The following is a 113779-nucleotide window of genomic DNA, read 5'->3' on the forward strand; positions in this document are numbered from 1 at the left end:
CCCGACGCCATGGCGGAGTTGTTCACCGCCGACGCGTTCTTCCAGGGCTTCGGCCCCGAGGTCGTCACGGGTCGGGAGGCCGTCCGCGCGTACTAAGAAGCGGTCGCGGACGACCGGCGCGCGGAGGTGACGGTCCTCCACACCTTCTCCATCGGCGAACAGGTCGCCGGCGGCTTCGCCGACGTCACCTTCAGCGATCCCGCGGGATGGGAGGCGAAGGTGCACATGTCGCTCGTCCTGCGGCGGGACGACACGGACTGGAGGATCCGCCAGTACCACGTCTCCCGGTTCGCCACCGAGGGCTGACCGACCAGCGGGGCGAGCGTCCGGAGCGGGTGCCGGCACCGCCCCGGATCCGATGCGAGTCCGATCACCGGCGCTCCGGGCGCCTTCGTCGAAAGGGAGAAAGAGATGCACGAGTTCCTCGTCGAACTGACCACGACCGTTCCGGACGGCACCGACCCCGCCGAAGTGGACCGGGTTCGCGCCGCGGAGGCCGCACGCGCCGGGGAGCTGGCGGCCGACGGGCACCTGGTACGCCTCTGGCGCCCGGTGGGCGAACTGCGCAGCATCGGCCTGTGGCGGGCCGACGACGAGGCGGCGCTTCGGCGTGACGTGCTCGGCACACTGCCCCTGTGGCCCTGGATGACGGCGACGATCACCGCGCTGCAGTCGCACCCGAGCGACCCGGGCCGCGCCGATGCGTCAGCCTGACCCGGCTCGGGAAACACGAGGGACGCGGGGAACGCGGGGAACGCCATCCGCACCGTCACTTGCTTGACTGGTGACGATTGAAGATGAGACCATTGGCTGACTGCCCGCTCCGCCGAAGTTCGTCGACGTACGGGTTACCGGTCCGACCGCACGTGAGCACCTCGCTCACGAACGAAGGAAGGGAGATCCCGTGATGAGTGACGACCAGCAGAAGGCGTGGCTGGCCGGCGGTTGCTTCTGGGGCATGCAGGAGCTGATCCGCAAGCTCCCCGGCGTGCTCAGCACGCGGGTCGGCTACAGCGGCGGCGGCACGCCGCATCCGACCTATCGTGACCACGGCAGCCACGCCGAGTCGATCGAGATCGTCTTCGATCCCGCCGCCACCGACTACCGCACCATCCTCGAGTACTTCTTCCAGATCCACGACCCGACCACGAAGAACCGGCAGGGCAACGACATCGGCGCCAGCTACCGTTCGGCCGTCTTCTACCTGGACGACGAACAGCGGCGCATCGCCGAGGACACGATCGCCGACGTCGACATGTCGGGCCTGTGGCCGGGCCCGGTCGTGACCGAGGTGGTCCCGGCCGACGAGTTCTGGGAAGCCGAACCCGAGCACCAGGACTACCTGGAACGCTACCCGGAGGGCTACACCTGCCACTTCCCCCGCCCGAACTGGCGCCTGCCCAGGCGCGACGCGGTCTGAACCCGCTCCGTCAGGTGGCCGAGGCCGCCCCGCCCGATGAGGCGGGGCGGCCTCGCGGGTCCGCGGGCCGGACCGTGTCACCACGGGAGCGCCGACCGGCTGCGGAGAGACGGCCGCCGAAGGCCGCACCCGTGCTTCCGGTCACACCACCGCGCACTCGAGGAACGCTGACGCCCGCGCCGGGTACCCGGGGTTCATGACGGAAGTGGCACTGGCGGGTCTGTGGGGTCTGGTGGCGGGTTCGGCGTTGCTGCTCGGGGCGGTGACGGGGTTCGGCCTGCGGGTACCGCAGAAGGTGATCGCCACGGTCATGGCCTTCGGCGCGGGAGTACTGCTGTCGGCCGTCAGTTTCGAACTGGTCTCGGAGGCGTACGACGAGGCGGGGCTCGCCCCTGCCGTGGCCGGCACCCTGGCGGGCGCCGCCGCCTACACCGCGGGCAACGTGTGGTTGGCCGGCCGGGGTGCCCGGCACCGCAAACGCTCCGGTCACCGGCAGGCGCACGCCCAGCCCACGGAGGCTCAGCAGAGCGGTTCGGGCCTGGCGCTCGCCCTCGGCGCGCTGCTCGACGGCATCCCGGAGTCCGCGGTCATCGGTGTGGGCCTGCTCGACGGCGGATCGGTCAGTCTGGTGACCGTTGCCGCGGTCTTCATCAGCAACGTCCCCGAAGGGCTGTCCAGTTCGGCGGGCATGAAGAAGGCCGGGCGCGGCAAGGCCTACGTCTTCGGGGTGTGGGGCGCGATCGCGGCCGCGAGCACCGTCTCGTCCGTCCTCGGCTACACGGTGGTCGGCCACTTCTCCGCGACGGTGATCGCCGCCGTGACCGCGGTGGCCGCCGGAGCGATCCTCGCGATGATCGCCGACACGATGATTCCCGAGGCCTTCGAGGACGCCCACCTGGCCATCGGGCTGATCACCGTGAGCGGCTTCCTCGTCTCCTTCGCCCTCTCCCACGCCTGACCGCCGCGAACGACCGCCCGGCCCCGTCGGGCGTCACACGCACCCGGCGGACCGTTCGCCCCGTCGGATGGGTTTCGCAGAGGGAGTCGGGTGGGTTTCGCAGAGGGAGAGGCGGCGGAGTCCTGTGCGGGCGGACCGTGCCCCGACCGGTCAGTCGACCAGGCGGTCGACGGCCTCCGGCCCCGAGCCGGGGCCCGTACGTCCGGGGGCGTGTCCGCTGAGCCGTACGGCTGGATCGAGAGGCGGCGGGGCGTGCGAGCCGGCTGTGCGGGTGCGGTCGACCGGCCGGGCGGTCAGGCTGGGACCGGGCCGTCAACGGCGCTTCCTGCTGGATCGGAAGGGACTCTCACATGGGCAAGCCGCGACCGACCGGGGCGACCACGAGGACGACGGCGGGCCGCCGGAGTGGGGCAGCGGGCGGTGGCCGCCGGCCCCGTGGCCGTGCGGACCCGACGGTGCCGGCGGGCCCGGACGGCGGTTCGCCGTCGGCCCCGCGCCGCACCGAGGGGGTCGCCGCGTGACGAGGAACGTGAGCCCGCTGCGTGGCCGTACGGCGGTGGTGACGGGAGCGGCACGGGGGCTGGGGGAGGCGATCGCCGTGCGGCTGGCCGACCGGGGCGTCCGGGTGGCGCTGCTGGGCCGCGAGGAGGACACGCTGGCCAGGGTCCGGGAACGGCTGCCGACCGGGTCGCTGTGCTGGGAGGTGGACGTCACCGACGACGACCGTATGGCAGAGGTGGCCGCCGAGGTGAGGGAGCGTCTGGGAGCGCCGTCCGTGGTGGTCGCGAATGCCGGCCTGGCGGAGGGAGGGCCCTTCGCAGAGTCGGACCCCGCGGTCTGGCGCCGGGTGGTCGAAGTGAACCTGGTCGGAAGTGCCGTCACCGCCCGTGCCCATCTGCCGGCGCTGTTCGACACCTGCGGCTACTTCCTCCAGGTGGCGTCGCTCGCCTCCATCGGAGCCGCGCCGATGATGAGCGCCTACTGCGCTTCCAAGGCGGGTGTCGAGTCGTTCTGCCACTCCCTGCGCGCCGAAGTCGCCCACCGGCGGGTGGGGGTGGGTATCGCCTACATCAACTGGACCGACACCGACATGATCCGCGACGTCGACGCGCACGCGGTGCTGCGGGAACTGCGCGGCCACATGCCCCCGCCGGCCCGCAAGGTGTATCCCGCGCCCTTCGTGGCGGAACGGCTGGTCCGCGCGGTCGAGCGGCGCCGTCCCACCGTCTACGTGCCGTCCTGGCTGCGGGCCGCGCAACTCGTCCGGGCGGCCATGCCGCCGGTGGTCACCATGCTCTCCCGCAGGGAGCTGCCCCGGCTGGCCGCCGCGCATCCCTTCGAGGCCACGGGCCTTCTGGGAGCGGGCGGCCGGGCCGACTCCCCGACGCCGAAACCCTCTGCCTGACCGCGGGTCGGCGGGTCGGTGGACCGGCGGGACGAGCGGCGGGGTGGCCGGGGACCCTGCCCCGGCCACCCCTGTCCGCGTCGTCGAGCGGCCCGGTGCGCGCCGGGGCCGCGGACCGTCGTCCCCGGCCCGCGGCCCCGGCCCGCCGTCAGCTGCTGGACATCAGGACGGTGTCGATGATGTACACGTTGGCGTTGGCGGTCTTGACGTTGCCGCAGACCACCTTGGCGGAGTCGTCGACCGTGTACGACTCGTCCGAGCCGGAGGTGGTCAGCTTCGACTTCTCCAGGGTGTCGAAGGAGCCGTTCTCCAGGTCCGCCGGGGCCAGCTTCTGACCGACGACGTGGTAGGTGAGGATCTTCGTCAGCGTGGCCTTGTCGTTGAGGACCTTGTCCAGGTCGGCCTTCGGGATCTTGGCGAAGGCGTCGTCGGTCGGGGCGAACACGGTGATGTTCTGGGCGTTGTTGAGGGTGTCGACGAGACCGGCCTTCTTCACCGCCGTCACCAGGGTGGACAGGGCGGGGTTGTTGGACGCGGCGGTGGCCACCGGGTCCTTGGCCATGCCGTCGAACGAGCCGACGCCGTCCTTCGGCACCGAGGCACAGGCCGGCCCGAACGGCTCGTCCATGGCGGAGGTGTTCGTCGAACCGTCCATGCCGTCGTCGGACGCCGTCGCCGGGGCCGCCGCCTTGCTGGAGGAGTCCGAGGAGACGGAGTCACCGCCGTCGTCGGAGCAGGCGGTCAGGGCCAGGGGCAGTACGGCGGCGGCGGCGACGGTCATGGCGATACGACGGACACGGGTGTTCATCATGGTTCTCTCCTGAGGGACGGATGCAGCGAACGCTGCGTTCAATAGGGGGAAAGGTGGCTTGTGTGGTCATGCGGGGGTCACTCGACGGTGACCACCACGGAGTGCCGGCCGCTGGCGCCGTCGGGGATGGTGCGGGTGCGGGTGTCGGCCTGCACCGCACCGGTACGGTCGGTGGCGCGCACCGTGAGGGTGTGGCCGCCCCTGGTGGCCTGCCAGGGGAAGGACCACTGGCGCCAGGTGTCGCGCGAGCCCTCGGCAGCCAGGCGCGCCTCCTGCCAGGGCCCGTCGTCGACGCGCACCTCGACCTTGTCGATGCCGCGGTGCTGTGCCCAGGCGACCCCGGCGACCATGACGGTGCCGGCCCGGGGGCGGGCGAACGGTTTCGGGGTGTCGATCCGGGACTGGGTCTTGACCGGTGCTCGGCGGGCCCACTTCCGTTTGACCCAGTAGGTGTCGTAGGCGTCGAACGTGGTCAGTTCGATGTCCTCGATCCACTTGCAGGCGGAGACGTAGCCGTACAGGCCGGGCACCACCATGCGGACCGGGAAGCCGTGGGCGAAGGGCAGCGGCTCGCCGTTCATCCCGACGGCGAGGAGGGCGTCCCTGCCGTCCATCACGTCCTCCACCGGCGTTCCGAGGGTCATGCCGTCGACGGAACGCGCCACCAGCTGGTCGGCGGGTCCGCCCTCCGAGGGAGGCAGGACACCGCACTCGGCGAGGAGGTCGGCGAGACGTACGCCGGTCCAGCGGGCGTTGCCGGCGTACGGGCCGCCGACCTCGTTGGACACGCAGGTGAGCGTGATGTCGCGCTCGATCAGCTCCCGCCGCAGCAGGTCGTCGAAGGTGAGGGTGACCGGCCTGGTGACTCCCTTGCCGTGGATGCGCAGCCGCCAGGACGTGGCGTCCACCTTGGGCACCACCAGTGCGGTGTCCACCCGGTAGAAGTCCTTGTTCGGGGTGACGAAGGGGGTGATCCCCGGGATCCTCAACCGGGTGCCGCGGGGAAGCGGTGGAGCGGCCGATCCGGGGGACGGCAGGACGAGGTCCTCGCGGGAGGCGACCGCGTCGCGGCCGCTCGATCCGTTCAGGGCACGGCCGAGGGCGCCCGCTCCGGCCGAGGCGACGGCCGCGGCGGAGGCGGCGATCACGAAGCTGCGGCGGTCCCAGCCCGGGCCCTCGGAGGCGTCGCGCTCCGGGGAAGTCCCGTCCGGCAGGTCCGGCGCGGCATCGCGTGGTCGCAATCGGCCGGCGAGGAGGTACAGCAGCGCCGCTCCGACGACCGCGCCCACCGCGGAGGGCAGCGCGTCGGTGAAACCGTCGGAGTCGGGGCGGCTGAGTGCGGCGGCCGCTCCGGCCACCCCGAAGAGAAGGACTCCGCCGGCACCGAAAAGCCGATATCGCAGGGCGAGAGCGCCCAGCGCCGTCGCGCAGAAGGCCAACAGCGCGAGAATTCCGAGCTGGAGCACCAATTTGTCGTCGGTGCCGAAATTGCGGATCGCCCAGTCCTTCACCGCGGCGGGCGTACGGTCGATCGCGGCGCCGCCCACGGCGATGACCGGACCGGCCTGCGGACGCACCCACGCCGAGACCAGCTCGGCCACGGCCAGCGCCGTGCCGCCCGCCAGTACGCCGCTGAGCGCACCGAGCGCCGTCCGCATCGGCGAGCGGGGTTTCCGCCGTTTCTTCTCGTCGTCCGTCACGTGGGGAATCCGGCCCCGACGGCCACGCGGATTGGTCGCTCATCCGATCTAGGGAATTTCTTTTTCGGACCAATCCGCGGCTGTTCGGGCAACGGATGAAAGTATCGCGTGCACGACGCCGTCGCGCCGGGCACCGGTCTTCCTCACGTGTGCGCGGATCCCCCTGGGGCGGCGGGCCGCCGCCCGGCACCGCGTGCCGGAGGACCGCCCGCGAAGGGCGTCGACGTCAGGGGTGTGCCGCGGGGTCGGGGGTGCGTGGGGTGGCGGTGGAGCGGGTGGCGACGGCAGGGGCGAGGGCGATGGCCACGGCGGTGAAGACGAGGACGACGATCATGGCGGTGCGCAGGCCGTAGTGGTCACCGAGGAAACCGAGGCCGGGCGGGCCGACGAGGAACGCGACGTAACCGATCATGGCGACGAGGCTGACCCGGGCCGCCGCGTCCGGGCCGGAGTCACCGGCCGCCGAGAGCGCGACGGGGAAGCCGAGCGAGGCTCCCATGCCCCAGAGCAGCACGGCGGCGCCCGCCAGGAGGGCGGAGTCGGCGAAGGCGACGACGGCGATCCCGAGAGTCGCCGAGACGGCGCTGGCCCGCACGACCGGCGCGCGGCCGACACGGTCGATGAGGAAGCCGCCGCCGAAGCGGCCGATCGTCATGGCGGCGGCGAACCCCGTGTAGACGGCGGACCCCAGGGCGGGGTCCACGCCGTGACCGTCGACCATGAGGAGGGGCAGCCAGTCGTTCGCGGCCCCCTCGGCCAGAGCCATGGCCAGGATGACACCGCCGATCAGGAGCAGCCGCCGGTCCTTCCGGACCTGCGCCCGGGCCGACGAGGCATCGTTGTCGGACCGCCGGTCCTGGTCCCGGGTCTTTCCCACCCCGCCGGGGACGGCGCGGAGGGCGTGGACGAACATGCCGGCCGTGACGGCGACGACGACGGCCAGGTGCCACTGCACCGGAACGGCGACCGCGGTGCACAGGATGCCGCACGCGGCTCCCACGACGGTGCCCAGGCTGAAGAAGCCGTGGAGCGTGGGCAGCACCGTGCGCCCCGCCAGCCGTTCGACTTCGGCACCGTCGACGTTGACCGCGACCTCTCCCCCGCCCATGCCGGCGCCGAAGAGGAACAGACCGGCGGTGACGACGGGAGCGGAGGTGAGCATCGCCCCGGCGCCGACGACCGCCATGCTGAGGATGACCAGCAGCGTCCCCGCGCCCATCACGGGCCGGGTGCCGAACCTGGCCACCAGCGCTCCGGAACCGAGGATGCCGATCATGGAGCCGACGGAGAGCCCGAACAGGATGATCCCCATCTGCGTGGTCGACGCGCCGAGCAGGTCCCTGATGTCGGGCGTCCGCGTCACCCAGGAGGAGATCGACAGACCGGGTACGAGGAACAGGAGAAACAGCGCCGTTCTGCGGCGGCGCGTGGCCAGGTCCATGGATGAGGTGTTCTTTTCGCGCGGATGTGGTGGGTGTGGCGGATGCGGCAGGGCGAAGATCGCCCTGCGCCGAGTCCGTTCGAACGTACACGCCGGTGGCGGACCGAGGAAGACGATCATCCGCCGGTGCCGCGACGTCACGGGCGGCGGGGCCGTCTCGTCCCGGGTGCGGATGCCCCCACCGTGCCGGCCTGTTCGGAGAACGACCACGGCTGACGCCTTCCGTGCGTCCTGGTCATCGAGGGGGCAGCACGCAGAACTCGTGGCCGTCCGGGTCGGCCATCACCACCCGATCGGTCCGGCCCTGGCCGATGTCGATGCGCTTCGCCCCGAGGGAGACGAGTCGGTCGGCCTCCGCCCGCTGGTCGCCGTCGGCGGGCGGTGCGATGTCGAAGTGGAGCCGGTTCTTCCCGGTCTTCGTCATCAGCGGCGGGCCGCCCCACGTGACCTTGGGACCGCCGTGCGGGGAGCGGATCGCGGTCTCCTCGTCCTGGTCCCAGACCAGCGGCCAGTCCAGCGCCCGGCTCCAGAAGTACCCGACGTCCTGCGAACCGTCGCAGGCGAGCGCCCCGATGAATCCGCAGTCCGCGAGGAAGTCGTTGCCCGGCTCGACGACGCAGAACTCGTTGCCTTCGGGGTCGGCGAGCACCACGTGCCCCTCCTCCGGGCGTTGGCCGACGTCGATGTGCCGGGCGCCGAGTCCGACCGCCTTCGCCACGGTCTGCCGCTGGTCGTCGAGGGAGGTGCTCGTCAGGTCGAAGTGCATCTGGTTCGGGCTCGTCTTCCGCTCCCGGGTCGGCAGGAACCGCATCCGGAACCCCGTGTCGTCGCCGGGCAGGAGCTGGATGCCGTCAGGGGAGTCGTCGGTCCTCTCCCAGCCCAGGAAGTCGCCCCAGAAGCGGGCGAGACGGGTCGGGTCGTTCGCGTCGAAGGTGAGCGCGTGCAGGTGAGAGGTCATTGCTCGGGTTCTCCGGTCTGTCGGCTCGCTGTCCCACGGCCCGCTCGGCCGGGGCCAGGGCGGTGGGACGGCGGGAAGGCTGCTGTCATCAGGTCGTGGCGGGACGCTGCCGACCCTGCCCAGGCGGCGTCGTCCGGTCAACTCCTTTGTGACGGAGATCGATTGTGACGGAGCCCGATCACCGTCGTGCCGGCAGCCGTCCCCGTCCGTCGCGTCACGGGGCCGTCGGTCACAGGCTCCTGAGGAGGTCGTCGAGCGGGGCCGGTACGCGGTCGGGGGCGAGGGCCTCGACCAGGAGGCTGCCGTAGCGGATCTTGCGGCCTTTCTTCGTGCCGAGGAAGCGCCGCAACTGCTGCTGCCGGGGCCGGCCGTGCTGGGCGGGCTGGTGCAGGAAGGTCTGCCAGGCGCGGAGGTCGCCCTCGGCCCGGACGACCTCCTCGGCCTTCGCCGGCCCCAGCGCGCGGACGAGTTCGTCCTCCAGGTCCGTCACGCACACGAAGAAATCCCGGCGCGGCGCCCCCGCCCGCTCCAGGCCCCGGTCGTAGAAGGGCTGTTCACGTTCGTCGCAGAGTCCGGCCAGGCGCAGGTCGAGGCCGGGCGGGCCGAGGATGTCGGCGTAGCGGGCGACGCTCATCGCCCCGCCCATGGACACGACGCACACCCCTTCGACGGCCAGGTCCCGGCCGCGCCGTGCGGCCAGCGCCTCGACGGCGGCGAGGTCGCTCGGCCCTTCGAGCAGCACCGCGGTCCGTACCCCCAGGCGCACCGCCAGATCCCTCGCCGGCCCGTCCGGACCGCCGGCCGCCCAGGCACTCACCTCGTCCCGGAACGCCCCCATGTCGGCCATGGAGCGAGTCTGCACCACCGTCGGTGTCCCGGCACGGCATTAATTCGACGGTCCGCGTTCTCGACGGGGAGGGGAGGCGGGTGGTCCGTGCGCTCGTGCCGGCGGCGCGAACACGTCGACGGCGGTGATGCCGCGTCGGGGTCCGTGGGGGCGTTGGCGCCGTGGCGGCGGATCGTCCGCGCGCCGGATCCCGGAGCACGCGCGGCCCTGCCGTCCGGGTGGTCCACGGCGTCGTCGAGGATGCCGGGCCGCAGGCCGGCGTCCTGCGGCCCGTACCGGGGGTGGGAGGGACGGGAGAGCGTCCGCGCCCCGTGGCCCGCATGGCCCGACCTGCCTCGGGTACCGGGAAGGTGAAGCCACGCGCCGTCCGGCGCACCCCGCACCGGGCGGTCCGGCTGGGGCCACGATGGGGTGAAGCCATGCGCGACGACAGCATCCCCGAGGAACTGCTCGTGGCGGCCGCCCAGGAGGCGCTGCGCGACCTCAACCGCACGCCCGACGACCGGACGGTGCTGGACACCCTCGTCGCCTGCGACATCCTGGTTCCGGAGCCGGACGAGTTCGTCGCCCGTCATTCCCCGCAGGACGGCAGGCTGACCCTCCCGATGATCGACGACCCGCCGCAGCCGCACACGGTTCCCGTCTTCACCTCCGTGGAGCGCATGCTCCACACGCTGCCCGAGGTGCACATCGGGCATCAGGTGCAGCTCGGTCTGCTGGCGGCCAACTGGCCCGCCGACGAGGAGTTGGCGCTCGCCATCGACCTCGGCCACCCCGACGGCCTGATCTTCGCCGGCCAGGACGTCCACACCCTGCTCGTGCCGCCCCGGAGGTGACCGGCCGCTCCCCCGCCCGCCGGCGGGTGGGTGATCCCGCCCGACCCTCACGATCGCATGATCGCCCTGGGCCGGTCGGCCGAGGCGGGCCGTGGACACCGTCCCCGGGCGGTCAGCGGCGCCGCAGGGACGGGTCGAGCAGCGCCGGCGGGGTGTCGTGCTTCTCGTGTGCGGCCAGGTCGGTGCCGGGGGCCACGACGGCGTCGATCGCGTCGAGCACGTCGGCGGAGAGCACGGTGTCGGCGGCGGCGAGCTGCGCGTGCAGGTGGTCCAACGTGCGGGGACCGATGAGCGCGCCGGTCACGGCGGGATGCGCGGTCACGAATCCGAGGGCGAGCTGGATCATGGTCAGGCCGGCCTCGTCGGCGACCTCGGCCAGCTGCTCGACGGCGTCGAGCCTGGCCCGGTTGGCGGGGAGGGTGGTGTCGAAGCGCTGCGGCATGAACGTCGAGCGGCTGGTGGTGATGTCGCGGCCCGCGCGGACGGCGCCCGACAGCCAGCCCGAGGCCAGCGGGCTCCACACGAGGACGCCGAGCCCGTACTGCTCGGTGACGGGAAGCACGTGGGTCTCGATCCCCCGCTGGAGGACGGAGTAGCTGGGCTGTTCGGTGACGTAACGGCCGAGGTGGTGTTCGCGGGCGGCCCACTGCGCCTGCACGATGCGGTGGGCGGGGAAGGTCGAGGAGCCGAAGTGGCGGATCTTGCCCGCGCGTTGGAGATCGGTCAGGGCCGACAGGGTCTCCTCGTCGCTGGTGCCGGGGTCCCATCGGTGGATCTGGTAGAGATCGACGTGGTCGACGCCGAGGCGGCGCAGGCTGTCGTCGAGCGCGCTGATCAGCCAACGGCGGGAACCGCCCCGGTGGTTGCGCTCGTCACCCATCGGCATGCCGGCCTTGGTGGCCAGGACGATGTCGTCGCGGCGGCCGGCGACGGCCTTGCCGATCATCTCCTCCGACTCGCCGCCGCTGTACACGTCGGCGGTGTCGATGAGGTTGATGCCGGCCTCGAGGGCGGCGTCGACGATGGCGGTGACCTCGTCCTGGGTGGTGCGTCCGAGCGCGCCGAAGTTCATCGCGCCGAGCGCGAGGGAGCTGACCTGTACACCGGTTCGGCCCAGGGTGCGGTACTGCATGACCGTGTCTCCTCCGTTGGCGGGTGAAGCGTGGTGGGAGTGCGGGTGCGTGGCTTGGTGGCCGGTCCGTGCTCTGGCATCATGAGCAAACGGAACACCGTTCCGGAAAAAAGATACGGAACGACGTTCCGTTTTGCAAGGTGGGCAGGGGAAGGAGTCGCACGTGGGCGACAGCGACGAGCGCGGGAAACGGGCGGCGGAGCCCAAGCGGAAGGACGCCCGGCGCAACAAGGAGAGCCTTCTCGACGCGGCCGCCGCCGCCTTCGTCACCTCGGGCGTGGACGCGCCGGTCCGCGACATCGCGGCCCGGGCCGGCGTCGGGGTGGGCACGATCTACCGCCACTTCCCGACGCGGGCGGACCTCATCATCGCCGTCTACCGGCACCAGGTCGAAGCCTGCGCCGAGGCCGGTCCGGCGCTGCTGGCGACGAGCCCGGCCCCGTACGTCGCCCTGGGGCGATGGATCGGCCTCTTCGTCGACTTCCTGGTCACCAAGCACGGCCTCGCCGCCGTGCTCCAGTCCGACGGCGCGGGCTTCGAGACGCTGCACGCCTACTTCCTCGACCGCCTCGTGCCCGTGTGCGCCCAACTGCTCGAGGCCGCGGCCGCCGCCGGGGAGATCCGCTCCGACCTGGAGGCCTACGCGCTGATGCGAGGCGTCGGCAACCTCTGCATCGGCGCGGAGAACGACCCCCGCTACGACGCCCGCCGACTGGTCGAGGTCCTCATCGCGGGACTACGCCGACCGGACTGATCCCGGCCGCCGGGCCGACCGGGGCGCGCACCGGCCCGTCGACCCCGGCACGAGGCCCGCGGCCCGCGGCCCGACGCCCGAGACGGGCACGCTAGCGGTTCGGCCCGTCCTCGTCGAAGGCGTCGGGAACGGGCAGCGTGCCCCAGCGGTCGAGCGGCCAGGCCTTCACGACGGCCCGCCCCACGACGTCACCGACCGGAACCATGCCGTGGTGCTTGTCGTCCTGGTTGTAGCGCGAGTCGCTCGACGCCTGGCGGTGGTCGCCCATGACCCAGAGGTGGCCGCGGGGAACCACGACCTTGAAGCGACCGCCTCCGCCGTCGTCGGTGCACGGCGTGTTGCCCGCGTACACGTACGGCTCGTCCAGCGCCTTGCCGTTGACCTTCAGCGGACCGGTCCCGCTGCACTCGACCGTGTCTCCGCCGACCCCGATCACCCGCTTGATCAGGTCCTTCTCCCCCGCCGACGGCATCAGGCCGATCCAGCCGAGGAAGGTCTGCGCGGCGTTCGGTTCGGGTGTCGACCTGCCCCTGAGCCATGCGTCCGGGTCGTGGAAGACGACGACCTCGCCGCGCTCCGGCTCGGAGCCGAACCACGGGGTGAGCTTGTCGACCATGACGCGGTCGCCCTCCTGGAGCGTGTTCTGCATCGATCCCGACGGGATGAGGAACGCCTGCACCAGGAAGGTCTTGATCAACAGAGCCAGCACGAGCGCGATGCCGACCAGGAGGGGCAGCTCCGTCCACGGGAACCGCCGCTTCTTCGGTCCGGGGGCGGCCCCGCCCCGCCCCCGCTCCTCGGACCCCGCCGTCCTGGTGGCCTCGCCCGCCACGTCCCCCACGCCCACTCCTCGCTCCGTGCCGCCCCCGCCCCGTGTACCGGAGCGGGCCCATGCCCCACCTAACGAGCGGGAGTTCCACAGGTCTCGGTGGGCCCGGCCCGTCAGGCCGTGGTGAGCACCATGCGGAAGCGTGCGGCCCCGGCCAGCATCTTCTGGTAGGCGGTGTCGGCCTCGCTCAACGGCACGGTCTCGGCCACGGGCCGGATCCCGTGCAGGGCGCTGAACGCCATGGTGTCCTGCACGTCCTGTGCCGTGCCCGACGGGTGGCCGCGCACCGTCCTGCCGCGCAGGATCAGCTGGAACGGGCTGATTCCCAGGGGTTCGGGCGTCGCTCCGATGACCACCAGCTCACCTCGGTGTGTCATGCCGTCGACCGTCGCCGCGATGGCGTCGGAGTTGCCGGCGGTGGCCAGGACGACCTTGGCGCCGCCCAGTGACTGCAGGGCTTCCGCGACCGGGACGGCTCCCGTGCTGTCGACGTAGTGGTGGGCGCCGAGCCGCTCGGCGAACTCGGCCTTGCCGGCACCCCGCGCGATGGCCACGGTCTCGAAGCCCATGGCCGCCGCGTACTGCACCCCCAGGTGACCGAGACCGCCGATGCCCAGGACGGCCACCAGGTCGCCCGGCCGGGCCGAGCTGCGCCGCAGCCCGTTGTAGGTCGTCACACCGGCGCAGGCCATGGGTCCCGCGTCGACGGCTGTCAGGGCGTCCGGGATCCGGGCCAGCGCGTCGACCGGAGCGATCATCGTCTGGGCGAAGCCGCCGTCGTACGCCCAGCCGGGAACCTTGAGGGTGTCGCAGACGACGAAGTCCCCCTGCCGGCAAGGGGTGCAGTGACCGCAGCTGCCTCCGAACCAGCCCACCGTCACGCGGTCCCCCACGTTCCAGCCGTGGCTCCCGGCCCCTTCGCCGAGTTCCTCGACACGCCCGGCGACCTCGTGCCCCGGAACCAGCGGGAACCGCACGCCGGGCATGCCCCCGCTCACGAAGAAGTGGTCGCTGTGGCAGATTCCGCAGGCCTCCACGGCCAGCCGTACGTGACCCGGGCCGGGGCGGGGTACCTCCCGCTCGACGATCGAGAACGGCCCGTTCGCGGTGTCGACCTGCGCGGCTCGATAGGTGTCCATGTGAGTCTCCGGGATCGGAAGACGGTGCTCGGCGTACGGGGCGGCGACGGTCGGCCGCACGCGGGAGGGGGGCGGCGGGGCCTGCCGCGCAGGCCGCCGGCCTCGAGCCACCGGTGGGGTGTCGGGCCGGCGCTCTCGGCCCGACCGGTCGTCCCCTCGCGCGATCCGGCGCGAGAGCACCTCCATCCCACCACCGCACAGCCGGCCCGGCAACAGCTGCCGCCCCGCCGCACGACCGCCCCGGCGACGGGAACCACCGCCGCGGAGCCGGCGCGGCAACGGCCCACCCGTGCGGCCGCCCGGCGACGGCGACCGGACGCCGATCACCCGTTTCCGGGGCTCAGGTCGTCGGGGAGGGCGCGGGGAGCGGTGCCGTCGGCCCTGGCCGCGTCGGCGAGGGCCTCGGCAGCCGCCTCCGCGGCCTGCGCGGCGTCGCTGGCCGCCTGGGCCGCCCCGCCGTCCGAGCGCTTCTCGCGCGTGGCCGGCGACTGGGGCAGGACCTCGCTGAACGCCCGTGACACGTCGCTGAGCGCGGAGGTGATCTCGCTGGGGATCACCCAGAAGTTGTTGCCCGGCCCCTGCGCGAGGTGGGGCAGCGTCTGGAGGTACTGGTAGGCGAGGAGCTTGGGGTCGGGATCGTTGCGGTGCACGGCCTGGAACACCTCGTCGATGGCCCGGGACTGCCCTTCGGCCTGGAGGATCGCGGCCGTGCGGTTGCCCTCCGCGCGCAGGACGGCGGCCTGCTTGTCGCCCTCGGCGGTGAGGATCTGCGACTGGCGTTGCCCTTCGGCGCCGAGGATCGCGGCCCGCTTGTCCCGCTCGGCCCGCATCTGCTTCTGCATGGCGTCCTTGATGGACTGGGGAGGATCGATGGCCTTGATCTCCACCCGGTTGACCCTGAGACCCCATTTGCCGGTGGCCTCGTCCAGCACACCGCGGAGCTGGCTGTTGATGGTGTCGCGGGAGGTGAGGGTCTTCTCCAGGTCCATGGACCCCACCACGTTGCGCAGGGTGGTGACGGTGAGCTGCTCCACCGCCTGGAGGAAGTTGGCGATCTCGTAGAAGGCCGCGCGCGGATCGGTGACCTGGAAGTACAGCACGGTGTCGATCTCGACGACTAGGTTGTCCTCGGTGATCACCGGCTGCGGTTTGAAGGAGACGACCTGTTCCCGCAGGTCGATCACCGGATACACGCGGTCGACGAAGGGGATCACGAGGCTGAGGCCGGGTTTCAGCGTCCGGTGGTAACGGCCGAGCCGTTCGACGTTGCGGGCGCGCGCCTGGGGCACGATGCGCACCGCCCGCACCACGGTGAGGACCGCCAGCAGGGCGACGATCAGGCCGGCGATGAGGAACGCCGAAGCTTCCATGGTTCACTCCCGGGGGTAGACGAGTGCGGTGGAGCCGCTGATCTCCATGACGTCCACGGCCGTTCCAGGGGGAATCACCAACGTCTCGTCATAGGCGCGCGCCGTCCACTCCTCGCCCTCGATCCGGACCCTGCCACCGGCTCCGGTCACCTCGGAGGTGACGTAGGCGGACTTCCCGATCAGTGCGTCGACGCCGAACCGTTCCGTCTGGGGCTGCAGCACGTGTCGCAGCGCGACCGGGCGCAGGAACACCACGCTGAGCGTGGCGACGACGGTGAACACGAGGAGTTGGAGGGGCGTGGGCAGCCCCAGGGCAGCGGTTCCGGCCGTGATCAACGCGGCACCGCCGAGCATGCCCAGTGCGGCGGTGAGCGTGAAGATCTCCGCCAGGGCGAAGAATCCCGCGATGATCACCCAGATCAGCCACGGCTCCACAGGGCCCCCTTCCGAGGACGCGAGCGCGTGAAGGGCACACCGCCCGTGGTCACCGGTACGGCCTGTCCGTCCCCCGGAGAGGCACGCGCGAGGAGTGCTCACACACCTCGCAGCTGACCGGGCGGCTGCTTCACGCTCTCTTGTGGGGAGTCCCCTACCCATCCCGGCGCCGGAAAATCGGCTCTGCCGCGGGCGATCGGCGGGCTTGGCTAATCTGCACGGGTGACCACCGACCTGACCCTGCTGCCGCGTGTCGCCCATCTCGGGAAGGAGGTCACCGCGCCTCGGCTCCGTGGTCTCCTCGCGCTGCTCGCCGGCGACCTGCGCGCCGGCTGCGGCACCGAGCGGCTCGTCGCGGGGCTGTGGCCGGACCGGCTGCCGGAGCGGCCGGGCAAGGCGCTTCAGGTCCTGGTGTCCAGGGCGCGGGCACAGCTGGGCGCCGACGTCATCGCCGGCACGCCGACCGGGTACCGGCTCGCCCTCGCCGCGGACCGGGTCGACAGTTCCGCCCTGCTGCTGCACGCCGCCGCGAGCGCGGAGCGGGCCAGGGGCGGCGACCACGCGGGATCGCTGGCCGCGGCGGAGGCGGGGCTCGCGCTGTGGGACGGCACCCCCGACGGGGCGGGCGGCACCGATGACCCGGTGGCCGCGCTGCGCACCGCGCGCCGGCCCGTCCGCGGCGCGCTCGTCCGCGCGCGGGCCCTCGCGCTGGCCCGGCTGGGGCGGCACGCGGAGGCGGCCGGGCCGCTGGCCGAGGCCGCCGCGGAGCGTCCGCGCGACGAGGAGGTGCTCGCCGAGCTGCTGCGGGGCGAGGCGGCCACGGCGGGACCGTCCGCCGCGCTGACCCGGTACGAGACCTACCGTCGTCGGCTGCGCGACGAGCTGGGTACGGACCCGGGGCCCGGACTCAAGGCGGTGCAGCGGGAGTTGCTGGACGGGGAGGCACCGGCGGTCCGGTACGGCGTGCCGCACGAACCGAACCCGCTGCTGGGCCGGGACGAGGACGTCGCGGCGGTGCGGCGGCTGCTGCGTGCCTCGCGCGCGGTGACCGTCGTCGGCCCCGGGGGCCTGGGCAAGACCCGGCTCGCGCACGCCGTCGGCCGCCGGGCCGAGCAGCGCGTGGTGTACTGCGTGCCGCTCGCCGGTGTCACCGCGGACGAGGACGTCGCGGCGGAGGTGGCCTCGGTGCTCGGCGCGGGCGAGGGGCGGCACGGCACCGTGAGCGGCCACGCCTCGGCCGACCCGGTGGCCGGCGTCCTCGCCGTGCTCGGCTCCGGGCCCGCTCTGGTGGTGCTGGACAACTGCGAGCAGGTCGTCCGGGGCGTCGCCGACCTCGTACGGGCCCTCGTGGCGTCGTCGAAGGACCTGCGGGTGCTCGCCACCAGCCGGGCCCCGCTGGGCCTCACCTCGGAGGCGGTGTACGTGCTGCCGGAGCTGGGTCCCGACATCTCGGCCGAGCTGTTCACGCAGCGGGCGCGGGCCGCCCGGCCCGGCGTGGAGCTGCCGCCGGACGCGGTGGCCGAGCTGTGCCGTCACCTCGACGGGCTGCCGCTCGCCGTGGAGCTGGCCGCCGCACGGGTACGGGTGCTGGCGGTGCCGGAGATCGCCCGCCGCCTCGGCGACCGGTTCGCGCTGCTGCGGGGCGGGATCCGGGACGTGCCGGAGCGCCACCGCACGCTGCACGCGGTCGTGGAGTGGAGCTGGAACCTGCTCGCCCCGGACGCCCGGGCGGCACTGCGTACGCTGTCCGTCTTCCCCGGCGGCTTCTCGGGGGACGCGGCCGAACAGGTCCTGGGCGAGGACGCGCTGTGGCTGCTGGAGCAGTTGGCCGACCAGTCGCTGCTCACCGTCACCGACACCCCGGCCGGTGTGCGGTTCCGGATGCTGGAGACCGTACGGGAGTTCAGCGCGGCCCGGTGCGCGGAGGCGGGCGGGGAGGAGGAGGCCGTCGGCCGGTTCCTCGCGTGGGCGCGGGACTTCGGGGTCACGTACCACGACTGGTTCTTCGGCCCGGAACCGCGGGTCGCCGGGGAGCTGATCAGGGCCGAGCAGGACAACCTCGTGCTGGCCCTGCGGTACGCCCTGGCACGTACGGACGGCCCCACCCTCGCCGCGCTCACCGCCGTCCTCGCCGCGCTGTGGTCCACCGACTCCGACTTCCCGCGCCTCGCCGCCCTCGCCGCGGACACCGGCCCGCCGCTGTCGCACTACCGCCCCGAGCCCGAGTTCGTCGAAGTCGCCCGCTCCGCCGCGGTGTTGGGCACGGCGGCCCTGTTCGTGGGCCACGGGCCGGCCGCCGTGCGCCAGCTCGTCACCCTCCGCCGGCTGCCCGCCGCCCCGCCGGACACGCTGCCGCGCGCCATCGCGGTGGTGCTGGACGCGGTCCCCGGGATGCTGCCCCCCGACTACACCGTGCTGCGGGACCTCTGCGACAGCGAGCAGCCGCTGGTCGCCGGCGTCGCCGAGTGCATCGCCACCTACGTCTGGGAGTACGAGCACGACGTCGACCGCGCGCTCGCATCGGCCCGCCGGACACTCACCGCGCTGGCTCCGGTCGACAGTCCGTCCATGCGGCTCATGGGACATTCCCGGTTGAGCGAGCTGTGCCTGCGGACGGGGCGGGGCGAGGAGGCCTACGAGCACCTCAGGGCGACGCTCGAGGTGGTGCCGCGGCTCGGCGACGGGAACGACTACCTCTTCATCCGCAACGGCCTCGTCCTGGCCTGCCTGCAGCGCGGCGACCCCGACGAGGCCGAGGACTGGCTGCGGCAGGCGGAGAGCCACGGCGCCCCGCAGCAGGACTCCTTCCACCGGCCCGACCTCGGTGGGCGTGCCGAGATCGCCCTCGCCCGCGGGCTGACCGAGGTCGGGCTCGGCCTGTGGCGCGACGCCCTGGCGCGGATGCTCGAGGCGGGCTCGACGCGCGGCGACGACCCCTGGCTGGACCCGTCGGCGCTGCAGATCCAGTCGGCGGCGGTGACGGCCCACGCGCACGCCGGACGTCCCGAGCTGGTCGCGGGGCCGGTCGACCGGCTCCGGCAGACGTTGCGGGCCCGGCTCCGCGGCCCGGTCGGCCCGCCCATGGAGCTGCTGTTGTACGGGACGGTTCTGCACGCTCTCGGCATGGCGGGGATCGCGTCCGGCGACCCCTCGGCCGTGCGGATGATCGCGCTCGCCGAACGGCTGCGGGTGGCGCGCGAGTTCCAGCCGACGATGTCGCGGGACCGCGCCCGGCGGGCGGCCGAGAACGCCGACCGGGCGGCGTACGCCGACGCGGTGTCGGAGTACGCCGCCCTGGAGCGGGACGAGCTGCGGGAGGCAGCCCGCGTGCTCATTTCGGGTCGCGGTTGAACGACGCCGTCGACCAGCGGTGGCCGAGCACGGTCAGGCCCAGGCACCAGGCGATCGCGATCCACCCGTTGTCGCCGATCTCGGTACCGAGCAGCAGGCCGCGCAGCGTCTCGATGGCGGGTGTGAACGGCTGGTACTCGGCGATCGGCTGGAACCAGCCCGGCATCGTGTCGGCCGGGATGAAGGCGCTCGAGATGAGCGGGAGGAGGATCAGGGGCTGCGCGCTGTTGGCGGCCGCCTCGGCGTTCGGGGCGGCCATGCCCATCCCGACCGCGATCCAGGTGAGCGCCGTGGCGAACAGCGCGAGCAGTCCGAACGCGGCCAGCCACTCCAGGGCCGTGGCGTCCGTGGACCGGAAGCCGATGGCCACCGCGACGGCACCGACGAGGACCACGCTGGCGAGCGACTGCAGCACGCTGCCGACGACGTGCCCGATGATCACGGAGCCGCGGTGGATCGCCATCGTGCGGAAGCGGGCCATGAGGCCCTCGCTCATGTCGGTGGCGACGGACACCGCGGCGCCGATGACGGTGCCGCCGATGGTCATCATGAGGATGCCCGGGACGATGTAGGCGATGTAGTCGGAGCGGTCGGCGCCGCCGCCCCCGATGCCCGCGCTCATCACGTCGCCGAAGATGTAGACGAAGAGCAGCAGCAGCATGATCGGCGTGAGCAGCAGGTTCAGGGTGAGGGACGGGTAGCGGCGCGCGTGCAGGAGGTTGCGGCGCAGCATCGTGGAGGAGTCGCGGACGGCGAGGGAGATCCGGGCGGGGCGGGCGGGAGCCAGGGGGGAACTCATCGGACGGTCTCCTTGGGCTGGTCGGTGCCGCCGGTCAGGGCGAAGAACACGTCGTCGAGGTCGGGGGTGTGCACGGTCAGCTCGTCGGCCTCGATGCCGGCGGCGTCCAGCCGGTCGAGGACGGCGCGCAGTTCGCGCTGGCTGCCGTCGCTGGGAATCCGGAGGGACAACGCCTCGTCGTCGGAGGTCGCCCCGCTCGGGTGGAGCCGTGGGCCGGGAAGGGTGGCCCCGCCCAGGGCGACGGCGGCGGACCGGTACGCGACCGGGTCGGTGAACCGCAGCCGCACGTGGCCGCCGGGGACGAGCCGCTTCAGTTCGTCGGCGCTCCCCTCCGCGACGATCCTGCCGCCGTGGAGCACCGCGATGCGGTCGGCGAGTTCGTCGGCCTCCTCCAGGTACTGGGTGGTGAGGAAGACGGTGACGCCGCCGGAGACCAGCTCGCGGATGATCCCCCACATGGTGTGGCGGCTGCGGGGATCGAGGCCGGTGGTGGGCTCGTCGAGGAAGATGACGCGCGGGTCGCCGACCAGCGTCATGGCGATGTCCAGGCGGCGCCTCATGCCGCCGGAGTAGGTGGAGACGGGCTTCCCGGCGACCTCGGCGAGGTCGAAGCGCTCCAGCAGTTCGGCGGCGGTGCGACGGCCCTCGCCGCGGGGAAGGTGGTGCAGGTCCGCCATGAGGAGCATGTTCTCCTCGCCGGTGATCAGGCCGTCGACGGCGGAGAACTGCCCCGTGACGCCGATCTCGGCACGTACCGCCTGCGGGTCGGCGGCCAGGTCGTGGGTGCCGACGCGCAGGTCGCCGGCGTCGGCGGTGACGAGGGTGGAGAGGATCTTGACGGCGGTCGTCTTGCCGGCGCCGTTGGGGCCGAGGAGAGCGAAGACCGTGCCCTGCGGGACGGCCAGGTCGATGCCGTCGAGGACCGCCTTCTCCCCGTAGGCCTTGCGCAGCCCCTTCGCCGCGATGGCGAGTGCGGTCGGTGTCGTTGTCATGCCCCGCAGCTTGTTGCGGGGCGGATTCAGTTCGCTCTCAACGCGGTTTCAACGTGCTGAAACCGGGGGCGGAACGGTCCGCGCCGACGTTCGCGGTGGCTTCCCCCTCGCCCCGGATCCGGGGGCTGGAGCGTCCCTCCCTCCCCCGGATCCACGGGCAGGGGTGCGGGTACGGGTCGAGGCGTCTTCCCGCATCCCGCCCCTCGACGATCGCCGCGGCCGGTCCGGCGGCCCGTGTTCCCTGTACCGCACGTGCTGCCCGTACGGCCTGTACCGCACGTGCTGCCCGTGCGGCCTGTGCTGCCTGTCCTGCCTGTGCGGCAGCCGCCGCGGACCGGGAGCGGGGCCGTCGTGTCAGAGCGAGGGGCCGGCGTCGCCCGGCTTGACGCGGCCGCGCCAGGCTCCGGACTCGCTCCCACGCTCCTCGACATACTGCTTGAAGCGCTTCATGTCGCCCTTGACGCGCCGGTCGATCGTGCCGAGCACATCGGCGGCCTTCTCCGCCATCCCGCTCGGCTCGACGTCCATCACGAGCTCCACCCGGGTGTGCGTGTCGTCCAGGCGCTCGAACCGGACCGTGCCCTTCTGTTGGATGTCGCCGCTGGTGGTGCGCCAGGTGATGCGTTCGTCCGCGAGCTGGTCGACGATCTCGGTGTCGAACTCGCGCCGGGTACCGCCGATCTTGGTCGTCCAGTGGTTGTGGCGGTCGTCCAACTGCCTGACCTCCTCCACGCCCTCCATGAACCGGGGGAACTGCTCGAACTGCGTCCACTGGTTGTAGGCGGTACGGACGGGGACCTCCACCTCGACCGTTTCCTTGACCCTGCTCATCTGCGCGTTCCCTTCTCACCGGCGATGCCGGGGCCGTCGGCCACCGGGCGGTCGCCCACCGGACAATCGGCCCGACAGGTGGTCGGGCCCGCGGCGACGAGCACCCGGGGTCCCGCCGGATACGACTGCATCGTCCCGTTCCCCGGATCATGTCCTCGCGTCGAGAGGGTCGGGGAGATCGTCGAGAGGATCGAGGAGTTCGAGGAGGCGGACGGATCACCCCGGCGTGGGGCACCCTCCCGATGCGTAATACTCTCGGTATGACGTCAGGTGTTACACCGCGGAGCGGACCGGTCACCGTACGGCGAGCCGTCGCGAAGGACGCCAAGCGGCTCACGCGGCTCGTGCGTGACTCGCGGGCCTACGAGGGGCGGTACGCGGCCATGGTCGCGGACTACCGGGTCGGGCCCGGCTACATCGAGGCCCACCGCGTTTTCGTGGCCGTCGCCGACGCCGAGCACGAGGGCCGCGTCCTCGGTTTCTACTCGCTGCTCCTCGCCCCGCGGGAACTCGACCTGCTGTTCGTCGCCGACGAGGCGCAGGGCCGCGGCATCGGACGGCTGCTCGTCGCCCACCTGCGGGCCGAGGCGCGCGCCGCCGGGCTCGACCGCGTCCGGGTGGTGGCGCATCCGCCGGCCGAGGGCTTCTACCGGAGCATGGGCGCGGTGCACACCGGAACCGCGCCCGCGAACCCGCCCGCGGTGGGATGGGAGCGCCCCGAGTACGACTTCCTCATCGCGCCGGTACCGCCGACGCCGCCCACGGCTCCGGCGGCCCCTCGAGTCTGAGACAGCGTCCTTCGCGTCGCTGTCGGCTCTCCTGGGCCCCACGCCAGAGCGACCAGTGCAAGGCCTCACCTCACCGGGTGACGTAGGGGTCTTCGGCCGGCGCAAGCCGTACGGAGTCCCAGAAGGCCGGGCACATCCTGCATCTCGCCGAGCGTCCCGCACGCCGCCGCCTCAGCATCGCCCTGGAGAACCTCTCCGTCACCTTCCACGGCATGACCGCACATCCGGACGAGCACAACTGCGAATGTCACTGGGGCAGCTCGGAGGAGCTCGCCCTTCTGAAGACGCCGGGTGTGCAACTGGAGCCGGACCTCCTGCGCCGGACCTGGCAGGCCCCCGACTGGACCGATCACGCGGCCGTGCTGCGCCGCATCCTGCCGCAGTTCGCCACGGCCCTGGTGGCCGGTCGCACGGAAGCCCTGTTCGGACTGGAAGAAGCCGGAGACTCCTTCGCCCGCGGCCGCTGGCAGCAATGGCCCGACGAACAGGCCGCTTCGGTACGCGAGTTCCTGCACGCCTGGTTGGTGGAGAGCCTCACCGGCCCGGATGCGGTCGTGTCGGCGCACCAGGTTTTCGCCATGTGTGCCGAGGCGTCCGGAACGCTCGGCCCCTGGCTTGCCGACTGGGAGGAGCAGACCGGCCACCTCAGCGACCGACGACTTGCCGAGCCGGAGACCGTGGGCGTTCGCCGTCGTTGATGTCAGATGTGGATGTCAGGTCGGCCGGGGCACGATGCTCACCGCACGGTAGTCATACCCGTCTTGCCTGAAGCCCGGGGCCTCCCACGTGAGGTCAACCTGTTGTCCGGGCGACAACGTGCGGAAGCCGGTCGCCTGGATGTCGGAGTAGTGACCGAAGCAGCCGCCGGGGTGTCGGGGGAGTCGAGAACGCCCCACCCCTCCTCGTCGTCCCACTCGCGGACAGTCGCAGTCACCGTGGACGGAACCCCACGGCTTTCTTCGCGTCGGCGGGCTTGGCACCTCAGCTTGGAATGCTGCGGCTCTTTGAGGCCGGGGCGGTCGCCGAGAGGGGCGAACGGCCGGGATGCCGTCCCGTCGGGCCTGGCTGCTTTCACCGTGATTCCCCGCTGCCCCCGTTCGACCTGGTGCGCTCGTGCTGCGGATCGCCGAAGGTGATGAGGCTCTTCGATTTTCCCCACCCGCCGCTCAGGTGCTGGCCGGACATGCTCACTTGGATTCCCCGCGCGGGAACAGGCGATGGGTACACCGATGGCGAGAGCGGAGGTCGCCGCTGAGCAGGTTGGGGAGGAGAGCAGCTACCTATGGCCTACCTGACAAATGATCATCTGGCGGGTTCGTGGGACCAGGAGCGCGGCCAGGCATCGGCCTCGACGCAGAACCGCCGGCTCGCTGGGCACTGAGAGCGAGCCGGTCGGCGGTTGCCCGGCTGTCGACGTATTCGTCTCTGATCGTGCGGAGGTCGTGAGTTCGAGCTCCGACCGGGTGGACGGTCGGCTTGGTGACGCCCCGAGGCCGCCTCGCGGGTTTGAGCCCGGTGCCGCGACCGACGAACCTGGCGAAGAGTCATGTCCTACCGGATCGAGGCGCGGCCAACCGCCCCCGCTACGTCCTACTCCTCCGGCTCCCAGGCGCGGAGCAGGTCGAGCAGCCCTGCGTCTCCGTCAACGTGCAAGGAGTCGGCCGGGATACGGTCGTACAAGTAGAGGACCAACTCACTGGCCGTGCCATGGACGGAGGCGCCGGCTGCGTCCGAGTCCTCGCCGGTCGCGGCCATGGGCGCGGGGATGCGGGTGGAGCGTGCGCCGTCGCCGTCGACCGTGAGGCGCCAGGAGGGGCCCTCGGCGGCGTGGAAGTCGAAGGCCGTGGGCTTGTGCGGCCATGCGCTGGGCGTCGCGACGCAGGTGAACAGGAACTCCTCGACACCGTCGAGGGCGACCTCGGCCGGCAGCGGCTGCGGGGCGCCCGCGGCGAGCTGGGCGTCGTAGGTGTGCACCGCGGTCTCCTGGGCCCGGTGCCGGGCGACTCCGCCGGAGGTCCGCGGCGTCTGCAGGGCACTCCACCACGCCCAGCAGCCGGCGTCCGGTCCTGCCTCGCGCAGAGCTCTCAGCAGAAGCTGCGTCGACGCGGCCAGCCAGGCCAGCAGGGCCTCACGCTCCCGCGGCACTTCCAGAGCGGCGCGCGCAGCGGTGGCCTCGGCCGGGGGAGCGTCGGCAGGCCCCGCGCCGACGATGGCGGCCCAGAAACGGTCTCCCCCACCCAGGTGCTTCACCAGATCGAACAGCGTCCACTCGGGGCAGGTCGGCACCCGTGCGTCGAGACTGGGCGCGGCGGCGACCGCGGCGTGGAAGGCGGTCGACCGTTCATCGATCAGTCGCAGCAGGTCAGGGAACTCAAGACTCTTCTCCACCCCGGATGTCTATCACCGTGCTCCGGTGATCGGACAGCGATTTTCACAGTCGCCGCCGGTTGGCCATCGCGGACGTCGTCCTCGTCTCCCACCGCTCGGGTGACAAGCTGCGCACCGCTGCGAGAACGCCGGTGGTGGCGGTACGCCCGGCGTCGTGCCTGTGGGTGCTCCGGCCTCGCCGCGCGGCCGGGCACCTCGGCGACGTGACGTCCACCCGGTGCGCGCGGTCATGCTGCCGTTCGATGTGATGGACGCGGAGGTCACGACGGCAGGGGGGACCGGTCGGGTCGGGAGTTCATGTCACGCCAGGAGAACCGGCCGGGCCGGGCCCGGCGGGTTCGGCGCCGACAGGGACGGGGTTCGGCCGGGACACCTCAGGCCGCGGCGGACACCAGACCGGTGGCCGGACTTGCGGTCCTGATCCGCAGCGCGCGGACGTCGCGCACCGCGAGGGCGAACGCGACCGGCTCCGGGTGGGGCGGGACCGCCTCACCGGGGGCGACGTGCCGCCGGACCCTGCGGGGACGGGCGACTCCGGCCTTCGATGCACGCGCAACCAGGTGGGGAATCGAGAGCGGGCCTGGCCGTTCTCGCAGATCCTCATCAAGGGACGGTGTCCGGAGACGTCTGTGACTTCATCCTTCGCCGACGGCGGTGCCATCGCTCCGACAGCTCCCCGGTGGCGATCGAAACGACGGCCATCGCGGCGCACGTCGGCCAGCTCTTGAGGTCGTGGATGAGCAGCCCGATGAGGCGGAACGCCACTGTTGTCAGGCCCCACCGGCCAACAGACCAGGCTGCCGCCTCGATCCATCCGCTTCTGCCGTTCACGGGCCAAAGGTAGCTGTCCTGTGGGGCCGACCGGTGTGCGTCTGGACGGTCTTCTGATCCGCAGCTCTCCACAGAGAGCGGTCATCGGAGGTCGTACAAGCTGCCGGGAGGACCGTGAGGGCCGGTGTCGGGCACTGACGGCTGCTGGTATCGCCGTACTCCGTTGCCGTACAGCGACGGCTACCAGTCCCGCCAGTCATCCGTGATCTCGGCGCGGTCGATGCCTCGCCTTGCCGCCAGCGCCGGGACGTCGACGCCGTGCTCCATCAGGCTCTGATCGATGTAGAGGCACAGTTCTTCACGCTCCTCGGTCTCGTAACCGGCGCCGCCGTGTTTCTCGTTGATCTCGTTCAGCGCCAGAACGACGCTTTTGATCACATCGAAGACCTGCTCGTCGTCCTGGTCCCGGAGAGCCTCCACCTCCGACTCGAACGCGTGCAGGGCCTCGTCGGTGGCCGCCAGCAGCGACTCGGGGAAGAGCTCGGACAGGAAAGCATCGCTCGGGGCGCGCGTCCCGACCGTGAGTTCTCTCGCCTCTTCGTCCACGCGCGCACGCCAACGTACTGAAGGTCTGATCGCCATACCCGGACTGTAGGCCCAGCCTCTGACATCCCCGTTGCCGTGCACGATTTCCCACTGTTTCCCACTGTGCTGGTGGGGTGTCGGGCTACGCACGGGGCGCTCACCCACGTTCATGGACGGTCGGCCCGTGTGGCTGATCCGACGCGTGGACTTCTCCGAACGGCCGTGAACGGGGCTGAACGAGACGGAAACCGAGACGGTGGCGCGGAGGCGGCTGCTTCACTCCTCCCCAGGTGGGATGAGGCGATCGACGCTCTCGGCGTCGCCCGCACCGGCCATCGCACCCGGACCGCGGCACATGACCTTTTCATCCCGAAGCGGTGCGAGCGCCTGCGTGACCTGGGGGACCGTCCGCGGGTGTCCATGATGGTGTGCTCCAGCAGGAGCTGATGTCGGTGGCCGGAGCTAGCCTGTCGTGCATCGGGTCGCTCCGAAGCCTCGGAGATGGACGGGCGCCAAGAGCGGGGGGACATGAGCGGGCAAGGAGCGGTGGACCTGATGCGTCTCGCCGACGACGAGGGGAACAGCGTCGTCGTACAGGTGACCGGACGGTACATGCCGGGGGTGCTGACGGGTCATGACACGCTGATTGCGAACGTCCTGGTGACGACCGGGTTCGTCAGTGGGCGACTGAAAGTCTGGCTCTCGCCCGGCGACCTGGCCGAATGGGAAACAGCTCTCGACTCGTCAGCGGCGGGGCAGGACATCAGTTGGATGGGAGGTCGCGCGCCCGAGATCAGAATCCGACTCGACGGAGAGCGTGACTGCCCCGACGTCATCGTCGACGACGTACCGGGTTCCATGGTGACAGTGACCGTGCCCGTGGCCCTCGGAGAGGGCTGGGTGGATGATCAGCGTCGCCGTTTGGACGAGGTTCGCCGACGCTGGCCCCGCGAGGTGGTGGAACCCTCCTTCGGTGTCTACGAGTGGAGTCCGGACCGAAAACGACATCCACGGAATCCTGGTTCTGGTCCGCCTTCGCCGGCTTCGCGCTCATGACCGCTGTCCACGCTGTGAAGGGTGCCCACCTGCTCCGCGCCCCCGCCGCCCACGGCCTGATCCGGAATCCGGCACTGTGCCCGTGGGCGTCGCGCACGGATGCGGGCCGGCCTGCCGAAGCGGAGAAAGCTCGGTTCCCCTGAAACGAGACCGGCGACGAGTCGGGGAGCGTTCTCCGGTGCTTTCGGCCGCCGGTGTCCTCGGCTCATCCTCCCGGCCCCCACTCGTCGAGGCCGGAGTAGATCAACGCGGTGCGAGCCGCGGGGAAGGACAAGCAGTCGGCCTCCCCCGAATAGACCGCCACCAGCGAGTCGGTTCCTCGCCACCAGGTGTCTGCCAGCCCTTTCACCTCTCGCACCGGCTCGTAGCCGTCCAGCGCGATGCCGTCGACGTCGTCGCCGGTGACCTTGGTGATCTGCTTCGCGCACAGGGACGCACGGTGGGCCAGTGCGAGCGATTCCACCCACCCTTCGACGGTGGCGTGCAGGGGTGTCCACCGATGTGAGTGGATGCCGAACTCGTCGGCGGGCCCGATCATGAACGAGTAGGGGACTGCACTCCGCTGGTCCCCTGCCTCGAACGACCACCCTCCGGAGGGCGATCCTTCCGGCGCGTCAGGGTGGAAGTACTTGGGCCCCCGTCGTACTGCGGTCCGGGCGGCAGGACCAGGCCGCCCCATCGCTGCTGGAAGGCGACCATACGGTCGATCACTGCCGCCGGTACGTCCCGCTCGAGCCACCACCGCCTGTGGTCCTCGATCGACCTGGTGCCGACCTTGATGCCGTGCGAACCGACGAAGGACCGGGCCGTCTGCGTCAGCCCGTCAGGAAGGTCGTCGGAGAGGTGGAGATTCACTGAGCGGACGCTACCCGGTACAGCAGGCGGGTACGGCAGAAGTGACGGCCCGGAGCCCGGCCGAACCGTAGAGTCCTCAGAGGGGGGAACATGGCTGATCACGGCTGGTGCGACGACAGTGACCACCACGAAGCAGTCCAGCGGGCCGAACGAGCGACACGGTTCGGCTGGTCCGCGATCGCCTGGACCACGGGAGCGCTCGGCTGTGCGCTGATCGCCCTCACCGGTCTTTGTGCGGTCGCGGTCGTCGCGTGCCTTTCCGTTGTGGTGATGAGCCATTACTGAGGAGCCACCGGGCACGGGTGCGGTCACCGACCGTCCCGGCACTCCCTGAGAGACGAGGACACCGTGCGGACTCCGGTGGCACGCGTGCGGCACGGCCTCGCACACGCCGAAGGGCCTGCCCGGGAGGAAACCACTCCCCGCGGGAGCTGCGGTCGGTTTACAGGTTGTGATCATCGTCGGGCGGGGTGCCCTGTCGGTGCCGTCCCTTACGCTCTGGTCTTGATCAAGCAGCATCAAGCAGTTCGGATGGGGAGGGGATGGAGATGGGCGGAAACGCATGGAGTCGCACGGGCCCGTATCAGCCGGATCCGGCGGCCGCGTTCCGGCAGGCCCAGGAGGAGGAGCTGGCGCGGGACGACCACGGTTTCGAGGGCCGGTCCGTCGAGGAACTGTGGCGCGACCCGGAGTGGCAGGAGTACATCTTCACCGGTGGCACGGGCACCGTGCTGGACTTCCCTCTCATGATCGAGGCCGCGGACACCCACGACGGTCCGTTCATGCGACCGCTGACCGACGCCGAGGTGCGTGCGTGGGCCCCTCACGGCCGGCCCACCTACGAGGAATGGGACGCCGCTCTCGATTCCGAGCGGCTGGACTTCCCGGACCGCGCCCAGGGGAACTGCACCGTCCTCTACCGCGACGGCAGGCCCGCGCACATCGGCTACTGGGGGGTCACCGCCGACTAGGGAAGCCGGTACCGCTGTGCGATGTGGCCCCTGTGCCTGTCCCGGGACCACGGTGACGGGGTCCCGGGCACCTCGCGCAAAGCGGCCCCGGCAGGACGCGAACCTGCGTCACGGCTGCGACGGCCGTGTCCTCACCCTCGCCTACGACACGCCGTCCAGCGGCCGCAGGAAGCGGCGCTCGTACCGCCTGATGCAGCCGGTGCTGCGCGCCAGTTCGAACGCGGCCCGGCACTCCGGGTCCGACATGCTGTCCGTGCGGTACTGCTCGTACGCGGCGAGGCTGGGGAAGGAGAAGAGGGCGTAGGCGATGTCGCTGTCGCCCTCGCTGGGCAGGAAGTAGCCGTGGTGCGTCCCGCCGAAACGGTTGACGAGCCCGACCCACCGGCGGCCGTACTCCTCGAAGTCGTCGAGCTTGTCGGCGTCGATCTCGTACTTCAGATGAATCGTGATCATGGCTGCATCATGGCGTGTTCAGGACGGCTCCGGCGCCGGGCACTGCATGGACGGCGGGCAGAACCACGCGCGCGCCGTGTCGAGCAGTTCGCGTTCGTCCTCGGCTCCGTCGTCCTGTGCGCCGTAGGCGATGAGGGCATAGCGCTCTCCGTCGGCGGCCTCGAAGCGGTGGTCGATGACGTGGTACACGGAGCCGGCGGCGGGTTCACCGCTGAGTTCGTCCGCGGTGTACTCGTGCTCGGCCGCCTCGTTCCCGGACGGATCCGGCACGTACTGCACGTGGATCTCCTGGTACCCGTCGAGTTTGCTCGCCGTCGCCCGGGCCTCGACCACCGAGGCGTGCGGGGAGTCCTCCATGAGCTGGAAGATCTGGATCCTGCGGATGCCGTCGGGAGCGCGGTACTCGACGACGTCGATGCCGTACTGCGACGGGTCGCTGTCGCGGGACCATCCCTCGGGCAGGGCGATACGGAAGCCCTCGGAGTCGTCCAGGGCCTCGTAGCCCGACGGCGGCGACGGCGATTCCGCGACGCCCGGGTCGGCCGTCGTCTCCTCCCCCTCCTCCCCCGCGGCGCCGTCGTCGGTCGCGCCCGGATCGACGGGCGCCTCCTGGGCCGGCGGACGATAGGGTTCCGGCTCGTCCTTCCAGGCCAGGGCCCACGTGCCGAAGGCGACCCCGCACACGGCGAGGACGACCGCCGTGCGCTGGAGGGCGCTCCGCTGGCGCGGCAGGTCGAGGTACTGCTCGACGTGGAAGAGGCGTTCACGTCGTGATCCGCCCCACTCCTGCCGCTCGGTGTCGAACACTCTCATCGCTGCTGTCCTCCCTGCCACGGTGGCGGGTCCGTCGTCGGGTGGGGCCGGCTCGTCAGCCGAGCAGTTGGGCGACACCCTGGACGACGGCGGTGGCCGAGGCGACCGCGCCGACGGCGGCGCCCTGGGACCCGAGCCAACTCCGTACTCCGCCCAGCAGTCGGGTGAGCCGGCCGGTGCCGGCGGTGCCGGCCCCGGCGATCTCGGCCTCGGCCTCGGCGAGTTCGCCGTCGAGCGTCGCGTCCTCGGCGCTGCGGTCCGCCACCGGCGGCAGTGCGCCGCGCAAGTCACGGATGGCGGCCAGGAGTTCGGCGTGCCGGGGATCCGCTCCCGCGCCGGTGGTGTTGTACGACGTGGCCGTGCCGTGGCTGCCGGTGGCGACCGATCCTCCGGTCATCGAGCCGATGCTCACGCTGCCGCCGCTGCTCGGCGGCTGCTCCGGACCGTTGTGTCCGCTGCTCGACATGGGGGCGTCCCCTTTCTCAGGGTTCCTCAGGGCGTGTGGTGCGCTTTTCGGGGCGTGGGGTCGGCGCGTGGTCGGCCCGGCGGGGCCGTGTGCGCGTCTCAGGGGGTGTGGCCGGCGCGGGTCGCCGACGAGGGCGGTGCGCCGGCGTGGTGGGCGGCGCTGCCGTGGCTGCCGGTGGCCACCGCGCCGCCGGACATGTCCTTGATGAAGACGCTGCCGCCGCTGAGCTGGTAGACGTGCTGCTCGAACTCCTCGGTGCGGTAGCCGTGGGCTTTGAGGGCCTCGCGGACTCCGTTGACGATGCGTTCCTGGATCGTCTTCACATAGCGGGTGCTGTCCATCCGCTGGAAGGCCGACAGCCGGTCGGTGCTCACCAGTTCGCGGAGGGAGACGCGCGGCACGTCCGGGAGCGCCTCGCTGTCCTTCCAGCCTGTCGTGAGGGCGTTGGTCAGGGTGGCGAGTCCGCCGATGCCGGTGTCGACCCCGATCGCCGGCGCCTGTCGCAGGGCGCGCAGGGCGGCGCGGATCCAGGTCTCGGGAAGCTTGTCCACGAAGGTGTCGATGGAGCGGAAGTCCTTGCGGACGGGGCTGAGGACGAAGGGGAGCACTTCGAGCATGAGCATGCGGCCCTGGGTGTGCACGCGGACGAGGACGGTGACCACGACCTGTTCGTGCCAGGCCCCGACACGGACGCGCAGGAACACGCGCCGCCCCTCACCCCCCTCGTCGACGGCTTCCCGGAGATGGGCGGCGACCTGGGCGGGGTCGTAGACGGACAGGCCCCGGCCGGTGCCGTGCGGGAGGGCGGCCGGGTCGGGGACGCCGCCGACCTCCAGTTCCTCGTCGCGCGCCACGCCTCCCGGCAGGTAGACGAACCGCTCGACCTCCAGGTCGCGAAGCCGGTCGCGGCCGCTCAGGGCGGCGGACTCGCGCAGCCGGGTCAGCTGCGGTTCGATCAGGGAGAGCGCGGAATCGGCGGTCAGGGGGCCGCTGACCTGGTGGGGCACCGAAGCGCCGTCGGTGCTGTCGGGAGCGGCGTCCGCGATGTCGGCCCCGTCGGTCCCCGGGGCGCGCTTGCGCAGTTCCATCGCGAACGACCAGGGAGTTCCCTGGACACCGAGGCCGACGAACGGGCTGTCGTCGCCGTACAGGGTGAGCGCGGCCTCCTGCTCCCGTCGGACGTCGTCGCGCACCATCTCGTACAGGTGCCCGGCGGGCAGTTCCGGCTGGGTGGCGGTGGGGAAGGTCCAGCGGGCCAGCCGGAGGCACAGGGCCTTGCGCTGCCAGGTCTGGTACCACCAGGCGACGAGCGTCATCGCGAGGGGGAACAGGAGCGGGTACGGCGTCTGGACGTCGCCGCCGAGCACGCCGCGGACGTACCAGAACCAGTAGAAGAGGGCGAACGCCCCGGCTCCCAGGGAGACCAGGGAACCGGCGCCGTCGGCGGCCTTGGCGACCGGGTCCGGTAACCCCGCAGAACGGGCGGCGCTGCCGCCGCCGCCGGCGGTCCGGGCGAACCACAGCGCCAGGCAGACCATCGCGTACAGCACGGACCAGGGCAGCGGCATCCCGCCGGTGAGCCGGTCGTCGCCTTCGAAGAACGCGGCGACCACGTCGCTGAAGCCGACGTCGGCGCCGTCCCCCCAGCGGTCGGAGAGGCTGTCCCAGAACATGATCACGTCGGACAGGAAGAAGCCCGCCCAGGCTCCGAGCATCAGCAGTGCGGCGCGCGCCTCCTGCCGGGTCACCCGCAGGGCGTGGGACAGCACGGGCAGGACGTCGACCCCGTTGGGTGCGGCGACCGGACGCTCGCGGTGATCGAGCAGTTCCTCGATGACGCGTCGGCGGAAGCCCGCGTCCTGGTAGACGCCGACGCACAGCAGGCGGGTGGCCTCCGTACGGCTGTAGCGGTGTTCCGGAAGGCTCACGCCAGACACGTCGCTCCCCCTGATGATCTGTCAATTCCCTGTCGCAGCTTGCCGTCGGGCGGCTCCGGGCACGTCGGCCCGCATCGGCCCCACCGGTCGCTTCGGCCGCCTCGGCACGCGGCCGAACCCCCTGTGGACGAGGCCTGACGGGGTGACGAGCATGGCCGCCGGTCACTCCCGTGTCGAGGGTTGCGACGGCAAAAGTACTGCCGCCGTGATGCGGCTGGGCAGGTTTCACCCGCAGCTGCTCGATGGAGTGAAAGACGGTGAACCAACTGGACGGAACGCCTCGGCGTCGCTACGAGGGAGTCTGGGTGCGAGACCGGCTCTGGGGATCGCGGTGGCAGGTCTGGCCGGCGGGAGGCGCCCCTGTCCAGGGCGAAGTCATGGACCCGCCCCAGCGCTCACGGCGCGGTGCTTTCCCCGATGAGCAGGTCGATGACCGCGCGCATACCGCCCTGTGCGAGGGCGGCCCGTTGCCGGTCGGCACCGGTCCCGTCCTGCAGGAGGCGGTGGAGGAGGGCCGTGACCTGCCGGGTGTCGCCGGCTGCGTCGAGGGCGGGGGCGATGTGCCGCAGCAGCCCGCACAGCACGTCGCCGGCGCGGCGCCGGTCGCCGTTCGGGTCGACCAGGGTGTCGTCGAGCCCGTGCCGGGCGGCGTGCCACATGGCGGCCTGCAGCAGTTCTGGCGCCCGGTCCGGCGGCGGTGCCTGGCCGGCGGTCGCCTCGGCCAGGGCCGTCTCCACCAGAGCCCGGACGATTCCGGCGAGCATGACGGCGTCGTCCGCGTGGAGCTGGACGTCCGCACAGCGCACCTCGACCGTGGGATAGCGCTCCGAGAGGCGGGCCTGCCAGTACACCTGCCCGGTGTCCGAGATCAGACCGCTCTCCCTCAGGCGCTGCAACCGGCGGTCGTAGTCCGCCGCGTCGCGGAACGAGGGGGTGACGCCGGTGACCGGCCAGCGGCTGAAGATCACCGTGCGCCAGCTGGCGAACCCGGTGTCGTGGCCGTCCCACAGCGGGGAGTTGGCCGACATCGCCGTCAGCACCGGCAGCCAGACCCGGATCCGGTTCAGCACCTGCACGCCCGCCTCCCGGCTGGGCACGGCGACGTGTATGTGCATGCCGTTGACCAGCTGCTCGGCCACCAGCTGAGGTGCCTGCACCATCATGGCGCGGTAACGCGCCTCGTCGGTGACGCCCACGGGCCGGCCGTCCCGCAGCGGGGGTGTCGCCGCGGCCACCATCCGGCAGCCGTGCTCCTCGGCGGCCGCGCCGACCGCGTGCCGCAGCCGCAGCAGATGCCCGCCGACCTCCTCCAGCGTGCCGCACACGGGAGTCGCCACCTCGACCTGGACCTGGAGCAGTTCGGGCTGCAGCTCCTTACCGTGCGCGAGGTCGGCCAGGTCCGCCGTCAGACGCACCTTCTCCGAGTACGGCACCGGAAGGCCCACGACGGGGTCAACCAGCAGGTATTCCTCTTCCACGCCGATCGTCGTCATCGACCGCCCTCTGTTCCCCTGAGGTCACTGCCGTGGCCGGGCTCGCGACGCGCTCACACTCGTCCGACGGTGTCGATCGCCCGGGAACGAGACACGGATCCGGTCCGCCTGCGAGCGCCGCGACCGCTTCCACACTAACCCGGCGCATGTGCCGACGAGAGCTTGAGCGAGGTGAGCACATCGCTTCCGCGGCGGGCTTCGCGGGCCGGGCGCGGTCCCGGGGGTGGGCCGCCGTCCGGACCGTTCCGGGGCCGGGCCCGCCCGGTGGCAGCGGGGCCACCGGCCCACCGGAGCCGTCCGGCGGGCCCCGGCCGGGGCGTCACCGGCGAGACCGAGGCCGGTCACGGTCCCTTCCGGCGCGGAGGCGAGCCACCGGTGCACGGCCGGCGCACCCCGGGCGCCCGGCGGCGGGGTCACCTCGCAAGGTGGCGCTCGATCCAGTCGGCCGCGGCCCGGCGGTAGATCCGCCGGCTGTCCGCGCGCAGGAAGTCGTGGCCCTCGTTGCGCAGTGTCAGCAGTTCGGCCGCCACGCCGCGTTCGCGGGCCGCGCGCACGAACTGTTCGGATTCGCCGGGCGGCACGTTGGTGTCGTGTTCGCCGTGCACGGCGAGGACCGGCACCCGCAGCGCGTCGATTCCGGTCATCGGGGACAGCGCGCGGAGCAGTTCGCGGTCGTGTTCCGGGTGGCCGTACTTGTGTGCCGCCGATTCCGCGATCCACGGCTCGGTACCGGCGTAGAAGGTCGCGAAGTCGGACATCCCGCAGGCCGCGACGCCGGTGCGGAAGAGGTCCGGGTGCCGCACCAGGGAGGCCATCACCAGGTAGCCGCCGTACGAGCGTCCCATCACGGCCAGCCGCCGGGGGTCGGCGAGACGGGCCACCACGGCGTGGGCGGCGCAGTCGGCCACGTCCTGGATCGCGGCGAAGCGTCCGGTGCCGAGGTCGGCGTCGACGAACGACCGGCCGTGGCCCGAGGAGCCGCGCACGTCGGGAGCGAAGACGTCCAGGCCCCGGCCCAGCAGCTCGTGGTAGAGCGGGTTGAACACCGGCCTCTCCTGCTCCTCCGGTCCGCCGTGGAGGTGGATCACGCAGGGCGCCGGATCTCCTGGCCCCCGGCCGGGCGCGCGGTAGTACCAGCCGCTCAGCGGCAGTCCGTCGCGTGCCGTCAGCCGCACCGGTACGGGACGTACGGGGGGACGGCCGGGCGGGACGGCGTCCTCGTCCCGGGACGACCACGGGGTACGCAGCGCGGCGCCGTCGGAGAGCCACCACACGCCGGGGCGGCGCTGTGATCCGGCCAGTGCCAGCACCGGTCCCGCCCGGTTCTCGGCCGGCGCGATGCGCGTCACCACCTCGTGCGGCAGCGGCACCGCCCGCGGCGGGCCCGCCAGGGCTTCCCCGGTGCCCCCGGCCGGTGTGAGGGCGAGGATCTCCAGCTCACTCGCGCCGCGCGCGTTCCAGGCCAGGGCCGCGGTGTGCCCGTCACGGCCGAAGGCCAGCAGTTCCAGTCCGCAGTCCGCGCGCTCGGCGGCCACGACCAGTGCCCGCCTTTCCCCCTCGGGAGAGAGGCGGACGGCGAACAGTGCGGCGAACTCGCGTGCCGCGTCGCTGCGCAGCCACAGCGTCCTGCCGTCCGGCGAGAAACGGCCGATCCACGGATCACCGTCGGCGACCGGCAGCGCGTAGGTGGTCCGCAGGTCGGCGGTGCGGACCACGAGGGCTTCGCGTCGGCCGCGGGGGCCGCGCCGTACCAGTGCCAGCCGTCCGTCCTGGCTGATGTCGCAGACGCGCAGCGTGGCGGCGGCGCGCTCGACCGCCAGCAGGACGGGGGCAGCGACCCCCTCGGGGTCGACGAGGTAGGCGGCCAGTCCCCCGCCGCCCGCCCCGTCCGGACCGCCCGCGCCGTGCGGGCCGGGGGCTCCCGCGCCACGGCCCGTCGCGACGCCGTCGAGCTCGGCGTCCGTACGCACCGACGCGACGGGTACGGCGTCCGGGGCGCGGGAGGGTACGGTCCGGGGGGTCTCGTGCCGCGGCGGCCCGGAGGGCACGTCCTGTGGCTGCGGGCCCCGGGCGCTGTCGCCCTCGTCCCTTTCCCCGGGGTGGGCGGCGGGACCGGCCTCCGAGTGGTGCGGGCTGCCCAGCAGGACGGCCCGGCCGTCTCGGGAGGCCCAGCCGGCGGCCCGCGGGGCGGTGTAGGTGCCGGGGTCGGCGAGGCCCTCGCGAGCGGGTCCCTCCTCCGGGTCGCCCGCGCGCCGCGCGGCGACCGGCTCGGCGACGGTGACGGCCAGCGCCGAGCCGTCGTGCTGCCAGCAGCCGAGGTGCGCCGAGCTGCCCGGCTCGGCACCGGCGAGAATGCGCCGCCCGGTCCCGTCGGGGCGTACGCACAGCACGCGGGTGTGTTCGCCGCCGCCGGGTGCCGTGGTGTAGGCGATCCAGCGGCCGTCCGGCGACCAGGCCACTTCCTTGACCGGGTGGGGGTCGGAGTCGAGCAGGTGCACCTCGTGTCCGTCGACCGGTCCCGTCCACAGCTGCGGCACGCCGCCCCGGTCGCAGATGAACGCGACGAACCTGCCGCTCGGGTCGACCGAGGGGTACCAGCAGCCGTGGGACGTCAGCCACCGGGGGGTGTCCCGCGGCCCGGCGGTGTCGGGCAGGGGCACGAGCACCGGACTCGTGGAGGCCGGTACGGGACTCGTGGAGGCCGGTACGGGACCCGTGGAAGCCGGTACGGGACCCGTGGAAGCCGGTACCGGGCCCGTAGAAGCCGGTACCGGGCCGGCGTCGGCCGGGCCGGTGCGGCCGCCGGTCGTCGCGGTGCCCGCCCGGGGCGCCGGGCCACCGTGGCGGGACAGCCGTGGCATCCCCCCGGCGGGATCCGTGCCGTCGGAGGTGCCGGGGGGCGGGCTCCCGTGCGGGTGCGGTCGGGCTCCCGTCATCGGGGGCGGGGGAGGCGAACCCGGTGCGCCGGTCATGTGATTCCGTGCGTCTGCAGCCATATCTCCAGCAGAGCCACCTGCCACAGCGCGTTCGCCCCGCGCCTGGTCCGGTGATCGTCGGGAGCCGACAGGAGCCTGTTCAGGTACGCGTCCTGGAAGACACCCCGTGACCTGGCCGCGGGGGCGGCCAGCGCCTCGCGGACCCGCTCCAGGACGGGACCCGCCATGTGCTTGACGGCCGGGACCGGGAAGTAGCCCTTGGGCCGGTCGACGACCTCCGCGGGCAGGACCTCGCGGCCGGCGGCCTTGAGTACCCCCTTGCCGCCGTCGGCGAGTTTCAGCTCCGGCGGGCAGGCGGCGGCGAGTTCCACCAGCTCGTGGTCGAGGAAGGGGACCCTGGCCTCCAGCCCCCAGTCCATGGTCATGTTGTCGACCCGCTTGACCGGGTCGTCGACCAGCATCACGTGGGTGTCGAGCCGCAGCGCCGCGTCGAGGGCGGTCTCGGCGCCGGGCTCCGCCATGTGCTCGGCCACGAAGCGGTGGGACACGTCGTGATCGGGCAGCAGATGCGGCTGGAGGACGCCGGCGAGGTCGGTGTGCGACCGGTCGAAGTACGTGTCGGCGTACCTCTCGGGTTCATGCTGCCTCGGGACCGCGGCCAGGTCCGGGTACCAGTGGTAGCCGGCGAAGACCTCGTCCGCGCCCTGACCGCTCTGGACGACCTTCACCTCCTTCGCCACCTGCTCCGACAGCAGGTGGAAGGCCACCACGTCGTGGCTGGTCATCGGCTCGCTCATCGCCTCGATCGCCGCGTCCAGCGCGGTCGACACACGGTCCGAGGGCACCATCAGCTGGTGGTGGTCCGTCCCGAAGTGCCGGGCGACCAGGTCCGAGTACGGGAACTCGTCGCCCTCCTCGCCGCCCTCCGACTCGAAGCCCACGCTGAACGTCGCGAGGTCGCGCTGTCCCTCGTCGGCCAGCAGCGCCACGATCAGGCTGGAGTCGAGGCCGCCCGACAGGAGAACGCCCACGGGCACGTCGGCGACCATCCGACGCCGCACCGCGGTGCGCAGCGCGTCGAGCACCGCGTCCCGCCAGTCGTCCGGGCCCAGGTGCGCGTACTCGTCCCGGCGAGTGTACGACGGCTGCCAGTAGCGGATGTCGCGGTGGCGGCCGTCGGGCTCCACGACGCGCACGGTGGCCGGGGGCAGCTTGCGCACGCCCGCGAGGACGGTGCGGGGTGCGGCCACCGTGGCGTGCCAGCTCATGTACTGGTGCAGCGCGACGGGGTCGAGCGAGGTGTCGACGCCGCCCCCGGCGAGGAGCGCCGGCAGCGAGGACGCGAAGCGCAGCCGCCCCGGATCCTGGGTGAGGTAGAGCGGCTTGATGCCCAGCCGGTCACGTACCAGGACGACCCGTCCGGTGGCCTGTTCGACGATGACGAAGGCGAACATGCCGTACAGGCGGTCGACGCAGGCGGTGCCCCACTGCTGGTACGCCTTGAGCACCACCTCGGTGTCGGAGCCGGAGAAGAAGCTGTGGCCGAGACCGCGCAGTTCGTCACGCAGTTCCCGGTAGTTGTAGATACAGCCGTTGAAGACACCGGCGATCCGCGCCGCGGGGTCGGTCATCGGCTGGGCCCCGCACTCCGACAGGTCGATGATCTTCAACCGGCGGTGGCCCAGGGCGACCGGGCCCTGCGACCACAGCCCCCTGCCGTCCGGTCCCCGGGCGGCCAGCCGGTCGGTCATGCGCTCGACCGCCGCCAGGTCGGGTCGTCCGCCGTCGAAGCGGACCTCTCCGCTGAGGCCGCACATCAGATCCCACCCCCTCGCGGGGCGCCGTCGGCCCGGCGCGACGTGGTCGCCGGCGGATCCCCGGGCGAGCACGAGCACGTGGACGAGCCGGTTCGGTGCGGGGCGGTACTGCTGCTGGGCATGGTGAGCTGCTCTCCTCTGCTTGTTCCGTCGGTGCGGCTGCGGGGTGTCAGCCGCGCAGGGTCGCCTGCCGGCCCGGTGCCGGACCCCCTGCCCGGGCGGCGCCGGTCGTCGCGACGGGCCGGCCTGCGGCCGCCGGTGCGGGCCGCTGCCTGCGCCCCCCGCGGGTCTCCTCGACGAGGGTCTCGACGCCGGCGAGGAGGCCTTCCTCCTCGACGACCCCGCGCAGACGGTGCGCGGCGCTTCCGCGGGCCAGGGTTTCTTCCATGAGGACGCACACGGTGTCCCAGTCGCCGGCGGCCTCCAGGGCCGGGCGCAGTCGCCGGAGCATGGCGCGCAGGACGGCGGGCGCGGGCGCGGGGAGGCCGGTGGCGGGGTCGACCAGGGGGCCCTCCAGAGCGGTCCGGGCCGCCCGCCAGTTCGCGGCCCGCAGCCCTTCGTGCCGTCCGTCGCAGTCCTGGGCGCCGGGCTGCTCCAGCCGGGCGCGCGCGTCCTCGACCAGGGCGCGGAACAGCCCGGCCACGAGGACGACCGTCTCGGCACGCGGGCAGGCGTCGCAGATGCGCAGCTCCAGCGTCCGCTGGTGGTCGGACGGCCGTACGTCGTAGTAGACCATCCCCGGATCGCTGATCGCCCCGGAGCGGACGAGGCCCGAGACGGCGGCGTCGTAGTCCTCGGCCCGGGTGAAGCAGCCGGCCGGTCCCGAGGTGGGCCACCGCTGCCACAGCATCGTGCGCCAGCTGGCGTATCCGGTGTCGGCCCCCAGCCAGAAGGGCGAGCTGGCGGACAGGGCGAGCAGCGGGGGCAGCCAGGGCGAGACGGCACACATGATCCGTACGGCCGTGTCGCGATCGGGTACGTCGACGTGGACCTGTGCGCTGCAGACCAGGTGCTCGTCGGCGACCTGCCGGTACTCGTCGGCCATGTGCCGGTAGCGGGGGTCGGCGGTCGTGTCGCCGGAGGCCACCCGCGCGAGCGGCACGGTCCCGGCCGCCACGACGGCCAGTCCGAGGGGGGAGGCTGCCGCGTCGAGCCGCAGCCGCGCCTTGACGATGTCGGCGTGCAGGGAGTCCAGCGAGGAGTGCACCCGGCTGTTCCATTCGACGGCCGACTGCTGCAGCTCCGCGGTGAAGTCGGGTCTGCGGCGCAGCCGGCCCAGGACCTCACCCGCGCGCGGCACGAGCAGCCCGCTCTCGATGTCCAGGACATGGAATTCTTCCTCTACCCCTATGCGAACGGCCACGTCTCTCCCTTTTCCACCGGACGATCGGCCGCCCGGTCGGAGACCCGCGGCGATCAGTGCCCACGCCGAGTTCCCGGCACATGCGCCGCTTAGACATCGTTTCTTTTGGCGCCTGTCCGCCGTCGACGTTGTCTGGTCATTGCGGTGTGAGAGCCTCCGGGCATGAGTTACGGCTTGGCCGTCCGGGAAGGAGAGCGGCCGGCGGATGACAGGACCGCCGGACGAGTCCTCACCGATCTCTTCGACCGCTGCCTGGAGCCGGATGTGGACTCTCCTCCGACCGAGCGCATCGCGGCTTACGTTGCCGCGCTTGTTGAGCGGTGGGGTGACGTGACTGATGATGTGGAGGACGCATCGCCTTGGGCCGCAGGGCCGTTGATTGGCGGGGCCGGTGGCCCGCTCGTCCACTTCCCGATGAGCTGGAGCAGGGCTGAGGAGGTCTCCGCTTGGGCAGCGGCTCTCGCGGACTCGATGGGGCTGGTCTGCTTTGATCCTCAGCAAAATCGACTCAGGTCCTGACGGACTTGGTCAGGCGGCGGTATCCGATCAGAAGCGCCGCCAGACCGACGAAGGCGAGGAAGGGCTCGGCCTTGCGTTCGTAGCGACGGTGCAGGCGGCGGCATCCGGCGAGCCAGGACACCGTCCTCTCCACGACCCAGCGGTGGCGGCCCAGCCGCGTGGAGGACTCGATGCCCTTGCGGGCGATGCGGTGGCGGATTCCGCGCTTGCGTAGCCATCGGCGCAGGTGGTCGTAGTCGTACCCCTTGTCGGCGTGGAGCCTGGCCGGACGTCGGCGGCGCGGGCCGCGTCGGGAGCGGATGGGCGGGATGCCGCGTACGAGCGGTTCCAGGCCAAGGCTGTCGTGCATGTCGGCGCCGGAGATGCCCAATGACAGGGGCGGCCCGTTCCGGTCCGTGATCAGGTGGATTTTCGATCCGCTCTTGCTGCGGTCGGTCGGATTCGGTCCGGTCGGGGGCCCTCTTCTGTCGCCCGGACACTGAGGAGTCGATCGCGCACCGCGACCGGTCCAGCTGTCCTCGGGCGCCGAGTCCGTCGAGGGTGACCCGGTGGAGGCGGGCCCAGACTCTGGCCCGGCTCCACCGGGTCACCCTCGACGACCAACGACGCGAATCCCGAAAACACCACGGCCACAAGCTCGTTGACGTCTCGCATGCAACATCAACGATGACCGTCACCCTTCGTCACCGCCGATTGCGGGACAGAGCCGTTTACTGGACAGTCCCTCACGGGCCGGTGCCGATGCAGTGGTCGCCGGTCTGACGCTGCACGACGTGGCAGACGCTCGGTATCTGTTCCGGACCCCACCCCACGTCGCACGGCTGTGCCATCTCAGGGCAGTGCCGGGTCGCACGGAGGATTTCAGCGGGCGGGGCTGTGACTTGTGAACCGAAATCCTCCGTAGCCCGTCTCCGCTGCGGAACAGCAGGCCGCGCCAGGTCGTTGGGAACCTGCTGTCGAACGCGTTGCAGCACACACCGGTCGGCGGGGCCGTGACCCTGAGCGGCGCAAACCGGGACGACGAGGTGATGATCCAGGTCGCCGACACAGGGACGGGCATCGCTCCCGACGACCTCGACCGCGTCTTCGAGCACCTCTGGCGCACCGACCGCTCCCGCACCAGGCAGACCGGGGGCAGTGGCCTGGGTCCGACGATCGTCCGCCGACCCACCCGGGCTCACGGCGGCACGGTGACTGCCGACAGCGTCCCGGGCGAAGGCCCGGTGTTCCCTCTGCGCCTGCCGGTGACAGTCGCCGATCGGCGACCACATGGCTGAACCGTGGCTTCCGAATCCGCGTAGCAGCGGAGGGCGCCTGTCGCTCGCAGGGGACCCGCATCGCCGGACGAGCCGAAATGAGCTTCGCTTCAATGATATTGACGACTGCCTCGACACAGTATGTGTTGGATCTCTTGGGTATTTTCGCCTTTGCTCTCTCGGGCGCGCATCTCAGCGTCCGCAAGGACTTCGACCTGTTCGGAACCGTCGTTGTGGCAGAGGCTTCCGGGCTGGGCGGCGGACTGATGCGTGATCTCGTCCTGGACGTGCCCTCCATCGCCTTCACCGACCCCGGGTACCCCCTTGCCCCGCTGGCGGCGGCGTTGCTGACGTACTTCGGCAAACCGTTGCAGCGAGAGCCCTACCTTTTCCACTTCCTGGACGCCATGGCACTCGGCCTGTTCTGCGTCACCGGGACGATCAAGGCACTGCAACACGGGATGCCGGCCGTGCCCGCGGCGGCCCTCGGTGTCGGCACCGCTGTCGGCGGCGGAGTCCTGGCCAGCGTGGTGTCCAGGGAACTGCCCCCGATCATGCGCTGGGACGCCGACCTGTACGCCGTGCCGGCCATCATCGGCGCGGCGGCCGTGTCGGTGCTGCACGACACGGGCTCTCTCGACGTGGGCACGGCGACGCTCGCAGCGACCGGGGCCTTCGGCCTCCGGCTGCTGGCCATGCACTTCCACTGGAGGCTGCCCCGGTCCACGGCGTGGCGAGTCGGATCCGGGCACACACGCACGGCTGGGGCGGCCCCCGGCAGGCAGGGAACGCCCCCTCCTGCGAGCTTGCACCGGCCGGCCTTCGACCACAACGAGGACACGTTGCGTCTGCGTCTCCCCGACCTGCCGGGGCAGACATCACCAAGGCAGCGCAGCCACGCCGGGCGCACGGTGCGGCACCAGCCCGGACTGCACCGGCTCGGCCACCGAAAGTGAGCGGGGACCGGCGACGGGCGGCCTGTGCCGTCGGCGTAGGCCGCGTCCCTGCACGCCGCCATCGTGTCGTCGTCTGACCGCTGGGCACGGCGAGCAGCGGAAACACGCGCCCGCCGGGACGGCCGGCAGCAGCGCCGGGACGGCCGGAGTGAGGGTCCGCCGGCACACTGCCCCGTAGACAGCACGAAGCGGAGGTGCTGGTGCGAGCGCACCCCTTGTCCAGGTCGGGTACGCCCCGACCACCGCCGCGTCTCCCCTAATCCAAGGTGTAGGAGGGCATCTGATCCAGGGTCCGTCTTCAAACGGAGTTTGCCCAGAGCCGAAACGATGTGAGAGAGACAACCACCTCTTACGAAGCAGCGCTCACCCTCGCATCACTCCTGTTCTGGGCAAGATCCGTTTGAAGGCGGACCCTGGACCCATCCCTGTCGCCCACGGGTGTGAACTCTCAAGAGCGGGAAGGAAACCGGCGGGAGCCGGGAGAGTGAAACCGGCGGGAGCCGGGAGAGCGGGGAGGCGCTCCTCCGCTTGTGCCTCACCGCGGCCGTGACCGTCCTGCTCGGGTACAGCACCCTGCGCAGTCCGGTCCTGACCCGGGGCTTCGACACCCCCGAGGTGACCAGGACGGATGATCGGGAGCCGTACGGGGTTCACCACAGCTGGACCACGCCCCGGCAGGCAGACGTCGAGGACCGCAGGCCATGAGCCGGTATCAGGCTCAGCCTGACGCCGCCGTCGACTTCAGCCAGAGGACGGCGGCACGACCTGGTGGACTCACCAGTCGCCGGGCCGCGTCGCCATCGCGCACGGCCTGCTCGTAGCGGTCCTGGAAAGGCTGGAGGCGGGCGCACGACTCCCTGCCGAGCTCCGTCTCCGCCGCCTCGATCCCGGCCCTCACCTGCTGCACCTGCTGCACCTGCTGCACCTGCTGCACCTGCTGCACCTGCTGCACCTGCTGATCGGATCAGCCTCAGCCTTGCCGTGCACGGAGTCCGTGGACTTCGAGCACCTCGTGATCCCCATGACCGCCACTACCGGCGAAGCCCCGGCTATCCGGACGGAGTTCCTGTTGCTGTTCACTGTCCGTAAGACGCGGGCTCAGCGAACCGCCGGTGCTTCCTGTACGGCGGACAGCGCTCTTCGGGCCGTGCGGCGCTCGGCGGCCAGAGCAGGGGCGAGTACGGGTACGGCGGCCAGCAGGGCACGGGTGTAGGGGTGGGCCGGGTGGTCGTACACCTGGTCCACGGGGCCCTGTTCGACCACCCTGCCGCGTCGCATCACCGCGACCCGGTCGCTGACCTGGCGGACGACGGCCAGGTCATGGGCGATGAACAGGAGTGACAGGCCCAGCTCGCGGCGGAGTTCTGCGAGGAGCCCGACGATCTGTGCCTGGGTGGTGACGTCGAGGGCGGACACCGGCTCGTCGCACACGAGCAGCCGGGGTTCGGACGCCAGGGCCCGGGCGATGCCCACGCGCTGGCGTTGTCCACCGGAGAACTCGTGCGGGTGGCGATGGTACGCGCCGGGGTCGAGTCCCACCCGGGTGAGCAGGTCGCGGACCCGGCCGCGGATCTCCGCGTCCGGCAGCTCACCGGCCGCGCGCAGCGGGTCGGCCACGGATTCCCCGATGGTGCGGCGGGGGTTGAGGGAGGATGCCGGATCCTGGAAGACCATCTGGACGTCCCGCCGGATCCGGACGCTCGCGTCGCCGCGATGCCTGATCACACCTTCGGTGGGGGCGAGCAGGCCGACGATCATCCGGCCCAGTGTCGTCTTGCCCGATCCGGACTCGCCCACGATGCCCAGGGCTTCACCTTCGTGGAGGGTCAGGTCGACGCCGTCCACAGCGGTCCGGGTCCGGCGCCTCGTGCCGAACTCCTTCCTCAGGGAGGTCACTTCGAGCAAGGGCGCTGCCACGGGCGCGTCCGACGGCGGCGTGCCCCGGGAGATCGGCGCGCTTTCGGGAAGGGGCGTCCCCGAGGCCCGGCGCTCAAGGCGGGGCACTGCCGCCAGCAGCGCGCCCGTGTACGCCTCCTGAGGCGCGGTGAGCACCGACGCCACCGGTCCGTGCTCGACCACCCGCCCGTCCTTCATCACCAGCACTTCGTCCACGCTGCCCGCGGCCACCCCCAGGTCGTGGGTGACGAGGAGCAGGCCCAGCCCGTCCTCCGTCCGGAGCTCGTGCAGCAGGTCCAGAATCTGCGCCTGGACCGTGACGTCGAGGGCGGTCGTCGGCTCGTCGGCCACGAGCAGTCGCGGCTCACAGGCCAGGGCCATCGCGATCAGCGCCCGCTGCCGCATGCCACCGCTGAACTCGTGCGGCCGGGAGCGTGCGCGTCTGGCGGCATCGGAGATGCCCACGCGGTCCAGCACCTCGACCGCCCGCGCCCGGGCGGCGCGGCGGGAGACCCCTTGCCGGTGGACGCGGTACACCTCGGCGATCTGGTCCCCGATCGCGTAGTACGGATCGAGGGACGACAGCGGATCCTGGAAGACCATGGCCGCGAGGCCGCCGCGCAGCCGCCGCAGGTCCGGCTCGCCGGCCGTGTGGACGTCGACGTCCGCGACCCGCACCGAGCCGGAGACCTCCGCCCCGGTGTCGCGGTGCAGCCCCAGCAGGGCCGCGGCGACCGTGGACTTGCCCGATCCGGACTCCCCGACGACGCCGAGTGCGCGGCCGGCCTCCAGTTCGAACGACAGTCCCTCCACGGCCCGCAGGGACCGCCCCTCCCCCACCGGGAAGCCGACGGTCAGGCCGGATACCGCGACCAGGCTCATGCCGGTGCCGCCTTTCGTTCGGGCACGGCCGCTGTCGACGTCGGTGCCGCCTTCGCCTGGGGAGGAAACCGGTGTCACGTCAGTGTCACCCTTCGGTCGGCGAGCGCGTACAGCAGGTCGGCGACGACGTTCGCGAGGACGACGGCCGTGCCGATGACGAGGACGACGCCGACCACCACGGGCAGGTCGATGCCCCGGATGCTGTCGATGAGGGTCTTGCCGAGCCCGGGGATGCCGAAGAGGGACTCGGTGAGGACCGCTCCGCCCAGCATCGTGCCCAGGTCGAGGGCGCTGAGTGCGACCACGGGCGGTACGGCGCCGCGCAGTGCGTGCCGGGTGACCACGGAGCGTTCGGGCACCCCGTAGGCGCGGAAGGTGCGGATGTGGTCCTCGGCGAGGGTCTCCAGCGTCGACGAGCGGGTCAGCCGGGCGTACTTGGCGCTCTCGAAGAGGCCGAGGGTGATCCAGGGCAGCAGCATGTTCCAGGCCCACTGCTCGGGGTCGTCGGTCAGCGGGACGTAGGACGGGAACGGCAGCCACTGCAGATAGGCGCAGACCGCCATGAGCAGCAGCAGACCGAGGATGAACACGGGCATTCCCGTTCCCGTGAGGGTGAGCAGGGTCAGTGCCCGTTCCAGCACACTGCCGCGGCGCACCGCCGAGAGCAGGCCGGTGCCGACGCCGACGACCAGGGCGAGGATCATCGCGCCGAAGGCGAGGGACGCGGTGGCGGGCAGTCGTTCCAGGACGAGCCGGGTGACCTCCTGGTCGGTCTGGTACGACAGGCCCAGGCAGGGGGCGTCACAGTGCTGGACGCCGGTGCCGGTGGAGAAGTCACGGCCGGCGAACAGGCCCTGCAGGAAGTGCCCGTACTGGGCGAGCACCGGATGGTCGAGGCCCAGCCGCTCCCGCACCTGCGCGACCTGTGCCGGGCTGCAGCGCTCACCGCAGGCGACCTTGGCGGCGTCGCCGGGGACGACGTAGAAGAGCGCGTGGACCACGACGGAGAGTACGAGAATCACCAGCACGGCCGACGCGAGCCGTTTGAGCAGATACCGGCTCACGACGTCTCCTCCTCCTCACGCGGGCCGCGGACCTTGCCTGGGCCGCGGACCTTGTCCGGGCCGGTTCCCTTGCGCGGACCGTTTCCTCTTCCTCGGGCACGGGCCGGTGTGCCCCTCCTCCTCGTGCCGACACGCAGGCGGCTCGCCTCGCGGGGGTCGAGTGCGGTGCGCAACGCCTCGCCGAGCGCCGTGAACGACAGCACGGTGATGAGCAGCAGACCGGCCGGGAGCAGCACGTACGTCGGATCGGCCCGGAACCAGGTCTGGGCGTTCGAGAGCATCTGCCCCCACGACGGTGTCGGTGGCTGGACTCCGATGCCGAGGAACGACAGCGAGGCCTCGGCGACGATGTTCGACGGCAGCAGGATCGACGCGTAGGTGACGACCGGTGCCGCCAGCGAGGGGAGCAGCTCGCGGCGCGCCACCCGCCAGGTGCCCGAGCCCCCGAGCCGCGCCGCCGAGACGAAGTCGAGCTTGCGCAGCGTCAGTGTCTGGGCACGTACGACACGTGAGGTGCCGCCCCAGCCGAGCAGTCCGAGGACCAGGATCAGCAGCAGCGGCCGGGGGAAACCGGCCGGGACGACGGCCGTCAGGGCGATGGCGATGACCAGGGTGGGCAGGGACACCATCACGTCGGTGACGCGGCCCAGCAGGCTGTCCGCCAGTCGGCTCCCGAGTCCCGCCGCCAGTCCGACCGCGATGCCGACGGCGAGTTGCAGCACGGTGGCCCCGGCGGCCACGAGCAGCGAGATCCGAGCTCCGTGGAGCAGGCGGACGAACAGGTCCCGCCCCGTGCCGGGTTCGACGCCGAGCCAGTGCTCGGCACTGACTCCGCCGAACGAGCCGTACGGAGCGCCGCCGCGGGCGGAGTCGACGAGGTCGTCGTGGAAGGCGTTCACGGACTGGCCCTCGAGCGCCGCGAGCAGGGGCGCGGCGAGGGCCAGCACGACCAGCAGGGCGAGCACGCCGGCCGCGACGATCGCGGAGGGCCGGATCCGCAGCCGCTGCCGGACGGCCGCGGTGGCGGGGCCGGGGGCCGCCGGCGTGGTGGGGGCCCCCGGGGTGAGCAGTGCCTCGGTCATGGTTACTTGACCGCGACCTGGGAGATGTCGAGGACGCCGGTCCAGTCGCTGATCACGATGTTCTTGACGTCCTTGCCGTAGAGGCGCTTGTAGACGGGGTGGAAGAGCGGGACGTCCAGTGCCTGCTCGCCGATCCTGCTGTCCAGCGCGCCCCAGCGCTCGGCCGCCTCGTCGAGGTCGGTCAGCTTGTTGATCTCGTCTATCTCCTTGTTGACCGCGGGGTCGTCGAACTGGGCGTGGTTGTAGTTGGAGCCGTTGGTCACGATCTGCCGGCCGTCGAAGATCGGTGCGAGGAACGGGCCGCCGGACGGCCAGTCGGCGCCCCAGCGGGAGATGAAGAATCCGGGAGTCTTGGAGGTGGTCCAGCGGGCCTCGTTGTAGGCGTTGGTCTCCAGTCCCTGGAGCTCGACGGTGATTCCGGCGGCCTTGAGCGCCTCCTGCACGGCGGTGGCGGTGGCGGGGCCGGTCTCGCGGTTCTCCTCCGTGTTGTGGGTGAGGGTGACGGTCAGCCCGTCCGGGTAGCCGGCTTCCTTCAGCAGTTCCTTCGCCTTGGCCGGGTTGCCGTTCTCACCGGCCGGGAAGTGGTCGTAGGGGGTGTGGCCGAACGCCTTCTGCTCGGGCAGGAAGGTGGTGGCGGGCTCGGCCAGCGCGGAACCGCCGGCGGCGTTGATGACGCTCTTGCGGTTGATGGCGTACGAGATCGCCTGGCGCACCTTGACGTTGTCGAAGGGCTTCACCTTCGGGTTGAACGCCAGGTAGTTGGTGTAGCCGAAGTGACCGGTGCCGACCCGGGCGGAGAGGCTCTTGTCGCTGCTTGCCCGGGCGAGTTCGGCGGGGCCCAGATTGGTGTCGGTGGTCACCGCCGCCGCGTCCGCGCCGGAACTGGTCGACAGGCGCTGGTTGATGACGGCGGAGTCCAGGCCCGACTTGACGACGATCTTGTCCGGGTATGCCTTGCGCTCCTCGTCGGTCTTCGCCGACCAGTGCTCGTTGCGTTCGAGGACGAGTTCCTCGCCGTCGTTCTTGTTCGACACGACGCGGTAGGGGCCGGAGGACACCGGGTGGTTCTCGTACTTGGTGCCGTCGTCCTCGGCCTTCGGTACGGGGGCGAACTGCGTCTGGGTGGCGAGGAAGGGGAACTCCCCCTCGGGCTTGCGCAGCTTGAAGACGATGGTCTTGTCGTCGGGCGTCACGATCGAGTCCAGACCGCCCTTGTCCTTGTACGGGCCCTGGTACGTGTCGCCGCCGACCAGCCAGTCACGCAAGTACGGTGCACCGCCGGAGAGTTCCGCGGCGAAGGATCTCTCGATGCCGTACTTGACGTCGGCCGTGGTGATCGGCGTGCCGTCCTCGTACTTCAGCCCGTCCTTCAGCGTGTACGTCCACTCCGTGGCGTCGGCGTTGGGCCTGCCGAGGTCCGTGGCCAGGTCGGGTACGACCTTCGCGCCCTCGGGGCCGTTCGCGCGGTTGCGGGTGGTGAGGGTGCGGAAGACCAGCGAGGGGACGTTGCCGCCGCCGGAGGTGTAGAGGCGGGCGGGGTCGAAATCCGACTGTGGCGAGGAGTTGAGGACGGTGAGTGTGCCTCCCCTGCGCGGCCCGCCGCCGCTTCCGTCCTGCGCTTTTCCGTTGCCTTCGGGTCCGCAGGCCGCGGCACCGGTGAGCACGGCGAGACCGAGGGCGGCCGTTGTGGCACGGCGGAGGGATGCGGATCGACGCATGGGTGTACATGCCTTTCGTGGCGGTGGGCCGCGAAGGAGGCAGACCGGCAGACACGCATCGGCAACGGATACGGGTGAGGCCGCCCCCTGCGCGGGCAGGAATCGACGGGAGCCCCTTCGGAGCACCCGGAAGAGCGCGGAGACAAGACCTCAACGACAGAGAACGTCGGCGACGCAGTGCCCAGTCACGCCGAACAGCACCAGCTGGAAGCTGGTGGCGACGGTGAGGGCTTGCTGCGACATGCAGCACACCATGACCGATCTTCACCGCGGCAGACAATGGCGTTTCACATGGCGAGACCAAATCGTCCGGTGTGCGCGATCCGTTGTGCTGGGACGGCGATGCGCCGGAGTGCCTGAGGACCGGCCCGGATCGCCCTGTACGAACAGTTCGTTGCGGTGGCGTCACGGCAACGGAGGATTTACCCCGGCCGCGGCTACGGTGTCCGGTGCCCCCACCGTACGGTGAGGACCGCGGTGACCGTCCAGCCCGCCGGCACCGGCCCGCGGTGACGCGGATGGGCGGGGGCCGTGCCCGGCTGTCGCCGGCCAGGGGGGCTTTCGTGCTCACGCCACCGCGCGGGCGTCCGTAGGGGGACCCGCTCCGGGCGGCCCTGTCACCCCCTGTGGGAGAGGCCGCTGTCGGGCGGCGAGCGGTGCACGAACACCCGCCGCCCGGTCTCTCAGCGGGCCTCGGCGGGCTCCGCCCGAGTGGACGCCGGCCCGCTCTGCGGCATCGCGGGCGTGCCGGGCATGACCGACCAACAGGTACGGCTGTGCGTCGGACGCCGTCGGCGGGCCTGCCGGGATCTGAACACCGGCCCAAAACCTGGCCCTCACCACGCCCCAACGCGCCATCACACACGCATACCCAACAACGTGACAGCGCCCGAACGTCGCGTGCGGCACTTCCCGGAGGCTGCTGCCAGGGATCTCACCCGCCCGCCAGTCGCACGCGGGTGGTCCTCCGCGCTTGAGTACGCGTACCTGGTCGGTCATGTCGTTCCGCTCAGTCGCGGCCGGTCCGCGTGCCCGACGATGACATGGCCCGCCCCCGCGTCGAAAGAGGTGCTCATGGGCCGTGACCTACAGCTGCGCGCTGCCACTGCGGAGGATCTCGCATGGATCCACGAACTGCGTCACCGGGTGTACGCGGAGGAGCTGGGCCAGCACGCGCCCGACCCGACGGGGCGGCTCCGCGACGGACTGGACGGTGACAACGTCTACCTGGTCGTGGCGTGCGGTGCGGCCCGCGTCGGTTTCGTGAGCCTGACTCCGCCCTGGACGGGACGGTACGCGCTGGACAAGTACCTGACCCGCGACGAGTTGCCGCTGCTGTCCGAGGACGACGTGTTCGAGGTGCGCATCCTCACCGTCGAGCCGCGCCGGCGGGCGACCGCGGCGGCACCGCTGCTGATGTACGCGGCGCTGCGGTGGATCGCCGCCCGGGGTGGTCGCCGGGTGGTGGCGATGGGGCGCACCGAGTTGCTCGGCATGTATCTGTCGGCGGGCCTGCGCCCGTCGGGCCGTACCGTGCGCAGTGGCGCGTTGACGTTCGAGGTGCTGACCGGCGGCGTGGGCGAGTTGACGAGGGTCGCGATGGACCGTCACCGCACCTTGGTGGAACGTCTGCGGTCCGTGGTGGACTGGCGGCTGGACGTGCCGTTCGCGCCCGGGCCCGACGGCTGTGAGCACGGTGGCGCCTCCTTCACCGCCATCGGCACGGACTTCCGCACCCTGCACCGCCGCCACGAGGTCGTCGCGGCCGATGTGCTGGACGCGTGGTTCCCGCCGGCTCCCGGGGTGCGGGCGGCGCTCGCGGAGGATCCGGCGTGGATGGCGCGGACCTCGCCGCCGACCGGCGCCGAGGGACTGTCGGCGGAGATCGCCGTGGCCCGGGGGCTCCCGGCCGAGGCACTCGCGGTCGGTGCCGGCTCGTCCGATCTGATCTTCCGGGTGTTCGGCCGGTGGCTGACCCCGCGGAGCAGGGTCCTGCTGATGGACCCCGGCTACGGCGAGTACGCCCACGTCACGGAGCGGGTGATCGGATGCCGGGTGGACCGGTTCCGGTTGCGCCGCGAGGACGGCTGGCGGATCGATCCGGCCCGGCTGTCCACCGTCGTCGGGTCCGGTCACTACGACCTCGTCGTGGTCGTCAACCCGAACAACCCGACCGGCCGCCACGCGCCGGCCGCGGAACTGCGCGCCCTGATCGCCGCGGCGCCGGCCCGGACCCGCTGGTGGATCGACGAGGCGTACCTGGGCTACGTCGACCCGGCCGAGTCGCTCGCCGGCCTCGCCGCGACGGACCCGCGGGTGGTGGTCTGCACCTCACTGTCGAAGATGTACGCGCTGTCCGGCGTACGGGCCGCTTACCTGGTGGCCGCACCGGACACCGCTGCGGAGTTGCGCCGGTGGACGCCGCCGTGGCCGGTCGGTCTCCCGGCGCAGCTGGCCGCCGTGGCGGCCCTGCGCGACCCGGCGCACTACAGCGCCTGCTGGCTCCGCACCCACGAGCTGCGGCGTCGACTGGCCGGTGAACTCGCGGAGTCGAGTCGGACCGTGGTGGTCGAGGAGTCGGCGGCGAACTTCCTCTCCGTGACCCTGCCGCCCGGTGGGCCGAGCGCCGCCCGGCTGGTCGACGCGTGCCGCCGTCACGGCGTGTACCTGCGCGACCTGTCTCCGTTGTCGCCGGAGTACCAGGGGCGCACCGTGCGCATCGCGGTCAAGGACACCGCCGAGAACGCGCGGATCGTGGCCGCCTTCCGAGCCTCGCTGGAGCTGCTGTCGCCGCGCTCGTCCTCGCGCGTCCCCGCGCCCGAGGACGTTCCGGCCGTCGGTTCCGCCCGGTGATCACCGTGGCCTCGCTGGTGCCCCCTCTGGGCGGGGCGCTCGCGCTGAGCGGCGTCGCCGTGGCGGCCTCCCGGCGCCGCGAGCTGCGGATCCGGTGGTGCGCCTGGGCGGTCGGGGTGCCGCTCGTCACCGGTGCGTTCTGGCTGGGCCGCCCTGGGGCCGCGGCCGTGGCCGTCGTCGTCGGGGTGATCGCCGTGCTGGAGTACGGCGCGCTGATGCGGCTGGGCCGGGTGGACCGGGCGGTGCTGGCGGGGGCGGTCGCCGGGGTCGTGCTGGCCGCCTGGCTGGCGCCCGGGGAGGTGTTCCGGGTGGCCGCGACCGGGGCGCTCGCGGCCGCCGCCGTGCCTCTTCTGGCGGGGGACGCCGACCACGGCCTGCGCCGGCTCGGTGCGGGGCTGCTCGGTCTGGTCTGGCTGAGCACGGCGGCCGCGCTGGTGCCGCTCGGGGCGGTCGGGCTGGCGTTGTTCGTCGCGGTCTCGACCGCCGACATCGTGGCGTACTTCGCCGGGAGACGGCTCGGCGGGCCCCGGCTGTCGCCCCTGTCTCCGGCCAAGCGGTGGAGCGGGACGCTGGCCGGGGCCGTGGCCGGCCTCGGCACGCTCGCCGCGCTGTCCGCGTTCAGCTGGCCCACGGCCGTGGCGGTCGCGGTCGGCGGTCCGGCCGGTGACCTCCTGGAATCCATGATCAAAAGAGGTGCGCGGGTGAAGGACGCCGGTCACTGGCTGCCCGGCTCCGGTGGCCTCCTCGACCGCATCGACTCGCTGCTCGTCGCCCTGGCCGTCCTGCTCGTCCTGAGCTGACGCCCACACCGGCGAACGGGACGCCGGCACCGGACCGGCACAGGGGTGCGCATCGGTCCCGTCGCGGTGAACTCGCCTTCCCGGTACGTCCCTCGGGCCGGCATCACCCCCGCGGACCGGCGCCACCGGGGAGCGCCCGAGCAACGACGAAACACCGTGCGAGCAGCTCGGGCGAGGGCCTGTGGGGGCGGCCCGGGACGCTCCTGCACTGTCGCCGAGGCCCACCGGTGCTCGGCGAGGGCGCCCCGAACAGAAACCCCTAGCCCATCGGAACGGCCTGCCCCGTGACGCGTGTGCGGGTGGTCCGGGGGTCGACGTCGATCAGCAGGTCGCTGGGGCGGCCCATGTCCTCTCCCTGCCGGATGCTGATCCTGGTGGGACCGGTGACGAGGCCGAGCGTGCGGAGGTACCCGCCGAACGCCGCGGCCGCCGCTCCGGTCGCCGCATCCTCCACGACGCCACCGACCGGGAACGGGTTGCGGACGTGGAAGCGTTCCGGCGTCTCGCGCCACACCAGCGTCACGGTGGTCCAGCCGTGACGCCGCATCACGTCGGCGAGGCCGTCGAAGTCGTAGGCGAGGGACGCCAGGCGCTCCCGGGAGGCGGCGGCCAGCACCAGGTGGTCGTTGCCGCCGAACGCCACGTGCGGCGGCAGCTCGGGGTCCAGGTCGACGGCCTCCCAGCCCAGGGCCTTCAGCGCCTCGTCCAGTTCGGTGCTCCCGGCGGGGCGGGAGCGGGTCGCGACACTGGTGAGCGTGGCCAGCACGGCGCCTTCGTCCACCGTGACGTCCACGGGGATCTCGCCCGCCGCCGTGTCGAGGAGGATCTCGCCGGGGCCCGTCCGCTCTGCGAGGGCGACGGCCAGAGCGACGGTCGCGTGCCCGCAGAAGGCCACCTCGGCGAGCGGGCTGAAGTAGCGGACGCCGAACCGCCGGGACGCCTCGTCCCGGCCGGTACCGCTGGTGACGAAGGCCGTCTCGGAGTAGCCGACCCGGGCGGCGACGGCGAGCATCGTCGCGTCGTCGAGCCCGCGGGCGTCGAGCACGACACCGGCGGGGTTGCCTCCCGCCGGATCGCGGGTGAAGGCCGCGTACCGCAGGACCTCCGTGGGCGGCCGGACGTGGTCGACGGGGCTGGTTTCGCTGGTTTCGCTGGTCATGGCGTCCACGCTGCCACCCGGCGCCGATCGAGTCCAACGATGGATGTCGATGCGGTCCATCGGGAACCCACATACCCTGGAGGCGTGGACACCCGTTTGCTGCACACCTTCACCGCCCTCGCCCGGACGGGCAGCTTCACGGCCGCCGCCGCCGAGTTGCACCTCGCCCAGTCGACGGTCACCGTGCACATCCGCGCCCTGGAGCGGGAACTCGGCGTCCGGCTGTTCGACCGCCTGCCCACGGGCGCGCTGCTCACCGGGACCGGCCGACGGCTGCTGGAGAGGGCCGAGGACGTGCTCGACGCCGTCGCGCGGCTGCGGGCGGACGGTGCCGGTGACGGGGCCGCAGGGGGGCGCGTGGTCGTCGGCACCCCCGAGTCGCTGTGCACGACCCGGCTGCCGGGCGTGGTCGCCGCCCTGCGCACGAGCCACCCCGAGGTGGACGTCCAGCTGTACGCGGGCGGTACCGCGCGGTGCGTCGAGGGACTGCGGTCCGGACGCCTGGACCTGGCCCTGCTCCTGGAGGAGGAAGCCGACTTCCCCGATGTGGCCACCGAACTGATCGCCCGCGAGCCCCTCGCCCTCGTCTGCGCTCCCGGCCACCCGCTCGCCGCGCGGGCCGACGCACCGACGTGGGCGGAACTCTCCGGCGAGGACGTCTTCCTGCTGGAACAGGGCTGTTCCTACAGCGACGAGCTGGAGCGACGGCTGCTCGCCGTGCCCGGCGCCCGGCCGCGCCTGACCCGTTTCGGGAGTGTGGACGCGGCGCGTTCCTGCGTGACCGCCGGGCTGGGGGTGACCCTGCTGCCCCTGACGACCGTGCGGGACCACCTGCGCGACGGACGGCTGCTGCGCCTCGACGGACCGCGGTTCGCCGATGCCCCGGTGCGGCTGGCCCGCCACCGCAGACGGTGGACGTCACCGGCGGCCGAGACGTTCGTCCGGGAACTGGTACGGCACCTGCCCGACCGACAGGCCGGGAACACCGGGTCGGTCACGAGGCGTGCCCCTGCGGGACCCGTGACCGGGCCGCCGGTGCGGCCGGAGGCGAAGGTGTCGTAAGGCACGGCGGCGGGCTACTCGCCGCCGGTGACCTTGTCCGTCAAGGCGCCGTAGGCCAGTTGCAGCGCGTCCGCCCCGGCCAGTGCGGTGAGCGCCCCCATGGCCGTCCGCGTGCCGCGCGGCCAGAACAGCTGGCCTGCGGTCAGGGTCGAGGCCACCCAGACGCTCACGCAGAACGGACAGGTCACCAGTTCGCCGACGGCGCCCTCGCCGTCGTCGGCGCGTGCTTCCTCGTGCAGTTCGGCCGGGCCCTGCGGACCGACGTACCGCGTGAAGGGGGCCCTGAGCGGACTGGTCACCGACGCCTTGCTCAGCAGCCGGCTGAGCCGGAAGGTGGCCACCGCGGTCAGGATCACGTCCCAGGGTTCCGGCCGGTCGGGCAGGGGGCGGCGCCGAAGCCGTACCGCCGTCGCCCAGGCCGCCGTGTACGCCCCGAATCCCGCCATGGCCGCGAGATAGCCACCCAGCGGCCGCTCGTGCCCGGCCGAGTAGTCGCGTTGCGTGCCCCGGAGAAGTCTCTCCAGGCGTCCGGTGAAGCGGCTGTCGGCTGCTGTGCCCATGGTTCGCGCCCGTTCCTGTCCCGCTGCGTTCGCAGGTCGGTTCCGTCACCCTCGTCCGTGTGCGCTCGCCGTTCCGGTTCCGAGTCGCCCGAGGGGCCGGGTTCGAGAACCCGGACGCCAGGCGGTCGCCGTACGGCTGCCGGCGTCCGGGTCCCCGCCAGGGCATCCGGCAAACGGGGGGAGGGGTCAGGGATGTGGAAGCCCAGGACAGGGGCTGGGCGGAGGCGGGCTCTCGTTCCGGCTCGGGGTTCGGAACGAGAGCCCTTGTCCCCTGCACGAACCACTTCGCCGGGAGTCCCGGGAACGGATGCACCCCGGCCGGATTCACCCGGTCGGCGGTACGGCGGCGTCGGACGGGCCGGGCCCAACCCTCTTGCCGTCCGGGGGTTCCGCGCGCCGCGAGGCCCGGTGAGCAGACGCATCCGAGTGCCGTCCTCGGATAGAACTGGTCGTGAACAGCATCCCGATATGCGGCTTTTGTCGTAGTCGGACGGGATGCGACTCTTCCGACCGCCCGAGGAGAATTCATGATCGTCAAGAAGCTGCACGAGGCCGGCGTCACGAGCGAGCACGCCTACCTGGCGGCCACCGCCTCGATCGGCCTGTCCCTCGTGTCCTGGCTCGCCTCCAGCAGGAACGAGAGCCTGGAGCGCGCCGACCGTTGGGGCATCTTCGTCGGCGAGTGGGCTCCCACGTTCTTCGGTCTGGGTCTCGCCCTGGCGAACTACGAGGACCGGGAGTCGCCCCGCGCCGACGGGGCGCTCTCCGGTTCCCTCCACGAGGTGTGACCATGAGCGAGCCACTGCCTCCTCCCGGCGAGACCCCTCCCGTGGAGGGATCGACCGCCGAGGCGCACTGCGAACGGCCGGACGGCGGCATCTGGGAGCACCCGCGCATCTGGCTGTTCCTGATCACGGCCGGCTGCCTGCTCGTCGCCGCGTTCTTCCTGGTGCGCGTCATCACTTTGTGAGCCGGCCCCGCCACCGGGACGGCCCGCCCGTACCACCGGGCGGTCCGTCTGGTCGGGGCCCCGCGGCATCCGAGCGCGACGCACTCCCCCGCACCGTCCCGCGGCGCCCGGCGCGGTGACCTCGTCGGGCGCCGCGCACTCACCCGGTGGCGGCCGTCAAGCGGCGACGACCGTCACGCGTCGGCGGAGCCGCGCGGCGTCGCCCGGTACTCGGCGGCCAGCGCCTCCGCCATGTCCGCCACCGAGTAGCGGGTCGTCACCGTCTCCCGGGCGGCGCGCGCCAGGCGGGCGCACCGGTCCTCGGGCAGGGACGCCAGCCGATGCAGGCCGCGGGCCAGGCCGGAGGCGGACGAGGTGTCGAGCAGGATGCCGTTGACGCCGTCGCGCAGATAGTGGGCCACTCCCCCGCGGAGCGGGCCCGCGGCCGGCAGTCCGGCCTCCATCGCTTCCAGTACGGCGATCCCGAACTCCTCCTTGGCGCTCGGGCACACGTACCAGGTCGACACGCCGTTGCCGCCGTCGGCCAGGGCCCGCTCCAGGCGTCTCACCTCGTTGTTCGGCATCGCGGGGAGCATCGCGAGGCGCCGTGTCGCCGCCACCCGCCCGGCCGGCAGAGCGCTGAGCGTGTCGCGCATCCGCTGTTCGGCCGGGGTCAAACGGTCCGTGCCCCCTCCGACGAGGACCAGCGTGGTCGTACGCCACAACTCCGTCGTGAGCCAGGTGCGCACGAGCAGGTCCTGCTGTTTGACCGGGTGGAGCCGTCCCACGCACAGCAGCAGCGGGAGGCTCCGGTCGGCCGGCGCGAGCGCGTCGGGCCGGCCGCCGTCGGCGAACAGGTCGTCCAGCATCCGCCGCCGCAGTGACGCCTCGTCGGCCGCCGGTACGTACGGGGCGATTCCCTCGGGCGGTGCGGGCGGTCCCGTGGGGCCGTACCGGTCGCCGAGAACGGGGAAGTGACGGAGCAGGTCACTGGTGCCGGGGCGGCCGGGAATGCCGATCACGGTGTCGGCCCGGTCCACCAGGCGGTCGGCGCAGAAGATGCGGTGCAGATCGCCGCGCAGCAGTTCCGCGCGCTCGGGGTCCCGGGGTCCGGTCCGGGCGTACTTCCGTACCAGGTTGCGGTGGGGATCGGGGGTCGCGGTGAAGAACAGGCGTCCTCCCGTCCGGGCGGTCGCCTGCGCGAGGGCGAGACTGCCGTCGTCGGCGTACCGCACGTGCACGACGTCGACGGGTCGGGGCAGGGCGCCCAGCAGGCGGGCGGCCCACCAGGCGAGCGCGGCGCGGTGCTCGGGCCAGGCGTCCGGCTGGGGCGGCCCGGGCGCGTCGACGGGCAGGCGCAGTACCCAGTGGCCGGGGCCGCGCTCCCGCAGGAGACGGGGGTCGCGGGCCAGGCCGTCGAGGCCCGCGGTCACCACCGTCACCACGCCGGCGATGCCGTCGCTGAGGGCGAGTCGGGCGCCGAGTCCGCCCAGCAGGACGGACATGCCGCCGCTCAGTCCCTGTCCCGGCGTGTCCAGGTCGCCCTGGAGCATGGTCTGCGCGACGACGATGCCGGGGGCCTGCCAGGTGGCCTCGGTGAGGGTGCCGGGAGGGTCGAGGAGCAGTCGCTCGTAGGCGTCCGTCGCGGTGTCGGCGACGGGCAGGTGGGCGGTGCCGTCGGGGAGCCGGTGCAGGTAGCGCCAGAGGGCGTGGCGGGCGCCCCGGTCGGCGGGCCCGGCGAGTGCCGCGGCCTCGGCCGCGGACAGGGGGCGCAGGTCCGCCGTTTCGGCGCAGTCCAGCAGGAACGCGGTGCGCGCGGCGACGGGCGCGCCGTGCAGCAGCATGTGGCGCAGCGTCTCCTCGGCGTACCGTGCGCCGTGGCGGCGCACGGTGTCGGGCCACATCTCGGCCAGGACCGCGCCGAGCCTCGGTCCTCCGTGGGCGTGGGCGAGCAGGGCCTCGGGAGCGAGCGGAACGGCGAGACGGCAGGCCCGTCGCAGGGAGGCGACGGCCGTGTCCTCGCGGCTGAGCGCGGGCGCCGGGCCGTGCGGGACGGGGCGCGGGCCGAGCCCGTACTCGGCCTCCAGCAGCATCGCCAGCTCACCGCCGGGGGGCCGGCCCGCGGCGCTGCCCGGCCCGTCCGCGCGCGTGCCGCGGAAGAAGACGGCCCGCGCGGCGGCGAGCAGGTCTGGATCCTCATGGGACGGCGTTGCCGCCGTGGTGTCCCACGGCGGCGCTGAGGAGGCGGACACTCTGGTCTCCTTCGTGCGGAACGGACGACGTTGCGAGTTCCTCCGGGAGGCTTCACCCGGATGCACCCGCTCCCGGCGCACGCTCCGGCAGGCGGCCCTGCCGTGTCTTGGCCGCGTCCCGCCGTTCCCCACCGTTCCCCGCCGTGGCCTGCTGTGTTCTGCGCCGGCGCGACCTGTCCCGCGCCGCCCCGTGCCGTGCCGCGCCGTCCCGCCGAGGGCCCGCCGAGGGCCCGCCGCATCCGTGGCACCGCGCCGTGGCGAAGGAGGGGTATGCCGCGCATCGTGATCATCAGCCCGCCGTTCTTCTCCCACGCCCGCCCCCTGGCCGTCCTGGCGGCCGCCCTGCGGGAGCGGGGGGCGGACGTGCACTTCGCGTGCTCGGAGGCGTTCGAGGATCTCGCGGCCCGCGCCGGTGCGCGCTTCGTGCCGCTGACCGTGACGCGCAACGCGAACACGGGGGTGGCGGAGGCCACGGAGCAGGAGGCCGCGGAGGCGGCCCGGCTGGGCGAGTTCCTCGACGCCACCCGGCACGGCGCGGTTGCCGCCCTGATGACGCAGGCCCGCCACCGCCGGGCCGACATGCTGGCCGACCCGGAGGGCGTGCTCGCGGAGCTGCGTGCCCTCGACGAGCGGTTGCGCCCCGACTGGTACGTGGTGGATCAGCTCGGTTACGCGGTGACTCTCGGCCTGCACTGTCTGGGGGTGCGGTACGCGACGTTCTGCCCGGGGCATCCGACCTACGTCCTCGCGGGTCCCGACAGCTACTTCGGCCTGCCCTACGACTGGCCCGCCGCCCTGCGGCCCGACCCGCGGCGACTGGCCGACCTGACGGCCGCGGCCCGCGAGAACGACGACGCGTTCACGGCGCTGTTCGACGCGTTCACCCGGACCGAGGCGCCCGCCGCCCCCGCCCCGGGCCGCGCCTTCGCGCTGACGTCGCCCGACGCGGTCCTGTACTCCTATCCGGAACTGCCCTGGCTGCCCGTGCCGCCGACGGGCCCGGACCATGTGTACGCGGGACACATGGTCGGCGCCGCCGAGCCGTTGGACGACGACTGGTCCCGGCGGCTGCGGCGGCTGCGCGAACGGGCCGACCGGGTCGTCCTCGTCGCGCTCGGCACCTTCCTGAGCGCCCGCGACGACGTTCTGCGGACCGTCGTGTCCGGGGTGGTGGACGGCACCGACGGCACAGCCGTCGTCGTGGCGGCGGGCCGGCGGACGGCCGCCCTCGCGGATCTGGCCGGCGACCGCGTCGTCGTGGCGCCGTCCGTCCCGCAGCAGTCCCTGCTCGCCCACGTGGACGCGATGGTCCACCACGGGGGCAACAACTCGTTCACCGAATGCCTGCGGTTCGGGGTCCCCGCGCTGGTCCTTCCGTTCTCCAGCGATCAGTTCGCCGTCGCGCGCGACGCGGAGCGCGCCGGCGTCGGGGTCGTACGGGACCCGAACACCCTGTCCCCCCGCGACGTACCGGCGGTGCTGCACTTCCTGACCACGGCCGTCCGCGACCGCATGGGGCGGTGGGCACGTCAGGCCGGCGAGCGCGGCCCGGACCATGCGGCCGCCCGGCTCCTGGCCGTCATGGGCGAGCCGGCCCCCGCGCGCTGAGGCGGCCGGCGTCCCCTCACCTCGCGCGGCCCGGTGCCGGCAGCGGCACGGGCCTGCCGAACCGCACCGGAACACCGGGCGAGTACAGGACGCTGTCGGGTTCCGCGCGCAGCGGAGCGACCCCCGCCGCGGCGAGGAGGGACGCGTCGTGGTCGAGGAGGTCGCAGCGCCGGAAGGTCCACACCGGGTGGGCGTTGGGCAGGTAGTACGTCCTCGTCGGCCCGCGTTCGTGCAGCCCCCAGCGGTGGGTCAGGAACTCGTCCAGCGGCCGGGGCCTCACCGCGTCGTCCGACACCTGGACCCAGACCCGGCCGCTCGGGCGCTCGTGCACCCGGCCCCGGGTGCGGTACACCAGACGCCGCCCGTGCCACTGCCGGGACACGCGCGCCCATCGGTAGGGCAGCCGGAAGCCCGCCCGCGCGGCGAGGACCGGCAGCAGCCGGTCGCAGTCGAGCGAGCGGAAGACCACACCGCGCCGGCCGAGCGCGTCACGGCTGTACAGGCGCACGTTGACCTCGTTGAACGTACCCAGGTACGGCAGCGGCGGGCCGTTGCCGAAAGCGAGGTCCTCCATGCGGAAGAACACCAGGCCCGCGTAGGCGCGGCCGCGGTGCAGGTCCGGGACCGTCCCGGGCGGCAGGAGGCGGGCGACGTCGAAGGGGTCGACCTCCCAGTGCAGGAACACCAGGTCGCGCCAGAACTGCCGGAACAGCACACGGCGCAGGCGGCGAGGGGCGAGTGGGGTCAGGGACTCGACGCCGCCGGTGTACCGTTCGCCGCGATCGCTCATCACGCATTCCTTCCGGCAGGTGACGGTTCGCGGGCGCGGCGACGCCGCCTGGCGTCCGGCCCGCCCCGTGGATCATTCGGCCGAAGGCCCCGGGACGGTTGCACCGGCGAGGCGGGCACCCCTCCCCGGCGCGGACTCCGCGGGGTGCGAGGTGCGGGCCGACGCGTCGAGCCGCACCGGCCGCAGGCCCGCCGTGGCCCGGGACGGCTCGGGGACGTCCCGGGCCGCGCTCCCGGTACGCCGTCGTCACCGGGTGGACGGCACACGGGACGCCGTCAGGGCGTCGACGATCATGTCCACCGCCTCGTCGACCGTGCGCCCGGGGGGCAGGACGGGCGGGCGGCCGACCACGGCGCGTTCCGCGAACCCTGACTCCACGTGCGGCAACCGGATGTCCAGGACCGCCGTACCGGTGCGCCGGCGCTCACGGCGGACCGACGTCAGCCAGGCCGCCAGCGCCGCCTTGGAAGCGGTGTAGTCGGCCATGCCGGCCGGTGCGGCGTCCACGACGACGCCGGTCACCGCGGCGAGGGTGCCGCCCGGCGGTACGACGGTGAGCGCCGCGCGGAGGAAGGCGACGGGAGCGAGGGCGTTGACCGTCAGCAGGTGCTCGGCGACCGTGTCGCCGACCGCCTCGGCCGGACCGAACCCCGCGGCCCCCACGCACACCACCACCGTGTCCAGACCGCCGAGCGCGCCGACCGCCCAGGGGATCGTGCGGGCACAGCCGTCCAGGTCGTAGGCGTCGAAGCGACGGGCCGGCGCGCCGCCGCAGGCGGCGGAGACCCGCGCCAGGGAGGCCGGGTCACGGCCCGCCACGGCGACCCGCGCACCGAGTCCGTGCAGCCGCTCGGCGAGGGCGGCGCCGATGACGCCGGTGGCGCCGGGCACGAGGACACGATCACCGTTCACCTCCACCGGCCACCTCCTTGTCCCAGCACGCGTGGACGGACGACGAGCGCCGACTCCGGCGGGTCCCTGCCTCCGTCCGGCGGCGCCGCCCGCGACGGAGCCGAGGCTCCGTCCCGTCCGCTTTCGTCACCACTTCCGAGGACGGGGGGCGAGCGGTTGCAGCGTCCTCGTGGTGGCACCCGTGGCGTGGCCGCGCGGCGAAACGTGTGCGGCGCCCCCGAGTGGACGGCCCCACCGGGGGGGCGGAGGCGGGGAGGAGCTGTCATGACGGTCCCCGACCGACTGTTCGGCGACCGGCTCGGGACGCATTTCCCGACCGGCGGGTTCTTCCGACACGCCCGTGGTGATGATCGAGGCCCGCTCGGTGTTCCGCCGTCGGCGCTTCCACCGGGCCAAGGCGCACCTGGGCCCTGCCGCCGCCGATCCGGCGGCAGGGCGGGCCGACGCCAAAGACCCGACACCCGGCACCCGGCACCCGGCCGACGCCGCGGACCCGACAGACGGACATCAGGCCGATGTCGCGGACCCGGCAGCCGGACGCCCGGCGACCACCGCAGATGCCGCGGCAGGGGTCCGGTCCGGCTACCGCCGCAGATCCCGCAGCACCTCGCGGGCGGCCCGCGCCCCGGACGCCAGGGCTCCCTGCACGGACCCGGTGGCGCGGTGGTCGCCGCACACGTGACGGCCCGGCGCCACACGCGTGGTGCGGGTCAGGGGCCGGGGCGGGATCATCGCGGGCAGCGCGTCCTCGATCGTCCGGACGGTCAGCAGGTCCCAGCCGTCCGTACCGGTGCCGTACGCCTCGCCGAGCGCCGCCCGTACGGCACGCTCCCCGCCCTCCTGGTCCCGGCCCAGGACCGAGGTGGCGACGAGCGCGTGGCCGGGCGGGGCGTAGGCGGGCACGACCTCGCTGAGGACGCAGGTGTTGAGGAAGCGGCGCCGGGTGTCCACGAGGAGCGTCGGCTCGCCGAGCGGGGACCGCGGGGCGACGTGGTAGTACGTCGTCACCACCCGGTAGTCGGGGAGGCCGGCCTCGGGGAGCAGGTCGCCGACGGGTCCGGGGCCGGTGGCGACCACGACGGCCCGTGCGGCGATCTCCCGGCCGCCCGCCGTCAGCGCGCCGTCGTCCGTGAGCCGTTCCACCGGCGTCTCCAGGTGGACCGTGCCGCGCGGCAGGGCGGCCGCCAGGGCTCGCGGTACGGCTCCGATGCCCTCGGTGGGCAGGCACAGGGTGCCGCGCAGCATGCTCCGCCACACGAGGTGGAACACCCGGGCGGAGGTTTCCAGCTCGTCCTCCAGGAAGACCCCCGACAGGAACGGGCGGAAGAACCTCTCGACGAACGCGTCGGAGATCCCGGCGTCCGCGAGCGCCGTGCGGGTGGTGGTGTCCGCGAGCCGTTTGAGCCGGCGGGGCGGAGCCAGCATGTCGCGGGCGGACAACAGGCCGAGGGCGGCCAGGTCGCGCGGCCCGGCGAGGCGGCCGGGCAGCAGGTCGGGCAGCGTGCGCGGGCGGCGGGTGGGGTCGCTGAAGCGGAGCCGGCCGGAGGGGCTGTGGATCAGGACGCCGGGGGTGAAGGGCCGCAGCCTCAGGTCCTTCAGGGCCAGCCTGCGCCGGACCTGGGGGTAGGACGTGTTGAAGACCTGGAACCCGCGGTCGACGACGAAGCCCTCCACCCGGTCGGAGCGCATCCTTCCGCCGACCTCGTCGCCGGCCTCCACGACCCGTACGGCGACGCCGGCCGCCAGCAGGTCCCCGGCGCAGGCGAGCCCGGCGAGTCCGGCTCCGACCACCAGCACGTCCGTCGCGTCCCGGGCTGCGGACACAAGACCACCTCTCCCACGTCTCGGCGCGGCCGGTGCCGCCCCCGTCTGTGTTCCAGGGGTTCCCCGTCCACGGATGCGACACCGCACCGTCCGCTCGAACGCCGCCCGCCCGGGCTCGTGGCACGCGAGGCCGGTCGGCGGCCGCCCGGATGCCGGGTGACCGCAGCCGGCACCGGCACCGGTCCCCGGCCGCCCGGATGCGCAGCTCACCGGAGGCGGGCTCCGACCGGACAGGACACCGGACCGCGTCGGTTGCCGCAGAGCCCGCCCGTCCCGCCGTCGGACACGCCCTACGCCACCTGGACGCCCCGTCGGGCCACCGGCCCTCGAACACGGCCCGGGTCCACCCGCGCTCCGCCCGCTCGGCCGCCTCCAGCCGGTCCAACGCCTCGCGTGTCGACTCCTTGGAGCGGATCAGCTTCCAGGTCTCGACGCCGCAGTCCACCACCGCGGCCACACCCCCGAGGAACACGAGCACGCGCAGCGGGAGCCACCAGCGCTCCCGTGCCACGGCGAAGCCCATCATGGCCACACCCATCGGCAGAGACCTGCCGGCCCGGCGCAACCACAGCTCGATCCCGTCCCCCATGGGCGTGCCCCTCCCCCTCGCGCGCCCCGGTGGGCGGCCGGCAAGAAGGATACGAGGCGCGGGTGACCGGTTCGGCGCGGCCGGGGGCCGGGCGCCGGGACCACCGCCCGGAGCTCCGCGGAGAACCCGGGACCGCGGTCGCCTACGACGCCGGAGGCACCGGGAAGAGCATGCAGCTGCTGGTGGCGTGGGCGAGCAGACGTCCCGTTCCGTCGACCAACTGCGCTTGCGCCAGGGCGGTTTGGCGGCCCTGGCTGACAACCGTGCCGATGGCACGCACCGTTCCGGTGTCCACGGTGATCCGCCTCAGGAACTTCACGGTGAGGTCGAGCGAGGTGTAGGCCATGCCCTGCGGAAGGGTGGACTGCACGGCGCAGCCGGCCGCCGAGTCGAGCAGGGTGGCGAAGACGCCGCCGTGCATGCTGCCGATCGGGTTGTAGTGCTCCTCCCCCGGGGTCAGCGAGAAGACCGCCCTGCCGGGCTCCACCTCGTCCAGGGTGAAGTCCACGGTGCGGCTGACGGGCGGCCCCGGGAGCCGCCCCGCCAGCAGTTCGCGCAGGAAGTCGATGCCGGACATGCGCCCGGCGGCTTCCGCCAGGATCGCGGGGTCGTCCCACTGATACGTACGCGTTCGTCCCACGAGCCGAGGCCTTCCCATCTGACTTTTGCAAATGAAGCTAGCCGTCGGTCCACCTGGCTGTCAATGACGAAGTCAGCCCTCTACCATGGCGGAATGGAGTGGCTTGAGGCGAGCACGGAGAACTGCCCCGTCCAGCGCACGCTCGACGTGGTGGGGGAGAAATGGACGTTGCTGATCCTGCGGGACGCCGTCAACGGGGTCCGCCGCTTCGACGACTTCCACCGTCACATCGGCCTGTCGGAGGCCGTTCTCAGCGACCGCCTCCGGAAGCTGATCTCGGCCGGCGTCCTGAAGACCGTGCCCTACCGGGAGCCGGGCAACCGCTCCCGCAACGAGTACCGCCTGACCCGCAAGGGCTGGGACCTGTGGCCCGTCCTCATGGCACTCGGTCAGTGGGGCGAGACCTACGCCCTGGGCACCGAGGGACCCGTGCTGGACGTCCGCCACACCGGCTGCGACGCTCCGGTCCGCGTCGTCGTCGAGTGCTCCGCGGACCACGCGACCCTCACCCCCGGTGAGGTCACCGCCCGACCGGGGCCGGGGGCCCGTCCCCGCTCCTGACGAGGGACCGCCCGCCTTCCGCGCCCCGACGGGGAACGCCCCGCCGCCGCAGGGGCGGGATCGGCGGGGCGGCCCGAACCGGCCGGTCCCGCCGACTCCCCTCGCGGCGGGAGCCGGCGGGGCCGGCAGCCGTGGCGGGCGTTCGACGGCGCGGCGGCGGAACCCGCCGCCCCGAGCAGGCGAACGGGACGGTCGGCCCGCCGCGCGAAACTCGAACCGCCCCGCTCAGGCGCTCGCTTGCCGGCGTGCGGCCATCCTCCGCGGTGCGGCATGGTGCACCACCCCGCCGGCATCGGCCGGCCGCCGGTGCACCAGCCACAGGGACGTCATGGACAACAGACCGGCGAAGACGACCAGGAAGAACACCGACACCCACATCTGCCGGCTCCCCGGGTCCTCCCATCCCGCCCAGGCGGCCGAGGCGGCCCACAGGACGGCTCCCCCCGCGTAGACGGGGCGGATGCGCCGCAACTGCCGAGCGGCACGCACGGATTCAGCGTGATCGTTCTCCGGTGTCATGGCGGCCCAGTACCCCGAAACGCCGCTCCTACCGCCCCGGCACCGCCCGGAATCCCGGCGGGCGACCCGCGCCCGGCCTCAGAGCGAGCCCGGGCGGCGGCTCATCCCTGGCGGCCGGGAGTCCGCCGGAACACCACCGCCGCGACGACGCCCCCGATCAGGCCGAAGAGATGCCCCTGCCAGCTGACCGCGGTCGCCGTCGGCAGCACGCCCCAGAGGATCGAACCGTAGACGGCGCCGACGAGGAGGCCCACCAGCACGTCCCCGATGCGGCGGTCGACGAAGCCGCGGACGACCAGATAGCCGAAGAGGCCGAAGACGACGCCGGAGGCGCCCGCGGTCGTGGAGTACGCCGGTGCCGTGAGCCAGACGCCCAGGCCGCTCACCAGGGTGATCAGCGCGGTGACGGCGAGGAAGCGGCGGATGCCGGACAGGGCGGCGAGGAAGCCCATCACCAGCAGCGGCAGACTGTTGGCGGCGAGATGGCCGAAGCCGAAGTGCAGGAAGGCGGCGGGCACGACGTCGCGCAACTCGCCGAACTCCCGCGGCGAGATGCCGTAGGAGTCGAGGGCGTGGCCGCTGACCACGTCGATGATCTCCAGCACCCACAGCAGGGCGACCCACCCCGCGACCAGCACCGCCGCGTCCCGGGCGCGCGCCCGCCGCGACGGCGGTGCGGGGCGCGTCACGCCGTACGCTCCGGCCGGTCCGTTGCGCGATCCGGCACCGAAGTCCGATCCGTACACCACAGCAGCCCCCTCCGATGCCTTCTCGTCCGTCAATTGTGCCCGACCCGGTCGCCTCCTGATCAGCGATCACCGCGGGGAGGAGGGCTGGTCGCGTACGCGGCGCGGGGGCCGTGGCTGTCCGCGGAGTCCCGGTGTCCGGTACCGGCCGGCCGATCCGTGGGCGTGCGGGCGGCCGCTGGTAAAATGGGCGAACGCTTTCGATGCCGCCGGGGTCCGTACCAACGGGTACGGACCCCGGCGTGTTGCGGGCGTCACACCGAGGAAGGTTCCCCATGAACGCGAAGCCGCCGGCCCCTGGACTCCCGCACACCGGCAAGCACCGGCCGGCGACAGCGCCGCAGGGTGAACTCCCGACGTCCCCGACCCTCTCCCCCGGTCTGCCGCCGGCCGCGTCCTTCGGCGCGCTCGGCCTCCCGCCGGAACTGCTGACGGCGATGACCGGCCTCGGCGTGACGGAGCCCTTCCCGATCCAGGCGGCGACCCTGCCCGACGCGCTGGCCGGCCGCGACGTCCTCGGCCGGGCACGGACCGGCTCCGGCAAGACGCTGGCCTTCGGCCTCGCCCTCCTCGTCCGCACGGCGGGCCGGCGGGCGGAGCCGAAGCGGCCCCGGGGGCTGGTCCTGGTGCCGACCCGGGAACTCGCCCAGCAGGTGGGCGAGGCGCTAGAGCCGTACGCACGGGTGCTGGACGTGCGGCTGGCGACGGTGGTCGGAGGCCTGTCGATCAACCGGCAGACGGCGCTGCTGCGGGCCGGCGCCGATGTCGTCATCGCGACGCCGGGGCGGCTGACCGATCTGCTGTCGCGCCGGGACTGCTTCCTGAACCACGTGCGGGTCACGGTGCTGGACGAGGCGGACCAGATGTGCGACCTGGGTTTCCTGCCCCAGGTCTCGGACATCCTCGAGCAGATTCCCGCCGACGGGCAGCGGCTGCTGTTCTCGGCCACGCTCGACCGCAACGTCGACCAGTTGGTGCGGGACCATCTGCACGAGCCGGTCCTCGTGTCGGTCGACCGTTCGGCCGGTTCCGTCGCCACGATGGAGCACCATGTCCTGAACATCCACGGCGCCGACAAGTACGCGACCGCGACCGAGATCGCCGCGCGGGACGGCCGGGTGCTGATGTTCCTGGACACCAAGGCCGCCGTGGACCAGTTCACCCGGCACCTGCGGGCCAGCGGGGTGCGGGCGTCCGCCCTGCACAGCGGGAAGTCGCAGCCCCAACGCACCCACACGCTGGCCCAGTTCAAGAAGGGCGAGGTCACCGTGCTGGTGGCCACCAATGTCGCCGCGCGCGGCATCCACATCGACGCCCTCGACCTCGTCGTCAACGTGGACCCGCCGGCCGACGCCAAGGACTACCTGCACCGGGGCGGGCGTACGGCGCGGGCCGGGGAGTCCGGCAGGGTGGTCACGCTGGTCACGCCCAACGAGCGGCGTGAGGTGAACCGGATGATGTCCGAAGCCGGGATCAGGCCGACGGTCACGCAGGTCCGCTCCGGTGAGGCGGCGCTGACCGCGATCACCGGGGCGAAGCGCCCGCCCGCCGGGACGAAGGGCAGCGGCGGCAACGCTCCCTTCCGCGGGCTGGGCACCCGTCCGGCCGGCGCCGCCAAGGAGTCCCGCAGGACCGCCGAGGCCCGCAGGACGGCGGAGGCCCGTGCGGCGGCCCGGGTGCGCAAGGGTCGCTGACGAGGGGCGGACCGGCCCGTCGTCCGTGCCGCGGGCCGGGGGCCGTTGCCGTGGGTCAGGCCGAGGTCCTGCGCCGGTCGGCCTGTTCGCGCAGTTCCTCGTTGATGCGCCTGGCTTCTTCGAGCTGGTCCTCGAGGATGATGATCCGGCAGGCGGCCTCGATGGGGGTGCCGGCGTCGACGAGTTCCCGCGCGCGGGCCGCGATGCGCAGCTGGTACCGGGAGTAGCGACGGTGCCCGCCGCCGGAGCGCAGGGGTGCTATCAGGCGGTTGTCGCCCAGGGTGCGGAGGAAGGCGGGGGTGGTGCCGAGCATGTCGGCGGCCCGGCCGATGGTGTAGGCGGGGTAGTCGTCGTCGTCGAGCGGGTCGAGGGTGCGGGGATCAGCAGGGGGCATAGACCTCTTCTTTCCAAGGACGCGTCGGGGGGCCCTGGACGCTTGTCTGCGTCCAGGGCCCCGAGGTTTCAACACCATCTACCGGCTGACCTGCACCGGCTTCCTTGTTCCGCCTGCCCGCCGCGTAGGCGGGTCTGCGGGGATCGCGAATGCGTGACCGTGGACCACCTTCCGATCTGGGGTCTGCGGTACCCGGGCGGTACTCCGTCCTCACCCGGGCGATCCTGATGGCGTCTGCTCCTCACCTCATTCGGTTGCGCGATGTCGACATGTGCGGTTACTGCACGGCAGCTCGTCCTGCCGCTGGTTCGACTTCCTGACTACGGACCCAACGCTAGCTCCCGCATCGGGGGATGTCTACTGCCGTCATGACAGGTTTTCTTCCGCCCGAAGAGATCTTCTTCTGTCGCGGCAGTGGCTCTTTCGACGGCTGCGGACAAGGTGTCCCCAGCTGGTCGGGACCGCTTTCCGTCCGCCGTTTGCGACGCCCGCGCTCCGGGGACCCGGCTGCGCATGAACACAACGCCACAAAGCCGCCGTCCGAAGCAGAGCAGACTGCTGTGGCTCCTGGACCGTCTGGAGCGCAGCCCGCGAGCCGATCCCCTGATCGACGCCCTCGGCAACCGAGTGCGCGCCCTGCCGCTCGGACGCGGACGGGACGTGCTGCACGGCCGTTGGCTGGGGCATCCGGTCCACCCGCTGATGGTGCAGGTGCCGATCGGGAGCTGGCTGTCCGCGGCCGTCCTCGACACCCTTCCCGGCCGCTCCCGCGAGGCGGGCCTGCTCGTGGGCGTCGGCCTGGCCACCGCCGCGCCCGCGGCGCTGGCGGGTGCGGTGGACTGGGCGGAACTGCACCGGGAGCAGACCCGTGTGGGACTTGTGCACGCGGTGGCGAATCTCACCGCCGTCGGTCTCTACGCGACCTCCCTCACCTGTCGCCTCCGGGGCCGTCCGGCCGTCGGCCGCACCTACGGCTTCCTCGGCCTGACGGCGGTCGGGCTCGGAGGCATGCTGGGCGGACACATGGCCTACCGGCAGGCGTCCGGCGCCAACCACGCGGAAGAGGTCCAGCACGTCGTGCGCGAGGGCTGGCACCGGATCGGCACCGTGGACGAGTTCCCGGTCGAGCAGCCCGTACGGCGTGTCGTGGACGACGTGCCGGTCCTGGTGGTCCGCCGGTCCGGCGGGGCCGTCCACGCGCTGGCCGAACGGTGCAGCCATCTCGCGGGTCCGCTGTCCGAGGGCACCGTGTCCGACGGGTGCGTGCGGTGCCCGTGGCACGGCAGCGTCTTCCGGCTCTCCGACGGATGGAACGTACACGGCCCGGCCACCGCGCCCCAGCCCGCCTTCGAGACCCGGATCCTGGACGGCGATGTCGAGATCCGCCTGCCCCGGCACGACCGGCCGAGGCGCCGGCACGCGAGCGGCGCCGGCGCGACCGCCGTTCTCCGCCGCCACCACGACTGACGTCCCCCGCACGCGGCGCCCCGGCAGCCCTGTCGGCCACTGCCGGGTTCCGTCCCTCCGCGCAGCACACCCGCATCAACCGCGTGAACAACCCTGCGGGTCAATACACCTAGCGGGCGAGCAGAACGACCGCCGTACTCACCGCGGCGGCGCAGGCGAGGACGGCCGACGCGAACACGGCGTGGCACTTGAGCAGGTCGCGGCGGAGGGCGGCGTAGCGGCTCTCGTACTCGCGTCGGAGCTCGGCGGCCCGGCGGACCGTGTCCCGCAGCATCCGGCGGGTGAGGTCGGTGCGCTGCCGGACGTAGTGGCGGGTCAGGTCGTCGGCCTGGCCCGTGGTCAGCCAGGGCAGCCGGGCGCAGAGGTCCTCGGCGTCGCGGTGCGCCTGGTCGTGGTGGGCACGGGCGAGGAGGTAGCCCTCGGCTTCGTTCGCCAGGGCGCCGTCCCGCCCGTCGGGAGCGGGGTGCCCGCCGGCCGTCACCGCGGTTCGCCCTTGTGGCCCTCGGCGTCGACGGCGTCTCGCTGACCGGCATTGACCTCCTGCTCCATCTGCGCGAGTTCGGGGTGGTGCAGGTCGAAGGCGGGGGATTCGGAGCGGATGCGCGGCAGCGTGACGAAGTTGTGGCGCGGCGGCGGGCAGGAGGTGGCCCACTCCAGCGAGCGGCCGTAGCCCCAGGGGTCGTCGACCTCGACCAGCTCCCCCTTCTGCGAGGTCCTCCAGACGTTGTAGAGAAACGGGAGCGTGGACAGGCCGAGCAGGAACGCGCCGATGGAGGAGAGGGTGTTGAGGGCGGTGAAACCGTCCGCGGCGAGGTAGTCGGCGTAGCGGCGGGGCATGCCCTCGGCGCCGAGCCAGTGCTGGACCAGGAACGTCATGTGGAAGCCGACGAACAGGGTCCAGAAGTGGACCTTCTCCAGCCGGGGGTTCAGCATCTTGCCGGTCATCTTCGGCCACCAGAAGCTGAAGCCGCCGAACATCGCGAAGACGATCGTGCCGAACAGGACGTAGTGGAAGTGGGCGACCACGAAGTAGCTGTCGGTGACGTGGAAGTCCATCGGCGGGGAGGCGAGCAGGACGCCGGTCAGGCCGCCGAAGAGGAAGGTGACCAGGAAGCCGGCCGCCCACAGCATCGGCGGTTCGAAGGAGATCGAGCCCTTCCACATGGTGCCGATCCAGTTGAAGAACTTCACCCCGGTCGGCACCGCGATCAGGAAGCTCATGAAGGAGAAGAACGGCAGCAGGACGGCCTGGGTGGCGAACATGTGGTGCGCCCACACGGTCACGGACAGGCCCGTGATGGCGATGGTGGCGCCGACCAGCCCCATGTAGCCGAAGATCGGCTTGCGGGAGAACACCGGGAGGATCTCGGTGACCACCCCGAAGAACGGCAGGGCCAGGATGTACACCTCGGGGTGGCCGAAGAACCAGAACAGGTGCTGCCACAGGAGCGCCCCGCCGTTCTCCGGGTCGAAGATGTGCGCGCCGAACTTGCGGTCCGCCTCCAGGGCGAGCAGGGCCGCGGCCAGGACGGGGAAGGCGAGCAGTACCAGTACGGAGGTGAGCAGCACGTTCCAGGTGAAGACCGGCATGCGGAACATGGTCATGCCCGGTGCGCGCATGCAGAGGATCGTGGTCACGAAGTTGACCGCGCCGAGGATCGTCCCGAAGCCGCCCAGGGTGAGCCCCATGATCCACAGGTCACCGCCCACCTGAGGGGTGCGCTCGCCACCGCTGAGGGGTGTGTAGGCGGTCCAGCCGAAGTCGGCGGCGCCCTCGGGAACCATCAGGCTGCTCATCGCGATCAGGCCGCCGAAGAGGAACAGCCAGTACGAGAGCATGTTCAGCCGCGGGAAGGCGACGTCCGGGGCACCGATCTGCAACGGCATGACGGCGTTCGCGAACCCGGCGAACGTCGGGGTGGCGAACAGCAGCAGCATGACCGTGCCGTGCATGGTGAAGGCCTGGTTGTACTGCTCGCTCGACAGCATCTGCAGCCCCGGCCTGGCCAGTTCCGCCCTGATCGCCAGGGCCAGTGCTCCGCCGATCAGGAAGAAAGCGAACGACGTGATCAGGTAGAGGTGGCCGATCTTCTTGTGATCGGTCGTGGTCAGCCAGCTGACGATCACTCGGCCCCGGCTGCGGCGCGCCACCGCCGGCACGGGAGCAACAGGTTCGGTCTGGGTCGCCATCAGTTCCCTCGGTCGGCAGTGGGGGTCCCGGTGGACGAAGGGGCACCGGGAGTCCTGCCTTCTCGCCGAGCCGGGCGCTCGGGTGCGGCAGTGTGCGACCAGCCCATCGGAGACCACGGCTGCCGTGCAAGCGCTGCGCCCGGCAGCGTTCTCTTTTCATTCGAATGGCGGACGAAACACCCGCACCACGCCGGTGGACGTCGCGGCCCGCGCCTGATGCCGACAGGGACAGCCGACCGCGTTCCGCCGGCAGGCGGGGCCGGCGCCGGGAGCGCCCCGGGTCCCGCGGATCGACCGGTTCCCGGGCGAGGGACGGCTAACGTGACCCGCATGCCCGAAATGCCAGAAGATGACCGCGGTGAGCCGTCTGCGTCGCCGCGGGGGTGGGCCAGGTTCAAGGAGTCCCCGTTCCTGCCCGCGGCCGTGCTCGTGCTGATCCTGACGGCGGCCGCGGCCCTGTTCGCCGGTTCCTACACCTACTCCATGGCCGACCCGACCCCGCGCTCGATCCCCACCGCGCTGGTCGGCTCCCCCGGACAGCCCGAGGGACGGCGCTTCCTCGACGGCATGGAGAAGGCCCTCAACACGGCGGTGAAGATCAAGCCCTACGACACGGCGGCCGAAGCCCGGACGGCGGTCGAGGAACAGCGGGTCTTCGCGATCGTCGACGTGCGCAGGGGGGAACGGGCCGTCGTGCTGGATCTCTCCGCGGCGTCCGGCGCGTCGGTCGCGGAGGTGCTGGCCGAGGCGGCGCCCGCGGTGGGCCGGCGAACGGGCGTCGCCGTCACCGTCCGGGACGTCAACCCCCTCCAGGAGGGAGACCCGCGGGGGCTGGCGATCTTCTACGTCTCCCTCGCAGCAGTGATCATCGGATTCGTCGGCGCGATCCAGCTCAGCGTGCACGCACGGGCCCTCACGCCGATCGAGCGCATCGTCTGCACCGCTCTGTACGCGCTGCTGGGCGGGTTCGCGATCGCCGTGACGGTGGACTGGCTGCTGGGCGCGCTCGATCTGCCGTTCGTCGAGTCGTGGCTGATCCTGGCGCTCACGCTGTTCACGAGCGGCATGGTCTTCACGATGTTCAACACGCTGGTGGGCCGCTGGGCGATGCTGCCGACCTGGGGGCTGATGGTCCTGCTGGGCAATCCGTCATCGGGCGGCGCGGTGTCGTGGCCGCTGCTGCCCTCCCCGCTGGGCCTGATCGGCCGGTGGCTCCCGCCCGGCGCGTCCGTCAACGCCCAGCACACGGCGGTGTACTTCGCGGGACACCAGCACGCTTTCCCCTTCCTGGTGCTGGCAGGATGGGCCGTGGTGTCCTGCGGGGTCTTCTGGACCTGGCGCCACCGGCACCCGGGAGGGCGCGAGACCCGGCCGGAGGGCGGTGCCGACGCCGGGGCCGCGTGACCTCCGCGACGGCACCGGCGGGCCGACGACGTCCACCCCCCGGGGGGAGAGAGAACCCGTCCCGTCAGGCGTCCTCGACCGTGACCGTGACGGGTGTTCCGGCCTCCACGGTCCGGCTGACCGTGCAGAGCTTGTCGTGGGAGACCTTGACCGCTCGGGGGAGGATCGCGCGGGCACGGCCGCCGGCTTCGTCGTCGGGGAAGGCGACGGAGAAGCTGACGGAGAGGTCGGTCAGCCGGTTGCCGAGTTCGTCGCCGACCTTGTCGCCGGTCACGGTGACCGTGAACCGGGTCGGCTCGCTGTGGCGGGCGGTGGCCACGTCGACGTCGACGGCCGTGCAGCCCCCGAGCGCGGCGAGCAGCAGCTCGACCGGCGTGAAGTCGGTTTCGCCGCCGTCCGCGGAACCGGTGCCGAAACTGATCGTGCCGCCGCGCGGGTTGGTGGCGGTGAAGTGTCCGGTGCCGGTCCGTTCGACGGTGACGGAACGCAGGGTGTTCTCGGTCATGCGACGACAGTAGTGGGAGCGCGGGCCGAGGGCGATCGCCGGGGTTCGCGGCCGAGGGTGCCCGGGCCCGCTTCCTCGTGGCGGGCCTCGGCGGCGGCACCCTCGCAGGTCTGAGGTTCCCCTGGCGGCCGTGAGCCCTTTCACTGCTCCTGAGCGGCGGTCCGGCGAAGGTGGCGGGGCCCGGTGACATCGGCGCACGAGGATCGGGAGATCCCGGATGTACACGTCGGCGCGAGAGCGTTTCACGGTCGTCCGGCGGTGGTGCCTGCCGGCGGTGGTGCCTGCCGGCGGTGGTGGTGGCCGGGACGGCGGTGGCCCCGGCACGGGCCGCGGGCCGGGCGCCGTGCCACGCGGCGGGCCGCCCGCGGCAACGGTGCTCGACATCCCGCCGGGGGTGACCGCGGGTGTCGCGGTCTTCGACCGGCAGACCCGTACCTTCACCGAGCAGCACCATCCGCACCTGCGGTTCCGGTCCGCCTCGGTCGTGAAGCTGCTCATCGCTCTCGACCACCTGTGGGACCGGGGCCCCGACCACGGCCTGCCGGCGGACGACCGCGCCCGGCTCGACTCGATGCTGCGCGCCAGCGACGACACGAGCGCCACGTACTACTGGTCCCGCAACGGCGGCAGCGCGATCGTCGACCGGATGGTGTCCCGGCTCGGCCTGGCCGACACCGTGGGCCCCCGGCGGGCCATCCGGGGTTCTGGGGATACACGGCGCTGTCGGCGGCCGACACCGTACGGATCTACCGCTACCTCCTGGACAGCGCGCCGGAGCCGGTCCGCACGATCGTCCTGGGGAACCTGCGTCAGTCCGCGCGGTGCGGCACGGACGGCTTCGACCAGCGGTTCGGCATCCCGGCGTCGTTCGAGCGGCCCTGGGCGGTGAAACAGGGCTGGTCCGGCTTCGGCGGCTCCGGGGACTGCACCGACACGGCCGCCGCCGCGGGCACCCGATCCGGTACGGCCGCCTCGACCGCCGCCGGCGCCCCGGCGGCGGCGGCGGATGTCGTGGACCTGACGCAACGGGCACTGCACACGACCGGAACGGCCGGAACCGCGGACCGCTCGATCGTCGCCGTCTTCACCCTCCAGCCGACGAGCACCTCGTTCGGCGCCGCCTGCACCGCCCTGAACCGGCTGGTCCGCTCCCTGAACGTGCCCGGCGGAGTGCGTCCGGCCGGCACCTGGTTCGGCACCTGAGGATCGGACGTGCGGGTCCGGGCCGCCGCGACGACCTCCTCGACCGAGCTCACCGAACTCCCCGCGGGCGTCGAGGTGCTGATCCGCTGCCAGAAACAGGGCCGGCGGGTCGAGGTGCCGCCGTACGTCAACGACTGGTGGGCCCATCTGCCGCTGTACGGCGGCTGCATCACCAACATCCACGTCCGCTCCCCCGACGACCGGCTGCCGGACGTCCCCCTCTGCTGACGGGGCGCCTCCCCGCGGCGTGTCCCGGGCACTCAGTACCGCTGGGCCTTGGCGATCTCCGCCGTCAGTTGCGGCTCGGGGGGCTTGCGGCTGACGGCGAGGGGCTGTGCCCGCCCGCCCGGCGCGAGATCTTCGGCGCCGACGTAACGGGTTTCGACGGCCTTCCCGTCGGGATCGCGGAAATCGACCTGGACGGCGTACGAAGCGGTGTCGCCGGACCGGTTGGTGATGTTCACGACGACGGCGAGCAGCCCGCCGGTCTGCGCCCGCGGCTTGCCGGTGAGGGAGACGTCGGCGGTGGCGTCGCCCCGGCCGTCGACGTCCTTCAGTTCCTTCTCGGCGGCGGCGCGGGCCGCCTCCGCGGAGACCGACGCCTCGAACGCCGAGGCACGGGCCGAGGCGGAGGACGCGGCGGCGGAGACCGAGGCCTTCGCGGACGCGGCGCCTTCCGCACCCTTCCCGTGAGGTGGGGCCCGTGGCCCCCTACCGATGATCTGGGCGATGCCACGGCCCGGCCACTCGGGGCGGCCGGCCGGGCGGGCGGCCGGGGCCGCCGTCACGACCCCGCCCTGCATCACGTGTGGCGACGAGACGAATACGTGGGGCTACGGAGTTCCGTATTCCGGCGTTGGCATGATCACGCGTCAACTGCCCAGTAAAACGTGGACATTACAACTGGATCATTGGCAGCATGCCGCACGTCTGTTCCCCTTTTGATCGAAGGAGTACGGCGTGCACAGATCCACCAGCCGGTCCCGCCGACCGGCTCGACGGGGCCGGACACTCGGCCTCGCGCTCCCTCTGGCACTGGCCCTCCTCGCGGAAGTCGGCGTCGCGCTGAGCCTCTCCCCCGTCGCCGACGCCGCCGAGCCGGTGGCCGCCCCCCGGACCGGAGCCACCGCTCCCGCCGCATCCGCCACCGCACGGGAAGAGGCGAACGCCCGGCTCACCGCCCAGGCGCAGGGGCGGCGCATCGAAGTGATCGGCGCCCGCACCGAGAGCACCACGCTGTGGGCGAACCCCGACGGCACCATGTCCCAGGAGTCCTTCGCCGGACCGGTGCGGTACCGGGACCACGGCCGCTGGGTCGACGTCGATGTCGACCTCGTCAAGAACCCGGACGGCTCCGTACGGGCCAAGGCGCACCCGCGCGGCCTGCGCCTCGCCGGGCGCACCGGGGCTTCCGGGGGCGACCTGGTCACCCTGGGCAGCGGCGACCGGGAGATCGCCCTCGGCTGGCGGGGCGCGCTGCCCGCGCCCCGGTTGGACGGCCCGAAGGCCACCTACGAGGACGTCGCACCGGGGACGGACCTCGTCGTCGAGGCGACCAGGACCGGTTTCGAGCAGTACCTCGTGGTGGCGGACCGTCAGGCCGCGGAGCGTGCCGCGACCTTCACCCTCCCCGTACGCACCGAGGGACTCGAGGCGAGCCGGAAAGCCGACGAGACGCTGGTGCTGACCGACGCCCGCACCGGCGAGAAGGTCGGCCACGCGCCGACGCCGTTCATGTGGGACGCCTCCGCGGGGAGCGACGGCGCCGTCGGCGCGCGCAAGGCCCGCGTGGACCTGGACGTGGTCCGGCAGTCGGACGGCTTCGACCTCACGGTCCGCGCCGACAAGGCCTTCCTGGCCGACAAGGCCACGAAGTACCCGGTCACGATCGACCCCGCCGTGTACTTCGGCACCAACTTCGACACCACCGTCCGCAACGGCGAGACCGCGGACCTCTCCGCCGGTGTCGGCCTCAACGTCGGCCGCGAGTGGCAGAAGACGGAGGCCCGCTCGTTCATCAACTTCCCGCGCAGTTCCGCGGTGACCGGGCAGGACGTCCTCAACGCCGAACTGAACCTGTACGCCACCTGGTCGGACTCCTGTGAGCCGCGGTCGTGGGAGATCTGGGACACCGGGACCGCGTCCGCCGCCACCCGCTGGAGCGACCAGCCCGCCTGGCGCTCCAAGGTGACCGCGTCCACCCAGACGCACGGTTTCACCGACTGCGGCCCCCGGTGGATCACGGAGGACATCACTCCGCTCGTGAAGCAGTGGTCCCAGGTGGACCGCGCGGTGGACACCGTCGGCCTGCGGGCGACCGACGAGACGGACTACAAGGCATTCAAGATCTTCGCCTCCGCGGATTCGCCGCAGGCGGCTCCGTCGATCCTCGTCACGTACGAGACCCCGGCGGACCCGGTGAAGGACCACGTCGTCTACTGGAACGACGTGCTCCAGGCGACCTTCCGGCAGGTCGGCGGGGCTCCCGGCCCGCTCGCCCGGGCCGGGGCGATGATGCACGGCGCGATCTACGACGCCGCCAACTCCGCGCGCTGCGCCGAAGGCGCGACCAGGTGTCTCGGCGCCGCCTACCTGGTGAAGGCCACGGCCTCCAACGGCGCCCTGCCGGATGTGAACAGCGCCATCGACCACGCCGCCTTCGACGTCCTCAGGTCGGTCTATCCGGGCTACAACTTCGACGACGAGATAGCCGCCGCCCGTTCGACCATCCCCGCCGCGGTCACCGCGGCGCAGCGCGCGGCCGGCACCGAGATCGGCCAGAAGGCCGCCGCGGCCATGATCTCGGCCCGGCAGAACGACGGCTCGGCGCCTGCCGCTCCCTACACCGGCAGCACGCAGCCCGGTTACTGGCGGCCGACCGGCACCGGTGACGGAGCCACCCCGGAGTGGGGCAAGGTCAAGCCGTTCGGCATGACCTCCAGCACCCAGTTCCGTCCCGCCGGGCCCGGCGGACACACGCAGATGAGCACGCTGCTGCCGAGCCAGGCGTACGCCGCCCAGGTCAACGAGGTGAAGAGTCTCGGCGGCGCGGAGTCCGGCAGCCGTACCGCCGACCAGACCCGGGCCGCCCTGTTCTGGGCGAACGACCTCGACGGCACCTACAAGCCGCCGGGGCAGCTGTTCGAACACACCCAGACCCTCTCCCGCCAGCAGGGGACGACCGTTTCGGGCAACGCCAAACTGTTCGCCCTCACCGCCTTCTCGATGGCGGACGCGGCCATCGTCGCCTGGGACATGAAGTACCAGACGGACATCGACCTGTGGCGCCCGGAGAGCGCGATCCGCCTCGACGGCGACGGCAACGCGGGCACGACCGCCGACGCCAACTGGCAGCCGCTGTCCCAGGACCGCAACGGCACCCACTTCAGCCCCGCCTTCCCCGCGTACATCTCGGGCCACGCGACCTTCGCGGGTGCCTGGGCCCGGGCCACCCGGGACTGGTTCGGGACCGACCAGATCTCCTGGACGGCCACCACCGAGGACCCCAACGCCGTCGGCGTGACGAGGACGTTCTCCAGCATTTCGGCCGCCGCGACGGAGAACGCCGTCGGGCGGGTGTGGCTGGGCGTGCACTACCGATGGGACGGCACCGACGGCGTCACCGCAGGCGGTGACGCGGCCGCCTACACGACGGCCAACCGGCTGAAGCCCAACTCGGCGGCCTCCTGGACGAAGTACGAGGACCTGCACAACCTCACGGGCTGCCAGGAGGTCGGCAAGCGGCTCGTCGCCGAGCACCGCTGGACGTCGTACCAGTGCACCCAGGTCCAGGCGCCGGAGCCCGACCACACGCTCTACGTCAAGTAGCCGCCCGATGAGGAGAGAAGAGACAGTCATGCGCGTACGCACAACGTTTCGCGAACGCCCGGGGCGCGCCGTGTCCGTCCTGGTGGCGGCCTGCGCCATAGGCGCCGTCGCGGCCCCCTTCGCCATGGCCGGCGCCTCGTCGCAGCCCGCAGCCCGGTCCGCGGCGGACGGCGGGCCGGGTGAACTGCTGCCCACCCCGGAAACGCCCCGGATCTCCGACGGGCCGTACGCGGGCTTCCAGCTCTGCGGCGACCCGGCCGGGGACCCGGTGGTGACGTCCGGGTCGCCGACCCTGGCCGCCACCCTGGAGTCCGTGGCGCCGCCCGGTACGGTCGAGTCCGACCCGCCGGGGCCGCGCCGCAAGGTGCTCTTCGAAGTGGACACGGCCGCCGGGGAACCGGTGTCGCACAAGCAGCTGACCAGCGACACCAGCCATGACGCCGCCTACCAGTTGCCCGACGGCACGCTGGCCGACGGCTCCTACCGCTGGCGGGTGCGGGTCAAGGACGGTGCCACGGAATCGGCGTGGACGGCATGGTGCTCGTTCACGGTCCGGCGCCGCTGAGCCCTTCGGCGGGGACGCACGCCCCGGACCGGTGCCCCGGTGTGCTCGCGCGCGCCGGGGCACCGGTCCGTCCCGTGGCGCGGATTCTCGGCTTCAGCCGGCGCACCACCCGGGGCAGGGCTCAGTGCAGTACCCGCAGCGCGCCGGGGAGCGCCGTGGCGGTGACCGGGAGTTCGGCCTCGACCTCGCCGTCGGCGCCGTAGGGGACGCCGCGGTCGGCTTCGATGCGGACCTGGGTGCCGCGCAGGACGTGCACCTCGGGGCGGCGGACGTGGGTGCCGGTCTTCAGCTCGTTCATCAGGGCGAAGAACAGGTGCCGGGGGGCGTGCCGGATCAGCACGACGTCCAGCAGGCCGTCGTCGATCCTGGCGTCGGGGGCGATGACGCGGCCCGAGCCGTAGAAGCCGGAGTTGGCCGCGACGACGGTGTAGCCGTGGTGTGCGTGCTCGACGCCGTCGACGGTGACGCGGTACCGGACGGGGCGCCAGCCGGCCACCGCGCGGAGACCCCCGGCGTAGTAGGCGGCGGCGCCCCTGAGCAGTCCGGCGTGGTTGGCGTGGCGGTTGGCGAGCGCGTCGACTCCGGCGTAGACGCTGCCGAGGACGACGGTGCGGTCGTGGACCGCGGAGCGCACCTCGATGGTGTCGACGGGGCGCGGTTCGGCCTCCAGCAGGACGCGTGCCAGGGCGTCCGCCCCGGTGGGCAGCCTCAGGGCCCGGGCGAAGTCGTTGCCGCGCCCCGCCGGTATCAGGCCCAGGACCGCGTCGGTGCCGCTGAGGGCTCCGCCGATGGCGCCGGTGACGCCGTCGCCGCCGACCGCCAGCACGATCCGCCCGCGTTCCCCGGCGGTCCGGGCGAGTTCCTGGGCGTGTCGCAGGCTCTGGCTGTGGGCGGTCTCCAGGTCGGCGCCCGCGTCCCGCAGCAGCCTGGCCACCCCGAGAAGGGCCGCCGCGCCCGTGGCAGCGCCTGCGGTGGGGTTGACGACGGCCGTGAACTGTCGCATCGGGTGGGCCTCCGGGCGGTCGGCGGATGGACGCATGGGCGGATGGACGGACGAGTGGATCGGTCGGCGGTGGAGCGGGGGCCGGGTCGGTTCAGTCTGCGGGAAGCAGGACGCCCGGGTTGAGGACTCCGGCCGGGTCGAGACGTCGCTTGACGGCTCGCAGGGCGTCGACGGCCAGGTCGCCGGCCTCGCGTACGTACCAGTCGCGGTGGTCGGTGCCCACTCCGTGGTGGTGGGTGATGGTGCCGCCGGCGGCGAGGATCGCGTCGTTGGCCGCGTGCTTGGCGCGGGTCCAGTGGGCGAGGGGGTCGTCGCCCTGGGCGCTGACCACGGTGAAGTAGAGGGAGGCGCCGTTCTCGTAGACGTGCGAGACGTGGCACATGACCAGGGGCGGGGTGCCCGCCCCGGTGAGTGTCGCGGTCAGGGCGTCGCGGACGCCGGCGTACAGCTCCGGCAGGCGGGACCAGAACGCCGCGGTCTCCAGCGTCTCGGCGAAGGCGCCCGCGTCGAGCAGCGCGTCCCTGAGGTAGGGGGCGGAGTAGCGGCCGTGCGCCCAGCGACGGCCCGGCTCCTCCCCCAGCGGCTGTCCGCCGGCCCCGCGCAGCACCGCGGTCGCCGCGGCGCGGCGGTGGGCGGTGTCCTCGTCGGTGCCCTCGAAGCCGACGACGGCCAGGCAGCCGGCGTCCTGCCGCGCGGCGTCGGAGCCGATGGCGTCGGGCTGTGCCAGGCCGACGAGGGTCTCCGTCTCGTCGGACAGGCGCAGCACCGTCGGCCGGGGCCCGTCCTGGGCCAGCCGGCGCAGGGCGTCGGTGCCCTGCCGGAAGGTCGGGAAGCGCCAGCCGTCGTAGACGCGGGAGCGCGGGACGGGACGGACGCGGACGGTGACCGAGGTGATCACGCCGAACGCGCCCTCCGAGCCGAGCAGGAGCTGGCGCAGGTCGGGGCCGGCGGCGGAGCGCGGGGCGCGGCCGGTCTCGACGGTGCCCTCGGGGGTGGCGAGGGTGAGGCCGAGGACCATGTCGTCGAAGCGGCCGTGGCCGGCGGAGGCCTGTCCGCTGGAGCGGGTGGCGGCGAAGCCGCCGATGGTGGCCCACTCGTAGGACTGGGGGAAGTGGCCGAGGGTGAAGCCGTGTCCGGCGAGCAGCGCCTCGGCGTGCGGGGCGCGCAGTCCGGCCTGGAGGGTGGCGGTCCGGGAGACGGGGTCGACGGCCAGGAGGCCGTTCATGCGGCGCAGGTCGAGGGAGACGAAGGCGCCGCGCCCGACGGGGGCGAGCCCGCCGACGACCGAGGTGCCGCCGCCGAAGGGCACGGCCGCCAGCCCGTGGGCGGCGCAGGCCCGCAGGACGGCGAGAACCTCGTCGTGTCCGGCGGGGAGCACCACGGCCGCGGGGAGGTCGTCGACCTCGCCGGCGCGGATGCGCAGCAGGTCGGGGGTGGACTTGCCGCGGGTGTGCCGGATGCGGGCCTCGGCGTCGGTGCGGACGTGCTCGGGGTGTCCCCCGACGGCCGCCAGCAGGGCGTCGTACGCCTCGGCGTCGAGGGGTGCGGCGGGGACCGGGATCCGGTCGAGCGGCACCGGGGCGGCGGCGCGCGGCTCGACGCCGAGCAGGTCGTGCAGCAGCCCGAGCACCGTGTCGGGCAGCACCGTCGCCGCGGCGGGATCGCCCCAGCCGCTCCACAGCATGTCCATCGGTGTCGTCCTCCAGGTCGGCGGTGCGGGAGGCCGTCTCGTCGCGGCCCTCATGAGGCGTTACACTGTGACACATGACGCCTATTCGTCACAACCAGTCGGACGGGGACGCGGTGCTCGACGCGGTGCGCGACTGCGTCCTGGCCGTCGGAGTCCGCCGGACGACGCTCACCGACGTGGCCCGCCGGGCGGGGGTCTCCCGCATGACCCTCTACCGGCGCTGGCCCGACGTCCGCTCGCTGGTCGGCGACCTCATGACCCGGGAATGGGTCGGAGTCGCCACCGGCGCCATGCCCGAGCGGCGCCCGGACACCGACGCCCGCACCCTCCTCGTCGACGGCCTGGTGGCGGGGGTGACCGCCTTCCGCGCGCATCCGCTGTTCCGCAAGATCGTCGACGTGGACCCCGAGCTCCTCCTGCCCTACGTCCTCGACCGGCGCGGGGCGAGTCAGGAAGCCCTGCTGGAACTGCTCTCCGCCGGAGTGCGCGAGGGCCACGCGGACGGCTCGGTGCGGCCCGGCCATCCGGGGCGGCAGGCCCGCTCCCTGCTGCTCGTCGTCCAGTCGTTCACGCTGTCCCTGCGGACCATGACCGACGAGGACGACCCGGACCTCGACTCCGCGGCCTTCCTCGGGGAGTTGCGGACCCTTCTGGAGAGGACCCTCACGCCATGAGCCGCACCAGCAGCACCGCCCCGCCCCGCGGCGCCTCCTCGCTGTCGGCCGCCCGCCGCTCACGGGAACTCGCCGGGACCGTGGGCGGGCCGACGGTGGACGTCCTGGTCGTCGGCCTGGGTGCGACGGGTGCCGGAGCCGCCCTCGACGCGGCCGCCCGGGGCCTGACGGTCGCCGCCGTCGACGCCCACGACCTCGCCTTCGGCACCTCCCGCTGGAGTTCGAAGCTCATCCACGGCGGCCTGCGCTACCTCGCCTCCGCGCAGTTCGACGTCGCCCACGAGAGCGCGGTGGAGCGCGGGCTGCTCATGGAACGCACCGCGCCGCACCTGGTGCACGCCGAACCCTTCGTCCTGCCGCTCACCCCGCTGGTCTCGCGCGGCCAGGCGACCCTGGCCTGGGCGGGCTTCCGCGCCGGGGACGCCCTGCGGCTCGCCGCCCGCACCGCACGGGCCACGCTGCCGGCGCCCCGCCGCCTCTCGGCGACGGAGGCCCGCCACCTCGCCCCGGCCGTACGTCCCGAAGGACTCCGCGGCGGCCTGCTGTCCTGGGACGGCAAGGTCACCGACGACGCCCGCCTGGTCACCGCCCTCGCCCGGACGGCCGCCGCCCACGGCGCCCGCGTCCTCACCCGGGTCCGAGCACTGCGGCTCACCGGCCGCGGAGCCGTGGTCCGCGACGAACTGACCGGCGAGGAGGGCGAGATCCGGGCCCGCACGGTCGTCAACGCCTCCGGCGTCTGGGCCGGCCGGCTGGTCGAGGGCATCCGGATACGGCCGTCCCGGGGCACCCACCTCGTCCTGCGCTCCGAGCGCCTCGGCGCCCTCCCGGCAGGACTGCACGTCCCGGTCCCCGGCGAGACGAACCGCTTCGTCCTGGTCCTCCCCCAGGGCGACGGCCGCGTCTACGTCGGGCTCACGGACGAACCCGTCGACGGCGACCTGCCCGACGTCCCGGCCGCCCCGGAGTCGGACATCGGCTTCCTCCTCGACGTCCTCGGCTGTGTGCTCGACACCCCCGTGCACCGTCGCGACGTGGTCGGCGCCTTCGCCGGGCTGCGCCCGCTGCTGGACTCGGCGGACACCGGTAGGACCGCGGACATCTCCCGGCGGCACGCGGTCGTCAGCCAGGGCGACGGCGTCGTCACGGTGGTCGGCGGCAAGCTCACCACCTACCGGAGGATGGCCCAGGACGCCGTCGACGCCGCCGTCGCCTCGGGCCGCCTCACCGCCGCCCCCTGCCGCACGGCCCGCCTCCCCCTCGTCGGCGCGGCGCCCCCGCGGACGCTGCGCGCCCTCGCCGCGCCCCGCCGCCTCGTCCGGCGCTACGGCACGGAAGCCCCGGCCGTCCAGGGCCTCGCCGCCGCCCACCCGCACCTCGCCGAGCCCGTCCTCGCGGGCCATCCCGTCACCGGCGCGGAACTGGTGTGGGCACTGCGTCACGAAGGCGCCCTCGACGAGGCCGACCTCCTCGACCGCCGCACCCGCGTCGGCCTGGTACCGGACGACCGCGACCGGGCCCTGCCCGCCGTACGCCGCCTGCTGGACGAGACCCGGGACCGGTCGCGCCCGGGTCTGTCGTGACCCGCGCCGACCAGGACGGCGGGGCCTGACGTGCGGGGTCTCAGCCGTCCGTGAGGCCGAGGCCGGCGAGGGCGCGCCTGCCGTCCTCCCGGTGGCCGGGGCCGGCCAGCAGCAGCGTCCGTGCCGACTGGTAGGGGCAGCCCGCCGCCTCGAAGGCCGCCGCGGCGGCGAGCTGACGTGCCGGGTCACCGTCCAGCAGCGCCTGGGCCCGGTCCAGCTGGGCGGTGGCGACCGGATTGCCGGCGACCGTGCCGCGGGCGGCGGCGACCCGGTCACGGGCGTCCGGGTGGCCGACGAGCACCGAGGCCTCCGCCCGCAGGGCGACGTACCAGTGCAGCCAGATCCAGGAGACCCACTTCCACACCTGGTCCGGCTCCGGTGCGACCCGCTCCAGGGCCTGGTCCGGATCGCCGTGGTGGAGCAGGACCATCGCGTCGAAGACCGCGCCGTAGCCGTGGCGGTGCTCCGACTCGGTGCCCGCCCGGTCGACGATCCCGAGCCAGGCAGCCCGGGCGTCGTGGTCGCCCCGCAGGCCGTGGACCATGGCGACCGACGCGGCGGCCGGGCCGAGCGAGAACGACCGTTGCCGGCCGCTGCGCCGCCACGCGTCGAGGAACCCGGCACTGCCGGTGAGCACGTCGCCGGCGCGGCCCGCGAACGCGTCCGCGATCAGGAGCCAGGACGTGGCGTGGTGGCCCACCTCGGCGAACAGCGGGTGGGCGGCGAGTTGGCCGCCCCACCGGCGGGCCTGCGGCAGGTCGCCCACGCCGAGGGCGGTTCCGGCGGCCATGGCGAGGGCGTCCATCCGCTCGTGGGTGGCGGCGGGGGTGTGCGGCACCGGCTCCAGGACGGCGATCCGGCGCCGGGCGGCAGCCGCGGCGCCGAAGGAGTCACCGGCCCAGGTCAGGGCGCCGGACAGGGCGTCGAGCGCGGCGGACTCGGCCACCGGATCGCCCGCCCGCCGGGCGAGTTCCACGGCCCGCTCGGCGCGCCCGACGGTCTCGTGCGCGGTGTTGTCGGTGTCCCCCTGGACCGCGCCGAAGGCATCCGCGAGCACCGCCGCCTCGGCCAGCGCCAGCGCCGCCTCGACCGCGGGGGCGCCGTCGCCGTAACCTCCGCCGTCACCGTGACCTCCGCCCTCGCCCCCGCCCTCGTCGGACAGTTCCCGCGCGGTCCCCGGCACGGCCCTCGCCTCGGCCCTCGGATCGCCGTCGCCGTCACCTCCGCCGTGACCTACGCTTCCACCGGACAGTTCCCGCGCCGTCCTCAGCATGGCCCTCGCCTCGGCCGTGGTGGGGACCCGGGTGAACTCGCTCGAGAAGCGGTACGCGACGGTGGCGGCCGTCGCCAGGTCGCGGCCGGCGCCCGGACGGTCACCGGCCCGCCGGGCGGCCTCCGCGGCGCCGCGGTGCAGGCGGAGCATGTCGTCGCCGAGCCTGCGGCAGCCGGCCACCGCGGCGGCCTGCCGCAGCGCCTCGGCGCCGGCCGCGTCATCGGCGAGCGCGGCCGCCAGTTCGTAGCACTGCTGGGCCTCGCCGAGCAGGTGGTGGACGAAGGTCAGCCCGCCCATGGCCAGGGCGAGACGGTGGGCGTGCGCGCGCTGCTCCGGCCGGTCGGCGGCCCAGGCGAGGGCGGCTCTGATGTCCTCGGCCAGGGCGTCGAACCGGGCGCGCCGGCCGGTGCCCTCGCCCTCCGCCGCGGTGAGGGCGGTCGCGCCGGCCAGGCACCGGGCCAGGTGACGGGCGCGGACCTCGGTCAGCTCGCCGGCGTCGGCGAGCCGCTCCGTGCCGTACTGGCGGATGGTCTCCAGCGCCTGGTACCGGGTGCCGGTCGCGGCGGGCGTCGCGGTGAGCAGGCTCTGGTCCGCGAGCCTGCCGAGGCCGTCGGCCACCGCGACCGGGTCCAGCGGGGCGAAGGCCGCCACCTCGACGGCCGCGTCGGCGGTGAACGCCGTCGCGAACACCGAGACACGGCGCAGCAGTGTCCGGTCCCGCGGCTCCAGCAGGTCGTGGCTCCAGTCCAGCGCCGCCCGCACCGACCGGTGCCGGTCGTCGGCGCGGGGCCCGCCCGCGAGGATCCGCAGCTGGTCGGAGAGGCCGGCCGTGAGCCCGTCCAGTCCGAGCGTGGGCCAACGCGCCGCGGCCAGTTCGATGGCGAGCGCCATGCCGTCGAGCCGTTCGCACAGGCCCGCGACCCGCTCGCGCACGGCGGGGTCCGGGGGCCGGCCGACTGCCGCCGCCCGTTCCATGAACAGGGTCACGGCCTCCGACTCGTCCCCGTCGGCCCAGGACAGCGGCGGGACCGGGAAGACCCGTTCGAACGGCACCGTCATCCGGGCCCGGCTCGTCGCCAGCACCCGTAACCGGGGGCAGGCGACCAGCAGGCGTTCCAGGAACGGCGCCACCCCGTCGCGTACCTGCTCGCAGTTGTCGAGCACCAGCAGCGCCTGACGGTCCGCCAGTGCCGCCAGGACCGCCTCGTCGATGCCCCGGCCGGGCTGTTCGCCGACCCCGACCGCCGCCGCGACCGCGGCCCCGACCCGGCCCGGATCGACGACCGGGGCCAGGTCGACGAACCACACCCCGTCGGCGAAGTCACCGGCCGTCTCCGCCGCCACCGCGAGCGCGAGCCGGGTCTTGCCCACGCCGCCCGGACCGACCGCGGTCACCTGCCGACAGGACTTCACCGCCTCGGCCAGCTCCGCCCGCTCCCGCACCCGGCCGACGAACGCCGTCAGCGGCACGGGGAGGGCGGGGGCCGGCCGCGGCCGTTCGGCACGGGCGAGTTCGACGGCACGCCTGGCGAGCGCCCGCCGGTCGGGCACCCCCAGCTTGCGCAGCAGCGCGGAGACGTGTGACTCGACCGTCCGGACGGAGATGAACAGGCGGGCGGAGATCTCCGCGTTGCTGAGGTGCTCCCCGAGCAGCGCGAGCACTTCGCCCTCCCGGGCCGAGATCACTGAGGTGGACACGGGGTCATTATCCGTGGTGATCTCCGTGGCCGGCACGGAGGCGGGGACCGCCCCGGCGGGGAGAGAGTGTGACCACGGCGATCGAGCCCGGCAGGTCAGGCCGGGCGGATCATGACCCGCGACCCCGGGAGTGACCATGACCGGCTCGGCCAACCGCACTTCGAGGACCGCCGCGCACCCCACCGGCCCGGACGCCGACGTCCTCGGCCGGGTCCAGGACGGCACGGGTGCCGGTCCGCGCTCCCGCGCCCGGCGCCGCCGTGACACCGCGCACCGGCTCACCCACGACGTCGACGTCTGGGTGGCCACGGCCTCGGCGGACGGCGTGCCGTACCTGGTGCCGCTGTCCTTCGACTGGGACGGCGAGACGCTGCTGCTCGCCACCGCGGCCGGCGGTCCGACCGGCCGGAACCTGGTCGCCGCCGGTACCGTCCGCCTGGGACTGGGCCCCACCCGGGACGTGTCGATGATCGACGGTGACGTCGAAGGGCTGGACATCGACGCCCTGCCGCGGGAGCGGGGCGACCGGTTCGCCGCCCGCACCGGCTTCGACCCGCGCGTCCCGGACCCGACCGGCACGCCGTACCGCTGGTTCCGTGTCACCCCGCGCCGCGTCCAGGCCTGGCGCGAGGCGGACGAACTGACGGGACGTGAGCTGATGCGCGACGGCAGGTGGCTGGGTTAGGCCCGAAGAGTTCACGACAGACCGCACTTCACAGATCGCACCCACCCGGAAAGGCACCCCCCATGACCAGCACGCACAAGCCCGCACCGAAATCCGGCACGCCCGCGCAGGGCTTCGAGGGGTTCTCCGCCGAGGAACGCGAGGCGATGAAGGACCACGCCCGGGAGCTGAAGACGGCCGCGCGCCGCAGCCCGCGCTCGGCCAAGGCGGACGGGGAGAGCGACGTCCGCGCGAAGATCGCCGGGATGGAGGACGCCGACCGGGTCCTCGCCGAGCGGCTCCACGAGATCATCCGGGCCACCGCGCCGCACCTCACGCCGAAGCTGTGGTACGGCATGCCCGCGTACGCCCGTGACGGCAAGGTCGTCTGCTTCTTCCAGAGCGCGCAGAAGTTCAAGACCAGGTACGCCACGCTCGGCTTCAGCGACCAGGCGCACCTCGACGACGGCACCCTGTGGCCCACCTCCTACGCCCTGACGGCACTGACCGCCGACACCGAGGCGCGGATCGTCGCGCTCGTCGAGAGGGCGGCCGGCTGAGACCGCCCGCACCCCGCTGATTACCGGTACGGGCCACGGCTTCGGCAGGATGGTCCCATGACCGAGATCCGCACCCCCCGCCTCCTCCTCCGTCGCTGGCACGACGACGACCTGGTCCCCATGGCCGAGATCAACGCGGACCCACAGGTGATGCGGTGGGTCGACGACGGCTCGGTGCTCGACCTGGACAGGACCGCGGAGGCCATCGAGCGGTGGGAGGAGGAGTGGGACGAGGAGGGCTTCGGCCTCTTCGCGGTCGAGTTGCTGGCCTCGGGCGAGCTGGCCGGCTTCACGGGGCTGTACGTGCCCGAGTTCCTGCCGGAGGTGGCCTCCGAGGTGGCGATCGGCTGGCGGCTCGGTACACCGTTCTGGGGCCAGGGGTACGCGTCCGAGGCCGCGCAGGCCACGCTGGAGTTCGCGCTCCAGGACCGGGGGCTCGACCGGGTCGTCGGCATCTGCCGGGTGGGGGACGAGGCCTCGGAGAACGTCATCCGCAAGCTCGGGATGGTGCCGGAGCGGGTGACGACCCACCCGGTCCACGACGTCCCGCTGGCCGTGCACGCGATCGACCTCACCGAGTACCAGGGCTGAACGCGCGGGCGGCGGACCGCGGGACCCGGCCGGTCACTGCGGGCGGGCCATGAGGACGGCGACGTCGTCCTGCGCGGGGTGCGGCAGCATCCGTGCGAGGACGTCGTCGCAGAGTTCCGCCAGTGAGCGTGCGGGCGCCCGCAGGGCGCGGGCGAGCCGGTCCAGGCCCTGGTCGAAGTCCCGGCCGCGGGCTTCGACGAGACCGTCGGTGTACAGCACCAGCAGGCCACCCGGCGGCAGCGGGACCTCCTCCGTGCGGAACTCGTGCCCGCCGGTTCCCAGCGGGGTGCCCGGCGGGCCGTCGAGGAAGGTGACCGACCCGTCGGGTGCGGTGACGGCCGGCGGCGGGTGGCCGGCCCGGGCGACCAGGCATCCGCCGGACGCGGGATCGTGGACGGCGTAGACACAGGTCGCCATCTCGTCCTCGCCCATGTCGGCCACGACGGCGTCCAGTGAGCGGAGCATGCGGGCCGGAGGGATGTCGTGCCGGGCGAGGGTGCGCACCGCCGTGCGGAGCTGGCCCATGACCGCCGCCGCGTGGATGCCGTGGCCCATGACGTCACCGATGACCAGTCCGGTCCTGCCGTCGGGGAGCGCGATGACGTCGAACCAGTCGCCGCCGACGTCGTGTTCGCTGGCCGGCAGGTAACGGCCGGTGAGTTCGAGGCCGGGGACGACGGGCAGCGCGCTGTTGGTCAGGCTGCGCCGCAGGGTGAGGGCCGCCGCGCGCTGCCGGGTGTACATCAGGGCGTTGTCGATGTTCAGGGCGGCGCGCGCGGCCAGTTCGTCGATGAGCACGCAGTCCTGCTCGTCGAAGGGTTCGCGGGTGCGGAGCCGGGTCACGATGACCGCGCCGAGCACCTTGCCGCGGGCGACCAGGGGGATCAGTCGCGCGGAGCCGAGGCCCATCAGGTAGGCGCGCAGGTGGTCGGAGCGGGGGTCGCTGACGAGGGCCGGGACGTCGGAGCGGTAGAGGTTCGTGGGGCGTCCCTCGGTGATGACCCTCTCGTACAGCGAGCCGTGCGGGATCTGGGACGTCATGCCCGGCAGGAGCTTCGCCGTGGGGGCCGCGGGGTCGGGGAAGTGGGCGGCCATGCGCCGGACCACGCCGTGGGTGGAGGCGGCGGACTCGTCGGGCTGCAGGACCTCTTCGAGGAGCTGCACGTCGGCGGAGTCGGCGAGCTGGGGCACCAGCATCTGCACGATCTCCTCGGCGGTCTGCCGCAGGTCCAGGGTGGTGCCGATGCGGGTGCCCGCCTCCGCCAGCAGGGCGAAACGGCGTCTGGCCCGCTCGGCGTCGGCCTCGGCGCGCTGGCTCTCCGTGATGTCGATGAGGGAGGCGATCAGGCCGAGGGTCCGGCCGGCGCCGTCGACGAGGGGGGCGTAGGAGCAGGACCAGGTCCGGTCGTGGTGGGGGTCGGAGGCGGTGCGTCCGGTGCGGCGGACGTCGACGACGGCGGTGCCCCGGTCCAGGACCTGCCGCATCGTCGACTCCAGGGCGGCGGCGTTGACGTCGGGCACCACCTCGGACAGGCGTTTGCCCAGATGCTCGGCGGCGGAGAGGCCGTTCATCCGGGCGAGCGCGTCGTTGACCCGCAGGAAGCGCAGGTCGGTGCCGAGGGTGGCCAGGCCGATGGGCGACTGGCGGAAGAGGCTCTCCAGGGCGGCCAGTGAGTCCCGCATGCGCAGGACCTGGGAGGTCTCCACGGCGATGAGCAGGGCGCCGGGCCGTCCGAGCGCGTCGGCGGCCGGGACGATCCACATCTCCATCGTCACCTGGTGGCCGTCGCGGTGGCGCACCCACAGGGTGCCGACGACGGTCTCCCCGGCGTGCACCCGGCGGGTCAGCTGGTCGGCGAGTTCGGCGTTGCCCTCGGGGACGAGCAGGGCCGAGGCGGGCCGGCCGAGTACGTCCTCGGGCCGGTGGCCGAGCAGGTCCTGGGCGGCCAGCGACCACTCCACGACGCGTCCGTCGGCGTCCTCCCGCCAGAGCGCGATCGGCAGCAGCTCGCGCAGCACGCCCGCGTACCCGACAGCCGTGGAGGGCTGTTCCGGTACCGGTCCCGCCGTCTGGTGAGCGTCCACCGCACGTCCTGACCCCCAGGCAACATTTCGTACGAAAACACCCTATCCGGAAGAGTGGAGTCCATCAGGCGGCAGAGCCGCGGCGCCCGGACCGCCGGGATCGCCCGGCGGCCGCCCGGCAGCCGTCCGACGGACATCCGACGGACATCCGACGAACATCCGGCGACCACGGCCACGGCCACGGCCACATACTGACCGGTTTGTTGCCTTACGGGACTGTTCGAGCGATTTCATTCCCGTCGACTTATCCTGACGTCGGAAGGGCTCGGTAATCGAGAGCCGGTCCCTCGACCGGCGGGAAGCGAGCTTCCATGGCTGAGCGATTCAAAAGGTCGGGGCTGATCGGCGAGTTGTCGGCCGAGTTCGCCGGCACGATGGTTCTCATCCTCTTCGGATGCGGAGTGGTGGCCCAGGTGGTCGCCGGCGGGGCCCTGACGACACCGCCGGGCGGCCTCGGCAACCACGACAGCATCGCCTGGGCGTGGGGCCTCGGCGTCACCCTCGGCGTGTACGTCGCGGGGCGGCTGAGCGGCGCCCACCTCAATCCCGCGGTGACCGTGGCCCTGGCGGCCTTCAAGGGGTTCCCGTGGAGCAAGGTCGCGCCCTACGCGCTGGCGCAGACCGCGGGCGCCTTCGTGGCGGCCCTGATCGTCCGGTGGAACTACACCGAGGCACTGGCGAAGGCCGACCCCGGTCACACCATCAAGACGCAGGGTGTCTTCTCCACGCTCCCCGCCAACGGCAACCCGAACCTGCCGGTCCACGAATGGGGCGCCTTCCGCGACCAGGTCATCGGCACCGCCATCCTGCTGCTGCTGATCCTGGCCGTCACGGACCTGCTCAACAACCCGCCCGGTGCGAACCTGGCCCCGTTCATCGTGGGCCTGATCGTCGTGGCGATCGGCATGGCGTGGGGAACCAACGCGGGATACGCGATCAATCCGGCGCGTGACTTCGGTCCCCGGTTGGCCAGCTTCTTCACCGGTTACGGCGGAGCGTGGCGGGATCAGTACGGGAACCTCTACTTCTGGGTGCCGATCCTCGGCCCCCTGATCGGCGGTCTGCTCGGCGGCGGCCTGTACAAGGCGTTCGTCGGCCGGCTCCTGCCGACGGCGGAGCCGGAGCCTCCCGGCCGCGTCCCCGCCCCCGACGACTCCGAGCGCTGACCCCCGCAGCAAAGGCGGTACCCCATGGCTGACTTCGTGGGCGCGGTGGACCAAGGCACCACCAGCACCCGATTCATGATCTTCGACCACGACGGGAACGAGGTGGCGAAGCACCAGCTGGAGCACGCCCAGATCCTCCCGCGGTCGGGATGGGTCGAGCACGACCCCGTCGAGATCTGGGAACGCACCAACTCGGTGATACAGAACGCCCTGCGGCACGGGAACCTGTCCCCGGAGGACCTGGCCGCGATCGGCATCACCAACCAGCGGGAGACCACGGTGGTGTGGGATCCGCGCAGCGGACGCCCCTACTACAACGCCATCGTCTGGCAGGACACCCGCACCGACTCCATCGCCGCGGCCCTGGAACGCTCGGGCAAGGGCGACGTCATCCGCCGCAAGGCGGGCCTGCCCCCGGCGACGTACTTCTCCGGCGGCAAGATCCAGTGGATCCTGGAGAACGTCGACGGGGTCCGCGAGGCGGCGGAACAGGGCCACGCCGTCTTCGGCAACACCGACAGCTGGGTCCTGTGGAACCTGACGGGCGGCCCGGACGGCGGGATCCACGCCACCGACGTGACCAACGCCAGCCGGACCATGCTGATGGACCTGGAGACGCTGGACTGGGACGACGAACTGCTGGGCTTCTTCGGGATCCCCCGGTCCATGCTGCCCGTCATCAACCCCTCCTCCCACCGCGAGGCGTACGGTGTCACGCGCACCTCCCGGCCGCTGCGCGCCGCCATCCCCATCACCGGGGTGCTCGGCGACCAGCAGGCGGCCACGGTGGGACAGGTCTGCTACGCCCCCGGCGAAGCCAAGAACACCTACGGCACCGGCAATTTCCTGGTCCTCAACACCGGTACCGAGCTGGTGCGTTCACAGCACGGGCTGCTCACCACCGTGGCGTACCGGTTCGGCGACGAGCCGGCGGTCTACGCCCTGGAGGGCTCCATCGCGGTCACGGGGTCCGCGGTGCAGTGGCTGCGCGACCAGATGAAGATCATCAGCAGTGCCGACGAGAGCGAGACGCTGGCCCGTACCGTCGAGGACAACGGCGGCATGTACTTCGTCCCGGCGTTCTCCGGCCTGTTCGCACCGTACTGGCGTTCCGACGCCCGCGGCGCGATCGTGGGCCTGGCCCGCTACAACGACAACGGCCATCTGGCCCGGGCGACCCTGGAATCGATCTGCTACCAGAGCCGTGACGTCGTCGAGGCCATGGAACAGGACTCCGGGGTCCACCTCGACGTCCTCAAGGTCGACGGCGGTGTGACGGCCAACGACCTGTGCATGCAGATCCAGGCCGACGTCCTCGGGGTGCCGGTCAGCCGCCCGGTCGTCGCCGAGACGACCGCGCTCGGCGCCGCCTACGCGGCCGGCCTGGCGACCGGCTTCTGGCGCGACACCGACGAACTGCGCACCCACTGGCAGGAGTCCAAGCGCTGGCAGCCCCAGTGGTCCGACGAGCGACGGGCCGAGGGCTACGCCGGCTGGAAGAAGGCGGTGGAACGCACCCTCGACTGGGCCAAGGTCGAGTAGGCGCCTCCTGACAGATCTCCCGAGAGCCCTCCCGAGCCGGGGCCGACAGCACGTGTCGGCCCCGGCTCCGCCGTGTCGCCGGCCGGGCGCGCCCCCGGCCGCGCCGTGCGAAAGGTCTGGACAACCCTCGAACACGCATGTTGTCATTCCGCTTGCGCGCACGGTCCGCCACGTCCGAAGAGCCGCTGATCCCCTCCCCTGTCCGTGAGCAAGTCCCCTGCCGCACGAGGCCGTTCGCGGGCGGACGGGCCGTGAGAACACCGTTCGCAAGCCGTTCCCGAGTCATCCCCGCTCGATGCCCGCTCGATGCCCGCTGCGCGAGAAAGGTTTCGATGACCACACGACACAGCCGGCCGGCCACCAGACTGTGGACGCTGCTGATCGCGGCAGTCCTCCTGGTGCTGCCCGCCGGCGGCCTGTTACCCACCGCCTCGGCCGCGGAACCGGTCGCCGGCACACCGGCGGCCTCCCCCGGCGGGGCCGCCGTCGAGGTGCACGGGCTGAAGGGCGAGTACTTCAGCATGTCGGCACCAGGAGCCCGCGACTTCGCCACCCTCGGTGGCACCCTGCTCGAACCGCAGATCAACTTCTCCGGGCTGACCGGCACCTTCGAGGAGCTGACCGGGAGAACCGAGCACACCACAGCCCGCTGGACCGGTCGTATCACGGCGCCGGCGACCGGCGACTACACCTTCCACGGCATCGGTGACAACGGCTTCCGGCTGTTCGTCGACGGCCGGCCGGTCATCGACCACTGGGAACCCGACTGGGACCGGGAACAGACGAGCGCGCCGGTCAGCCTGACCGCCGGTGAGCCGCACGACTTCCGCCTGGAGATGTTCCAGGACCTCGGCGGGTCCACCATGTTCCTGCGCTGGTCGACCCCGACGATGCCCAAGCAGCTCGTCCCCGAGTCGGCGTTCACCCCTCCGGCGGGATTCGAGGTCTACCCGGTCGACCTCTCCGTCGCCGAGGACGGGCGACACCTGCGGGCCCGCTTCGACAACGAGGTCGGCGGCCTCCAGGACGCCAGGGACCACCTGAAGGTCGAGGCCGACACCACCGCGATGCCCGTCGCCGCGCTCGCCGTCTCCCCCGGTGACCGCAACACCCTGGACGTCACGCTCACGGAGCCGGTCCAGAAGGGCCAGCAGGTCCGCGTGACCTACGACGGCCGGGGCGGCCTGACGTCCGGCACCGAGACCGTCCCCCGGATCGTCCGCTCGGCGCGGAACGCCTCCACGCACCGGCTCACCACCGTCTGGGGCGACGCCCTCGACGAGAAGAACCCGCTGCCGGAGTATCCCCGTCCACAACAGGTGCGCGCCAAGTGGAAGAACCTCAACGGCCCCTGGCAGTTCAGCGGTGCCGAGGCGGGCGAGCAGCCGGTGTTCGGCAGGGCTCTCGACGAGCGGATCGTCGTGCCGTTCCCGGTCGAGTCGCAGCTCTCCGGACTGGAGCGGCACGAGGACCACATGTTCTACCGCAGGCTGGTGGACGTGCCGAAGAACTGGAAGGTCGGCAGGGGCAACCGGCTGAAGCTCAACTTCGGTGCCGTCGACCACCAGTCACGCGTCTGGGTCAACGGCAGGAAGGTCGCCGAACACACCGGCGGCTACACCGCGTTCGGCGCCGACATCACCGACGCCCTCACGGGCACCGGGCCGCAGGAGATCGTGGTCGCGGTCACCGACACCGGGGGCGCCGACCAGCCGACGGGCAAGCAGTCCACCGACCCGGGCGGCATCTTCTACACCCAGTCGTCGGGCATCTGGCAGACGGTGTGGATGGAGCCGGTCGCCGACACCTCCGTTGACAACGTAGTCACGACCCCCGACATCGACACCGGCAGCCTCGCGGTGACCGTCGAGTCCGAGGGCGCCTCCACGAAGGCGCGCGTGGAGGCCGTCGCCCGTGACGAGCGCGGCAAGGTCGTCGGCCGGGTCAGCGGGCCGGCCAACGAGGAACTGCGTCTGCCCGTGGCGGAGCAGCACCTGTGGAGCCCGGACGACCCCTACCTCTACGACCTCGACGTCAAGCTCACCGACGGCAGGTCCACCGACCGGGTGGGCAGCTACTTCGGCATGCGCGAGGTCGGCATCGCGGACGTCGGCGGCTACCGCAAGCTGGTGCTCAACGGGAAGCCCGTCTTCTCCCTCGCCACGCTCGACCAGGGCTTCTGGCCCGACGGGCTGTACACCGCGCCCAGCGACGAGGCCCTCGCCTTCGACCTGGAGGCGCACAAGCGGCTCGGCTTCAACGCGGTGCGCAAGCACATCAAGGTGGAGCCGGCGCGCTGGTTCTACCACGCGGACCGGCTGGGCCTGCTGGTCTGGCAGGACTTCGTCTCCGGGAACATCACCGGCCCGACGGGGCAGAAGGCGTTCGTCGACCAGGGCAGGGAGATGATGCGCCAGCACCACGACGCGCCCTCCGTGATCGGCTGGACCGTCTTCAACGAGGGCTGGGGCGAATGGGACCGCGAGGAGAGCGGACGTATCGCCGAGGCCGTGAAGGCCGCCGACCCGTCCCGGGTCGTCAACGCCCACAGCGGCGTCAACTGCTGCAATTCCAAGGGTGACTCGGGCAAGGGCGACATCATCGACCACCACGACTACAACAACACCGACCCGGCCTTCCCCGACCGGACGCGGGCCGCGATGGACGGCGAGCACGGCGGCTTCACCCTGCGCGTCCCGGGCCACCTGTGGCCGGGCACCCCCACGGTGATCTACAGCGGTGTCGCCGACAAGGAGGCGCTGACCCGCACGTACGTCGAGAACACCGAGCGGTACTACCTCGACCAGGCCGGGGCCGAACTGTCCGGCTCGGTGTACACGCAGATCACCGACCTCGAGAACGAGCTCAACGGCCTGTACACCTACGACCGCCGGGAGATCAAGGTCGACCCGGTCCGGGTCCGGGAGATCAACCGCGCGGTGATCGCGGCCGGTGCCGCCGCGGGCGACCGGAAGGAGCTGAAGGGCGGCGGGCGCTGGTCCCTCGACGAGGGCACGGGTACCACCGCGAAGGACGACGGCCCGAACGACAAGGGCCTGAAGCTCTCCGAGGGCACCATCTGGACACCCGGTGTCAGCGGCAGCGCACTGAAGTTCGGCGGCGAGGGACAGTACGCCGAGACCGACGGCCCGGTGCTGGACACCACGGGCAGCTACTCGGTGTCGGCCTGGGTCGCCCTCGACGCGCTGCCGGGCAACTACGCCACCGCGGTCAGCCAGGACGGCCGGCGCCGGGCGAGCCCGTTCTACCTCCAGTACGGGCAGGGCGCCTTCGCCTTCAGCACCCCCGGCGAGAAGCGCGCCCGGTTGGCGATCACCCCCGAACGCGGCCGCTGGTACCACCTCGTCGGAGTACGGGACGGCGCGCGCGGCACGATCACGCTGTACGTCGACGGCGTACCGGCGGCGACGGCCGACGCCGGTCCCGCCTACGTCGGCTCCGGCCCCCTCGCCGTCGGCCGCGCCCAGTGGAACGGCGCCGACACCGATTTCTGGAACGGAGCGGTCGACGAGGTCCACGCCTTCGACAGGGCCCTCACCGCGGAGGAGGTGAGCGCCCTGCACGGCCGGGAGAAACCGTGACCGGCGGGTCCGGGCGGGCGGTGCCGGGACAGGGTCTGCCGGTCCGGGGCAGTCGGACCGGCGGAGACCCGGAGGCAGCTCCGGCCGAGCACAGGGAGCCTGTCCACGATGGGTACCGCCGTCCACGTGCCGCAGACCAGGGACATGATCGGGGAGGAGCTGTCCGGCGACGAGGCGCTGGCCGCGTTGCGGCGCTACGGCGGCTTCTCCCTGCTCGTCGACTCGTTCGCCCGGTTCCGGTACGCCGACGGCTTCACCAACGCGCGGGCGCTCGCCTTCCAGGTCGTGCTGGGTCTGGTGCCCTTCGCCCTGGCCCTGGTGGGCCTGGCGACGTCCGTGCACACCGACTCCGTGGGCCGGATCGTCGAGCTGACGCTCGGGGACATCGTGCCCGGTGCCGGAGCCGGCGTGGTCGACGACGCGTTCGCCGGGACGCGGCGCAGCGCGCACGGCGACGTGTGGAGCACCCTCGCCCTGTGGCTGGGGCTGGGGTCCGCCGTGCTGAACCTCGCCTCGGCGATGGCCCAGACAGAGCGGGGCGCCAACCGTATCTACGGCATCGAGCGGGACCGCCCGTTCGCCCGCAAGTACGGACGTGCCCTGCTGCTGTCGTTCGGGGCCGGGATGCCGCTGGTCCTCGGGTTCGTGGCGGTCGTGGCCGGCGGGCCGCTCGGCGACGCCGTCGCCGAGACCCTGGGGTCCGGCGCCGGTGGGAACCGCTGGTGGAACGCGGTGCGGATCCCGGTGGGCCTGGCGCTCGCGTGGATCGCCTCCGCCGTCGTCTTCCGCTGGTCCCCGCGCCGCCGGCAGCCCGGCCACACCTGGCTCGCCTTCGGCAGCGCGGTGCACCTGGTCCTGTGGGTCGGGGCCACCTGGCTGCTGTCGCTGTACGTCGGCACGAGCTCGTCGTTCGGCTCGGTGCACGGACCGCCGACCGCCTTCGTCGCGCTGCTCCTGTGGGCCAACGTCACGGCTGTCGCCCTGTTCCTGGGCATCGCGTTCGCCGCCCAGCTGGAGGCGGCACGGGCCGGGTTCGGGGATCCGGTCCGGCCCGACCCGGGGCCCGGTTCCTGAGCCCTCGCCGTATACCGTCGGGCCGTGGACACGACACACCGGCCCGCCGCCCGCGTCATCTGCCTGGACGTCGCCTGTCGGGTGCTTCTCCTGCGCTGGCGTGATCCGTTCGACGGGAGCCTGCTGTGGGAGCCGCCCGGCGGCGGGATCGAGCCGGGCGAGACACCGCTGGAGGCGGCGCGACGCGAACTGGCCGAGGAGACCGGGCTCGACCCGGCCGCGGTCGTCGACCGCTCGGTGCCGGTGGACCGGGACGTGTGGTGGAACGGCCGGCGGTACGTCGGGACGGAGCGCTTCTTCCTGGCGCGGTACGCCGAGGAGCGGCCGACCGTCGTGGGGAGCTGTCTCCTTCCCGGCGAGCGGGCGGCCCTGGACACGCACCGCTGGGTCGCGTGGCCGGAGCTGCGCTCGCTGCCGGACCGGGTCGAGCCGCCACGGCTGCCGGCCGTGCTCGGCGCCCTGGTGCCGGACGGCCCGTGGGGGCGGTCGGAAGGCTGAGTGCGGGGCGGGCCCGGGGCCGCCGCGCGGGCCTCCCGACCGCGGACCGGGCGCGACCGGCGTGCCGTGGAGCTGCGTGGACTCAGATGCCGCAGGTGGGTGCGGACCAGTACGGGGACGGGTCGAGGGCGACGTGGGTGTGGTCGTTGTGGTCGGGGTAGCCCGGGCCGAGGATCTCCGAGAAGCCGTGGGTCCTGGCCTGCTGGGCGAGCCGGCACAGGGTCGGCGATCCGGTGAGGTCGGCGGCGTCGCCGTAGAGGTGGCGGCTGGTGGACGATCCGCCGACCGCGCTGTTGCAGGCGTAGGAGCGGAAGCCGCTGGAGACCGTGAGCGGCACGTCGCCGAGGGCGTGCCGCATGGCCTCGAGCTTCCACATCGTCTTGAGGGCGTTCGCCTTCGCGGTGGCCGCGGAGACGGCGCCGCCGGACCAGTCGGAGTTGCACCTGTTGAGTTCGGCGTAGCCGAAGTGGACGGGGGTGCAGTCCGCGTCCTGGAGGGCGTAGAGCTTGCTGAAGGTCTGCGATCCCGCGACACCGTCCGCGGTCAGGCCGTACGCGGCCTGGAACTTCTTGACGGCGGCGGTGGTCCGCGCGCCGAACTGGCCGTCGTAGGAGAGCCGTTCGCCGGAGGTCACCCATCCCGCGACGCGGATCTGGAGCTGGGTGACGTCGCTTCCCGAGGACCCCTCGGACAGGGTGCGGCTCCAGGTGTAGCACTCGTCGGCGTGCGCGGTGCCCGAGGTGGCTCCCACCCCGACCACCGCACCCCCCATGATCATGACAAACGAGACAAGCAGACGTGACACGCGTCCGAACATCCGGCCTCCCGACCGTCGACTCCGGTACCGACCGGCCGCCCCCGTCTCGACGGCGGCCCGTGCACAGAGTGGAGCACCGCGCTACGCGCGTCAACGGCGCCCGGTCCCTCACCGGGTGACGGGCCGCCCGGCGGGGGACGGTCCGCGCGGACGCGTCACACCCGGGAGGCCGCCTCGAGTTCCCTCTTGAGGTTGCGCAGGGTGATCTCGATGTTGCGCACCTGGAACTCGGCGAACGTACGGCCCCCGGTCACCGTCTTGTCGAAGGCGTGGGCGACCGCGTCCGGCCACGCCCGGCGGTCGTCGGTCCAGGACTCCGTCACCCGCGTCCCGTCGCCCACCGGCTCGAGGAGGTACTCCCACGTGGCGATCGGCCCGCGCAGGCGGGGCCGCCTGATGCCGATGGCGTGGACGCGGAAGGCGAACCGGCGGCCGGGCTCGGCCGCCGTCACCGTGCAGCGCGTGACCCAGCGGAACCTCCCCCGCTTGTTGAGACCCTCGAACGACGTCCCCGCCACGGCCGGCCCGACCGGCGTCCGCCGCGAGGTGCCGAGGTTCTCCGGGCTCCAGCGCCCCATGTCCGCCGGCCGGCTGACCGCGTCGTAGACCGTGGCGGGCGGGACATCGACGACGATGTCACGGCTCACGGTGAGGATGCGGGCCACGGGGCCTCCTACGGGACGGGAACGCATGACCGGCACATGCGCTACTGGCGAGTAGCGTCGATCGTACGACGTGCCTCCCGGCGGCGTGCATGATGGGCGGGATGAACGACGACGCCCTTCCGGGCCCCTTCGGGGCCGACGACCACCTCTTGCTGCACAGGGAGCCTGCCCCCGAGCGGTACGGACGCCTCGACGTGCGGTCCACCGATCTGCGTCCGGCCGAGTGGCTCACCGAACGGTCCCCGGGACACGGTGACTTCGGGACCGTGGCGGGCGTCGCCGCGCCCGGGTTCGCGGCCTACGCGCGGGTGCTGCATCCGGCGTCGCTGGACGAGCGGCCGGTGCGGTGGACGACGGTGGCCGCCGCCCTGGGGCGTGTCGTGAGACCGGACACCTCCTGGCACGAGGTGATCGGCGCGGACCTCCACCACCGCAACGCCTCCGGGTACGGCCTGCCCGGCGTCTGGGACGAGCATCCGGCGGAAGGGCCGACCCCGCCCGCTCTCGCCCTGTCCCTGATCCCCGTCCTGGCCCGGCACACCCGGACCCCCGGAACCTGCTGGTTCGGCCTGTGGCACGGTTACGGCCGCTGGGACTTCGACCGGTACCCCTCGTTCGAGACCCCCGGCCGGGACGAGGTGCTCCTGTCCGGCACCCTCGACGAGGCCGTCAGCCCGGTGGAACTGGACGAGTTCGCCGAACTGCCCGACCTGTGGTGGCCCGATGACCGCGCCTGGTGCCTGGGCGGCGACGTGGACCTGGTGAGCACGTACGTCGGCGGGTCCCCCGAACTCGTCGCCGAACTGCTGGCCGCGCCGGGCCTGGAGGTCCACCGGGTCACGGCCGGCGACCGGGTGGCCTGACGGCCGGCGCACGCCGGAACTCAGTGCCGCCGGAACTGGAGCCCGGTCGGCTGCAGGACGTCCGGGCGCACCGCGACGCCGTCGAACCGGAGTTGTTCGCCATAAATGTCGGTGATCCGCAGGGGGCCTCCGCAGCCGGTGCCCCGTTCGGAGAGGAAGTAGTTGAACTCGGCGCGGGGCAGCGGGTGCCAGGTGCCGCCGTCCCGGACCTCCAGTCGGGCCACCGGGTTGCGGTGGCCCACGACCTGGATGCCGCACCAGTACCGGGTGGAACCGGTCTTGTACCGGACCGCGACGGTGTCGGGGGTGCTCGGGCTCAACAGGGTCCACGTGATCGGGATCTCCCCGGCCGAGAGAGCGCCGAGCTTCGCGAACGCCTGCTTGCTGAGGTCGAGTTGACCGGGCGCGCAGGGCAACGGGCACTCGTTGGTGACCTTGACCGTGACGGAGGCGCCGTTCGCCGCACGGACGCGGAGGTGGGCCCCGCACGCCCTGGACGTCTCGTAGTCGGCGTGGTTCATCGCCGCGATCATGAGGTCGTCGCTCGGGCCGAAGAGGCAGGCGCCGTCGCCGTCCCCGGCGTCGTAGTGGGTGGCGAGTCCGCGGTAGGTGACACCGGGGCGGATCCGGCCCGCCGGCGGCGGCTCGGCGGCGACCGCCCGCGCGGGGCTCGACGCCGACGCGCGCGCCCCCGGCGTCGCCGCCGGGGTCTTCGACGGGCTCGCACCGGGGCTCGCCGTGGGCGACGCGGAGGACGGGCGGGACGGGGAGGGGGACGGCGGGGCGGACGGCGGGCGCGTCACGGTGCTCGACGGGGCGTCGGCGGCGGGTACCGCGACGGTGCGTCCGGGATCGGCGTCGCCGTCGGGGCGCAGTGCCACCACCAGGCAGACGAGTACGCCCGTGGCGACCAGCGCCGCGGCCGTCGTCGTCCACCGTGCGCGCGTGCTCGGGCGGCGCCGCGCGGCGTGCCTCTTGGTCTTCATGTCCGTCCGTTCGGAAGAGCGGGTCGACTTCACGTCACCCGGTCGCCGCCCGCCGCGAAAAGGTTGCCGCCCGTTCTTCCGCGCGCGGGTCCCGCCGAAGAGGTGGGGCACCGGTGCCGGGGCGGGGAGGGACGCCGGGAAGCGGGGGGAGCAGGAAGCGGGCGCGCCGCGCGGTCCGCCGCGCGCCACGCCTCACCTCGGCATCCCGGGGTACCCGCCAACCCGTCAGAACGTATCCAGGGAAGGGGTCACGATGGACAGGTCGGCGCTGCGGGCGGTCGGGTGGGCACGCACTCTGCCGATGGACAGTTCGGTGAAGGCCGCCCGCGACTGGGCGAGGGAACACCTCGACTCGCTGGGCTGGAACACCGAGGCCCCGGAGACCGCGGACGCCGTTCTGCTGACGGTCTCCGAGCTGGTCACGAACGCCCATCGGCACGCCCACAGCAACGCCCAGCTCGTCATGGCGTGGGACAGCCGCTGTCTGCACATCGCGGTCCACGACCACTCGGGCGAGCTGCCCGCTCCCCGGGAGCCCAGCACCGACCGGGTCGGAGGGCGGGGCATGTTCCTGGTCGACGCCCTGGCCGACAGCTGGGAGGCGCATGCCTGCCCGCACGGGAAGACGATCACGGCCTGTTTCAGGCCGCCCGCGGCCGAGGAACGGCGGAGCTGAACGCACGGGTGCCCGAGGTCCGTCAGCGAGCGGGCAGCGCCTCGCGCATCCTCTCCGCCGTGCGGCTCGCGTCGTAGTCCGCGGGGACGCCCGGGACGAGGACGATGTCGCCCTCGATGTGCCGGGCGCGCAGGGGCGCGATCTCCCGGTAGGCGGCGGAGGACCACCAGGCCCGTGCCTCGGTGATCGAGGGGAAACCGATCACCACGACATGACCGGGCCAGGCACCCTCCATCACCTCGTGCTGTGTGCCGTGCACGAGGAAGCGGCCGCCGTACGGCTCGAAGGTAGCGGTGATGCGCTCGATGTACTCGGCGATCTCCTGGTGCGGTGCCGCCTCCTGCAGGTGGGCGATCGCGTAGGCAGACATCATGGTGTCCTTCCGTCCGGTGGGGCGCTCTCGACGGCCACGATCCTGCCCCGTGGGAGAGCCGCGGTCGATTACCCGGGAGGTAGGGCACGGCGGCGGACCGCGCCCGCCACGGACTCAGGCGCGCAGCCGGGCCGCGGTGTCGGTGGGCGGTCTCCGTCCGGGTCCAGCGGGCCGCTGGTGAGGAGGACTGCTTGGTGGTCCGGCAGGACGGCCGGGGTGGCGGCGAGGTCGACCAGGCAGAGCAGGCCGGGCGCTCGGTGGAGGGCGAGAACGCCGTCGGGGGCGGGCAGCCACTCCGACGGGCCGTCGGCGAAACCGGGTTCGGTGCGGCGCAGCCGTAGCGCGGTGCGGTGGAGGGTGAGCATCGAGGCGGGGTCGGCGGCCTGGCGGTCGGCGGCGTACGCGGACCAGCCGGCGGGCTGCGGCAGCCAGGGCTCGACGCGCGAGCCGAAGCCGGCGTGGGGCGCGTAGGCGGTCCAGGGCAGGGGGACGCGGCAGCCGCCGCGGCCGGGGTCGGTGCCGCCGGAGCGGAAGTGCATGGGGTCCTGGATGCGGTCGCGGGGGACGTCCGCCTCGGACAGGCCCGGTTCCTCGCCCTGGTAGAGGTAGACGGAGCCGGGCAGGGCGAGGGTGAGGAGAGCGGCGGCACGGACCCGGCGGGTGCCCAGCTCCAGGTCGGTGGGGGTGCGCAGCCGGGCCGCGCCCCAGGGGCAGGCGAGGAAGGTGAAGTCGAAGGCGGTGTGCAGTTCGTCGGGGCGCGGGTAGCGGGCGAAGCGCTCGGAGTCCGGCAGCCAGACCTCGCCGACGAGGACGCCGCCGTAGGCGTCGGCGACGCGCCGCCAGGAGCGGTGGATCTCGTGGAGTTCGTCGCGGTCGACGTAGGGGTGGGGGTCGCGGCCCTCGACGAAGTCGGGCAGGACGGGGTCCTTGACGGGCAGGGCGGCCGAGTCGATGCGGACGCCCGCGACGCCGCGCTCGAACCAGGACCGCAGGACGTCCTCGTGTTCCTCGCGGACGGCCGGGTGGGCCCGGTTGAGGTCGGACTGCTGGGGGGGGTGAACAGGTGATCGCCGCGTACCTGTCCCCCGGCACCGGGACGACGCCGCCACGGGCTGTCCCGCCGCGGCGCTCGCCGCCGACACGGCCCGTGACGGCGGCGACGCCGGGGCCCACCGCCCCTACGCGGAAGGCGTACGGAACTTCGCCGCCCGGCTCGCCAGCGACGACCAGAACGGCCTCGCCCGGCTGAGCACCATGGTCGGCGCCGTCGTCCTGGCCCGCGCGGTCAAGGGCTCCCTGCTGTCCGACGAGATCCTCGCCGCGGCACGGGCGGCGCTGGCACCGGCCCGTGCGCGGTGACGCGAGGGGAGCGGGTCAGGCACCGGCCGCGGTGAGGCCCGGCCCGGTCGCCGCGGGACGGTGCGGCAGGCGCGTGGTCAACGGGTCACCGTCCACTTCTGGTTGGCCGCTCCGGTGCAGGTCCAGATCTGCAGCCGGGTCCCGTTGGCCGAGCTGCCGCCGGTCGCGTCCAGGCACTTGTCGGCCTGTGGGTTGACGATGTCCCGCGCGGCGGGGACGGCCCACTGCTGGGCGGCGGACCCGTTGCAGTCCCAGAGCTGCACGAGGGTGCCGTCGGCCGTGCCCCCGGAGGCCACGTCCAGGCACTTGCCGAGCGCGCGGATCGTGCCGTCGCCGCCGACCGTCCACCGCTGTGCGGCGGTGCCGTTGCAGTCGTAGAGCTGTACGGCCGTGCCGTTCGCGGTGCCGGCCCCGGCCACGTCGACGCACTTGCCGCCGACGCCGGTGATGGGGCCGCTGCCGCCCGGCTGCGCGGTGTCGGTGCTGACGCGGACGTAGTCGACCAGGAGTTGCTGCGGGAAGGCCGTGCTGCCGTCGGGGTCCCCGGGCCAGTAACCGCCGACCGCGAGGTTGAGGATGAGGAAGAAGGGCTTGTCGAAGACCCACTGCCGGCCGCCGAGGTCGGCGGGGGTGCGCCGCTGGTAGACCGTGCCGTCGACGGACCAGGTGATCGCGTTCGGGCTCCAGTCGACGGCGAAGGTGTGGAAGGCGTCGGCGAAGACCTGCCCGCCGGGCAGGGTGTACCCGGCGCCGATGCCCCCTGACCCCGAGTAGCCGGGTCCGTGCAGGGTGCCGTGCACGGCGGACGGCTCGAAGCCCACGTTCTCCATGACGTCGATCTCGCCCGAGTTCGGCCAGCCGACCTGGCCGATGTCGTTGCCCAGCATCCAGAAGGCGGGCCACATGCCCTGGCCGCGCGGAATCTTCATCCGGGCCTCGACGTGGCCGTACGTGGTGGTGAACCGGCCTGCCGTGTTCAGCCGGGCGGAGGTGTACTCGCACCGTCCGTACCAGCACTGGTAGTCGCCGGGGTTCTCGCGGCGGGCGGTGATCACCAGATGGCCCTGGCCGTCCAGGGCGGCGTTGCGGTTGCCTGCCGTGTAGTACTGCCGCTCGTGGTTGTTGACGTTGTCGCCGGTCTCGATCTGCCACTTGGCGCCGTCGACGGCGGCGCCCGCGGGCCCGTCGAACTCGTCGGAGAAGGTGACGGCGGCCGCCCGGGCCTCGGCGACGGCGGGTGCGGCGGCCTCCGGCGCGGGCGACGCGCCCTGGGCGAGCCCGGTGGACAGCGACGCGAAGGCAAGGAGCGGGGCGAGGGACCACAGGAGGCGGCGGGGAAAACGCGGGGAGTCCATGACTCTCCCTTCGTCGAGCATGACGCGGAGACCAGTGACTGCATGCACATGACATATATGCATGCGGACGGGATCGACTGGTCGGCGCAGCATGGGGGCGGTGGGGGGGGACACGCTTAGTTCACTATGTGATTTAAGGAGTGAGCAATACGCCTGTCAAGGGTTTGGTATGGACCACCAGACGGGGCTCGCCCGGGCCGGCCGACGTGTACGGCGACCGACGGTCCGGGCCGGACCGTTCACCGGCGCCGGATCCTGCCGTCGGATTTCGGCGAGACGGTGTCGCGGTACCAGGGCCTGTCGCGAAAGCCGTGGACGGCCTGGACTCGACTGCCGGGCAAGGCCGTCCGGGAGAAGCCGACGGCCAGGGCCGGCGCGCCGGCACTCCCGGTTCGCGGACGACGGGGCTGTTCGAGAGCCGCCGTCCGAGAATTCCCGCCCTCCGCCGGGAGCGGGGAGACAGCCTCGGCGCTGCCGTCGTCCAACGGGTCTGTCAAACGAGCGGTGTAACCGGGATGGTTGGGTTACTGGCGGGCCGCTGAGAGTCGGCCGTCGAAGGTGATGTCGAAGGCGTTCAGCGCGGTCTTCCAGCGCATGGTCCAGCGGGCCTGGCCCCTGCCGGTGGGATCGAGCGACATGATCGCCATGTAGACGCACTTCAGGGCGGCCTGCTCGTTCGGGAAGTGCCCACGAGCCTTGACCGCCCGCCGGATCCGCGCGTTCACCGACTCGATCGCGTTCGTCGTGCAGACGATCCGGCGGATCTCGGCGTCGAACCGCAGGAAGGGAGTGAATTCCTCCCAGGCGTTCTCCCACAACTTCACGATCGCCGGATACTTCCGGCCCCAGGCGTCGGCGAACTCGGCGAACCGCTCCAGGGCGGCCTCCTCGGTCGGCGCCGTATAGACCGGCTTCAGAAGCTTGGCGATCTTGTCCCAGTCCTGACGGGCGGCATAGCGGAAGGAGTTCCGCAGCAGGTGCACCACGCAGGTCTGCACGATCGTCTTCGGCCAGACCGTCTCCACCGCCTCGGGCAGGCCCTTGAGCCCGTCGCAGACCAGCATGAGCACGTCGCTGACGCCGCGGTTCTTGATCTCGGTGAGGATGTGCAGCCAGTGCTTGGCGCCCTCGCCGCCGTCCCCGGCCCACAGGCCGAGGATCTCCCGCCGGCCCTCGGTGGTGACGGCCAGGGCCACATAGATCGGCCGGTTGGCGACCGCGCCGTCGCGGATCTTCACGTGGATGGCGTCGATGAAGACGACCGGACAGACGGCGTCGAGGGACCTGCTCTGCCACTCGGCCATGCCCTCGAGGACCTTGTCGGTGATGGTGGAGACGGTCTGGCGGGAGACCTCGGCGCCATAGACCTCCGCCAGGTGGGCCTGCACCTCCCCGGTGGTCAGACCCTTCGCAGCCAACGAGATCACCATCTCGTCGACACCGGTCAGGCGCTTCTGCCGCTTCTCGACGATCTTCGGCTCGAAGGAGCCGTCCCGGTCATGGGGCACAACGATCTCCACCGGGCCGACGTCGGTCAGCACGGTCTTGGAGCGTGTGCCGTTGCGAGAATTGCCGCCGTTCTTACCCGCCGGATCTTGCTTGTCATAGCCGAGCTGGTCGGTGATCTCGCCCTCCAGGGCGGACTCCAGCAGCCGCTTGGTCAGCTGCTGCAGCAGCCCGCCCTCGCCGGTCAGCTGCAGGCCCTCGGCCTGGGCCCGGCTCACCAGCTCGTCGATCAGCTGGTCGTCCACGGCCTTCGCCGACACAGCCACCACCGCCTCGCCGGCCTCGTCCTTGGCCACGTTCTCACTGGTCATCGATGCATCCTCCATGATCGGGAGTTACACCGAACGATTTACAGTCCCGCCCTTAGAGGAGAGATTCGATGGGGGCGAGGGAAGCTGGTGCAGTTGCGCGAGGACTTCCGGGTTGAGCCGGGACATGAGGGGCATGTGCCGGCCAGGAGTTCACGTAGATCGGGGTCCAGGGCGGGTCGTGCCATGATCATGGTCGTTGTCTTTCGTGGGGCGCCGGACAGTCGGGCGGGGAGGGTACCGTCTCGGCGAGCTCCGGAGCGGCAGTCCGGGGATTGATCGGAACTTTACGAGTTGGCGCGTCCGCGCTTCATCCGGCTCTCGTCCAGCTTGAGCGGCTTCAACGCCCGGCGGCCGCCTCGGTGGCCTCCTTGGGCACGGCGTAATCGCGGCCTGGGGTAGTGCGGAGGAGGTGAACTCGACCTCGGGTGACAGGCCGAACTGGTCGGTGACCTTGATCAGGCCGATCATGCCGACCTGTATGACGCCCTTTGCCGCGCAGCCACCCCGCTCACGGAATCGGCGGTCGGCGGTCGGCGGTCGGCGAAGCTGACAGCGAGGCAACGCTCCAGACCCGTACGCCGTCTGGTCAACCGAGATGGCGCTGAGGCGGTGCCCACCAGGAACGGAGCGAATTGTGTTGATCGGCTTGCTGACCGCCGTTGCGGCATCCGTTTGTTACGGCACAGGCTCAGTCCTGCAGGCCGTGGGATCCCGCAGGTCCGCCCAGAACTACGCGGCCGCTACCGGCCGCACCCAATACGGCGGGCCCAGCCTCTCATCGACGGTGAAGGCCGCGATGACCTGGGAATTCGCGGTCGGTACCATCCTTGACTTCGTGGGCTTCGCGCTGGGTGCACTGGCTGCTCGGCTACTACCCCTGTTTCTCTCGCAGACCGTGATCAGCGCCAACCTGATCATCACTGCCGTGCTGAGTGTCAGGCTCCTCGGTATCCGGTTGACTCGCGCCGAGTGGACGTCCATCGGCGTGGTCTGCGTGGCGCTCGTTCTGCTTGCAACGGCGTCGGGCGAGGAGGGCAGTGCACACGGCCTCCCGATCTCCACGCACTGGTGGCTCCTGGCGATCTCGCTTGCTCTCATGGCAGGCGGCACGCTCGTGGTACGCCTCCTCGGTCCCCGCGCTGCAATCCTTGCCGGCCTTCTGTCCGGACTCGGTTTCGGCGCGCTCGGCGTGGGCGTACGTGTTCTGAACGGCCTCGCCCCCTTCGATCCGGCCGCCGTGCTTACGGATCCGGCCCTGTACGCGATCGTGACGGCCGGCGCAGGTGGGATGTACCTGCACACCGTCGCCTTGCAGATCGGTTCGGTCAACGGGGCCACGGCCGCCCTGGTCGTTGGTGAGACCGTGCTGCCCGGCGCTATCGGCGTGCTTTGGCTCGGCGACGCCTCACGGGCTGGTCTCGCCTGGATGGCTGTGCTCGGTTTCGTCCTGGCGGTGTCAGGCGCGGTCGCGGTGGCATGGTTTGGCGGGCGTGAGGCGCACCCGGAGGAGCAGCCCCAGCAGGCAGCAGCCCTGACTCCTGCGCGTTGAACACCAAACTTTCCGTCAACAACGTATGACGCTCAACGCATCTGCTCGCGTCAGGTGAGTAGCTGCATGGCGTGGTTTCCCAGCACGACTACGAGCGCCTGCCGCGCAGTTCGCAGTCGCGGGTGTCCTGGGCGATGACCGCGGTGATACTGCGCCGGCCGACCGGGGCCACCGCTGCGGCCTTGGCGCAGCACATGACCGGCGGGGAGCTGACTCTCAGGGCGGTACTGGCGCGGCTGGAGGAGCAGGAACGGGAGATCGCCGTGCAGGCCGAAGCGACGAGGGAGCAGATCGCGCAGCTGACCGCACTGCTGGACGAACTCGACCGGTCCGCCGAGGAGGTCCGGATCACCCGCAAGACGCTGCTGGCGCTGCCCGATCCGCAACTGCCCGCGCCGCCGGCCCCGAAGCTGCCGGACCATCCGGCCTACCAGCAGATCATGGCGGTGTTCGACGCAGCCGATATGCCGCTACGAGCGAGGCAGGTGTGCGAGGCGATGGACCTGGAGATCGCGCCCAACAACATCAACGACACCCGTCTGAAGCTCAAGCGGCTCGCCGAGCGCGGGATCCTGGTCGAGACCGAGCAGGGCTTGTTCACCCAGCCGCGGCCGTAACCGCCAGGCGACGTCACGGCCAGCCCGCACACTCCTCCCGAAAGCGCGAAACGGACGGTCATCTCGGCGCGGTAGTCGTGTGCGGAGCTCAGGTGGCGGCGGGGTCGGAAGTGGGGCGTGATGCTGCTGAATGCGGACAGAAACCGCTGTGCTCCGCCCACGGAGCGGAAGCCTTTCATCGCCCGTTCGCGCTGCCTGGTGGGCTGGTGGCTTTTCTCCGCCCGGTTGTTCAGGTACTTCGACTGCCGGTGCTCGACGCAGGGCATGACCTCGCGGTGGGCAGCGCCGTAGGAGCGGAGCTTGTCGGTGACGATCACCCGCGGCACCGCACCGGTCTTCTGCATCAGCCTGCGCAAGAAGCGCCTGGTGGCGGCCTTGTCCCGCCGGTTCTGCACCAGGATGTCCAACACGTTGCCGTCCTGGTCGACGGCCCGCCACAGGTACCGCTGCTCACCGTTGATCTCGATGAAGAGCAAGATCAACCAGGAGATCAGCCCACCCGGCCGACCAACGTGACAGCGCCCACCTGACCGCTCTCACCACAGCTGCCGCTCCTGACCTGGCCGCCGTTGTTCGGAGTGGGCACCGAGACCGCCGGACAACTGCTGGTCACAGCTGGCGACAACCCCGAACGCCTGCGGTCGGAGGCCGCTTTTGCCGCTCTTTGCGGGGCCGCCCCCGTCCCGGCCTCGTCCGGCCGCACGGACCGCCACCGGCTCAGCCGCGGCGGTGACCGACAAGCCAACCGGGCCCTCCACATGATCGCCGTAGTGCGAATGCGCCACTGCCCTCGCACCCGTGCCTATGTCGCGCGCCGCACCCAGCAAGGGCTGACCAAGAAGGACATCATCCGCTGCCTCAAACGCTTCATGGCCCGCGAGGTCTACCACGCGCTCACCCGGCCCCGCAGAGACCGCCTGGCATCAGTTGCTTGACGTCCATAGGAGCATCAAGGCGTACCAAGGTGCCGCGGCCGCTCCCTCCGCGTCCCGTTCCGGGGCCGTCGGCTCAAGCAAGGGAAACGACGGCACAACAGCAGTCATGCCAAGGTCCGGCGCGTCGGCGAGCAGGCCATGGCCGTCCTGAAGGGCTGGCGCCTGCTGCGAAAGCTCCGCTGCAGCACCAACCGGACCACCGGCATCGTGAAGGCCGTCGTCGTCCTTCACCGCACCTCAACGTGAGGTCGGAAAACGCTCATTCGCAGAGGCAGTTCGGGGCGCTACGATCACGCATGTGACCGCTGCGGAACCGACCATCCTCGCCACGTCCGGAGGGCACCGTGCCGGTACGCGCACCCGGCTGCTCTTCGATGCCCTGGTCCACTACGCGGTCGACCTGTCCGGCGTGCACGGCAGGCCTCCTCGCGTCCTGTACGTCGGCACGGCGACCGGTGACGCCGAGCACGTGACGGCGCGGGTGACGGAGGCGGCCCGGGTGGCGGGCTACGACCTCACTCCCCTGCAACTGTTTCCCATGCCGAATGTCGAGGATGTCGAGGATACGGTCCTCGCGCACGACGTGGTTTGGGTGATGGGGGGTTCGGTGGCCAACTTGCTCGCGGTGTGGCGGGTGCACGGCCTGGACGTGATCATGCGGCGTGCGTGGCGGGCGGGCGTGGTGCTCGCCGGAATCAGTGCGGGTTCCCTCTGCTGGTTCGAGGGCGGCGCGACGGACTCCTTCGGCCCCGGGCTGCGTCCGGTCACCGACGGGCTGGGCTTGCTGCCGTACGGCAATGGCGTGCACTACGACTCTGACGCGGGTCGGCGGCCGCTGATCCACCGAATGGTCGCTGAGGGCGCCTTCCGGACCGCTCACTGCACGGACGACGGAGTGGGTCTGGTCTACCGAGGCA

Annotated in this window: 100 protein-coding genes and 7 pseudogenes (1 of these 107 cut by a window edge); 48 read left to right on the top strand and 59 right to left on the bottom strand. The window is 72.6% G+C overall.

The window, feature by feature from the left end; genetic code table 11:
- Positions 1–126 precede the first annotated feature (126 nt).
- The 5 genes from AB0N31_RS13885 to AB0N31_RS13905 all read left to right on the top strand — a co-directional run bounded on the left by AB0N31_RS13885 (position 127) and on the right by AB0N31_RS13905 (position 3783).
- Entirely contained in the window at positions 127–306 is a 180-nt protein-coding gene (locus AB0N31_RS13885; protein WP_366058579.1) for a nuclear transport factor 2 family protein, read from the top strand.
- Between the two features lie 105 nt (positions 307–411).
- Positions 412–714, top strand: a complete 303-nt coding sequence (locus AB0N31_RS13890) for a muconolactone Delta-isomerase family protein (protein WP_366058580.1) — start codon at positions 412–414, stop codon at positions 712–714.
- A 193-nt stretch (positions 715–907) separates the two neighbouring features.
- A complete protein-coding gene (msrA, locus tag AB0N31_RS13895) occupies positions 908–1420 on the top strand; it encodes a peptide-methionine (S)-S-oxide reductase MsrA (protein ID WP_366058581.1) in 513 nt (170 codons plus the stop codon).
- A 196-nt stretch (positions 1421–1616) separates the two neighbouring features.
- Entirely contained in the window at positions 1617–2378 is a 762-nt protein-coding gene (locus AB0N31_RS13900; protein WP_366058582.1) for a ZIP family zinc transporter, read from the top strand.
- Positions 2379–2895: 517 nt separating this feature from the next.
- The gene (locus AB0N31_RS13905) at positions 2896–3783 is read left to right on the top strand and encodes an SDR family oxidoreductase (protein ID WP_366058583.1); all 888 of its coding nucleotides are present in this window, start codon (positions 2896–2898) and stop codon (positions 3781–3783) included.
- Between the two features lie 148 nt (positions 3784–3931).
- Here AB0N31_RS13905 and AB0N31_RS13910 read toward each other — a convergent pair whose 3' ends face one another.
- The 5 genes from AB0N31_RS13910 to AB0N31_RS13930 form a co-directional block, all read right to left on the bottom strand.
- Entirely contained in the window at positions 3932–4591 is a 660-nt protein-coding gene (locus AB0N31_RS13910; protein ID WP_366058692.1) for a fasciclin domain-containing protein, read from the bottom strand.
- An 80-nt stretch (positions 4592–4671) separates the two neighbouring features.
- Positions 4672–6252 carry a sulfite oxidase gene (locus AB0N31_RS13915; RefSeq protein ID WP_366058693.1) on the bottom strand — a complete coding sequence of 527 codons (1581 nt, stop codon included), beginning with the start codon at positions 6250–6252 and terminating at the stop codon, positions 4672–4674.
- A gap of 268 nt (positions 6253–6520) precedes the next feature.
- The gene (locus tag AB0N31_RS13920) at positions 6521–7735 is read right to left on the bottom strand and encodes an MFS transporter (RefSeq protein ID WP_366058584.1); all 1215 of its coding nucleotides are present in this window, start codon (positions 7733–7735) and stop codon (positions 6521–6523) included.
- Between the two features lie 235 nt (positions 7736–7970).
- The gene (locus tag AB0N31_RS13925) at positions 7971–8693 is read right to left on the bottom strand and encodes a VOC family protein (protein WP_366058585.1); all 723 of its coding nucleotides are present in this window, start codon (positions 8691–8693) and stop codon (positions 7971–7973) included.
- A 229-nt stretch (positions 8694–8922) separates the two neighbouring features.
- Positions 8923–9540, bottom strand: a complete 618-nt coding sequence (locus AB0N31_RS13930) for a TOPRIM nucleotidyl transferase/hydrolase domain-containing protein (RefSeq protein ID WP_366058586.1) — start codon at positions 9538–9540, stop codon at positions 8923–8925.
- Positions 9541–9959: 419 nt separating this feature from the next.
- Here AB0N31_RS13930 and AB0N31_RS13935 point away from each other — a divergent pair, with 419 nt between their 5' ends.
- Positions 9960–10376: an SseB family protein gene (locus tag AB0N31_RS13935; protein WP_366058587.1), complete on the top strand. Its 417-nt coding sequence runs from the start codon at positions 9960–9962 to the stop codon at positions 10374–10376.
- Positions 10377–10488: 112 nt separating this feature from the next.
- Here the strand turns inward: AB0N31_RS13935 and AB0N31_RS13940 are convergent, their stop codons facing one another.
- Positions 10489–11508, bottom strand: coding sequence for an aldo/keto reductase (locus AB0N31_RS13940; protein WP_366058588.1), 1020 nt, complete (start codon positions 11506–11508; stop codon positions 10489–10491).
- A gap of 163 nt (positions 11509–11671) precedes the next feature.
- On the opposite strand from AB0N31_RS13940, the gene AB0N31_RS13945 reads away from it, so the two are divergent.
- Positions 11672–12262, top strand: coding sequence for a TetR/AcrR family transcriptional regulator (locus AB0N31_RS13945; protein WP_366058589.1), 591 nt, complete (start codon positions 11672–11674; stop codon positions 12260–12262).
- A 91-nt stretch (positions 12263–12353) separates the two neighbouring features.
- Here the strand turns inward: AB0N31_RS13945 and lepB are convergent, their stop codons facing one another.
- The 4 genes from lepB to AB0N31_RS13965 all read right to left on the bottom strand — a co-directional run bounded on the left by lepB (position 12354) and on the right by AB0N31_RS13965 (position 16035).
- Positions 12354–13109: a signal peptidase I gene (gene lepB, locus AB0N31_RS13950; RefSeq protein WP_366058590.1), complete on the bottom strand. Its 756-nt coding sequence runs from the start codon at positions 13107–13109 to the stop codon at positions 12354–12356.
- Between the two features lie 95 nt (positions 13110–13204).
- Complete coding sequence (locus AB0N31_RS13955) at positions 13205–14230, bottom strand: alcohol dehydrogenase (RefSeq protein WP_366058591.1); 1026 nt, start codon at positions 14228–14230, stop codon at positions 13205–13207.
- 323 nt (positions 14231–14553) lie between these two features.
- Positions 14554–15600, bottom strand: coding sequence for an SPFH domain-containing protein (locus tag AB0N31_RS13960; RefSeq protein ID WP_366058592.1), 1047 nt, complete (start codon positions 15598–15600; stop codon positions 14554–14556).
- A 3-nt stretch (positions 15601–15603) separates the two neighbouring features.
- Complete coding sequence (locus AB0N31_RS13965) at positions 15604–16035, bottom strand: NfeD family protein (RefSeq protein ID WP_366058593.1); 432 nt, start codon at positions 16033–16035, stop codon at positions 15604–15606.
- Positions 16036–16257: 222 nt separating this feature from the next.
- Between AB0N31_RS13965 and AB0N31_RS13970 the strand changes: the two genes are divergently transcribed.
- The gene (locus tag AB0N31_RS13970) at positions 16258–19386 is read left to right on the top strand and encodes a BTAD domain-containing putative transcriptional regulator (protein ID WP_366058594.1); all 3129 of its coding nucleotides are present in this window, start codon (positions 16258–16260) and stop codon (positions 19384–19386) included.
- On the opposite strand, the gene AB0N31_RS13975 is transcribed toward AB0N31_RS13970, so the two are convergent.
- The 3 genes from AB0N31_RS13975 to AB0N31_RS13985 form a co-directional block, all read right to left on the bottom strand.
- Positions 19367–20185 (bottom strand): ABC transporter permease, encoded by an 819-nt coding sequence (locus tag AB0N31_RS13975; RefSeq protein WP_366058595.1) that lies wholly within the window; start codon positions 20183–20185, stop codon positions 19367–19369. The genes AB0N31_RS13970 and AB0N31_RS13975 overlap by 20 nt on opposite strands.
- Positions 20182–21177, bottom strand: coding sequence for an ATP-binding cassette domain-containing protein (locus AB0N31_RS13980; RefSeq protein WP_366058596.1), 996 nt, complete (start codon positions 21175–21177; stop codon positions 20182–20184). The genes AB0N31_RS13975 and AB0N31_RS13980 overlap by 4 nt, the downstream gene beginning before the upstream one ends.
- A gap of 354 nt (positions 21178–21531) precedes the next feature.
- Entirely contained in the window at positions 21532–22008 is a 477-nt protein-coding gene (locus AB0N31_RS13985; RefSeq protein WP_366058597.1) for an SRPBCC family protein, read from the bottom strand.
- A 260-nt stretch (positions 22009–22268) separates the two neighbouring features.
- On the opposite strand from AB0N31_RS13985, the gene AB0N31_RS13990 reads away from it, so the two are divergent.
- Together AB0N31_RS13990 and AB0N31_RS13995 are read left to right on the top strand one after the other, a co-directional pair.
- The gene (locus AB0N31_RS13990; RefSeq protein ID WP_366058598.1) at positions 22269–22796 is read left to right on the top strand and encodes a GNAT family N-acetyltransferase; all 528 of its coding nucleotides are present in this window, start codon (positions 22269–22271) and stop codon (positions 22794–22796) included.
- Between the two features lie 212 nt (positions 22797–23008).
- On the top strand, positions 23009–23494 hold the full coding sequence (locus AB0N31_RS13995; RefSeq protein ID WP_366058599.1) for a hypothetical protein: 486 nt from the start codon (positions 23009–23011) through the stop codon (positions 23492–23494).
- Between the two features lie 15 nt (positions 23495–23509).
- Here AB0N31_RS13995 and AB0N31_RS14000 read toward each other — a convergent pair.
- The 3 genes and pseudogenes from AB0N31_RS14000 to AB0N31_RS14010 form a co-directional block, all read right to left on the bottom strand.
- Positions 23510–23730, bottom strand: a pseudogene (locus AB0N31_RS14000) (cold shock domain-containing protein).
- Between the two features lie 656 nt (positions 23731–24386).
- Positions 24387–25184 (bottom strand): maleylpyruvate isomerase family mycothiol-dependent enzyme, encoded by a 798-nt coding sequence (locus tag AB0N31_RS14005; protein WP_366058600.1) that lies wholly within the window; start codon positions 25182–25184, stop codon positions 24387–24389.
- A 1011-nt stretch (positions 25185–26195) separates the two neighbouring features.
- Positions 26196–26597, bottom strand: coding sequence for a hypothetical protein (locus tag AB0N31_RS14010; RefSeq protein ID WP_366058601.1), 402 nt, complete (start codon positions 26595–26597; stop codon positions 26196–26198).
- 498 nt (positions 26598–27095) lie between these two features.
- Here AB0N31_RS14010 and AB0N31_RS14015 point away from each other — a divergent pair, with 498 nt between their 5' ends.
- A complete protein-coding gene (locus tag AB0N31_RS14015) occupies positions 27096–27596 on the top strand; it encodes a DUF5959 family protein (RefSeq protein WP_366058602.1) in 501 nt (166 codons plus the stop codon).
- 205 nt (positions 27597–27801) lie between these two features.
- On the opposite strand, the gene AB0N31_RS14020 is transcribed toward AB0N31_RS14015, so the two are convergent.
- On the bottom strand, positions 27802–28134 hold the full coding sequence (locus AB0N31_RS14020; RefSeq protein ID WP_366058604.1) for a hypothetical protein: 333 nt from the start codon (positions 28132–28134) through the stop codon (positions 27802–27804).
- A gap of 407 nt (positions 28135–28541) precedes the next feature.
- On the opposite strand from AB0N31_RS14020, the gene AB0N31_RS14025 reads away from it, so the two are divergent.
- Together AB0N31_RS14025 and AB0N31_RS14030 are read left to right on the top strand one after the other, a co-directional pair.
- On the top strand, positions 28542–28736 hold the full coding sequence (locus AB0N31_RS14025) for a hypothetical protein (RefSeq protein WP_366058605.1): 195 nt from the start codon (positions 28542–28544) through the stop codon (positions 28734–28736).
- 263 nt (positions 28737–28999) lie between these two features.
- The gene (locus tag AB0N31_RS14030) at positions 29000–29422 is read left to right on the top strand and encodes a hypothetical protein (RefSeq protein ID WP_366058606.1); all 423 of its coding nucleotides are present in this window, start codon (positions 29000–29002) and stop codon (positions 29420–29422) included.
- A 141-nt stretch (positions 29423–29563) separates the two neighbouring features.
- Here AB0N31_RS14030 and AB0N31_RS14035 read toward each other — a convergent pair whose 3' ends face one another.
- The 8 genes from AB0N31_RS14035 to AB0N31_RS14070 all read right to left on the bottom strand — a co-directional run bounded on the left by AB0N31_RS14035 (position 29564) and on the right by AB0N31_RS14070 (position 40700).
- Positions 29564–29875 carry an NIPSNAP family protein gene (locus AB0N31_RS14035; protein ID WP_366058607.1) on the bottom strand — a complete coding sequence of 104 codons (312 nt, stop codon included), beginning with the start codon at positions 29873–29875 and terminating at the stop codon, positions 29564–29566.
- An 18-nt stretch (positions 29876–29893) separates the two neighbouring features.
- The gene (locus AB0N31_RS14040) at positions 29894–30688 is read right to left on the bottom strand and encodes a hypothetical protein (protein ID WP_366058608.1); all 795 of its coding nucleotides are present in this window, start codon (positions 30686–30688) and stop codon (positions 29894–29896) included.
- 55 nt (positions 30689–30743) lie between these two features.
- The gene (locus AB0N31_RS14045) at positions 30744–31154 is read right to left on the bottom strand and encodes a hypothetical protein (RefSeq protein WP_366058609.1); all 411 of its coding nucleotides are present in this window, start codon (positions 31152–31154) and stop codon (positions 30744–30746) included.
- Between the two features lie 98 nt (positions 31155–31252).
- Complete coding sequence (locus AB0N31_RS14050) at positions 31253–33082, bottom strand: hypothetical protein (RefSeq protein ID WP_366058610.1); 1830 nt, start codon at positions 33080–33082, stop codon at positions 31253–31255.
- A 404-nt stretch (positions 33083–33486) separates the two neighbouring features.
- Positions 33487–34584 (bottom strand): glutamate--cysteine ligase, encoded by a 1098-nt coding sequence (locus AB0N31_RS14055; protein WP_366058611.1) that lies wholly within the window; start codon positions 34582–34584, stop codon positions 33487–33489.
- A gap of 413 nt (positions 34585–34997) precedes the next feature.
- Positions 34998–37250 (bottom strand): alpha/beta fold hydrolase, encoded by a 2253-nt coding sequence (locus AB0N31_RS14060; RefSeq protein ID WP_366058612.1) that lies wholly within the window; start codon positions 37248–37250, stop codon positions 34998–35000.
- Between the two features lie 302 nt (positions 37251–37552).
- Positions 37553–39337, bottom strand: coding sequence for an N-acetylglutaminylglutamine amidotransferase (locus AB0N31_RS14065; RefSeq protein ID WP_366058613.1), 1785 nt, complete (start codon positions 39335–39337; stop codon positions 37553–37555).
- A gap of 169 nt (positions 39338–39506) precedes the next feature.
- Positions 39507–40700: a glutamate--cysteine ligase gene (locus AB0N31_RS14070; protein WP_366058614.1), complete on the bottom strand. Its 1194-nt coding sequence runs from the start codon at positions 40698–40700 to the stop codon at positions 39507–39509.
- A 162-nt stretch (positions 40701–40862) separates the two neighbouring features.
- On the opposite strand from AB0N31_RS14070, the gene AB0N31_RS14075 reads away from it, so the two are divergent.
- Positions 40863–41219 (top strand): hypothetical protein, encoded by a 357-nt coding sequence (locus tag AB0N31_RS14075; protein ID WP_366058615.1) that lies wholly within the window; start codon positions 40863–40865, stop codon positions 41217–41219.
- Here the strand turns inward: AB0N31_RS14075 and AB0N31_RS14080 are convergent.
- A pseudogene (locus AB0N31_RS14080) lies at positions 41209–41812 on the bottom strand (IS5 family transposase); the annotation flags it as partial. The gene AB0N31_RS14075 and the pseudogene AB0N31_RS14080 sit on opposite strands and share 11 nt — an antisense overlap.
- 372 nt (positions 41813–42184) lie before the next feature.
- Between AB0N31_RS14080 and AB0N31_RS14085 the strand changes: the two are divergent.
- The gene (locus AB0N31_RS14085) at positions 42185–42496 is read left to right on the top strand and encodes a sensor histidine kinase (RefSeq protein ID WP_366058616.1); all 312 of its coding nucleotides are present in this window, start codon (positions 42185–42187) and stop codon (positions 42494–42496) included.
- Between the two features lie 77 nt (positions 42497–42573).
- Positions 42574–43431, top strand: coding sequence for a TRIC cation channel family protein (locus tag AB0N31_RS14090; protein ID WP_366058617.1), 858 nt, complete (start codon positions 42574–42576; stop codon positions 43429–43431).
- Positions 43432–44149: 718 nt separating this feature from the next.
- Here AB0N31_RS14090 and AB0N31_RS14095 read toward each other — a convergent pair.
- From AB0N31_RS14095 to AB0N31_RS14120, 6 genes are all read right to left on the bottom strand, one after another.
- Positions 44150–44383 (bottom strand): hypothetical protein, encoded by a 234-nt coding sequence (locus AB0N31_RS14095; RefSeq protein WP_366058618.1) that lies wholly within the window; start codon positions 44381–44383, stop codon positions 44150–44152.
- A gap of 146 nt (positions 44384–44529) precedes the next feature.
- On the bottom strand, positions 44530–46209 hold the full coding sequence (locus AB0N31_RS14100; RefSeq protein WP_366058619.1) for an ABC transporter ATP-binding protein: 1680 nt from the start codon (positions 46207–46209) through the stop codon (positions 44530–44532).
- A 74-nt stretch (positions 46210–46283) separates the two neighbouring features.
- Positions 46284–47273: an ABC transporter permease gene (locus AB0N31_RS14105; protein WP_366058620.1), complete on the bottom strand. Its 990-nt coding sequence runs from the start codon at positions 47271–47273 to the stop codon at positions 46284–46286.
- On the bottom strand, positions 47270–48355 hold the full coding sequence (locus tag AB0N31_RS14110) for an ABC transporter permease (RefSeq protein WP_366058621.1): 1086 nt from the start codon (positions 48353–48355) through the stop codon (positions 47270–47272). Before AB0N31_RS14110 ends, AB0N31_RS14105 begins: the two co-directional genes overlap by 4 nt.
- Before the next feature lie 2 nt (positions 48356–48357).
- Positions 48358–50073, bottom strand: a complete 1716-nt coding sequence (locus AB0N31_RS14115) for an ABC transporter substrate-binding protein (RefSeq protein WP_366058622.1) — start codon at positions 50071–50073, stop codon at positions 48358–48360.
- Between the two features lie 150 nt (positions 50074–50223).
- On the bottom strand, positions 50224–50316 hold the full coding sequence (locus AB0N31_RS14120; RefSeq protein ID WP_366058623.1) for an Ms4533A family Cys-rich leader peptide: 93 nt from the start codon (positions 50314–50316) through the stop codon (positions 50224–50226).
- Positions 50317–51147: 831 nt separating this feature from the next.
- Here AB0N31_RS14120 and AB0N31_RS14125 point away from each other — a divergent pair.
- Entirely contained in the window at positions 51148–52926 is a 1779-nt protein-coding gene (locus AB0N31_RS14125; protein WP_366058624.1) for a histidinol-phosphate transaminase, read from the top strand.
- Positions 52923–53726, top strand: a complete 804-nt coding sequence (locus tag AB0N31_RS14130; RefSeq protein ID WP_366058625.1) for a phosphatidate cytidylyltransferase — start codon at positions 52923–52925, stop codon at positions 53724–53726. Before AB0N31_RS14125 ends, AB0N31_RS14130 begins: the two co-directional genes overlap by 4 nt.
- Before the next feature lie 259 nt (positions 53727–53985).
- Here AB0N31_RS14130 and AB0N31_RS14135 read toward each other — a convergent pair whose 3' ends face one another.
- Complete coding sequence (locus AB0N31_RS14135; RefSeq protein ID WP_366058626.1) at positions 53986–54885, bottom strand: PhzF family phenazine biosynthesis isomerase; 900 nt, start codon at positions 54883–54885, stop codon at positions 53986–53988.
- Between the two features lie 84 nt (positions 54886–54969).
- Between AB0N31_RS14135 and AB0N31_RS14140 the strand changes: the two genes are divergently transcribed.
- On the top strand, positions 54970–55947 hold the full coding sequence (locus AB0N31_RS14140; protein WP_366058627.1) for a LysR family transcriptional regulator: 978 nt from the start codon (positions 54970–54972) through the stop codon (positions 55945–55947).
- A gap of 14 nt (positions 55948–55961) precedes the next feature.
- Here AB0N31_RS14140 and AB0N31_RS14145 read toward each other — a convergent pair whose 3' ends face one another.
- The gene (locus AB0N31_RS14145; protein WP_366058628.1) at positions 55962–56507 is read right to left on the bottom strand and encodes a DUF1360 domain-containing protein; all 546 of its coding nucleotides are present in this window, start codon (positions 56505–56507) and stop codon (positions 55962–55964) included.
- Positions 56508–57034: 527 nt separating this feature from the next.
- Between AB0N31_RS14145 and AB0N31_RS14150 the strand changes: the two genes are divergently transcribed.
- The gene (locus AB0N31_RS14150; RefSeq protein WP_366058629.1) at positions 57035–57295 is read left to right on the top strand and encodes a hypothetical protein; all 261 of its coding nucleotides are present in this window, start codon (positions 57035–57037) and stop codon (positions 57293–57295) included.
- A gap of 2 nt (positions 57296–57297) precedes the next feature.
- The gene (locus tag AB0N31_RS14155; protein WP_366058630.1) at positions 57298–57477 is read left to right on the top strand and encodes a DUF6480 family protein; all 180 of its coding nucleotides are present in this window, start codon (positions 57298–57300) and stop codon (positions 57475–57477) included.
- Between the two features lie 173 nt (positions 57478–57650).
- Here AB0N31_RS14155 and AB0N31_RS14160 read toward each other — a convergent pair whose 3' ends face one another.
- Positions 57651–59708 (bottom strand): glycosyltransferase, encoded by a 2058-nt coding sequence (locus tag AB0N31_RS14160; RefSeq protein ID WP_366058631.1) that lies wholly within the window; start codon positions 59706–59708, stop codon positions 57651–57653.
- A gap of 270 nt (positions 59709–59978) precedes the next feature.
- On the opposite strand from AB0N31_RS14160, the gene AB0N31_RS14165 reads away from it, so the two are divergent.
- Positions 59979–61316, top strand: coding sequence for a glycosyltransferase (locus AB0N31_RS14165; RefSeq protein ID WP_366058632.1), 1338 nt, complete (start codon positions 59979–59981; stop codon positions 61314–61316).
- Positions 61317–61332: 16 nt separating this feature from the next.
- Here AB0N31_RS14165 and AB0N31_RS14170 read toward each other — a convergent pair whose 3' ends face one another.
- The 4 genes from AB0N31_RS14170 to AB0N31_RS14185 all read right to left on the bottom strand — a co-directional run bounded on the left by AB0N31_RS14170 (position 61333) and on the right by AB0N31_RS14185 (position 66071).
- A complete protein-coding gene (locus AB0N31_RS14170; RefSeq protein ID WP_366058633.1) occupies positions 61333–62106 on the bottom strand; it encodes a DUF2071 domain-containing protein in 774 nt (257 codons plus the stop codon).
- Between the two features lie 246 nt (positions 62107–62352).
- Positions 62353–63018, bottom strand: coding sequence for an SDR family oxidoreductase (locus AB0N31_RS14175; protein WP_366058634.1), 666 nt, complete (start codon positions 63016–63018; stop codon positions 62353–62355).
- Positions 63019–63600: 582 nt separating this feature from the next.
- On the bottom strand, positions 63601–64842 hold the full coding sequence (locus AB0N31_RS14180; RefSeq protein ID WP_366058635.1) for an NAD(P)/FAD-dependent oxidoreductase: 1242 nt from the start codon (positions 64840–64842) through the stop codon (positions 63601–63603).
- A gap of 731 nt (positions 64843–65573) precedes the next feature.
- Complete coding sequence (locus tag AB0N31_RS14185) at positions 65574–66071, bottom strand: PaaI family thioesterase (protein WP_366058636.1); 498 nt, start codon at positions 66069–66071, stop codon at positions 65574–65576.
- A 93-nt stretch (positions 66072–66164) separates the two neighbouring features.
- On the opposite strand from AB0N31_RS14185, the gene AB0N31_RS14190 reads away from it, so the two are divergent.
- Positions 66165–66632 (top strand): helix-turn-helix domain-containing protein, encoded by a 468-nt coding sequence (locus AB0N31_RS14190; RefSeq protein ID WP_366058637.1) that lies wholly within the window; start codon positions 66165–66167, stop codon positions 66630–66632.
- 225 nt (positions 66633–66857) lie between these two features.
- Here the strand turns inward: AB0N31_RS14190 and AB0N31_RS14195 are convergent, their stop codons facing one another.
- Both AB0N31_RS14195 and AB0N31_RS14200 read right to left on the bottom strand, forming a co-directional pair.
- A complete protein-coding gene (locus AB0N31_RS14195; RefSeq protein WP_366058638.1) occupies positions 66858–67121 on the bottom strand; it encodes a hypothetical protein in 264 nt (87 codons plus the stop codon).
- A 131-nt stretch (positions 67122–67252) separates the two neighbouring features.
- On the bottom strand, positions 67253–67840 hold the full coding sequence (locus tag AB0N31_RS14200; protein WP_366058639.1) for a rhomboid family intramembrane serine protease: 588 nt from the start codon (positions 67838–67840) through the stop codon (positions 67253–67255).
- 332 nt (positions 67841–68172) lie between these two features.
- Between AB0N31_RS14200 and AB0N31_RS14205 the strand changes: the two genes are divergently transcribed.
- Positions 68173–69591, top strand: a complete 1419-nt coding sequence (locus AB0N31_RS14205; protein ID WP_366058640.1) for a DEAD/DEAH box helicase — start codon at positions 68173–68175, stop codon at positions 69589–69591.
- A gap of 55 nt (positions 69592–69646) precedes the next feature.
- Here the strand turns inward: AB0N31_RS14205 and AB0N31_RS14210 are convergent, their stop codons facing one another.
- The gene (locus tag AB0N31_RS14210) at positions 69647–69985 is read right to left on the bottom strand and encodes a MerR family transcriptional regulator (protein ID WP_366058641.1); all 339 of its coding nucleotides are present in this window, start codon (positions 69983–69985) and stop codon (positions 69647–69649) included.
- 513 nt (positions 69986–70498) lie between these two features.
- Here AB0N31_RS14210 and AB0N31_RS14215 point away from each other — a divergent pair.
- Entirely contained in the window at positions 70499–71452 is a 954-nt protein-coding gene (locus tag AB0N31_RS14215) for a Rieske (2Fe-2S) protein (RefSeq protein WP_366058642.1), read from the top strand.
- A 109-nt stretch (positions 71453–71561) separates the two neighbouring features.
- Here AB0N31_RS14215 and AB0N31_RS14220 read toward each other — a convergent pair whose 3' ends face one another.
- Both AB0N31_RS14220 and ctaD read right to left on the bottom strand, forming a co-directional pair.
- A complete protein-coding gene (locus tag AB0N31_RS14220; protein ID WP_366058643.1) occupies positions 71562–71933 on the bottom strand; it encodes a hypothetical protein in 372 nt (123 codons plus the stop codon).
- Positions 71930–73642, bottom strand: coding sequence for a cytochrome c oxidase subunit I (gene ctaD, locus AB0N31_RS14225; RefSeq protein WP_366058644.1), 1713 nt, complete (start codon positions 73640–73642; stop codon positions 71930–71932). Before ctaD ends, AB0N31_RS14220 begins: the two co-directional genes overlap by 4 nt.
- A 339-nt stretch (positions 73643–73981) precedes the next feature.
- Between ctaD and AB0N31_RS14230 the strand changes: the two genes are divergently transcribed.
- A complete protein-coding gene (locus tag AB0N31_RS14230) occupies positions 73982–75046 on the top strand; it encodes an ABC transporter permease (RefSeq protein WP_366058694.1) in 1065 nt (354 codons plus the stop codon).
- Positions 75047–75110: 64 nt separating this feature from the next.
- Here the strand turns inward: AB0N31_RS14230 and AB0N31_RS14235 are convergent, their stop codons facing one another.
- Positions 75111–75551, bottom strand: coding sequence for an OsmC family protein (locus AB0N31_RS14235; RefSeq protein WP_366058645.1), 441 nt, complete (start codon positions 75549–75551; stop codon positions 75111–75113).
- Between the two features lie 394 nt (positions 75552–75945).
- Between AB0N31_RS14235 and AB0N31_RS14240 the strand changes: the two genes are divergently transcribed.
- The 3 genes from AB0N31_RS14240 to AB0N31_RS14250 are packed head-to-tail and all read left to right on the top strand — an operon-like array spanning position 75946 to position 76982.
- Positions 75946–76440: a hypothetical protein gene (locus AB0N31_RS14240; RefSeq protein WP_366058646.1), complete on the top strand. Its 495-nt coding sequence runs from the start codon at positions 75946–75948 to the stop codon at positions 76438–76440.
- Positions 76437–76754 (top strand): hypothetical protein, encoded by a 318-nt coding sequence (locus tag AB0N31_RS14245; protein WP_366058647.1) that lies wholly within the window; start codon positions 76437–76439, stop codon positions 76752–76754. The genes AB0N31_RS14240 and AB0N31_RS14245 overlap by 4 nt, the downstream gene beginning before the upstream one ends.
- A 9-nt stretch (positions 76755–76763) precedes the next feature.
- Positions 76764–76982 (top strand): hypothetical protein, encoded by a 219-nt coding sequence (locus AB0N31_RS14250; RefSeq protein ID WP_366058648.1) that lies wholly within the window; start codon positions 76764–76766, stop codon positions 76980–76982.
- Positions 76983–77014: 32 nt separating this feature from the next.
- On the opposite strand, the gene AB0N31_RS14255 is transcribed toward AB0N31_RS14250, so the two are convergent.
- Complete coding sequence (locus tag AB0N31_RS14255) at positions 77015–77542, bottom strand: hypothetical protein (RefSeq protein WP_366058649.1); 528 nt, start codon at positions 77540–77542, stop codon at positions 77015–77017.
- Positions 77543–77714: 172 nt separating this feature from the next.
- Between AB0N31_RS14255 and AB0N31_RS14260 the strand changes: the two genes are divergently transcribed.
- Both AB0N31_RS14260 and AB0N31_RS14265 read left to right on the top strand, forming a co-directional pair.
- Positions 77715–80582, top strand: coding sequence for a DNRLRE domain-containing protein (locus tag AB0N31_RS14260; RefSeq protein ID WP_366058650.1), 2868 nt, complete (start codon positions 77715–77717; stop codon positions 80580–80582).
- Positions 80583–80610: 28 nt separating this feature from the next.
- Positions 80611–81147 (top strand): hypothetical protein, encoded by a 537-nt coding sequence (locus AB0N31_RS14265; RefSeq protein WP_366058651.1) that lies wholly within the window; start codon positions 80611–80613, stop codon positions 81145–81147.
- A gap of 121 nt (positions 81148–81268) precedes the next feature.
- Here the strand turns inward: AB0N31_RS14265 and AB0N31_RS14270 are convergent, their stop codons facing one another.
- Both AB0N31_RS14270 and AB0N31_RS14275 read right to left on the bottom strand, forming a co-directional pair.
- Positions 81269–82150, bottom strand: coding sequence for a YegS/Rv2252/BmrU family lipid kinase (locus AB0N31_RS14270; protein ID WP_366058652.1), 882 nt, complete (start codon positions 82148–82150; stop codon positions 81269–81271).
- Positions 82151–82241: 91 nt separating this feature from the next.
- Positions 82242–83840 (bottom strand): FAD-binding oxidoreductase, encoded by a 1599-nt coding sequence (locus tag AB0N31_RS14275; protein WP_366058653.1) that lies wholly within the window; start codon positions 83838–83840, stop codon positions 82242–82244.
- 74 nt (positions 83841–83914) lie between these two features.
- On the opposite strand from AB0N31_RS14275, the gene AB0N31_RS14280 reads away from it, so the two are divergent.
- Positions 83915–84514, top strand: a complete 600-nt coding sequence (locus tag AB0N31_RS14280) for a TetR/AcrR family transcriptional regulator (protein WP_366058654.1) — start codon at positions 83915–83917, stop codon at positions 84512–84514.
- Complete coding sequence (locus AB0N31_RS14285; protein WP_366058655.1) at positions 84511–86097, top strand: glycerol-3-phosphate dehydrogenase/oxidase; 1587 nt, start codon at positions 84511–84513, stop codon at positions 86095–86097. The genes AB0N31_RS14280 and AB0N31_RS14285 overlap by 4 nt, the downstream gene beginning before the upstream one ends.
- Positions 86098–86137: 40 nt before the next feature.
- On the opposite strand, the gene AB0N31_RS14290 is transcribed toward AB0N31_RS14285, so the two are convergent.
- On the bottom strand, positions 86138–89068 hold the full coding sequence (locus AB0N31_RS14290) for a LuxR C-terminal-related transcriptional regulator (RefSeq protein WP_366058656.1): 2931 nt from the start codon (positions 89066–89068) through the stop codon (positions 86138–86140).
- 136 nt (positions 89069–89204) lie between these two features.
- Between AB0N31_RS14290 and AB0N31_RS14295 the strand changes: the two genes are divergently transcribed.
- From AB0N31_RS14295 to AB0N31_RS14305, 3 genes are all read left to right on the top strand, one after another.
- Positions 89205–89753 carry a pyridoxamine 5'-phosphate oxidase family protein gene (locus tag AB0N31_RS14295; protein WP_366058657.1) on the top strand — a complete coding sequence of 183 codons (549 nt, stop codon included), beginning with the start codon at positions 89205–89207 and terminating at the stop codon, positions 89751–89753.
- 62 nt (positions 89754–89815) lie between these two features.
- Positions 89816–90292 (top strand): DUF1801 domain-containing protein, encoded by a 477-nt coding sequence (locus AB0N31_RS14300; protein ID WP_366058658.1) that lies wholly within the window; start codon positions 89816–89818, stop codon positions 90290–90292.
- Positions 90293–90349: 57 nt separating this feature from the next.
- On the top strand, positions 90350–90883 hold the full coding sequence (locus tag AB0N31_RS14305) for a GNAT family N-acetyltransferase (RefSeq protein ID WP_366058659.1): 534 nt from the start codon (positions 90350–90352) through the stop codon (positions 90881–90883).
- A 33-nt stretch (positions 90884–90916) separates the two neighbouring features.
- On the opposite strand, the gene AB0N31_RS14310 is transcribed toward AB0N31_RS14305, so the two are convergent.
- Positions 90917–92968, bottom strand: coding sequence for a SpoIIE family protein phosphatase (locus AB0N31_RS14310; protein ID WP_366058660.1), 2052 nt, complete (start codon positions 92966–92968; stop codon positions 90917–90919).
- A 311-nt stretch (positions 92969–93279) separates the two neighbouring features.
- On the opposite strand from AB0N31_RS14310, the gene AB0N31_RS14315 reads away from it, so the two are divergent.
- From AB0N31_RS14315 to AB0N31_RS14335, 5 genes are all read left to right on the top strand, one after another.
- The gene (locus AB0N31_RS14315) at positions 93280–94134 is read left to right on the top strand and encodes an MIP/aquaporin family protein (protein WP_366058661.1); all 855 of its coding nucleotides are present in this window, start codon (positions 93280–93282) and stop codon (positions 94132–94134) included.
- Between the two features lie 24 nt (positions 94135–94158).
- Positions 94159–95676, top strand: a complete 1518-nt coding sequence (gene glpK / locus AB0N31_RS14320) for a glycerol kinase GlpK (protein WP_366058663.1) — start codon at positions 94159–94161, stop codon at positions 95674–95676.
- Between the two features lie 332 nt (positions 95677–96008).
- Positions 96009–99278, top strand: coding sequence for a LamG-like jellyroll fold domain-containing protein (locus AB0N31_RS14325; protein WP_366058664.1), 3270 nt, complete (start codon positions 96009–96011; stop codon positions 99276–99278).
- 108 nt (positions 99279–99386) lie between these two features.
- Positions 99387–100352 (top strand): YihY/virulence factor BrkB family protein, encoded by a 966-nt coding sequence (locus AB0N31_RS14330; RefSeq protein WP_366058665.1) that lies wholly within the window; start codon positions 99387–99389, stop codon positions 100350–100352.
- 24 nt (positions 100353–100376) lie between these two features.
- Positions 100377–100850 carry an NUDIX domain-containing protein gene (locus AB0N31_RS14335; RefSeq protein WP_366058666.1) on the top strand — a complete coding sequence of 158 codons (474 nt, stop codon included), beginning with the start codon at positions 100377–100379 and terminating at the stop codon, positions 100848–100850.
- Between the two features lie 82 nt (positions 100851–100932).
- Here AB0N31_RS14335 and AB0N31_RS14340 read toward each other — a convergent pair whose 3' ends face one another.
- A complete protein-coding gene (locus tag AB0N31_RS14340; RefSeq protein WP_366058668.1) occupies positions 100933–101667 on the bottom strand; it encodes a D-Ala-D-Ala carboxypeptidase family metallohydrolase in 735 nt (244 codons plus the stop codon).
- Between the two features lie 155 nt (positions 101668–101822).
- Entirely contained in the window at positions 101823–102332 is a 510-nt protein-coding gene (locus tag AB0N31_RS14345) for an SRPBCC family protein (RefSeq protein WP_366058669.1), read from the bottom strand.
- A 101-nt stretch (positions 102333–102433) separates the two neighbouring features.
- Here AB0N31_RS14345 and AB0N31_RS14350 point away from each other — a divergent pair, with 101 nt between their 5' ends.
- The gene (locus AB0N31_RS14350) at positions 102434–103195 is read left to right on the top strand and encodes a hypothetical protein (protein ID WP_366058670.1); all 762 of its coding nucleotides are present in this window, start codon (positions 102434–102436) and stop codon (positions 103193–103195) included.
- Positions 103196–103215: 20 nt separating this feature from the next.
- On the opposite strand, the gene AB0N31_RS14355 is transcribed toward AB0N31_RS14350, so the two are convergent.
- Positions 103216–104181: an expansin EXLX1 family cellulose-binding protein gene (locus tag AB0N31_RS14355; protein ID WP_366058671.1), complete on the bottom strand. Its 966-nt coding sequence runs from the start codon at positions 104179–104181 to the stop codon at positions 103216–103218.
- A 253-nt stretch (positions 104182–104434) separates the two neighbouring features.
- Here AB0N31_RS14355 and AB0N31_RS14360 point away from each other — a divergent pair, with 253 nt between their 5' ends.
- A complete protein-coding gene (locus AB0N31_RS14360) occupies positions 104435–104857 on the top strand; it encodes an ATP-binding protein (protein ID WP_366058672.1) in 423 nt (140 codons plus the stop codon).
- A gap of 22 nt (positions 104858–104879) precedes the next feature.
- On the opposite strand, the gene AB0N31_RS14365 is transcribed toward AB0N31_RS14360, so the two are convergent.
- The 5 genes and pseudogenes from AB0N31_RS14365 to AB0N31_RS14385 all read right to left on the bottom strand — a co-directional run.
- Positions 104880–105227 (bottom strand): DUF1330 domain-containing protein, encoded by a 348-nt coding sequence (locus AB0N31_RS14365; protein WP_366058673.1) that lies wholly within the window; start codon positions 105225–105227, stop codon positions 104880–104882.
- 117 nt (positions 105228–105344) lie between these two features.
- A pseudogene (locus AB0N31_RS14370) lies at positions 105345–106282 on the bottom strand (alpha-amylase family glycosyl hydrolase); the annotation flags it as partial.
- 384 nt (positions 106283–106666) lie between these two features.
- Entirely contained in the window at positions 106667–107944 is a 1278-nt protein-coding gene (locus AB0N31_RS14375) for a lectin (RefSeq protein WP_366058674.1), read from the bottom strand.
- A 524-nt stretch (positions 107945–108468) separates the two neighbouring features.
- Positions 108469–109761, bottom strand: coding sequence for an IS256 family transposase (locus tag AB0N31_RS14380; RefSeq protein ID WP_366058675.1), 1293 nt, complete (start codon positions 109759–109761; stop codon positions 108469–108471).
- 393 nt (positions 109762–110154) lie between these two features.
- Positions 110155–110280, bottom strand: a pseudogene (locus tag AB0N31_RS14385) (RNA polymerase sigma factor SigF); the annotation flags it as partial.
- Between the two features lie 115 nt (positions 110281–110395).
- Between AB0N31_RS14385 and AB0N31_RS14390 the strand changes: the two are divergent.
- Positions 110396–111310 (top strand): hypothetical protein, encoded by a 915-nt coding sequence (locus AB0N31_RS14390; RefSeq protein ID WP_366058676.1) that lies wholly within the window; start codon positions 110396–110398, stop codon positions 111308–111310.
- A 71-nt stretch (positions 111311–111381) separates the two neighbouring features.
- On the top strand, positions 111382–111927 hold the full coding sequence (locus AB0N31_RS14395) for a hypothetical protein (protein ID WP_366058677.1): 546 nt from the start codon (positions 111382–111384) through the stop codon (positions 111925–111927).
- 119 nt (positions 111928–112046) lie between these two features.
- Here the strand turns inward: AB0N31_RS14395 and AB0N31_RS14400 are convergent.
- Positions 112047–112400, bottom strand: a pseudogene (locus AB0N31_RS14400) (IS6 family transposase); the annotation flags it as partial.
- A 126-nt stretch (positions 112401–112526) separates the two neighbouring features.
- Here AB0N31_RS14400 and AB0N31_RS14405 point away from each other — a divergent pair.
- The 3 genes and pseudogenes from AB0N31_RS14405 to AB0N31_RS14415 all read left to right on the top strand — a co-directional run.
- Positions 112527–112862: pseudogene (locus tag AB0N31_RS14405) on the top strand (transposase); the annotation flags it as partial.
- A 33-nt stretch (positions 112863–112895) separates the two neighbouring features.
- Positions 112896–113108: pseudogene (locus AB0N31_RS14410) on the top strand (transposase family protein); the annotation flags it as partial.
- Between the two features lie 52 nt (positions 113109–113160).
- On the top strand, positions 113161–113779 hold the 5' portion of the coding sequence (locus AB0N31_RS14415) for a peptidase E (protein ID WP_366058678.1). 122 nt of this gene lie beyond the right edge of the window; only the first 619 of its 741 coding nucleotides appear in the window; it begins with the start codon at positions 113161–113163; the stop codon falls past the right edge of the window.

The organism is Streptomyces sp. NPDC051051 (assembly GCF_040682975.1).
In the GTDB taxonomy this organism is placed as follows: Bacteria; Actinomycetota; Actinomycetes; order Streptomycetales; family Streptomycetaceae; genus Streptomyces.

Coding starts and splice junctions, on each gene's coding strand:
- AB0N31_RS13890 (WP_366058580.1), top strand. CDS start 412: ATGCACGAGTTCCTCGTCGAACTGACCACGACCGTTCCGGACGGCACC.
- msrA (WP_366058581.1), top strand. CDS start 908: ATGAGTGACGACCAGCAGAAGGCGTGGCTGGCCGGCGGTTGCTTCTGG.
- AB0N31_RS13900 (WP_366058582.1), top strand. CDS start 1,617: ATGACGGAAGTGGCACTGGCGGGTCTGTGGGGTCTGGTGGCGGGTTCG.
- AB0N31_RS13910 (WP_366058692.1), bottom strand. CDS start 4,591: ATGAACACCCGTGTCCGTCGTATCGCCATGACCGTCGCCGCCGCCGCC.
- AB0N31_RS13915 (WP_366058693.1), bottom strand. CDS start 6,252: ATGCGGACGGCGCTCGGTGCGCTCAGCGGCGTACTGGCGGGCGGCACG.
- AB0N31_RS13920 (WP_366058584.1), bottom strand. CDS start 7,735: ATGGACCTGGCCACGCGCCGCCGCAGAACGGCGCTGTTTCTCCTGTTC.
- AB0N31_RS13925 (WP_366058585.1), bottom strand. CDS start 8,693: ATGACCTCTCACCTGCACGCGCTCACCTTCGACGCGAACGACCCGACC.
- AB0N31_RS13930 (WP_366058586.1), bottom strand. CDS start 9,540: ATGGCCGACATGGGGGCGTTCCGGGACGAGGTGAGTGCCTGGGCGGCC.
- AB0N31_RS13935 (WP_366058587.1), top strand. CDS start 9,960: ATGCGCGACGACAGCATCCCCGAGGAACTGCTCGTGGCGGCCGCCCAG.
- AB0N31_RS13940 (WP_366058588.1), bottom strand. CDS start 11,508: ATGCAGTACCGCACCCTGGGCCGAACCGGTGTACAGGTCAGCTCCCTC.
- AB0N31_RS13955 (WP_366058591.1), bottom strand. CDS start 14,230: ATGGACACCTATCGAGCCGCGCAGGTCGACACCGCGAACGGGCCGTTC.
- AB0N31_RS13960 (WP_366058592.1), bottom strand. CDS start 15,600: ATGGAAGCTTCGGCGTTCCTCATCGCCGGCCTGATCGTCGCCCTGCTG.
- AB0N31_RS13975 (WP_366058595.1), bottom strand. CDS start 20,185: ATGAGTTCCCCCCTGGCTCCCGCCCGCCCCGCCCGGATCTCCCTCGCC.
- AB0N31_RS13980 (WP_366058596.1), bottom strand. CDS start 21,177: ATGACAACGACACCGACCGCACTCGCCATCGCGGCGAAGGGGCTGCGC.
- AB0N31_RS13985 (WP_366058597.1), bottom strand. CDS start 22,008: ATGAGCAGGGTCAAGGAAACGGTCGAGGTGGAGGTCCCCGTCCGTACC.
- AB0N31_RS13990 (WP_366058598.1), top strand. CDS start 22,269: ATGACGTCAGGTGTTACACCGCGGAGCGGACCGGTCACCGTACGGCGA.
- AB0N31_RS13995 (WP_366058599.1), top strand. CDS start 23,009: ATGACCGCACATCCGGACGAGCACAACTGCGAATGTCACTGGGGCAGC.
- AB0N31_RS14010 (WP_366058601.1), bottom strand. CDS start 26,597: ATGGCGATCAGACCTTCAGTACGTTGGCGTGCGCGCGTGGACGAAGAG.
- AB0N31_RS14015 (WP_366058602.1), top strand. CDS start 27,096: ATGCGTCTCGCCGACGACGAGGGGAACAGCGTCGTCGTACAGGTGACC.
- AB0N31_RS14020 (WP_366058604.1), bottom strand. CDS start 28,134: ATGATCGGGCCCGCCGACGAGTTCGGCATCCACTCACATCGGTGGACA.
- AB0N31_RS14025 (WP_366058605.1), top strand. CDS start 28,542: ATGGCTGATCACGGCTGGTGCGACGACAGTGACCACCACGAAGCAGTC.
- AB0N31_RS14030 (WP_366058606.1), top strand. CDS start 29,000: ATGGGCGGAAACGCATGGAGTCGCACGGGCCCGTATCAGCCGGATCCG.
- AB0N31_RS14035 (WP_366058607.1), bottom strand. CDS start 29,875: ATGATCACGATTCATCTGAAGTACGAGATCGACGCCGACAAGCTCGAC.
- AB0N31_RS14040 (WP_366058608.1), bottom strand. CDS start 30,688: ATGAGAGTGTTCGACACCGAGCGGCAGGAGTGGGGCGGATCACGACGT.
- AB0N31_RS14045 (WP_366058609.1), bottom strand. CDS start 31,154: ATGTCGAGCAGCGGACACAACGGTCCGGAGCAGCCGCCGAGCAGCGGC.
- AB0N31_RS14055 (WP_366058611.1), bottom strand. CDS start 34,584: ATGACGACGATCGGCGTGGAAGAGGAATACCTGCTGGTTGACCCCGTC.
- AB0N31_RS14065 (WP_366058613.1), bottom strand. CDS start 39,337: ATGTGCGGCCTCAGCGGAGAGGTCCGCTTCGACGGCGGACGACCCGAC.
- AB0N31_RS14075 (WP_366058615.1), top strand. CDS start 40,863: ATGAGTTACGGCTTGGCCGTCCGGGAAGGAGAGCGGCCGGCGGATGAC.
- AB0N31_RS14090 (WP_366058617.1), top strand. CDS start 42,574: ATGAGCTTCGCTTCAATGATATTGACGACTGCCTCGACACAGTATGTG.
- AB0N31_RS14100 (WP_366058619.1), bottom strand. CDS start 46,209: ATGAGCCTGGTCGCGGTATCCGGCCTGACCGTCGGCTTCCCGGTGGGG.
- AB0N31_RS14110 (WP_366058621.1), bottom strand. CDS start 48,355: ATGACCGAGGCACTGCTCACCCCGGGGGCCCCCACCACGCCGGCGGCC.
- AB0N31_RS14115 (WP_366058622.1), bottom strand. CDS start 50,073: ATGCGTCGATCCGCATCCCTCCGCCGTGCCACAACGGCCGCCCTCGGT.
- AB0N31_RS14120 (WP_366058623.1), bottom strand. CDS start 50,316: ATGTCGCAGCAAGCCCTCACCGTCGCCACCAGCTTCCAGCTGGTGCTG.
- AB0N31_RS14125 (WP_366058624.1), top strand. CDS start 51,148: ATGGGCCGTGACCTACAGCTGCGCGCTGCCACTGCGGAGGATCTCGCA.
- AB0N31_RS14135 (WP_366058626.1), bottom strand. CDS start 54,885: ATGACCAGCGAAACCAGCGAAACCAGCCCCGTCGACCACGTCCGGCCG.
- AB0N31_RS14145 (WP_366058628.1), bottom strand. CDS start 56,507: ATGGGCACAGCAGCCGACAGCCGCTTCACCGGACGCCTGGAGAGACTT.
- AB0N31_RS14150 (WP_366058629.1), top strand. CDS start 57,035: ATGATCGTCAAGAAGCTGCACGAGGCCGGCGTCACGAGCGAGCACGCC.
- AB0N31_RS14155 (WP_366058630.1), top strand. CDS start 57,298: ATGAGCGAGCCACTGCCTCCTCCCGGCGAGACCCCTCCCGTGGAGGGA.
- AB0N31_RS14165 (WP_366058632.1), top strand. CDS start 59,979: ATGCCGCGCATCGTGATCATCAGCCCGCCGTTCTTCTCCCACGCCCGC.
- AB0N31_RS14170 (WP_366058633.1), bottom strand. CDS start 62,106: ATGAGCGATCGCGGCGAACGGTACACCGGCGGCGTCGAGTCCCTGACC.
- AB0N31_RS14190 (WP_366058637.1), top strand. CDS start 66,165: ATGGAGTGGCTTGAGGCGAGCACGGAGAACTGCCCCGTCCAGCGCACG.
- AB0N31_RS14205 (WP_366058640.1), top strand. CDS start 68,173: ATGAACGCGAAGCCGCCGGCCCCTGGACTCCCGCACACCGGCAAGCAC.
- AB0N31_RS14210 (WP_366058641.1), bottom strand. CDS start 69,985: ATGCCCCCTGCTGATCCCCGCACCCTCGACCCGCTCGACGACGACGAC.
- AB0N31_RS14215 (WP_366058642.1), top strand. CDS start 70,499: ATGAACACAACGCCACAAAGCCGCCGTCCGAAGCAGAGCAGACTGCTG.
- ctaD (WP_366058644.1), bottom strand. CDS start 73,642: ATGGCGACCCAGACCGAACCTGTTGCTCCCGTGCCGGCGGTGGCGCGC.
- AB0N31_RS14230 (WP_366058694.1), top strand. CDS start 73,982: ATGCCAGAAGATGACCGCGGTGAGCCGTCTGCGTCGCCGCGGGGGTGG.
- AB0N31_RS14235 (WP_366058645.1), bottom strand. CDS start 75,551: ATGACCGAGAACACCCTGCGTTCCGTCACCGTCGAACGGACCGGCACC.
- AB0N31_RS14265 (WP_366058651.1), top strand. CDS start 80,611: ATGCGCGTACGCACAACGTTTCGCGAACGCCCGGGGCGCGCCGTGTCC.
- AB0N31_RS14270 (WP_366058652.1), bottom strand. CDS start 82,150: ATGCGACAGTTCACGGCCGTCGTCAACCCCACCGCAGGCGCTGCCACG.
- AB0N31_RS14275 (WP_366058653.1), bottom strand. CDS start 83,840: ATGGACATGCTGTGGAGCGGCTGGGGCGATCCCGCCGCGGCGACGGTG.
- AB0N31_RS14280 (WP_366058654.1), top strand. CDS start 83,915: ATGACGCCTATTCGTCACAACCAGTCGGACGGGGACGCGGTGCTCGAC.
- AB0N31_RS14285 (WP_366058655.1), top strand. CDS start 84,511: ATGAGCCGCACCAGCAGCACCGCCCCGCCCCGCGGCGCCTCCTCGCTG.
- AB0N31_RS14295 (WP_366058657.1), top strand. CDS start 89,205: ATGACCGGCTCGGCCAACCGCACTTCGAGGACCGCCGCGCACCCCACC.
- AB0N31_RS14300 (WP_366058658.1), top strand. CDS start 89,816: ATGACCAGCACGCACAAGCCCGCACCGAAATCCGGCACGCCCGCGCAG.
- AB0N31_RS14305 (WP_366058659.1), top strand. CDS start 90,350: ATGACCGAGATCCGCACCCCCCGCCTCCTCCTCCGTCGCTGGCACGAC.
- AB0N31_RS14315 (WP_366058661.1), top strand. CDS start 93,280: ATGGCTGAGCGATTCAAAAGGTCGGGGCTGATCGGCGAGTTGTCGGCC.
- glpK (WP_366058663.1), top strand. CDS start 94,159: ATGGCTGACTTCGTGGGCGCGGTGGACCAAGGCACCACCAGCACCCGA.
- AB0N31_RS14325 (WP_366058664.1), top strand. CDS start 96,009: ATGACCACACGACACAGCCGGCCGGCCACCAGACTGTGGACGCTGCTG.
- AB0N31_RS14330 (WP_366058665.1), top strand. CDS start 99,387: ATGGGTACCGCCGTCCACGTGCCGCAGACCAGGGACATGATCGGGGAG.
- AB0N31_RS14340 (WP_366058668.1), bottom strand. CDS start 101,667: ATGTTCGGACGCGTGTCACGTCTGCTTGTCTCGTTTGTCATGATCATG.
- AB0N31_RS14350 (WP_366058670.1), top strand. CDS start 102,434: ATGAACGACGACGCCCTTCCGGGCCCCTTCGGGGCCGACGACCACCTC.
- AB0N31_RS14355 (WP_366058671.1), bottom strand. CDS start 104,181: ATGAAGACCAAGAGGCACGCCGCGCGGCGCCGCCCGAGCACGCGCGCA.
- AB0N31_RS14360 (WP_366058672.1), top strand. CDS start 104,435: ATGGACAGGTCGGCGCTGCGGGCGGTCGGGTGGGCACGCACTCTGCCG.
- AB0N31_RS14365 (WP_366058673.1), bottom strand. CDS start 105,227: ATGTCTGCCTACGCGATCGCCCACCTGCAGGAGGCGGCACCGCACCAG.
- AB0N31_RS14375 (WP_366058674.1), bottom strand. CDS start 107,944: ATGGACTCCCCGCGTTTTCCCCGCCGCCTCCTGTGGTCCCTCGCCCCG.
- AB0N31_RS14380 (WP_366058675.1), bottom strand. CDS start 109,761: ATGACCAGTGAGAACGTGGCCAAGGACGAGGCCGGCGAGGCGGTGGTG.